We start from the raw sequence: 112,615 nt of genomic DNA, 5'->3' as shown, positions 1-112,615 counted from the left end.
CCCGCCCCGGTCCCGCTGCTGATCGCCTGCGCCCTCGGCATCGAGCGGTCCGCCCTGCGCGGCCGGCAGCACGCTGCCCCGGGAGGGCCGGTCACCGTGCTGCGCACCGGTATGGGGCCGGTGGCGGCCGGGCGCTCGGTCACCCGGGCGCTCACCGGACCGGCCCTGCGGGAGGCGGCCGTCCTGGCCACGGGCTTCTGCGCGGGGCTCGCCCCGGGCATGCACCCCGGCGACCTGGTCGTCGCCGAGGAGACCCGGGACCCGTGCGGGAGCGTCCCCTGCGCCGGGACCGAGCTGCTGGTGAGGGAACTGGTGCGGGCGGTGCCCGGGCGTACCGTCCACACCGGGCCGCTCACCGGCTCCGACCACGTCGTCCGCGGTCACGAACGGCCCGCGCTGCTGGCGACCGGCGCGATCGCGGCCGACATGGAATCGGCGGCCACGCTGCTGAGCGCCGTCCGCGCGGGCGAGCGCCCGGTTGCGGCCGTACGGGTGGTCGTGGACGCCCCGGAACACGAACTCGTCCGCATCGGCACGGTACGCGGTGGAATATCGGCCTTCCGCGTCCTTCGTCGCGTACTCCCGGCTTTCTATCAATGGCACCGTTCCTTGCTGCTCCCCAGGAGGTGAGCCAGATGGCCATGCCGCTGCGTCAGTCCATCAAGATCGCTACATACTTGGCCGAACAGAAGCTGCGCCGGCGGGACAAGTTCCCGCTCATCGTCGAACTGGAACCGCTCTTCGCCTGCAACCTCACGTGCGAGGGATGCGGCAAGATCCAGCACCCGGCCGGGGTGCTCAAGCAGCGGATGCCCGTCGCCCAGGCCGTGGGCGCCGTGCTGGAGTCCGGGGCGCCGATGGTGTCGATCGCCGGCGGAGAACCACTGATGCACCCTCAGATCGAGGAGATCGTGAGGCAGTTGGTGGCCCGCCGGAAGTACGTCTTCCTGTGCACCAACGCCATGCTGCTGCGCAGGAAGATGGACGGCTTCACCCCCTCGCCCTACTTCGCGTTCGCCGTGCACATCGACGGGCTGCGCGAGCGGCACGACGAGTCGGTGGCGAAGGAGGGCGTGTTCGACGAGGCGGTGGCGGCCATCAAGGAGGCCAAGCGCCGCGGCTTCCGGGTCACCACCAACTCCACCTTCTTCAACACTGACACCCCGGGGACCGTCGTCGAGGTGCTCGACTACCTCAATGACGACCTCGAGGTCGACGAGATGATGATCTCGCCCGCATACGCCTACGAGAAGGCCCCCGACCAGGAGCACTTCCTGGGCGTGGAGCAGACCCGCGAGCTGTTCAGGAAGGCCTTCGCGGGCGGTAACCGGCGCCGCTGGCGGCTCAACCACTCCCCGCTGTTCCTCGACTTCCTCGAGGGCAGGGTCGACTTCCCGTGCACCGCGTGGGCGATCCCGAACTACTCCCTCTTCGGCTGGCAGCGCCCCTGCTACCTGATGAGCGACGGCTACGTGCCGACGTACCGGGAGCTGATCGAGAAGACGGACTGGGACCGGTACGGCCGGGGCAAGGACCCGCGCTGCGCCAACTGCATGGCGCACTGCGGATACGAGCCCACCGCCGTGCTCGCCACCATGGGATCGCTCAAGGAGTCGCTGCGCGCCCTGCGCGAGACGGTCTCCGGGAACCGGGAGTGAGGCCGTGACCGCCGTCTCCCTCGGCATGCCGTCCGTTCCGGCCGGGCTCGCCGAGCGCCGGAAGAGCCGGCGGATCCAGGTCGGGCCGGTGGCGGTGGGCGGGGACGCCCCGGAGGTTCCCGGAGGAGTCCGCGGGCCCGGCGATCCCGGTGCTGGACCGGATCGGCGGCATGGGCGTGTTGCGCCGGACGGACGGCGCCGGGGCGCTGCTGGTGGCCGTGGGCGTGATGGCGTCCGTCTGCCCCCAAGCCGCCGACCTGCTCCGAGCGCGCGGTGTCCACGAGACCCACAGGACCTACAGGAGCACCGGGCATGACCACTGGGGAGTCCGCGGCGGAGCCGTCGCCGACCGGGCCGTTCGACCTCGGCGCGCTGCTGGCCGAGCGCGGAGCCGAACGCTACGAACTGCACAGCAGGTACCTCAACCACCAGCTTCCGCGCATGCTGCACACCATCGGCTTCGACAAGGTCTACGAGCGCGCCGAGGGCGCCCACTTCTGGGACGCCGACGGCAACGACCACCTGGACATGCTCGCCGGGTTCGGGGTGATGGGCCTGGGCCGCCACCACCCCGTGGTCCGCAAGGCGCTGCACGACGTCCTGGACGCCTCCCTCGCCGACCTCACCCGCTTCGACTGCCAGCCGCTGCCCGGGCTGCTGGCCGAGAGGCTGCTCGCGTACAGCCCGCACCTGGACCGGGTGTTCTTCGGCAACAGCGGTACGGAAGCGGTGGAGGGCGCGCTGAAGTTCGCCCGGTACGCGACCGGCAGACCGCGCGTCCTGTACTGCGAGCACGCCTTCCACGGCCTCACCACCGGTGCCCTGTCCGTCAACGGGGAGTCCGGCTTCCGGGACGGCTTTGCCCCGCTGCTGCCCGACACGGCCGTCCCGCTCGGCGATCTCGACGCGCTGGAGAGGGAGGTGCGGAAGGGGGACGTGGCCGCGCTGATCGTCGAGCCGATCCAGGGCAAGGGCGTGCACGAGGCCCCGCCCGGCTATCTGCGGGCCGCGCAGGAGCTGCTGCACCGGCACGGGGCACTGCTGATCGTCGACGAGGTGCAGACCGGGCTGGGGCGGACCGGTGACTTCTACGCCTACCAGCACGAGGAGGGCGTCGAGCCGGACCTGGTGTGCGTCGCCAAGGCGCTCTCCGGCGGATACGTGCCGGTGGGGGCCACGCTCGGCAAGGACTGGATCTTCCGCAAGGTGTACTCGTCCATGGACCGGGTGCTGGTCCACTCGGCCAGCTTCGGAGCCAACGCCCAGGCCATGGCGGCGGGCCTGGCCGTGCTGTCGGTCATGGAGGACGAGCGGGTCGTGGCGCACGTCCGGGCCACCGGCGACCTGCTGCGGACCCGCCTGGCCGCACTCACCGAGAAGTACGAATTGCTCGCCGACGTCCGCGGCCGGGGGCTGATGATCGGCATCGAGTTCGGCCGGCCCCGGTCACTGAGGCTGCGGGGCCACTGGACCATGCTCCAGGCCGCCCGCAAGGGACTCTTCGCGCAGATGGTGGTCGTGCCGCTGCTGCGACGGCACCGGATCCTCACCCAGGTCTCCGGCGACCACATGGAGGTGATCAAACTGATCCCGCCGCTCGTCATCGACGAGCGGGACGTGAACCGGTTCGTGGACGCCTTCACCGCGGTGATGGACGACGCGCACGACGGCGGCCTGATGTGGGAGTTCGGCAGGACGCTGGTCAAGCAGACGGCCGCCGGCCGCCGAGCAGGCGATTTGCCTCTGAGGTAAGAAAATTGCCGCGGAGGCAAATCTGCGGCTGAATGGAGGCATGAGTTCCTCCGACACGGAGCCGCCCGCCGGCGCGCTCCCCGTGGTCGCGCCCCAGCTGCGCGCCCTGCGGCGACGGGCCTCCCTGACGCTGGAGGCCGCCGCCCGCGACGCGGGTCTGTCGCCCGCCCACCTCTCCCGGCTGGAGACCGGGCAGCGCCAGCCCTCGCTGCCGATGCTGCTCTCCCTCGCCCGTACCTACGGTACGACGGTCTCCGACCTGCTCGGCGAGACGGCAGCCGACCGGGACGCCGCGGTGCGCGCCGCCGACATGGAGCCCACGGCCGCGGGCGGCTGGACGTACTGGCCGGCCGGTGCCGCGGGGCGCGGCATGCAGGCCCTGCGGGTGCACGTGCCGCACCGTTCCCAGGGCGACATCGTGCGCGTCCACCCCGGCGAGGAGTGGCTGTACGTCCTCAAGGGGCGGCTGCGGCTGCGGCTCGGGGACGCCCTGCACCGCCTCGGTCCGGGCGACAGCGCGCACTTCGACTCGCTGACCCCGCACCGCATCGCCGCTCAGGATCCCGACGGGGTCGAGCTGCTGTTCGTCCACACCCTGCTGCAGAGTCCCACGGCCGCGCTGTGCCTGGGCCCCACCGACGGAGAGGCGTCATGACCGGCAAGGACATGGAGGAGAAGTTCCCCCGGGCCCTGTGGGTGAGGCTGTTCATCTACATCGCGGTGGGGCACGTCTTCGCGGCCTTCGTCTATCTGCTCTTCGAAGTGGGCGCGAAGTGACGGCCGGCCGCCGGCCTCAGTCGAGCATGCGCTCGCGCAGCCGCTCCCGGGCCTCGGGGGTGAGCCCGAGCGCCTTCTCCAGATAGGGGTCCACGCCGCCCCAGGTCTCCTCGACGGTCTCGAAGGCGGCCGACAGATACTCCGCGCGCGCGTCGAACAGCGGGTTGAGCAGCTCCATGACCTCGGGGGAGTAGGCCGAGTCGGCGCTGCCGTTGCGGTGCACCTTGTAGCGGCGGTGCTTGGCGTTGGACTTCAGGTAGTCGTCCAGGATCGCGTCCCGCTCGACGCCCAGCGCGAGCAGGGTCACGGCCACCGACAGTCCCGCCCGGTCCTTGCCGGCCGCGCAGTGCATCAGCGCGGGCACGCCGTCCTCCGCGAGCGAGCGCAGCACCCGGGAGTGCTCGGCGGTGCGCTCCTTGATGATCAGCCGGTAGGAGCTGATCATCCGGTCCGCGCCCTTGCCGTCCGCGAGGATCGAGCGCAGCTGGTCCAGGTCGCCGTCGCGGACCATCCTCCAGAACTCGGCGCCGTCGGCCGGGTCGCTGAGCGGCAGGTTCACATTGCGCACGCCCGGCAGCTCGACGTCCGGCCCCTCCAGCGCCTGGTCGGCCGCGTTGCGGAAGTCGAAGACCGTGTGGAGCCCGAGCGAGGACAGGAAGACGGCGTCCTGCGCGGTCGCGTGGGCGAGATGACCACTGCGGAACAGCACCCCGTGCCGCACCCGCCGGCCGTCCACGGTCGGCAGTCCGCCCACGTCGCGAAAGTTGCGTACGCCGGCCAGCTCGGGTTCCGTCGACGGGATCTGCTGCGTCACGTAGGACTCCTCCCACTCGGCTGCGCCGGCGCGGCTCGCCGACGGGCACCACTTGACGATACGACATGCCTGCCTGGGGCAATGAGTTGTCCACAGGCATTGCCCGGCCGCCCCGACGGCACCGATGATGTTGGTGTCTGACCGCATCTGTTCGAATCCGTGGGAGGTTCGGGTGGCGGAGGTCTCGCAAGACGGTCGTACCTGGCTCCTCTCGGGGCCGACCAGCGGTTACGCGGTGCACGTCACGGACCGCGACGAGCTGGTGCATCTGCACTGGGGCCCGAGGATCGCGCTCGCCGACGCGCGGGCCCTCGCGCGGCGCCCCCTGCCGGACGACTGGCCGTTCGAGTCCCGGCTGGACGGGCGCGAGGAGTACCCGGTCGAGGGCGGTCCCCGGTTCACCCGGCCCGCCCTGTCCGTGCGCACCGGCGAACGGCGGGGCACCGAGTGGGCCTTCGACGGCCACGACACGCACGACGGTGAACTCCGCCTCCGCTTCCGCGACGGCGGACTCGGGGTGACCCTGCACTACCGGATGCGCGGCGATGTGATCGAGCGCTGGGTCACCCTGCACAACCGGGGCCCCGACGTCGAGCTCCTGCGCGCCGACTCCGCCACCTGGACCCTGCCCGAGCGGGAGCGGTGGCGGCTCTCCCAGCTGCACGGCCGCTGGGCCGCGGAGTCCCGGCTGACCCGCTCCCCGCTCACCTACGGGGAGAAGGTCCTCGGCAGCCGCCGCGGCCACACCGGGCACCAGCACCTGCCGTGGGTCGCGCTCGACACCGACGCGACCGAGGAACGGGGCGAAGTCTACGGCTGCGCCCTCGGCTGGTCGGGGTCCTGGCGCATCTGCGTGGCGCAACTCCCCGACGCGCGCGTACAGATCACCGGCGGCGCGGGTCACGACGACTCCGGGCTGCTGATGCTCGGCACGGACGAGACGTACGTCACGCCGGTCTTCGCGGGGCTGTGGAGCGACGGCGGCTTCGGCGGGGCCAGCCGCGCGTGGCACGCCTACCAGCGGACCCATGTCGTACCGGGCGCGGACCGGGACCGGCCCGTCCTGTTCAACTCCTGGGAGGCCACCGGCTTCGACATCACGCAGGAGCAGCAGCGGGAACTCGCCGGGCGGGCCGCCGCGATGGGCGTCGAGCTGTTCGTGGTCGACGACGGCTGGTTCGGCGCGCGCACCGGAGACCGGGCCGGGCTCGGCGACTGGACGCCCAACCCCGACCGTTTCCCCGGCGGCCTGAAGCCGCTCGCGGATCATGTGCACGGGCTCGGGATGCAGTTCGGCATCTGGGTCGAGCCGGAGATGGTCAACCCGGACAGCGACCTCTACCGCGCCCATCCCGACTGGGTGCAGTACCGGCCCGGACGCCGGCGTACGGAGTTCCGCAACCAGCTCGTCCTCAACATCGCGCGCGACGACGTGCGGGACCACCTCTGGGAACAGCTCGACGGGCTGCTCTCCAGTGCCCCGATCGACTATGTGAAGTGGGACTTCAACCGCTGCTTCACCGACGCGGGCTGGCCCGGGGACCCCTACCCGCAGCGGTTGTGGACCGACCATGTGCGCGGGCTGTACGCCCTGCTGGACCGCTTGCGGGCGGCCCATCCGGACGTGGCCTTCGAGTCCTGCTCGGGCGGCGGCGGCCGGATCGACCTGGGCATCCTCTCCCGCACCGACCAGGTGTGGACCTCGGACAACACCGACCCCCTCGACCGGCTCGCCCTCCAGCACGGCTTCAGCCAGATCCACCCCGCCCGGGTGATGGCCGCCTGGGTCACCGACAGCCCGAACGCGATGCTCAACGGCCGGGTCAGCTCGCTGCGCTTCCGGTTCGTCAGCGCCATGGCGGGCGTGCTCGGCGTCGGTGGTGACCTCACCCGGTGGACCGGGGAGGAGCTGGCCGAGGCGCGGGAGTGGATCGCCCTCTACAAGGAGATCCGGCCCCTCGTGCAGCGCGGTGACCTCTACCGGCTGCGCCCGCCGGAGGGCGGGCTGAGCGCGGTGCAGTACGTCCTGGGTGACGAGACCGTCGTCCTCGCCTGCCTCCAGGCGCAGCACCACGGGGAGCCCGTGCCGGCGCTGCGGCTGCGCGGCCTCGACCCGGCCGCCTCGTACGAGTGCCGCGAATCGGGCGAAGTGCACCGGGGTGCCGTCTTGCTGCACCACGGGCTGCCCACCGGGTTGCGAGGGGATCTGGACGCCGCGGTGTTCCGGCTGCGACGCCTGCGATCCACCCATTCGGGCGTTCTGTCCGATTAAGCCGTTTAGGTATAACGCGCCCCGGTAGAGCACTAGATGAGGATGGGGTGCGTGAGCATCGTCATATGGGTGACGGTGCGCTGTCGTCATGTGCACGTAATTCCGGGGAACGGCAAGGGAATTCAGCGCCGAAACGGAATCCGGGTCGACGCCCGGTGACGTGGTTTCCGCCTGTGGATCACGGAAAATCGCATTCGTCGAGAACCTCGCGCTTGTCCCCGCGCGTCCGGGTCGCTTACGTTCACCATCGATCCGGACGGACGCCTAATCCTGCCGCCGCCCGGAGCCCGCACACACTGACCCGTGAACGGCAGGAACGGGGGACCCACAGGTACGACCGCCTGTTCCGGTTCCCGGAACGGCTTGGGGTTAAGCCGCGTGAAAGCGCGGCCGGGCATCTCCAGTCCGAACCCGACAGCTCACCTCGTAGGCGCCGGAGAGGAATTCGACATGCCCGCCAAGGGTAAGCACCGCCGTACCAAGGCCCAGCGTTTCACCCGTTCCATCGCCGTCGCCGGAACCGGTGGCGCGGCGCTCGCACTGCCGCTTCTCGGCGCCACCGGCGCACACGCCGCCGCACCGCAGACGGCCCCCGAAAAGACCGTCCAGTCCCTTTCCGTCGCCGGCCAGAAGTCCGCCGCCGAGAAGGGCGACGACGCCCGCACCTACGTCGTGAAGGCCGGCGACTACCTCGCGAGCATCGCCGACCGGGAGGACGTCGACGGCGGCTGGAAGAAGCTCTACGCGGACAACCGCGAAGCCGTGGGCGAGGACCCGTCGCTCATCCACCCCGGTCTGAAGCTCTCCATAGACGGCGAGGCCGCCAAGAGCGCGCCGGAGAAGTCCTCTTCCCCGAAGTTCCCGAAGTCCTCCGCGCCGTCGCGGTCCACGGAGTCCTCGAAGCCCTCCGAGGAGTCGCAGCCGAAGGCCGAGAAGCCCGCCGCGCAGCCGGCCGGGCAGTCCGTGGAGCAGTCCTCCTCGGACGCCTCCGCGCAGACGGCCGCCTCCGGCCAGGCCGCGGACGCCTCCGGTTACAGCTCCCCGGTGCCCGGCGGCGGCGTCGGCACCGGCTACAAGGTGGCCGGCAGCATGTGGTCCAGCGGCTACCACACCGGTGTCGACTTCGGCGTCCCGACCGGCACCTCCCTGAAGGCCGTCGGTCCGGGCACGGTCGTCTCCGCGGGCTGGGCCGGCGCGTACGGCAACCAGGTCGTCATCCAGCTCGCCGACGGCTACTACGCTCAGTACGCCCACCTGTCCTCGCTGTCCGTCTCGGCCGGCCAGAGCGTGAGCGGCGGCCAGCAGGTCGGCCTCTCCGGCTCGACCGGCAACTCGACCGGTCCGCACCTGCACTTCGAGATCCGCACCACCCCGGACTACGGCTCGGACGTGGACCCCGTCTCCTACCTCCGCTCGAAGGGCGTCGCCCTCGGCTGACCCCCGAACCCGCACCGCCCGGCGCGCCGCCGAGGGCCGGACCCGCTCACCGGGTCCGGCCCTCGGCGTGTTCCGCAATCGGCCGGCTCTTTGAAAGTGTCTTATGTCACCGCACGTCAACCCGTGCTTACGGTCGCGTAGGTCACATTCGAAGGTGAATCATGTCCGGCTGTGGCAGACGATTCGAAGAGTGACAGCAGAACAGTGATCGGGTCGTACGTGGCGGTGGGGGACAGCTTCACCGAGGGCGTCGGCGACCCCGGGCCCGACGGGGCGTTCGTCGGCTGGGCCGACCGGTTCGCCGTCCTTCTCGCCGACCTCCGGCCCGAGGGCGACTTCCGGTACGCCAATCTCGCGGTGCGCGGCAGACTGCTGGACCAGATCGTGGCGGAACAACTTCCCCGGGCCGTCGAACTCGCCCCCGACCTGGTGTCGTTCTGCGCGGGCGGCAACGACATCCTCCGGCCGGGCAGCGATCCGGACGAGGTGGCCGAGCGCTTCGAGCGGGCGATCGCCGCGCTCGCGGCCGCCTCCGGCACGGTGATGGTCACGACCGGCTTCGACACCCGCGGCGTCCCCCTGCTCAAACACCTGCGCGGCAAGATCGCCACGTACAACGGGCATGTGCGGGCCGTCGCGGACCGGTACGGCTGCCCGGTGCTGGACCTGTGGTCCCTCAGGAGCGTGCAGGACCGCAGGGCGTGGGACACCGACCGGCTGCACCTGTCGCCCGAGGGGCACACACGCGTGGCGCTCCGCGCGGGCCTGGCCCTGGGCCTGGACGTCCCCGCCGACCCGGAACAGCCCTGGCCGCCCCTGCCGCCCCGGGGCGCGCTCGAAATCCGCCGGGACAACGTCCAGTGGGCCCGCGAGTACCTGGTGCCGTGGATCGGCCGCCGCCTGCGCGGGGTGTCGTCGGGCGACCACGTGATCGCCAAGGGCACGCTGTCCCCGGACGACATCAAGGTACGGATCGCGGCGGTGGCGTGAGTGTCCGCCCGGCAGCGCGACGGTCGGGGGAGACCGGGGCGTGCGGCGGGCGACCGCCCCGGCCGGACCCGGCACCGCGCCGTCGGACCGGCCGCCCATAATGAAATGTCTGACCACTCCACTTGGAGGTACCGTGGCCGGTTTCCGTCTCCAGAGCTCCGGGCTCCGCGCCCTGCGGCCCGTGGCCTTCGGCGCGGACCCCGGTGGGGAGCGCATGGCACGCATCCGCAGATCCCCGCACTTCGAGGACGGCGTGTTCCAGAACCCCGGGGGCACCGCCCGGACCCGCCCCTCGGGCTCGACGCGGGACCTCGCGAAGCTCTACCTCGACAAGGAGAGCCGGTCCCGGCGTGCCCCGAGGGGCGCCGTGCCGGTGCATCCCACCACGCTCGCCGACATATCCCGCCCGCCCGCCACCGGCCTGCGCCTGACCTGGCTGGGCCACTCCAGCGTGCTCGCGGACATCGACGGGCACCGGGTCCTGTTCGACCCCGTGTGGGGTGAGCGCTGCTCGCCGTTCCCCTTCGCCGGTCCCAAACGGCTGCACCCCGCGCCGCTGCCGCTGACCGCGCTCGGCCCGGTCGACGTCGTCGTGATTTCGCACGACCACTACGACCACCTGGACCTGCCCACGATCAAGGCGCTGGCCGGCACGGACACCCTGTTCGCCGTGCCCCTCGGCGTGGGTGCGCACCTGGAGCGCTGGGGCGTGTCCGCGGGACGGCTGCGCGAGCTGGACTGGCACGAGGCGACGAAGGTCGGCGGCCTCACGCTGACCGCCACCCCGGCCCGCCACTTCTGCGGCCGGGGCCTGCGCAACACCCAGCACACGCTCTGGGCCTCCTGGGCGGTCGCGGGCGACGAGCACCGGATCTACCACAGTGGCGACACCGGCTACTTCGAGGGCTTCAAGGACATCGGCGCCGACCACGGCCCGTTCGACGCCACGATGATCCAGGTCGGCGCGTACTCGGACTTCTGGCCCGACATCCACATGACGCCCGACGAGGGCGTCCGGGCCCATCTCGACCTGCAGGGCGGCGACCCGGCGGCCGGGGTGCTGCTGCCCATCCACTGGGGCACCTTCAACCTGGCGCCGCACCCGTGGGCGGAGCCCGGTGAGTGGATGGCGGACGCCGCGGCCGGGGCCGGGCAGGCGGTCGCGTTCCCGCGGCCCGGTGAGCCCTTCGAGCCGGCCGGGCAGCTGCCGACCGAGCCCTGGTGGCGGCCGCTGTCCGGTCCGATCGCGCGTCTGTGGCGGGATCCCCGGGGGGCTGAGGGCGTGGCTGAGGCGAATAGGGGTGATCTCGACCTCGCGGACGAGCGGTGACGTCGGTTGGGGCGAGCTCGACGAGATGGGGTGGATCTCTGGAGCGCCGACCGGTCGACTGCGATCGTGGGCAGCCGAGTGCCGGGCGCGGAAGCCGGCTCGTTCCGTGGCGAGAGCGCCTCGGCCTGAGGCACTCTCGCCCGGGAGGCGGCTCCGCCTCACCCCTCCACCGCAGGATCACCGTCTTGTCGCTCATCAACGCCCACACGAGCGGCGCTGTGAACCTCAGCGGCGCCGGGATCACCGCGCCCGGGCCAAGACGCCGCATGCCGTGCGCGGGGCATGCGACGGGGTCTCAGGCCGTCGTAGGCGGAGGAGCGGACCGGGTCACCACCCGGGCGAGGACGAGTGCCACGAGCGTCAGCCCGCCCAGCACCGCCGCCGTACCGGGGTAGTCGCCGAGCGCCAGCCCCACGCCGCCGAGTGCGGCCCCGAGGAAGACGCCGAAGCTCATACCGGCGGCGTTGATGCTCAGCACCGTGCCGCGCAGGGAGCCGCAGCGGCGTACGAGCAGTGTGGTGACGCAGGCCGCCACCGTCGCGTGTCCCGCGCCGACCAGCGCCGTCAGCGGAAGAGCGAAGAACAGCGACTGCGTGAAGAAGACGCCGACCAGAGCGGACAGCGCCACCAGCAGTGCCAGTGCCATCACGTATTCGCTGGAGATCCTCGTCCGGTCCGCACTCAGCAGCCGGCCGGCGAACAGGTTCCCCAGGAAGAACGACGTGCCGCTGAGCGTCCACACGATCGCGAACGCTTCGGGTCCGAGACCGAAGCGTTCGTCGTAGAAGGCCGCGAGGTAGGCGAGGTAACCCATGAAGGCCGCCGTCCGCAGCATGGCGACCAGCAGCAGCGGGACCACTCCGGGCAGGGCTCCCAGCAGCCGGAACGACTCCAGGTATCCCGGCTTCTCCACCTGCTCCGCCGGCTCCGCGGCCCCACCCTCCGCATCATGGCGACGGCGGCCCCGGAGGAGGAAGTACAGGGCCAGCACGGACGAGATCGCGGCGATCGCCCACAGGTCGCCCTGCCAGCCCCACAGCAGTGCCGGCAGCGCGACCAGCGGCGCCGCGAGGAGCGCGGTCAGCGACTGGGTGGCGGTGATCAGGGTCGCCGCGCGGCCCGCGGCGGCGTCGTTGTCGAAGCGGTCGGCGGCGGCCGCCGTCAGCGCGGGGTTCAGTACCGCCGTACCGGCGCCGACGAGCAGGCAGAAGGCCGCCAGCATCAGGAAGTCGCCGCTCGCGCCGAGCGCGGCGGAGAAGGCCAGGACGGCGAGTCCGCCCGCAGCCGCCCATTCCTTGCGTACACGGTCGATCAGAGGGGCCAGCGCGGTCCCCACGGCCAGGGCCGCGAGTCCGCCGAGGCCGCGCAACTGGCCGAGTGCGGCGACGCCGCCGTCCGCCGCACGGGCGATGGGCACGAGGAAGGTGCTGTAGATGGTGAAGGGCACCAGCCCGGTGGCCGAGGCGAGCATGAACGGCCAGAGGAGGCGGGTCATCTCGAGATCGCCCGGTACGGCTCCGCCGCCCGCCACGGCCTGCCCCACGGCTGTGCCGGCGGCCTTGCCCGGAGCCCCGGGCGAGGCCGCGGCGCCCTGGGTCTCGCTGCTCATGCCTGCTCCGCCCGGTACCGGTACAGCGCGGTGGCGTCGGCGCTGAACTGCGAGAAGGGGAAGGGCTCGGCGGACAGCGCGGTCACGCCGGCGCCCAGGAAGGCGCGCGCGACGGCGCTGCCGGTCTGGGCGTACACCACCAGAGGGAGTTCCTGCTTGCGGCAGTGTTCGAGGATGTGGTCGAAGCTGCCGTTGCTGAGGGTCATGCCGGTGGCGACCACGGCGTCCGCCTGGGCGAGAACCTGCGTCATGTCCTCGGTGACGGGGTCGCCCCAGTTGGTGGTGCGCAGGTTGAAGTCGCAGGGCAGCGGGACACCGCCCTGCTCGCGTATCGCGGCGACGAGCGGGTTGACGACGCCGATGAGGGCGACCCTCGCCCCGGGTGCGATGTCGAGCAGCCCGGCGACGGCCGCGTCCCTGGCCTGCGCGCGCTCCTCCGGCGTTCCGGTGGGCAGCGTGACGGTCTCGGCGTTCGCGGCGCTGCGGTGCGGCTGGACGCGCCCGAGGTAGGCGTCGAGCGCGGCGATGCGCACCGGCGCCGAGTCGTGCCGGATGAGGGTGTCGAGGGTGTGCCCGGAGGCGTCGGCGCAGAAGTCGGGGGTGACCTCGCCGGCTTCGAAGGAGCAGGCGCCGAAGGCGTCGCCGGACCTCATCAGCAGGTAGCTGTTGCGGTAGGTGATCTGGCTGCCGGCGAGCCGGGTGGTGTGGTGGAGCCAGAAGGCGCTGGTGACGGCCAGTTCCTGCGGGCTGGGACCGAAAGAGCCGTCGAGGACGGCCTGCTGGAGCTCGGGTACGGAGTACGGCTGCGAAAGGGGCATATCGGTTCCTTCTCGAGAATGTTGACGAACGGGAGGGGAGGTCAGGGAAGGCCGGCGAGCCGCTTCGTCCGGCAGGGGAGTGCGGGGCGTCCGGCGGGCTGGGAGCACAGCAGAAGAGAACGCCGGTTCCGGACCGTTCGGCCGGAGCCAAAGCGATGCGCGAGCAGGGCGGGAGACATCGGACGAAGCCGACGGGTGCCCCGGCGGTCACGTGGTGGCGTCGGCCACCCCTTCCGGTGTCCTCTTGTCCGTGTGAGCGAGCACGGCTTCCGCCACCTCGCCCGGAGCCGCCGTCTCGGCGGCATCGAGGAGGCGCGGCAGGAGAACGAAACCGCGTGAGAGCTGCTCGTCAAAGAACATGACGGGGCGCCTTGCGGCAGGACAAGGGCGGTACGAAGGGGTGAGCGGCGCGCCCGGCGGCGACGCTAGGCCCTCTCGGGCACTGGAACAGGACCGCCACGCAGCAGCGCGCTGCCGGTCGGCGGCCAGTCCATCGCGGACCACGGGTGCCGCAGCTCGTCCTGGGCCGTCACTTCGTGGGGCCGCATGGCTTCGAGACCTTTGGCCGAGGGGTGGTTGACGTAGGCGCTGTCGACGTAACGGTGCCCGGTGTCGGCGGCCAGGAAGACGTACGTACGGTCCGCCTCGCGCTCCCGTTCCCAGAGCGTGGCGAGGTAAGCGGATCCCGCCGAGAGGCCGGCGAAGATGCCGCTGACGCGCAGGAGTTCGACGGCACCTGACATGGCGTAGTCGAAGTTGACCCAGTGGATGCGGTCGTACAGATCGTGCCGGACGTTCTGGAACGGGATGGAGCTGCCGATACCGGCAATGATCATGTCCGGGTCGGAGACGTGCCCGGCGCCGAAGGTGACGCTGCCGAACGGCTGCACCCCCACGAGCCTCACGTCCCGGCCCGCCTCGCGCAGGTAGGTGGCGATGGCGCCGGTGGACGCCCCGGTGCCCACGCCCCCGACGAGCGACAGCGGTGCCTCCGGGACCTCCTTGCGGATGAGGTCGGCGATGTCGCGGTAACCCAGGTAGTGGATGGAATCGTGGTACTGCCGCATCCAGTGGTAATGCGGGTTCTCCCGCAGCAGTTCCGCGATCCGCTCGACGCGCAGGTTCTGGTCCAGGCGCAGGTTCTTGGAGGGCCGGACCTGTTCCAGTGTGGCGCCGAGGATCTCCAACTGGACGCGGAGGGTGCGGTCGACCGTCGTGGAGCCGACGATGTGGCAGTTCAGGCCGTAGCGGTGGCAGGCCAGGGCGAGCGCATGGGCGTAGATGCCGCTGGAACTGTCGACGAGGGTGTCGCCGGGCTTGACCTGCCCGGTCTCCAGCAGGTGGCGTACGGCACCGAGGGCCGAGTACAGCTTCATGGTCTCGAAGCGCAGACAGATCGCGCCCGGAGGGACGGTCACGACATCGGGTTCCCTGATGGCCTCGGCTATGTGCTCGTGCATGTCTTGTCCTCCCGGTCAGGCGGCGTCGTGGCGGATGAGCTTGAACAGGTACGCCTGGCAGTCGTCGCCCTCCCATGTCTGGCGGTGCAGGATCTCGGGCCGGAAACCGGAGTCCAGGCCATGACCGACGATCCGCTTGAGTTCCGCGGTGTTGGACACGATCAGGTAGATCTCGCCCTCGGGTGCGAGCAGATCGCGCGTGACGATCTGGTCGAAGAAGCGAGTGACGATCCCGGCGCCCACACAGACGTTGCGGACCACGGTCGGATCGTCGCTGGTCCGTGTGCTGACCGCGGGCGGATTGAAGGTGATGACGTCCAGCCGGGAGGAGTCGGGGAACTCCTCGAAGAGGTTGGACACCAGGGGCCGGAAAATGGTGTCCGGCCGGTCCCCGACGATGCGCCGGTAGTGCTCGGCGGTCGTTGCCACGCTGTCCGGGTGGACGTCGGCCGCGTAGATCTCCCGCGCTCCGAGCGTGCCGGCGATCACGGCTTCGACACCGAGGCCGACGCCCATGGCCCCGTACGACCTGCCCTTGACGGGGATCGTGCCGTCCAGCAGCCGGTCGTGGACGATGCGGCTGGTGTCGCCCGGCTTGAAGACGCCCGGCGGCAGTGTGAACGCCCAGCCGTTGTACTCGTACGTCCGGGTGGTGTGGATGTCGGACTTGGAGCTGTTGATCGCGAGGATCTCGTCCCGGGACAGCGTGTCCGGCAGGGAGTCCAGCAGGGCACGGGCACCGTCCTGGGACGCTGTGGCGCCGGCTGTGGTCCGGTCGGTCATGGGTCCTCCGTGGTCGGGGTGTGGCTGGAGTTCGTGCAGGCAGGGACCGGGTGCGGCCGGGGCGGAGGGTGCGGGGCCCGAGCAGCATGCAACATGCTGAAAATGATTGTCAACATCATATGATGATCAATCAGTGACTGTCGGTCACCGGGCCCTCGGTCCCTTGTTCCTCTCGCTCCCTGGCCGTCGCCGGAGTCGACATGACCGGGCGGTCACCTGCGATTTGAGCGTTTTCCTCCCTCCGTCAGCCGCCACCGGCCGTGGTCTCGCGCCTGGCGGAAGCGCCGCTCGCCGAGCCTCCATGACGACTTCGGCGATGTGGTGCGACCATCGCCGAAAGAAGGCTACTGATTGTCGTTTTCATATACCCTGGTCTCGCTGTCACCTTCGGACGGGAGTGTGCATGGGTTCGTGCGACGTGGCCGTCGGATCAGCGGATGAGGCGGGGGGCTTCGATCGACTGTTCAGCGCCTGGCCGCCGATCGGTACGGCGGCCGTCAGGGCTGCGCGCCTGAGCCCCGGTGTGTGTGCTCGACGCGTGTTGCGGTTCGGGGGCATCCCCGATTCGGGTCGTCGCGCAGGTCGGCCCGCACGGCGTGACTGGCGCAGTCGACCTCGCGGCGGCCTCGCGTGAGCGGGGCCGCGCCGAGGCCGCGGACCGCGGCCTCGGCGGCGTGCGCCGACGCCTCCGCCGCGGCGTGCTCGATGCCGTCGGGATGCTCCCCGATGACAACGACTCCGCTTCCGCCCGCGCACGCGACGGCGTGGCCTCGCCCTTCGAACTGCCCTGAGGCGGTTCACCCCGGCACAGGGAAGGACGAGCCGCCTCAGCGCAGTCGGGTCGAATTCCGGAGTGTTCGCGGGCGCGACCCTGGCCGGCTGTCCGGGCGTCATCGTCCTCCTCGGCGCCCGGGCCCGTTGTGGCGCTGAGGGCCGCCGCCCCATTGCATCGCGCGGTTCAGCCCGACGGGGAAGAGGCAAGCGGCGCGCCTGTTTCCGCGTAGCCGGTGCAGTACCGGGGTCCGCCCGGATGCCACGCGCCTGATGAGTATGTTCCGTTCAACCTGGAAGGCCGGGTTCTATGCCACCGCCAACTGTCTCCGCGCCCTCGGCGAGGGGCGGCGCCGATACGTCAGCCGACGCGGCACCCCCCGAACCCGTAACGGGGGTGAAGGGACGTCTCGCCTCCCGTAAGGGCCTGGTGCTTGCCTGCGTCCTCCTGTTCGTCGTTCTCCTCGCCTCGGTCGTGCTGGCCATCGGCCTGGGGGCCGCCGTGATCGCGCCGGGGCAGACCGCCCGGTACTTGTGGGCGGCTGTCAGCGGCGGCCGCATCGCCGCGGACGAGGTGACCACGTACCAGATCATCTGGCAGATCCGTACGCCGCGGGTGCTGCTCGCGGCGCTCGTAGGGGCCGGGCTGAGCGCGATCGGCGTGGCCATCCAGGCCATGGTGCGCAACGCGCTCGCCGATCCCTTCGTGCTGGGCGTCTCCTCGGGCGCGTCCGTCGGAGCCGTCGGTGTCACGGTCACCGGGGGACTGGCGGCGCTGGGCATCTACGCGGTGTCGGCCGGCGCCTTCATCGGGGCCCTGGTCGCGTCGCTCCTGGTGTACGTCGCCTCCGCCGGCCGGGGCGCGCTCTCCCCGCTGCGTCTGGTCCTGACGGGTGTGGCCATGTCGCTGGGCTTCCAGGCGCTGATGAGCCTGATCATCTACTTCGCGCCGGACAGCGAGGCGACCAGCATGGTCCTGTACTGGACGATGGGCAGCTTCGGCGCCGCGAGCTGGGGCGCGCTCCCGGTCGTGTCCGTGGTCGTCGTCCTCGGCCTGGCCGTGTTGTACCGGTACGGCCGGGCGCTGGACGTGCTGGCCCTCGGGGACGAGACCGCCGCGAGCCTGGGCATCAGCCCCGACCGGCACCGCAAGGCCCTGCTCGTCCTGGCCTCGCTGGTGACGGGAGTGATGGTCGCCGTCAGCGGTGCCATCGCCTTCGTCGGACTGGTCATGCCTCACCTGGTGCGCATGGTCGCCGGCGCCACCCATGCCCGCGTGCTGGCCGTGGCGCCACTGGCCGGAGCGATCTTCATGGTGTGGGTCGACCTGGTGTCCCGGACGCTGGTGGCACCGCGCGAGCTGCCCCTGGGCGTCATCACCGCACTCGTCGGCGTGCCGGTGTTCATCACCCTGATGCGCCGCAAGGGCTACATGTTCGGAGGCCGTTGAGATGGACCTCAGACTTGACGGGCTCTCGGTGGTGACCGACGGCAAGAGCCTGGTACGTGACCTGTCCCTGGACGTGGAAAGCGGCCAGGTCGTGGGGCTGGTCGGCCCGAACGGAAGTGGCAAGTCCACCGCCCTCAGGTGCGTGTACCGCGCGCTCCGCCCCAGTTCCGGCACCGTCTGGGTGGGTGAGCAGCAACTCTCCCGCCTGACGATGCGCCGCTCCGCGCAGGTCATCGCGGCCATGACCCAGGACGGCGCCGTCGACCTCGACTTCACGGTCGAAGAGGTCATCGCACTCGGACGCGCGCCGCACCTTCAGGGCAACCAGGCGCTCAGCCGCCGGGAGCGGGAGCTGTGCGAACGCGTGATGGACCAGCTCGACATCCGCCACCTCGCCCCGCGCGGAGTCCTGACGCTCTCGGGCGGGGAACGCCAGCGTGTCCTGCTGGCCAGGGCGCTCGTCCAGGAGCCGAAGATCCTGGTGCTCGACGAGCCGACCAACCACCTCGACGTACGCCACCAGGTCGAACTGCTCTCGCTCCTGCGCGGATCGGGACTCACCGTCCTGGTCGTGCTGCACGATCTCAACCTCGCCGCGGCCGCCTGCGACCGCCTCGGCGTCCTCTGCGAAGGCCGCCTCGTCACCACCGGTACACCGGAGGACGTCCTCACCACGGAACTCGTCGACGAGGTGTTCGGCGTCAAGGCCAGCATCGTGTCCCACCCACTGACGGGTGACCCGCAGTTGTTGTACTCGCTCGATCCCTCCCCGTGAAAGGCACCACCAGGTCATGACCATGACTCGATTTCCCCGCTCGGTGCGGCAGCGCACCCTCCTCGGCTCCGCGCTCACGGCCGCGCTGCTGCTCAGTGGCTGTGGCGCCGAGGTGGAACCGGACGCCAAGGCGTCCTCCGAGAAGGTCACCGTCAAGAGGTGCGGTGAGCCGGTCGAATACACGGTTCCCAAGCGCGCCGTGGCGTACGAGGGCGGAAGCGCCGACAAGCTGTTCAGCCTCGGCCTGGTCGACCACGTGCACGGCTACGTGATGCCGCCGGCGAACCCTCCGGTGGAGGAGTCACCGTGGGCGAGCGACTACGCCAAGGTGAAGATGCTCAGCGACGATCTCCTCAACAAGGAACTCGTCGTCGAGGCCAAGTCCGACTTCGTCGTCGCCGGCTGGAACTCGGGCTTCAAGGACGAGCGGGGCATCACTCCGGAGATCCTGGACAAGCTCGGCATCCAGAGCTTCATGCACAGCGAAAGCTGCTTCAACTACCCGAAGTACCCGGAGAAGTTGTCCCCGTTCGAGGCTCTCTACACCGATCTTGATCGGCTGGGCAGGATCTTCCAGGTCGAGGAGAAGGCGGACGAGGTCGTCGCCGGGCTGAAGAAGCGGGTGGCGGCCGTCAGGGCGAAGGCGCCCAAGGGCGATCCGGTGCCGGTCTTCCTCTACGACTCGGGCACCGACCAGCCCTTCACCGCGGGCAACCAGGTCCCGCCCAACGACATCATCAAGACCGCCGGCGGCAGGAACGTCTTCGGAGACCTCGACCAGCGGTGGACCCAGGTGAACTGGGAGGCCGTCGCCGAAGCGGAACCGGAAGTCGTCATGATCCTCGACTACGGGGACCTGCCCGCCCAGAAGAAGATCGACTTCTTGAAGAAGTCCCCCCACACGAAGGAGTTGCCTGCCATCAGGAAGGACAACTTCTTCATCCTCGACTACAACGAGGGCATCAGCGGGCCGCGCAACATCGACGGCCTGGAGAAGTTCGCGAAGTACCTGGGCGAGTTCCGGAGCTGACCGAGTCATAGCGTGCCAGGGCCGTGTCCGATCCGCACGGCCCTGGTGCTCCGAGCCGTAAGCGCTGAACCCGGGCGGCTGCTACGTCGGGGAAAGCGCCGCAGTGGACCCGGCGTTGCGGCAGCCGCCACCGTCAGTGGCATGGATCGCCTGCGGACGGGCGGCGGAGGGCCGGTTCCCGGACCCGCCGCTGCCTTGCTGTACCCGGCTCGATCGCGTCGCGCTCGTACTCGTCCGAGCACCGCTTCGGGTGCTCGCTTTCCACCTGCCACTACTTCCTCGGAACCTCGGATCCCAGTCTCCGGGAGGACGAGCGGCTCGTGCGTGAAGCCGGCCTCGCCGGCATCAGCCCACGCCGGACGGGCGAGGGAGGGGGAGCAGGACTCAAGAGCGCTCCACGGCCGAAGGCGGGTGGAGGCGGTCGTCCCGTGGTGCGGTGCCGTGGTAGGAGACCGCGAGGTTGCCGAGGCCGTCAAGGCCGATCCCGGCATCGACCTCGAAGACGTCCATCAGCCGGGCCGGGGTCAGTACGTCCGAGGGCGGACTCGCGGCGACCAGGCGTCCCTGGTACATGAGCAGCAGCCGGTCGCAGTAGCGGGCGGCCAGGGAGAGGTCGTGCAGGGCGACGAGAACCGTCTGGTCGGTGGAGGCCAGCAGGTCCATCAGCTCCAGCTGGTGCCTGATGTCCAGGTGGTTGGTCGGCTCGTCGAGCAGGATGCACCAGGGGCGTTGGGCCAGCGCACGGGCGATGTGGGTGCGCTGGCGCTCCCCGCCGGACAGCGACTTCCAGTGTCTGTCGGCGAGTTCGGTGAGCCCGGTCCGGGCGAGGGCGGCGGTGACGACGGCACGGTCGGTGGCGTCGGGACCGCGCCACCGGTCCCGGAAGGGGGTGCGGCCGAGGCCGACGACGTCGGCGACGCGCAGGTCGCTGTCGGTGTCGGTGGCCTGTTCGACGAAGGCGACGTGCCGCGCGATCCGGCGTGTGTCCCAGTCCCGGATCGGCTCGCCGTCGTACAGCACGGTCCCGGTCGTCGGAACCCGGAGCCCGGCCAGGCAGCGCAGCAGGGAGGACTTGCCGGAGCCGTTGGGGCCGATCAGCCCGACCGTCTCCCCGGGGGCGATCTCCAGGGTCACGTCGGTGACGATCGCCCGGCCGGGCACCGACCAGCCCAGCTTCTCGGCGGCGATCTTCACAGCTCACCTCGCTTGCGCATGACCAGGAGGAACAGCGGTACGCCGAGCAGGGCGGTGAACACGCCGACCGGAACTTCCTGGGGGGCGAAGGCCACCCGGGCCAGCGCGTCCGTCCACACCAGGAAGATCGCGCCCACGAGTGCGGAGAACGGCAGCAGGGAGCGGTGCAGCGGCCCGGCGACGAAGCGCACTCCGTGCGGGACGATCAGCCCCACGAAGCCGATCGCGCCGACCGAGGCGACCGCCACCGCGGTCATCACCGCCGTCACCAGCAGCAGCACCCGCCGTACCGCCCGGACGTCGACGCCCAGCGAGGAGGCGGTGTCGGTGCCGAAGGCGAAGGCGTCCAGAGCGGTCGAGTGCAGCCGGAAGACCACGAGCCCCACCACGCCGACCACCGCGCAGACGACCACCGAGTCCCAGCGGGTCGAGGCCATCGAGCCCAGCAGCCAGTGGGTGATGGCACGGATGGAGTCGGCGTCCCCGGATGCCGTCAGGACCAGGGAGGTCAGCGCCATGAAGAGCTCCGCCACGATCACGCCCGTCAGCACGATGCGTGCCGAATCGAGACCGGTGCGCCGCAGCAGGAGCAGCAACAGGCCGAACGACAGCAGGGCGCCCGCGAACGCCCCGCCGGTCACCCCGATCGCGCCCCCGCCCACGCCGAGCACGACCACGGCCACGGCCCCGGTCGACGCCCCCGACGAGATGCCCAGCAGGTAGGGGTCGGCCAGTGCGTTGCGGGTGACGGCCTGCAGCACGGCCCCGCACGTCGCGAGTGAGGCGCCGACCAGCGCCGCCATGAGCACACGCGGAACGCGCAGGTCCCAGACGAGGGAGTCGACCAGGCGGGGCAGCGGCTCGACGTCGAGGCCGAGACGGGGGCCCACCACCCGCGCCAGATCGGTGTAGCCGACATCGGCGACACCGATCCGTACCGACACCGCCAGTGACCCGGCCAGCACCACTGCGCCGATCAGGAGCAGCACGGCCTGCGACAGGCCGGAAGGGCCGGGGAGCGGTGACACGGGCGGCGTCCTGGCGGAGGCCGCGCGCCCGTGCTCCCGGGCGGCCGGGTGGAGCAGGTCCACCGTGCCCGGCACGCCGGCCGGCGCGTCCGCGCTAGCGGACATACCCGAGTTCCTCCATGCCCTCGATCAGCAGCCCGAGGGTGTGCGTGGTGCGCACCGAGGGATCCATCTCGATGCCGGGTACCTCGATGATCCGGTTCTTCTCGACCGCGGTCAGCTTGGACACCAGCGTGTCCTCGCGCATCATCTTCAGCTTCTCCTCGGCGCTGTCACCGGGGGCTCCGCGTTCGGAGAGGTCGCCGACCACGATGAAGTCGGGGTCGCGGTCGGCGATCTGCTCCCAGGAGACCTCCGGCCACTCCTCGGCGACGTCGTCGAAGGCGTTCCTCGCGCCCACGAGCCTGCTCATCTCGCTGGGCAGTCCGCTCTTTCCGGCTACGTACGGCAGCCCGTTGTAGACCGAGTACAGCCATACGACGGTCGGTTCGCCCTCGACCCTCTTCCCGGTCTCGGCCGCCTTGCCCACCACGGCCCGCTGCTCGGCGACCAGCTCGGCCGCCCGGTCCTCGACGCCGAAGATCCTGCCGTAGTTCTCGTAGTCGCCGAAGAGGAGGTCGAACGGGGTCTTGTCCGGGGCGTTGTGTTTCGGACACTCCACGGCGCTCACATAGGAGGGCAGTTCCAGTTCGGCGAGTTCCTCACGGGTGCCGACCCGGTCCTTGGCGTAGAGGTCGTCGAAGGAGGCGATGACGATGTCGGGAGCGGCCGCGCGCAGCTGTTCGCCGGTGAGGACCTTGGGGCTGAGCACCGGCACCTGGGCGTAGGCTTCCCGGTACTCCTTGGCGATCTTCGTCTTCAGGTTCGCGGTTCCGGCCATGCGGTCCCCGAGCCCGAGTTCCAGCAGCGTCTCCGTGGCGGACTGGTCCAGGGCGACGGCGCGCTTCGGCGGTTCGTCGAAGGAGAGCTTCCGGCCGCAACTCGTCACGGTCGTCGTCCGCGCGGCCGCTTTGTCCGCGGAGCCGTCGGCGGAGGACTCCCCCGACGATGAGCAGCCGACGGCCGTGAGAGCGAGCGTGGCCAGAGCGACGCCTAATCGTGCGGGGTGGCGCATGGGTTCCTCCGGTCTGGAAGAGGCCGTGATGCCGATCATGCAGGGAGCTCGGTCGGGTTGGCGGCTACTCTAGCGACAACGATTTTCATCACGCTAGCCCCCCGGGGGGTGACGCGGTGGCGGGCTCGGACACTCCGCCGTGTGCCGGCAGCCGCCAACGGCCCCGAGCGCGCCTGTGGTCGGCGGGACCACGGGTCGCCCCCGAAGCCGGTCCGGCCGCGGCCGCGCACCATCCGACCAGGTCCACGAACGACAGGAGCGTCACGACGTGCCGACCCCACTCATACCGACCACGGCGTCGGAGGACACCCCCGGAAAGCAGCGGCCCCTCCTGCTCGACGCCGCCTTCCTACGGCTCTGGACGGGCGCCACAGCCTCGGGTCTGGCGACCTGGGCCCTGCCGTTCGTGCTGGGGTTCGCGGTGCTCGACCGCACGCTCGACGTCACCGATCTCGGCCTGCTGCTCGCGGCACGCACCGCGGGATTCCTCGCCGCGGTGCCCGTCGCCGGAGTACTGGCCGACCGGCACTCCCGCCGGGGCGTCGTGCTGTGGGCGGGACTGGCGGCGGGAGTCGCGGCACCGCTGATCGCCGCCGGACTCGGCCGCTCGGTCCTGCTGATGGCGTCGGCCGCCGCCCTGGCCGGCGCGGGTCAGGGCGCCTGCCGGCCCGCCTTCCAGGCCCTGACCGCCGAGGTCGTCGATGCCGGCCGCAGGCAGCAGGCCAACGCCGCCATGACGCTCGCGGTCAGGGTCACCACCCTGACGGGGCCTTCACTGACCGCCCTGCTCGCCGTGTTCCTCGGCACCCGCGCCCTGCTGCTCGGCATCGGCCTGCTGTGGCTCGTCGCCGCCCTCCTGCCCGGACCGGGCGCACATGCCGGCACCGGGACCGAGGGCGCTCCCTGCGCCGAACGTCCCCAACGGGTGTCGTTCCTGGCCGAGTTCGCCGACGGCGTCCGTGAAGCCCGCAGGCACCCGTGGTTCGTCGCCGGACTGGCGGCCCTGACGGCCGTCATAGCCACCGGCTACTCCGCGACCGGCGTCGCCCTGCCCCTGGTCAGCCGCGACGAGTACGGCACCGAGGTCGTGCTCGCGGGTGCGATGACCGCCTACACCGCCGGTGCGCTGGCCGCGGCCCTGCTCGTCGCCCGCTGGCGCCCGCGATCGGCGGGCTGGACCGCTCTGGCGGGCCTCGCCGCCTACGGCTTCGCCCCGCTGAGCCTGATGGTCCCCGTGCACCCCGTGGTGGTGATGACCGCCTACGCCGTCGCCGGCATCGGCATCGAGCTGTTCAACGTGCCGTGGTTCACCGCGACCCAGCGCGAGGTCGCACCGGACAAGCTCGCCCGGGTTTCCTCGTTGGACTTCCTGCTCTCCTACGGCCTCGCCCCGGTCGGGCTCGTCCTCATCGCGCCGGCCATCGACGCCTTCGGCACCCGCGCCGTCCTCGCGGTCTGCGCACTGACCTGCTTCGCCGCCCCGGCCGTCGCCGCCCTGGTGCCCAGCGCCCGCCACTTCTCCCGCAGGCCCGAGGCGCCGTCCGGAGCCGAGGGGAAAGCCGGGAGCGCCGCCTGATGCGGCAGTCTCGGGTCATGCACTCACTCAGCCACAGCACCCAGCCGTCTGCTCCCCCCACGCCTTCGGGCCTCGTCCCCGGCCGGGTGGCCGGCGAACGGGAGCAGGAGGCCCGCACCCTCCTGTCACGGGACGGAGCCGTCGTCCTCACCGGTTACGAGAACACAGCCGACGCCCTCGCCGTCGCCGCGGCCCGCACCCTGGGCAGCCGTCTGCGGGAGCTGTATCCGCACCGCGTGCGCACCTCCCGTGACGCCGGCCCCGTCCACCTGCACGCCGACAGCTTCGACCTCGTCGTCGACGTCGGCGGCGTACCCGGCAGGCGGCGGCACCCCGACGAGGACCACGTCCTGATCCAGTGCGTCCGGCCCGCTCCCCGCGGAGGCGACTCCTTCGCGCTCGACGCGTACGGCCTCGTCGACGGCCTGGCGTCGACCGACCCCGCCCTCCTGGACTTCCTCACCGGTACCGACGTCGACCTGTACGGCGAGTGGGCGGGGACGCGCGGACTTCCCGCCACCCCACGCGTCGCCCGGCACGTCGAGTACACCCGCACCGGCCGTCGCGTCGTCCGCCGCACCGACGGGGCCGTGCCCCTGCACCGCGACCCGGACACCGACCGGGTACGCGCCATGCTGGCCCGCTTCGACGAGACGGTGCACGCCCTCGAACCGGCCCTACCGCGCTTCCGGCTCGCCGAGGGCGACATCCTCGTCCTCGACAACTACCGCTGCTGGCACGGCCGCGACGCGCACACCGGTGAGCGCACCGTCCGCATCCTCACCCTGCGCACGGCCGACGCCCGCTGAACGTGTCCCCACCGCGGTGGCGCAAACCTGCGCCCCCCAGGGGGAGAAGGCGTGGGAACACACGCTAGGCTGCAAGCGCCTCGTGGGGGAAGTCCGGTCGAAGTCCGGCGCTGACCCGCAACGGTAGGCGGAATCCCGTACGGGATTCCGTGAGCCCGATCACCCGCGGTGGTGAAGCCCCTGTCAATCGCCGTGGACTGCGAGAGGTGCTGCGCACGGGGTCCAGCGCCCGGGCCCGCTCCTTCGATCACGCAGGTGCACGGCCCGAGGCGAAAGCGATCCGCCTGTGGCCACGCTCCGCGACCCCATACCCGCCGTACCGCACCGCACCACGAGCGGCGGGCCCCCACCGCCCCGGCGCGTCCCGTTGCCCCTGCTCGTGACCGGTCTGTGTGTCGCGCTCCCCGTCTCCCTGGTCTGTGGGGCGAGTACCGGGGCGTCGGGGCTCTCCTGGAGCGAGGCGCTGCACTACCTCTGGGCGGGGCTGACCGGTGGGCTCATAGCTCCGGACGAGGTCTCCTCCTACACCATCGTGTGGGAACTGCGCTTCCCGCGCGCCGTGCTGGCCGCGGTGGTCGGCGCCGGTCTGGCGGCCGTGGGCGTCGCCGTCCAGGCCATGGTCCGCAACGCGCTCGCGGACCCGTTCGTCCTCGGCATCTCCTCCGGCGCGGGCGTCGGCGCCAACGCCGTGCTCATCTTCGGCGCCTTCGGCGCGCTCGGTGTCTGGGCGCTGTCCACGGCGGCGTTCCTCTCCGCGCTCGCGGCCATGACGCTGGTGTACGCGATCGCCCGGACCCCGCGGGGGCTGACACCGCTCCGGCTCGTGCTGACCGGTACCGCCATGTACTACGGCTTCTCGGCCGTGACCACGTTCATGGTGTTCGCCGCCGAGCACGGTGAGGCGGCCCGGTCCGCGATGATGTGGCTGCTCGGCAGTCTGGGCGGTGCGAGCTGGTCCTCCGTGCCGGTCGCCGCGGGCGCGGTGCTCGGCGGCCTCGCCCACCTCGGCTTCTCGGCCCGGCGCCTGAACGCCCTGGCGATGGGTGACGAGACCGCTGCCGCGCTGGGGGTGGACCCCGGCCGGCTGCGCAAGGAACTCTTCCTGACGACCGCCGCCGTCACCGGGGCGGTGGTCGCGGTCAGCGGGGCGATCGGCTTCGTGGGCCTGATGGTGCCGCACGCCGCCCGGATGCTGGTCGGGGCGGACCACCGCCGGCTGCTGGCCGTCGCGCCCCCGGCCGGTGCCGTGCTGCTGATCTGGGTCGACGTCCTGTCGCGCGTGGTGCTCGCCCCGGCCGAACTGCCGCTGGGCGTCCTGACGGCGGCGATCGGTGTGCCGTGCTTCGTCCTGCTCATGCGCCGCCGCACCTACACCTTCGGGGGCGTGTGATGCAGGTCGACATCGACACGGTGACCGTGGAGATCTCCGGCACGCGGCTGGTGGAGGACGTATCGCTGCGGGCGGGCAGCGGCCAGTTCGTGGGGCTCGTCGGGCCCAACGGCAGCGGCAAGTCGACCCTGTTGCGATGCGTCTACCGGGCCCTGCGCCCCACGGTTGGTGCGATACGCCTCGACGGCGACGACCTGCTGGCCTTGAACACGCGAGAAAGCGCCCGCCGGCTCGCGGCCCTTCCACAGGAAGCGGTCGCGGAGTTCGACTTCACCGTGGCCGAGGTCGTGGCCATGGGCAGGTTGCCGCACCAGGGTTCGGTGACCCGGGAGACCGGCGAGGACCGGCGCGCGTGTGCCGCCGCGCTGGAGGGAGTCGGCGCCGGCCATCTGGCCGACCGGGGCTTCCTCACGCTCTCCGGCGGTGAGAAGCAACGGGTCCTGATCGCCCGCGCGCTCGCCCAGCAGCCGCAGGTCCTGGTGCTGGACGAGCCCACCAACCACCTGGACATAGCCCAGCAGTTGGAGGTCCTGTCCCTGGTCCGGGCCAGCGGACTGACCGTGCTCGCCGCGCTGCACGACCTCAACCTCGCCGCGCTCCACTGCGACCTCGTCCACGTCATCGACGGCGGGCGGATCGTCGCCTCCGGCGCACCCCACGATGTCCTCACGCCGGTGTTGCTGACCGATGTCTTCGGCGTCCGTGCGCACCGCGTCCCCCATCCCGAAACGGGCGCGGTCCAGCTGCTCTTCGACCGTCTTCCCGCCCAGTAGTTCCCCTCCCCGGTCCACCCTCGAAGGAGTCACCCCCCCATGCCGAACCGCGCACGCCCCGCCGCCCTCGCCCTCGTTCTGGCCTTCGCCGTCACCGGCTGCGGGGCGAGCGTCTCGTCGGAGGAGGGGAAGCGAGACGGCGCCCGGGCGTCCGACGGCCACTATCCGGTCACTGTCGAGAACTGCGGCGAACAGAGAACGTTCGAGAGGGCTCCGCGGCGCGTGGTCACCAACGACGTGGGGATCACCGAGATCATGTTCGCGCTCGGTCTCGAGGACCACATGGCGGGATACGTCATGCCCGACGACAAGGGCGACCTCACGAAGGTGCCGTGGAAGGACGGCTACCGGAAGACCGAGTGGCTCTCGAAGGACCGGATCAACAAGGAGCTGGTCCTGGACGCCCGTGCCGACCTGGTCTTCGCGGGCTGGAACTACGGCTTCAACGAGGGCGAGGGCTTCACGCCCGCCGCGCTGCGACGCCTGGGCATCGACTCGTATCTGCTCAGCGAGTCGTGCCGCAACGGACGGGGCAAGGCACGCGGCGTGATGCCACCGCTCGACGCGCTGTACACGGACCTGCGGAACCTGGGCAAGGTGTTCGACGTCGAGGACAGGGCCGAAACCCTCATCACCGAGTTCCGCGAGCAAGTGGCCGATGCACAGGCGAAGGCTCCGAAGGGCGCGGACCGACCGCGGGTGTTCCTCTACGACAGCGGACAGGACAAGCCGTTCACCTCCGGCGCCTTCGCGGGACCCCAGGACATCATCACCAAAGCCGGCGGCGACCACATCATGAAGGACCTCCAGGACAGCTGGACCACCGTGGGCTGGGAGACGGTCGTCGCCCGCGACCCCGAGGTCATCGTGATCAACGACTACGGCGACACCACAGCGGAGCAGAAGCGCGCGTTCCTCAAGTCCTACAAGCCGCTCGCGAACGTCTCCGCCGTCAAGAACGACCGGATCGTCACCCTCGACTACGCCGACCTCGTCGAGAGCCCGCGCAACCCCGCGGCCATCAGCTCACTCGCGGCGGACCTGGGAAACCTCCACTCCTGAACCCGAGGGCTCGCCTTTCCCGCGGCGGTGAGCCCTTCGAGCCGGACGGGCAGCTGCCGGCCGAGCCCGGTGGCGGCCGTTCTCCACGCCGGTCGCACGTCACCGGGACACCGCCCTGAGCCACGGCACCGCACCGGCCGCGCAGGCCGCGCCGCCCGTCGAGGGCGGCCTGGACCTCGCCGGCGACCGCTGAGAGCACCGGGGCCGCACAGCCCCCGGACCCTGCCGTCGGACGTCGGCCGCTCCCCGGTCCCGGGGCCCTTCCCTCACGGTGAGTGATGTTCTGGCCGTAGTGAGAGGTGCTCCGTCGGCCCGGCGGCCCCGCCCGGATCGGCCCCGGAAGCACGCGAGGGGGCGCCGGCGGATGCGGAGCACCGGGATCCCTCCCTGCCGACCGGAACCGCCTGACCGCTTGTGACCAGCTCGGATCGCTTCCTTTCCCTTCCCGCTCCCTTGTTCGGGAAGGTTATCGGCCTGTCGTACGAAGCCTCATACCAGAGCGGGATGTCGCCCGCAGGAGTTTGTCAACTGCCCACCGCACATGATGCGGTGGCGACTACGGTGAGTGTCGGTCGGGTGACGCGGCAGCTCACGCCGCAGGGTGCGATGCGCCGAGGAGCCGCGTCGACGAGGTCGGGATCAGGGAGCGGGGACCGGTACGTGCAGCCACAAGGCGGACGAAGGAGCGGACGGGGCGAAGGGCCCCGGCGCCCGGGCCCGGCCGGTAACCGGGGCGCGACCGGCAGGCCGGCACCCGTCGGTCCCCCGGTGGCGGCCCGCGAGCAGGCCGGCGGTGCCCCGGGCCCCGCCGAGCCCCGGGGCCGCCGGACCGGTCCCGCCCACCGCCCGGACCGGCGCGAGGGCGGGCGGCACGGGCGGCCGCCCGCGCGGACCGCTCCCCCGCTGCCCGAGACACCCGTACGTCCCCAGCTGCTGCGCCTCGCCGTGCTGCCGCCCGTCGCGGTGGCCCTGAGCGCCTGCGCGGCCGTGCTGTTCACCGTCCGCTCCACCGGGGTGCGGCCGGGCCCGGCCCTGTGGGCGGTGCTCGGCGGCGCCACGTCGGTGACCCTCGCCGGCATCCTCATCGCCGCCGTGGCGGCCGACCGCGCCGCCCGCTCCGTGCACGACCGCGTCGACGGCCTGCGCCGGAGCACGGCCAGGCGCGAGGGCGACCTGCGCGCCCTCGTCGAGGCGCTGCGCCGCGGCGACGGCCCGCCCCCACCGGAGCGGAGCGCGGAACAGGCCGCGGACGCCGACGACTTCGGCCTGCTCGCGGCCGACCTGGCACGCGCGCACGACGGCGCCGTCACCGCCGTCGTCCAGGCGTCCCGGCTCTCCAGCCAGGCGGGCAGCGAACAGAAGCTGGAGGTGTTCGTCAACCTCGCCCGGCGCCTGCAGTCCCTGGTGCACCGCGAGATCTCCATCCTCGACGAACTCGAGAACGAGATGGAGGACCCCGACCTCCTCAAGGGCCTCTTCCACGTCGACCACCTCGCCACCCGCATCCGCCGCCACGCCGAGAACCTCGCCGTGCTCGGCGGGGCGGTCTCCCGGCGGCAGTGGAGCAACCCGGTCTCCATGACCGAGGTGCTGCGCTCGGCGATCGCCGAGGTCGAGCAGTACTCCCGCGTCAAGCTCGTGCCGCCGATCGACGGCACGCTGCGCGGACACGCCGTCGCCGACGTCATCCACCTGCTCGCCGAACTCATCGAGAACGCCACGGTGTTCTCCGCCCCGCACACGCAGGTGCTGCTGCGGGCCGGCCTCGTCACCTCCGGGCTCGCCGTCGAGGTGGAGGACCGCGGGCTCGGGATGCCCACCGGCGAGCAGGAACGGATGAACGCGCTGCTCACCGACCCCGACCAGGTACATGTGGCCAGCCTGCTGTCCGACGGCCGCATCGGGCTGTTCGTGGTCTCCCAGCTCGCCAAGCGGCACGGCATCCACGTCCGGTTGCAGAGCAACATCTACGGCGGCGTCCAGGCCGTACTCGTGGTGCCCCAGGCACTGCTCGGCACCGCACCGAGGGCCGCCGACGGCGGGCAGGGCGCGGACCCGGCACCGCAGCCGCCCGGCAGCGGCACCGGCGCACCCCCGATGGTTCGTCGGCTGCCGTCGGCGCCCGCCACCGGCGGGCACGCCCGGGACGCCGCGCACGGCGGCGGAGCGGTGAGCCCACCCGCGGCGCCGCTCACGCCCGTGCCACCGCAGTCGCTCCGTCTTCGCACGCCCGCCGCGTCGCCCGACGACAGCGTCCCCGCCCCGCCGCTGCCCCCGCACGGCGCCCCCTCCCGTCCCGCCGAGGCCACCGGAGCCGCAGGCGGGGCCGACGCTCCCGCGGACGACGGGACCACACCCCTCACCGCCCGTGACAGCCCGGTGCGCGGCATCATGGGCAAACCCCTGCTGCCCCGCCGACGTGCCCAGGAGCACATCGCACCGCAGCTGCGCGACGGCCCCGTGCCCCGCCAGGACAGCGAGGACGCCGGCGGCCACGACCCCAACCTGATGGCCGCCTTCCAGCGGGGCATCAGCCTCGCGGAAGCCCGGCAGGAGCCGCCCGCCGCACCGCGGCCGTCCGTCCCCCCACCCCGCACCGACCACACCGCCCGGCACGACGGGAGCGCACCCGCCGGATGACCAGCCGCACACCCACCCCCTTCCACCCCACCAGCGCTCCCGCAGACCTTCGTACCCCAAGGAGTCGATCCACCATGGCGAGCGATGCGCCGACCGCCCAGGTATCCGATCTCGACTGGCTGATGAGCGGCCTCGTGCAACGCGTACCGCACACCAGCAGCGCCGTACTGCTGTCCTGCGACGGACTGGTGAAGTCCGTGCACGGTCTCGACCCGGACAGCGCCGACCACATGGCCGCCCTGGCCTCCGGCCTGTACTCCCTGGCCCGCAGCGCCGGCATCCGCTTCGGCGACGGCGGCGACGTCCGGCAGGTCGTCGTCGAACTCGACTCGACACTGCTGTTCGTCACCACCGCCGGCTCCGGCACCTGCCTCGCCGTGCTGGCCGGCCGGGAGGCCGACGCGGCGGTGCTCGGCTACGAGATGGCGATGCTGGTCAAGTCCGTCCGCCCGTATCTGATGACCGCCCCCCGGCAGCAGGGGGTCGGATCCCAGGCGATGAGGTCTTGAGCGTGAAGGCGGCCGGCGACGGACCCTGGCTCGACGACGCGGCCGGCCGGCTGGTGCGCCCCTTCACGGTCAGCAACGGCCGTACCCGCCCCACCGTCGCACTCGACCTCATGTCACAGGTGAGAGCCACCGGCGCCACCCCCTTCGGCTACCTCGGCCCCGAGCACGCGCAGGCGCTCGACCTGTGCCGCGCTCCCGTCCCGGTCGCCGAGGTCGCCGCCCATCTCAGGCTGCCGGTGGCCGTCACCAAGGTGCTGCTGGCGGACCTGCTCGAGTGCGGGGCGCTGACCGACAAACCCCCCGCGTTCCACCACAGCCCCACGGACCGGGCCCTTCTGGAGGCAGTGCTCGATGGACTACGACGACAGCTCTGACCACATCGGCGGCGCAGACCACGGTGACGACCCGTTCCCCACCGCACTCAAGATCCTCGTGGCGGGCGGCTTCGGCGTGGGCAAGACGACCTTCGTCGGCGCGGTCAGCGAGATCGCGCCACTCAGCACGGAGGAACTCCTCACCACCGTCAGCGCCGGCACCGACAACCTCGACGGCATCGAGAACAAGGCCGAGACGACCGTGGCCATGGACTTCGGCCGCATCACCCTCGACGCGCAGCACGTGCTGTACCTCTTCGGCACCCCCGGCCAGGAACGCTTCTGGTTCATGTGGGACGAGCTCTGCGAGGGCGCGCTCGGCGCGGTCATCCTCGCCGACACCCGGCGCCTGGAGGAGTGCTTCGCGGCCGTCGACTTCTTCGAACAGCGCGGCCTCGGGTTCATCGTCGCCGTCAACGAGTTCGACGGTTCCTTCCGCTACGACCCCGCAGAGGTGCGCGCCGCCCTCGACCTCCCAGCGGAGGTCCCCGTCGTGTGCTGCGACGCCCGGATCTCCAGCTCCGGCGTCCAGACCCTGCTGACCCTCGTCCGCCACCTCCTCGCCCACGCCCCGGCCGCCGCGACGGGGTACGGCGCCCACATGTGACCCCCGCACACCCCCACGGAGCCCGTACATGATCTTCGCCCGCATCCCGGGAGCCCGCCCATGAGCTACGACCCGCCCCGCCCGGCCGGTCGTCTGCTGCTCACCCCCGAGGACAAGGAGGCCCCGGCCCGCACCCGCAGACTGCGCCGGCTGGGGCTGGGGGGCCGTCCCGAGCCCGCTCTCGACGCCTTCGCCTACGCCCTCGCCGAGCTCACGGGGGCCCCGTACGGCATGGTCAACTTCCTCGGCGAGGGCGGGCAGTTCCTCGCCGGGCTGCACACCCCGGCCGTCGCGCCCTTCGTGCGCGGCGACGGCACCGGTGCCCTGCTGGGCCGGGCACTGCCCCGCGACCACGGCTTCTGCCCCCATGTGGTGGCCCGGCGCAAGGCGCTGGTCCTGGAGGACGTGAGCGACTACCCGCGGTTCGCCGGCAACCCGGTGGTGGACGAGTTCGGCATCCGCTCCTACCTGGGCGCGCCGCTCGTCGACAGCACCGGCATGGTCCTGGGCACCGTCTCGGTCACCGACGTCCGGCCACGGGCCTGGGGACAGCCCGGCCTCGCGGCCATCAAGACGCAGGCCGCGGAGCTCGTGGGACGGCTGGAGCGACGGGAGGACGACGGGCTGCCGCCGTGAGCGCGGGCGGCGCGGCCGGACGGGTGACGGTGTGAAGCAAAGCTGAGGCCGCGCTTAAGAAATCCTCGATGGACCGGTGAGGGTGCTGTACGGCAGATTGCAGTGCGATTCCACCGACCCTCCCGGACCGGGGCCTCTTCGGCATGTCCCGGCGCCGGCACTCACCCCGAGGAGCCGTAGCGTTGAAGGCGCTGGTCAAGGAGAAGGCGGAGCCCGGTCTGTGGCTCGCGGACGTCCCGGAGCCCGCCGTCGGGCCCGGCGACGTGCTGATCAAGGTGCTGCGCACCGGTATCTGCGGCACCGACCTGCACATCCGGTCCTGGGACGGCTGGGCCCGGCAGACGATCACCACCCCGCTGGTCCTCGGGCACGAGTTCGTCGGCGAGGTCGTCGGGACCGGCCGGGACGTCACCGACGTCAAGGACGGCGACCGGGTCAGCGGCGAGGGCCACCTGGTGTGCGGCAAGTGCCGCAACTGCCTGGCCGGACGCCGCCACCTGTGCCGGGCCACGGTCGGCCTCGGCGTCGGCCGCGACGGCGCCTTCGCCGAGTACGTCGTGCTCCCCGCCACCAACGTCTGGGTGCACCGGGTGCCCGTCGACCTCGACGTCGCCGCGATCTTCGACCCGTTCGGCAACGCCGTGCACACCGCGCTGTCCTTCCCGCTCGTCGGCGAGGACGTCCTGATCACCGGCGCCGGCCCGATCGGCCTGATGGCCGCCGCCGTGGCCCGGCACGCCGGCGCGCGCAACGTCGTGATCACCGACGTCAGCGAGGAGCGCCTGGAGCTCGCCCGCAAGATCGGCGCGACCCTCGCGCTGAACGTCGCCGAGTCGACCGTCGCCGAGGGGCAGCACACCCTCGGTCTGCGCGAGGGCTTCGACGTCGGCCTGGAGATGTCCGGCCGCCCCGAGGCCGTGCGGGACATGATCGCCAACATGACGCACGGCGGCCGGATCGCGATGCTCGGCCTGCCCGCCGAGGAGTTCCCGGTCGACTGGGCCCGCGTCGTCACCTCGATGATCACCATCAAGGGCATCTACGGCCGCGAGATGTTCGAGACCTGGTACGCCATGTCGGTGCTGCTGGAGGGCGGCCTCGACCTCGCCCCCGTGATCACCGGCCGCTACCCCTACCGCGACTTCGAGGCCGCCTTCGACGACGCGGCCGGCGGCAGGGGCGGCAAAGTCATCCTCGACTGGACCGCGTAACTCCCCGTACCCGCGAGCACCTTCAGGAGCCCCCATGTTCGACTCCGTGCGCGACGACCTGCGCGCCACCCTCGACGAGATCCGCGCCGCCGGGCTGCACAAGCCCGAGCGCGTGATCGGCAGCCCGCAGTCCGCCACCGTGAACGTCACCGCCGGCGGCCGTCCCGGCGAGGTCCTCAACTTCTGCGCCAACAACTACCTCGGCCTCGCCGACCACCCCGAGGTGATCGCCGCCGCCCACGAGGCCCTCGACCGCTGGGGCTACGGCATGGCGTCCGTCCGCTTCATCTGCGGCACCCAGGAGGTGCACAAGGAGCTCGAGGCACGGCTGTCGGCGTTCCTCGGCCAGGAGGACACGATCCTGTACTCCTCCTGCTTCGACGCCAACGGCGGTGTGTTCGAGACCCTGCTCGGCCCGGAGGACGCGGTGATCTCCGACGCGCTGAACCACGCGTCGATCATCGACGGCATCCGGCTCTCCAAGGCCCGCCGCTTCCGCTACGCCAACCGCGACATGGCGGACCTGGAGCGCCAGCTGAAGGAGGCCGCCGAGGGCGGCGCACGCCGCACCCTGATCGTCACCGACGGCGTCTTCTCCATGGACGGCTATGTGGCCCCCCTCGGCGAGATCTGCGACCTCGCCGACCGTCACGGCGCCATGGTCATGGTCGACGACTCGCACGCCGTCGGCTTCGTCGGTCCCGGCGGACGCGGCACGCCCGAGCTGCACGGCGTCATGGACCGCGTCGACATCATCACCGGCACCCTCGGCAAGGCACTCGGCGGCGCCTCCGGCGGCTATGTCGCCGCCCGCGCGGAGATCGTCGCCCTGCTGCGCCAGCGCTCCCGCCCCTACCTGTTCTCCAACACGCTCGCCCCGGTGATCGCCGCCGCCTCCCTGAAGGTCCTCGACCTGCTGGAGTCCGCCGACGACCTGCGGGTCCGGCTCGCGGAGAACACGGCCCTGTTCCGCCGCCGGATGACCGAGGAGGGCTTCGACGTCCTCCCCGGCGACCACGCCATCGCACCCGTGATGACCGGCGACGCCGCCCGCGCGGGACGCATGGCCGAGCTGCTGCTGGAACGCGGTGTGTACGTGATCGGCTTCTCGTACCCCGTCGTCCCGCAGGACCGGGCCCGCATCCGCGTCCAGCTGTCCGCCGCGCACTCCACCGAGGACGTGAACCGCGCGGTGGACGCCTTCGTCGCGGCCCGGGCGGAGCTCGACGGCTGACCGGAACGCACCGCTGCGTTTGAGACAATCGATCGCATGATCGAGGCGCGACGGCTCCACATCCTCCGTGCGGTGGCCGACCACCGCACGGTCACGGCGGCCGCCGCCGCGCTGTATCTCACCCCCTCGGCCGTCTCCCAGCAGCTCGCCGCACTGGAGCAGGAGACCGGCCACCGCCTCGTCGAGCGAGGCGCCAAGGGGGTACGGCTGACCCCGGCCGGCGAGATCCTGCTCAGCCACACCAACGTGGTCCTCGCCCAGCTGGAACGGGCCGAGGCCGAACTGGCCGCCTACGGGTCCGGCGAGGCGGGCACCGTCACGGTCGCCGCCTTCGCCACCGGGATCGCCCAGGTCGTCGCGCCGGCGCTGGCCCGCCTCGCCGGGACGTCCCCCGGCATCCGGATCCGCGTCCGGGACGCCGAGGGCGACGCCAGCCTGGTCATGGTGCTGGACCGGCAGGTCGACGTCGCCGTGGCCGTCGAGTACCGCGGGGCCCCGCCCGCCGACGACCCCCGGCTGACCCACCTGCCGCTGTACGCCGAACCGTTCGACGCGGTCGTCCCCGTCACCCACCGGCTGGCCGGCTGCGCGGAGGTGCCGCTCGCCGAGCTGGCCAAGGACCCCTGGATCGGCCCGTACCCCGGCAACCCCTGCCACGACGTGGTCGTCCTGGCCTGCGAGACCGCCGGCTTCCAGCCCCGGCCGGTGCACTCCTCGGACGACTTCCGCGCGGTGGTCGCCCTCGCCTCGGCGGACGCGGGCGTCGCGCTCGTGCCGCGCTCGGCACTGAACGGCATGGATCTCACGGGCGTGGTGGTGCGCCCCGTCGACGGCGTGGCGCCCACCCGCCGGGTCTTCGCCGCCGTGCGGCGGGGCGCCGAGGAGCACCCGCTGATCCGCCCGGTGCTGGACGCGTTGCGCGCGGCGGCCGGAGAGGCGTAGGGACCCGGCCGCCCCCTCACGGGTGGGAGAGGCGTGGGACACGGCACGATTCCTTGCGCGCGCCCGGCGGCGGGCGCGTCGCCGCCCGTCACCGGGTGATCCACCGATGTCAGTGGCAGCCGCTACGGTGCCTGCCATGCCGGATGCCGAAGACGTACGACGGATCGCCCTGTCCCTGCCGGACACGACGGAGAAGGTCGCCTGGAACATGCCCACGTTCCGGGTCGCGGGGAAGATGTTCGCCACCCTGCCCGAGGACGAGACCTCCCTCGCCGTGCGCTGCCCCAAGGAGGAACGCGACGAACTCGCCCTGGCCGAACCGGAGAAGTTCTGGATCGCCGGTCACGAGGCGCAGTTCGCCTGGGTCAGGGTCCGCCTCGCCGCCCTGGAGGACGAGGGCGAACTGCGGGACATCCTCGCCGACTCCTGGCGTCAGGCGGCCCCGCCGGTCCTGCTGGAGGCGCATCCCCGGCTGGGCCTGCCGCTCGCCGGCTGAAGAACCGGGGGCGCCGTCGGTGCCCCCCGGCATGATCCGGAACCGTGACCGGCAGCCGGGGCCGGAGGGGGCCCCGGCTGCCGCCGGCCCCGGTGCCCGGAGGCGGCCGAGGTCCGCGGCGGGGCCGGGGGAGAGCCGGCAGGAGCCGGCCGTCTCACGTCTCCGCCGGCGCCGGCCGGCCCGCACCGGTGAATCCGCCGATGCGCGCCCGCAGCGACCGGACGTCGAGACCGTGTGCCGCCACATGCTCATCGACCCGCCCGTACCGCCGCAGCTCGGCCCGGCCCACGCCCAGCCCCAGCACCCGGTGCGGCACGTCGGCGAGCGCGTCGTTCGCCGCCGCCGTCGAGGTGCCCGCCAGATACGGCTCGACGAGGACGACGTCCGTCCCCGCCGTCCCGGTGGCGCGGCGCAGGCCGGCCGCGTCGAAGGGGCGGACGGTGGTGGCGTACAGCACGGTGACGTCCAGGCCCTCGGTGGCGTCGAGCACGGCGTCCAGCGTCGGTCCGACGGCGACCACGGTCCCGGAGCGGCCCTCCCGCACGGTGCGGAACCGCTCCCCGTCCACGGGCAGCCCGCGCGCGTTGGACTGCGTCGAGAGCCGCACGTACACCTTGTCGTCACCCGCGGCCACCGCGTGCCGCAGCAGCGTCTCCGCCTCGTCCGGGTGCCCCGGTACGTGCACCGTCCAGCCGTCCAGGGTGTCCAGCAGCGCCACATCACCCGGGGCCATGTGCGTGTACCCGCCGGCCGGCCAGTCGAAGGAGGCGGCGGCACTCACCAGCACCGCCCCCGCGCCCTGGTGCCCGAGATCCAGTTTGACCTGTTCGAACGGCCGCTCCACGAGGAAGCTCGCGAAGGTGTGCGCGACGGGCCGCAGCCCGGTCAGCGCCATCCCGGCCGCGGCGCCGACCAGGAGCTGTTCCCGGATGCCCACGTTGACGACCCGGTCCGGGTGCCGGCGCCGTGCCTCGGCGAAGCCGTCCGCGCCGATCTCGGCGAGGACCACCGCGACCCGCGGATCCTCGTCGAGCAGCCGGGTGACGACAGGGGCGAATCGATCACGCATGGTGTCCACGGAATCTCTTCCTCTCGCTGGTGGGACGACAGGGGGTCACCTGGTGGGGCGGCAGGCGGGTCACGCGTTCTTCGGCTCGACCCGTGCCACGACCGCGTGCGGCCGGCCCGGGTGCGGCGCGGTGAACGCGTCGTACAGCGCGTCGTGGTCGCGGCCGTCGACCGTGAGCGCGGACCAGCCCGCCGCCTCGAAGCGGGCGGCGATCCCGCCGGGCCGGGCGTACGAGGCGGAGGAGTTGTCGACGACGACGGTGTGCAGCCGCTCCAGACCGGCCGGCCCGGCGAAGGCGATCGCCTCGTGGTTGCTGCCCTCGTCCAGTTCGGCGTCCCCGATCAGCGTCCACACCAGGGGCTCGTCGAGCCCCTGGGCGCGCAGCCCCAGCGCGGTGCCGACCGCGATCGGCAGCCCGTGCCCCAGCGACCCGCTGCCGATCTCCGCCCCCGGCACGAGTACGCGGTCGGGATGGTGGCCGAGCGGGGAGTCGTACGAGCCGAAGCCCGGCAGCCACTCCACCGGCAGGAACCCCTTGGCGGCCAGCACGGCGTAGTACGCCATCGGCCCGTGCCCCTTGGACAGCAGGAAGCGGTCCCGCCCGGGATCGTCCGCCCGTCCCGGTCCGACCCGCAGCACCCGGTCGTAGAGCACCCACAGCACGTCCAGCGTGGACGTGGCGGCGGGGCCGTGCTTCTCGTCGCCGGTCATCAGCCCCATCAGGGCCGGCAGATCCGTGTACCCGTACGTACGTGTGTGTTCCCCGGTGATCGTCATAAGGCGATCGTGCAACCTCAACCAAGCTTCAGGTCAAGCGTTCCCCCGGGTTCACGTCCCGGTGAACGGGGCGCGATCACCGCCCCGAGTGCGATATGGTTTCCGTGCGCGTTCGGTCCGGGGAATCCCCCAGGTCAGACGGGCAACGGGACGTGGCGCAGCTTGGTAGCGCACTTGACTGGGGGTCAAGGGGTCGCAGGTTCAAATCCTGTCGTCCCGACTTGCCGAGTGGCAGGCCGGAGGCCGTATCGGGGACACCCGGGACGGCCTCTTCGTCGTTTCCCCCGTGTTCTCGCGCCGCCTCCCGCTCCGCCCGGCGGCCGCGGTCGGGGACCGCGCCCCCGCCGTGACGGCATCGGCACCCTCGCCGAACGGCTCTTCACCGGCGAGACGGCGGTCAGGACCCACCCGGACCGCGCGACGGCCGAGCTGGGCCTCGACGGCAGCGCCCGGGCCGTGATGGCGGTCCACGGGGCCGGCCCGGTGGTGCCGGGCGGCTCCGGGGACCGAGCCGCCCGCCGATCCTTATGGGTGAGTCGTCGTGAATGTCCTTGATGTCGCTCCAGGCCCTGCCTAACGTTCGCCGAGTAGGCGAAGCCGCGGGCCCCGGCACCCGCGCCGCGATCCGGAAGCGAGGTGGAGAGCGCGTGGTGCGACGGACGAGGGCGCTGGTCGCGCTGACTCTGCTGGCGTCGACGCTCGCCGCCTGCGGCGGCGAGGAGGAGACCTCCCGCCCCGCCCTCAACTGGTACAACTTCCCCGACGACTCCGGCGCCCTGCAGCAGGCCGCCGACCGGTGCAGCCGGGCATCGGACGGCCGCTACCGGATCATCTACCACAAACTGCCCCGCGCCGCCGACGGCCAGCGCCAGCAGATGGTGCGCAGGCTCGCCGCCGAGGACGACTCCCTCGACATCCTGGGCCTGGACGTCACCTGGGCCGCCGAGTTCGCCGAGGCCCGCTGGATCCGGGAGTGGACGGGCGGGAACAAGCGCCGGGCCACCGACGGCACGCTGCGCGTCCCGCTGCAGACCGCCACCTGGAAGGGCAGGCTCTACGCCGTCCCGTACAACACCAACACCCAGCTCCTGTGGTACCGCAAGGACCTGGTGCCCACCCCGCCGAAGACCTGGTCCGAGATGATCGGCATGTCCCGCGCCCTCGCCCGGCAGGGCAAACCGCACTACGTGGAGATCCAGGGCGCCCAGTACGAGGGCCTGACCGTCTGGTTCAACACCCTGGTCAACAGCGCGGGCGGCTCCATCCTCGATCCGGGCGCCACCGAGCCCTCCCTCGGTCCGCCGGCCGTGCGGGCCGCCTCGATCATGCGGGACCTCGCCCGCTCCCCGGCCGCCGACCCCTCCCTGCCCAACCAGTTCGAGGACCAGAACCGCCTGGCCATGGAGTCGGGGGTGGCGGCCTTCGAGCTCAACTACCCGTTCGTCTATCCGTCGATGAAGGCGAACAACCCGAAGCTGTTCGAGGACTTCCGCTGGGCGCCCTACCCCCGGGTCGACGCCGGCCGTCCCGCCCGCCCCACCGTCGGCGGCATCGACCTCGCCGTCAGCGCCTACTCCCGCCACCCCGACCTGGCCTTCGAGGCCGCCCTCTGCCTGCGCAACCGGGAGAACCAGCTCGCCGCCGCGCTCGAGGGCGGCCTGCCGCCCACCCTGCGCGCCCTGTACGACGAGCCGGCCTTCACGAAGGAGTACCCCTTCTCCCGGGAGGTGCTGGCCGCCCTGGAGTCGGCGAGCGTGCGGCCGCTCACCCCCGTCTACCAGAACGTGTCGATCGCCGTCTCCCACACCCTGTCCCCGCCCTCCGGCATCCGGCCGGAGGACGCGGTCGGCACCATCGGGGAACAGATCGACGAGGCCCTGCGATCCGAGGGTGTGATCCCGTGAGCACGATGGCGGAGCCGGCGAAGGGCAAGGCGGCGCCCTCGGCCGGCGCCAAGCAGGAGCGTCGGCTGGGCTGGCTGCTGTGCGCACCGGCCGTCCTCGTCATGATCGCCGTGACCGCCTACCCCATCGGCTACGCGGTCTACCTCTCCCTCCAGCGCTACGACCTGCGCTTCCCGGCCCGGGCCGAGTTCGTGGGGCTGAGCAACTACGGGGCGGTGCTGTCCTCGCCGTTCTGGTGGGACGCCTTCTGGGTCACGCTGTTCATCACCGCCGTGTCGGTGGCCGTCGAGCTCGTCCTGGGCATGGGCCTCGCCCTGGTGATGCACCGGACGATCTTCCTGCGCGGCACGGTGCGCACCGCCGTCCTCATCCCGTACGGCATCGTCACCGTCGTCGCCGCCTTCTCCTGGCAGTACGCATGGACCCCCGAACTCGGCTACCTCGCCGAACTGCTGCCCAGCGGTGAGGCCCCGCTCACCGAGCAGTGGCCCGCGCTGTGGCTGATCATCCTCGCCGAGGTGTGGAAGACCACCCCGTTCATGGCGCTGCTGCTGCTGGCCGGGCTCGCCCTGGTCCCCGAGGAGACCCTCAGGGCGGCCATGGTCGACGGCGCCTCACCCTGGCAGCGGTTCACCAAGGTCATGGTGCCGCTGATGAAACCGGCCATCCTGGTCGCGCTGCTCTTCCGCACCCTGGACGCCTTCCGCATCTTCGACAACATCTACGTCCTGACCGCGGGCGCCCAGGGCACCGGGTCCCTGTCGATCCTCGGCTACGACAACCTGTTCACCGCGCTGAACCTGGGCATCGGGTCGGCGATCTCGGTCCTGATCTTCCTCTGCGTCGGGATCATCGCCTTCACCTTCGTCAAGCTGTTCGGCGCGGCCGCACCGGGCGCGGAGGTGAAGCGCTGATGGCCGCCGTGGGCAAGACGCACGCGACCCGCTGGGGCGTCGTCAACATCGTGGTGGTGCTGTACGCCCTGTTCCCGGTGGGGTGGATCGCCGCGCTGTCGTTCAAGGACCCCGCGACCCTCACCGACGGCAACTACGTCCCCCGCGACTGGACCTGGGAGAACTACCGGGGCATCTTCGAGACCTCCGAGTTCACCCGGGCACTGGTCAACTCGATCGGCATCGCCCTGATCTCCACCCTGATCGCGGTGATCCTGGGCACCATGGCCGCCTACGCGGTGGCCCGGCTGCGGTTCCCCGGCAAGCAGGTCCTCATCGGCATGTCGCTGCTGATCGCCATGTTCCCGCCGATCTCGCTGGTGTCCCCGCTGTTCAACATCGAGCGGATCATCGGCATCTTCGACACCTGGCCGGGGCTGATCATCCCGTACATGACCTTCTCGCTGCCGCTGGCGATCTACACCCTGTCGGCGTTCTTCCGGGAGATCCCCTGGGACCTGGAGAAGGCCGCCAAGGTGGACGGGGCCACCCCCGCACAGGCCTTCCGGCTGGTCATCGTGCCGCTGGCGGCGCCGGGCGTGTTCACCACCGCCATCCTCGTGTTCATCTTCTGCTGGAACGACTTCCTGTTCGCGATCTCGCTGACCTCCACCGAGTCCGCGCGGACCGTGCCCGCCGCGATCGCGTTCTTCACCGGCAGCTCGCAGTTCCAGCAGCCCACCGGGTCGATCGCCGCCGCGGCCGTGGTGATCACCATCCCGATCATCGTCTTCGTCCTGCTCTTCCAGCGGCGGATCGTCGCCGGACTGACCTCCGGGGCGGTCAAGGGATGAGCCGGAAGGCTCAGAAGGCTCAGATGGCAAGGAGGCACCAGCCGTGGCCGAGATCGTCCTAGAGGGAGTCACCAAGCGGTATCCCGACGGCTCCCTCGCCGTGCGGGACGTGGACATCGCCATCGCCGACGGCGAGTTCGTGATCCTGGTCGGCCCGTCCGGGTGCGGCAAGTCCACCACCCTGAACATGATCGCGGGACTCGAGGACATCACCGAGGGCACCCTGCGCATCGGCGGCCGGGTCGTCAACGACCTCGCGCCCAAGGAGCGCGACGTCGCCATGGTGTTCCAGAGCTACGCCCTGTACCCGCACATGAGCGTGCGGGAGAACATGGGGTTCCCGCTGCGGCTGGCGAAGGTGGACAAGGCCGCCATCGACCGCAAGGTCGAGGAGGCCGCCCGGGTGCTCGACCTGGGCGAGTTCCTGGAACGCAAGCCCGCCAACCTCTCCGGCGGCCAGCGCCAGCGGGTGGCCATGGGGCGGGCCATCGTGCGCGATCCCAAGGCGTTCCTCATGGACGAGCCGCTGTCCAACCTCGACGCCAAGCTGCGGGTGCAGATGCGCACCCAGATCTCCCGGCTGCAACGCCGGCTGGGCACCACCACCGTGTACGTCACCCACGACCAGACCGAGGCGATGACCCTCGGCGACCGGGTGGTCGTCATGCGGCAGGGCCTGATCCAGCAGATCGGCACCCCCGCCCAGCTCTACGACATGCCGCGCAACCTGTTCGTCGCGGGCTTCATCGGCTCCCCGGCGATGAACTTCGTCAGCGCCTCCCTCGCCGGGGGACTCCTGCGCACCCCGCTGGGCGACCTGCCCATCGAGGACCGCGTGCGCCGGGCGCTGGAGGAACGGAACGCACCCCGCGAGGTCATCGTCGGGCTGCGCCCCGAGGCCTTCGAGGACGCGAGCCTGGCGCGCGGGACGGGCGGCCCCGTGGTCACCGCCACCGTGGACGTACTGGAGTCGCTGGGCTCCGACGCCTACGTCCACTTCAGCGCCGAGGGCGGTCCGGTGACCACCGCCGAACTGGAGGAACTGGCCACGGACTCCGGCGCGCGCGACACCGGCGCCGGGGCCGCGCAGCAGATCGTGGCCCGGCTGGACGCCGCCACCCGGGCCCGCGAGGGCGCACCCGTCGACCTCCGGGTCGACATGGGCAAGGCCCATGTCTTCGACCCGGCCACCGGGGCCAACCTCACCCACCCGGAGCGCGTGGAGTAGGCCGTGGCGGCGTCAGACCGCGCAGCCCGCGTGCGCCAGCGCCTGCTTCAGCAGCACCCCGTGCCCGCCCGGCATCTCGCTCTGGACCGCCTGCGACGCGGCCTCCTGCGGGCTGAACCACACCAGGTCGAGCGCGTCCTGCCGGGGCCGGCAGTCACCCGTCACCGGCACGATGTACGCCAGCGACACCGCGTGCTGGCGGGGATCGTGGAAGGGCGTGATCCCCTGGGTGGGGAAGTACTCGGCGACCGTGAACGGCTGGAGCGACGCCGGGACACGGGGCAGCGCCACCGGGCCGAGATCCTTCTCCAGATGGCGCAGCAGGGCGTCCCGGACGCGTTCGTGGTGCAGCACCCGGCCGGAGACCAGAGTCCGGCTGACCGTTCCGTCGGGCCCGATGCGCAGCAGCAGGCCGACGCTGGTGACTTCGCCACTGTCGTCGACACGTACGGGAACGGCCTCGACGTACAGGATCGGCATGTGGGCGCGCGCCATCTCCAGATCGTCGGAGGACAGCCAGCCCGGCGTGGTTTCGGTCATGTCAGACATTGCTTGATCATACTTTCAACGGTCGTGGTAGGGCAGTAGCCGCTCCGGACGACTGTGACCGCCCTCGGGGGGTCAGGGCTTCACCGCCACCGCGCCGTACTGCGGCACCGCGGCGGCCGAGTCCGAGGCGGCACGCCACTGCGAGCACGACACCAGGCCGGGCTCGACCGGTTCCAGTCCCTCGAAGAACGCGGCGATGTCGGCGGCGCCGCGGGCCGTGATCGGGGGAGTGGCGTTCTCGTTCCAGAACTCCATGGCGGGGATCTGCAGTTCGCCCCCCACCTCGGGGTCGAACGTGGGGTGCGTGAGGACCAGGAAGCTCCCGGAGGGCACCGCCGCCATGATCCGGCGCACGATGTCACGGGCCTTGTCGGTGTCGAGCACGAAGTTGAGGATGCCCAGCATCATCACCGCGACGGGCCGGGAGACGTCCAGGGTTTCGGCGGCGCGCTCCAGGATGGCCTGCGGATCGTGCACATCGGCGTCGATGTAGTCGGTGGCGCCCTCGCTGCTGCCGGTCAGCAGGGTGCGGGCGTGCACCAGCACGATCGGGTCGTTGTCGACGTACACGATCCGCGAGTCCGGCGCGATGCGCTGGGCGATCTCGTGGGTGTTGTCCGCGGTGGGGAGCCCCGTGCCGATGTCGAGGAACTGCCGCACGCCGCGCTCGCGGGTCAGATACGTCACCGCCCGGCCCAGGAACTCGCGGTCCGCCCGGGCGATGTCCCGGACGACCGGGTTGATCGAGGCGACGTGGTCGCCGACCCGCTGGTCGACCTCGTAGTTGTCCTTGCCGCCGATCCAGTAGTTCCACACGCGCGCGTTGTGCGCCACACCGGTGTTCAGCCTCGCCGAGCCGCTCGGCGGGGTGTGGCTCTCACTCACGGTCTCTTCCTCTCCCTTGCCCGTACGGCCGCATCAGGCCGTACGGGCATTGTGCCGTGCGGTGATCACGTTGTCCCGCGAAGGGGGAGCCGGAGTCCCGCGAAGGGGGAGCCCCGAGTCCGGTGGAGGGGAGGCCGGACGGCCCGGTCGGCGTGGGGTCAGGAGGACGCGGCCCGGGCCAGGGAGTCCTCGGCCACGCCCTTGTCGATCGCCGCGCGGACCAACGCGGCCGCGAGAACGGCCGGTTCGGTGTCCCCCGCGAGGGAGAGGAGCCGGTCGGGGCTCGGCGGCAGCCGCAGCCGTTCGGCACCCTGGAGGGCCTTCGCGTCCAGGTACGGCGCGGCCTCCGGCCAGACGCGCTGGACCTCGCGCAGGAAGATGCCGGCACCGGCCGGGCCGATGCCGGGGAACTCCTGGAGCAGGCGGCGCAGTTCGGCGACCTCGCCGTCCGCCTGCGCGCGGAGCCCGCGCAGGTCGCCGCCCCAGCGCTCGGTCACCAACCGGGCCGCGTCGCTCAGTTGGGTGGCGGTGCGTTCGTCGTAACGCCGGTAGCCACCCCGGCCGAGCGCGTCCACCCGCTCCCGCCGCTTCGCGCCGGCCATCCGGCGGGGATCGCGCAGTCCCGCCTCGTGCAGCGCACGGGCGGTGGCCACGGCGACCGGTCCCCTGATGCGGGCGCTCAGCAGCTGGGCCAGCACCAGCAACCGGTACAGCGGCTGCGGGGCGTCCTCCAGCCCGATGCCCGCCTCCTCCGCGTACGTCCGTCCGTGCGCCCCGACGAGGGCGCGCACCACGGCCCGCTCGTCCCGGCCGGCCACGGCTACGCCTCGAGCGGGTCGTGACCGGGCGTCATCGGGCGGTGCCGGCGGGGTGTGTCCCCGGCGGCGGGCTCGTTCTCCGGGGCGGTCCGCGCGGTGACGGCCTCCACGACCTCCTCCGTCACCCGCAGATCGTCCTCGGTGAGGCCGGTCCGGCGCCCGCGCAGGACGGCCGGGACGCGCTGTCCCGTCCCGGTGCCCGCCCGGTCCGGCAGCGGTCCGGTGCTCCCGTCGGCGTCGCTCACCCGCAGCCGGGCCGCCGGTTTTGCCGAGGCCGTGTCCACCGCGCGGGGGAAGTCGTCCCGCAGCCCGTCGATCTCGAGGGCGTCGCTCATGATCTGCCCCTTGGGTGGTGTCTTCCGGGTGCCGCGGCGGTCAGGACTCCCCGGAGAAGTTCTCCGCCTCGAACATCCAGCGCTGCTTCTCCAGTTCCGCGGTGATCGAGATCAGCAGGTCCTGGGTGACCAGGTCCGCCTTCTCGGTGGCGTCGATGCGCTCGCGCAGCCGGGTGATCGCAGCGCCCAGCGCCTCCGTCATCACCCGGACGGCCTCCGTGTCGCGCAGCCAGCCCTGCGCCGGGGCCGGCAGGGAGAAGACCTTGGCGATGGTCTCCGGACGGCCGTCCGGCGGCACGCCGAGCGCCGCGGCCCGCTCCGCCACCGTGTCGGACTGGGCGCGCGCGGCCACGACCACCTCGTCCAGCTGGAGGTGGATGGACCGGAACCGGGGACCCACGACGTTCCAGTGCGCCTGCTTCCCGATCAGCGACAGCCCGAGCAGGTCGATCAGGGTCTCCTGGAGGGCCTCGCAGGAAACCCGGCGTGCCTCGTCGGGCAGGGTGCTCTTCACGACGGTCATGGGGTGCTGCTCCTCCTCGCTCGATGTGTCGTCCACGAACGCGCGGGTGCCCCTGCCCCCCCTGGCACAAACCCGGCCCGGCCCCGGCCCCGGTGTGCCCCGGGCGGGCTCCACCGGGGCCCGGGGAGCCTTCCCAGGGGCCGTCGAGCGGTCTATAGTCGAAAACTAGCGATGCTAATTAAGCTGGTCGCCGGTCCCCGTACAGCCGTCGGCACCGGGTCAGGAGTTCTGTCGTGCGCCCCGTCCACTTCGCGGCCGCCCGCCGCACCCCCATCGGCAAACTGCGCGGAGCCCTGTCCTCCGTACGGCCCGACGACCTCGCCGCGGCGGTGATCCGCGCACTGGTCGCCGACGTCCCCGCGCTGGACCCCGCCCGCGTCGACGACGTCTACTGGGGCGCCGCCAACCAGGCCGGCGAGGACAACCGCAACGTCGCCCGCATGGCCGCGCTGCTCGCCGGGCTCCCCGAGTCCGTCCCCGGCGCCACGGTCAACCGGCTGTGCGCCTCCGGCCTCGAGGCCGTCACCACCGCCGCCCGCGCCATCGCCGCCGGCGAGGCCGACATCGTGATCGCGGGCGGCTCCGAGTCGATGAGCCGCGCCCCCTTCGTCCTGCCCCGCCCCGACGAGGCCCTCCCGCACCGCATGGAGACCGCCGACACCCGCCTCGGCTGGCGGCTGGTCAATCCGGCCATGAAGGACCTGCACGGCGTGCTGGCGATGGGCGAGACGGCGGAGGAGGTCGCCACCCGGTACGGCGTCCCGCGCGAACGGCAGGACGAGTTCGCCCTGCGCAGCCACCAACGGGCCGCCGACGCCCGCAGGAACGGTCACTTCCAGGACGAACTCCTGCCCGTCCGCCGCCCGGACGGAGTGGTCGTCGACACCGACGAGTGCGTCCGCGAGGACACCTCGATCGAGAAGCTGGCCCGGCTGAAGCCGGTGTTCCGCGCGGGCGGCTCGGTCACCGCGGGCAACGCGTCCCCGATGAACGACGGCGCGGCCGGACTGATCCTGGTCAGCGAGGAGGCCCTGAACGAACTGGGACTGGAGTCGCTGGGCCGCTACGTCGCCGGAGCCTCCGCGGGTGTCCACCCGGACGTCATGGGCATCGGCCCCGTCCCCGCCACGCGCGAGGCGCTGGACCGCGCCGGCTGGAGCGTGGGCGACCTGCGCGAGGCCGAGTTCAACGAGGCCTTCGCGGCGCAGGCCCTGGCCTGCGTGGACCGGCTCGGCATCGACCCCGACCTGGTCAACCCCAGCGGCGGCGCGATCGCCCTGGGCCACCCGCTGGGCTGCTCCGGCGCCCGCATCCTCACCACCCTGCTGCACCGCATGCGCCGCACCGGCGCCGAGCGGGGCCTGGCGACGATGTGCGTGGGCGTGGGCCAGGGCAGCGCGGTACTGGTGGAGCGGCACTGAGCTCCTGAAGGAGCCGCCACGGCGCCGGGCGCACGGCAGCCGTCCGGCGGGACGGTCCTTACGGGCGCCGGGTGCTTGCACATAGCATCGGCCTCCGCATGAACACGATGACGCTCTGGCACCTCAACGGCTGGGAATTCGCCGCGCTCGCCTTCGCGGCCCTGCTCGTCGGTTTCTCCAAGACCGCCGTCAGCGGGGCCAACACGGTCAGCCTCGCCATCTTCGCCGCCGTCCTGCCCGCCCGCGCCTCCACCGGCGTCCTGCTGCCCCTCCTGATCGCCGGAGACCTGCTCGCCGTCCTCACCTACCGGCGGCACGCCCACTGGCCCACGCTGTGGCGGCTGTTCCCGGCGGTCGCGGCCGGCGTCGCCGTCGGCACCGTGTTCCTGCTGTGGGCGGACGACCGAGCCGTACGGACCTCGATCGGGGCGATCCTGCTGCTGATGGCCGGGGTGACGGTCCGGCGGCGGCGCCGGGCCGGCGCGGAGGAGGAGCCGGAGGGGATCACCACCCGGGCCGGCCGCGTCAAGGCCCGCTCCTACGGCGTCCTCGGCGGCTTCACCACCATGGTCGCCAACGCGGGCGGCCCGGTGATGTCGATGTACCTGCTCTCCGCGGGCTTCAGGAAGCTCGGCTTCCTCGGCACCTCGGCGTTCTTCTTCCTGATCGTCAACACCTCCAAGCTGCCCTTCAGCGCCGGCCTCGGCCTGATCGACGCCGATTCGCTGCTGCTGGACGCCGCGCTCGTGCTGTTCGTGCTGCCCGGCGCGGTCCTCGGGAAATGGGCCGTCAACCGGATCGACCAGCGGCTCTTCGAGCAACTGGTGATCGCGGCGACGGTGGTGGGCGGCCTGCAGCTACTGGTGCGATGAGCGGGGCCCGGCCGGCTCGTTCGGCCCGGTCTCCGGTGCCCGGTACGGCGCGGCCGGCCGGGCCGGTTCCCGGGGCGGGGCCGGAACGGCGTACGAGTGGTGGAGCCGGCTCGGCGCGGCGGTACGGCCGACCGTCGCCGCCAGCTTGCGCAGCCGCCGCCAGTCCAGCCCCGGCGCGGCCCTGGTGACGCCCGGCCGCTTGCGCGGGACGCGGACCCGGAGTGCGCCCGGAGCGATACGGCAGTGGACCGGGGCGGGCAGCACCATCGCCTCCCCGTCGACCCCGGCCTCCACCGCCGCGCGGTCCGCCTCGATGACGACCTCGGAGGCGGTCAGGATGGTGAGCCCGCCCGGATCCGGGTTCAGCAGCAGCGCGGCGGCGCCGACGGCGCCCTCCAGCCGGACGCCGAGGACACCCAGCACGGCCGAGTCGAGCCGCTCCCGCCGCCCGAGCCCGAAGGGGTCGCCGGTGCGGTAGGGATTGTTGCTGACCAGCACGGCCTGCGGCGCGGTCAGGGTCGTTCCCCCCGCGCGGGCGACCAGCCGGGGCCCCTGCCGGCCGCTGAGCAGACCGGGCAGCATCTCCAGGCTGGTGCCGATCTTGTCGTCGCGGTAGGCGGGACTCTGCACGATGGCCGCGTACGCGCCGAAGGAGGCGTTGTTCACGAACGGCTGGTCGCCCGCGAAGCCCAGGTCGACCCGGAGCTCCACGCCGTCGGTGAGCGCGTCCAGGCAGGCGGCGGGGTTCCCGCGGTCGAGGCCCAGGTCCAGGGCGAAGTGGTTGCGCGTCCCGGCGCTGATCACCAGGAACGGGATGTCGTGCTCGGCGGCCACGGCCGCCACCAGCGCCTGGGTGCCGTCGCCACCGGCGGCGCCCAGCAGATCCGCGCCGTCCGCGACGGCGGCCCGGGCCAGCGCGGTGACGTCGTGCTGCTCGCCCGGGTGGAGCAGGATCACCCGCGCGCCCAGGCGTTCCGCCTTCTCCCGCAGCCGGAACCGGCCCACCTTGCCGCCGCCGGACCGGGGGTTCATGATCAGCACCGGCCGCCGGGGCGGCGGCAGCCGCCGCTCCCGTGTCCGGGCCCGCTCCGTGCCGGTTCCACGCAGCGCGAACCGGCCGCTCCACACCGCCACGCCCCACAGGGTCAGGGACACCAGCAATGCCCAGAACAGGGTGGCGGCGAACAGGGCGATCAGGGCCGCGGGCACGCAGACGGCGATCAGCGCGGCCCCCCACCGCAGCGGGCCCCGCAGGGTCAGCGTCCACCACACGGCGGCCGCGCTGAGCCCCAGTCCCGCCACCCCGCAGACCAGCAGGAGCAGTCCGCGCAGCCCGCCGTAGACGAGGGGGGTCGCCACCGCGAGCACGGCGGCGGTCAGCGCCCCCCGTGCCGCCCACCGCTGCACGCGGTAGCCCTGCCTGCTCAAGTCCACGGCCATGGTTCCTCCAGTCGACGGCGTCATCGTAGGACGTGGGCGCACCCGTGTGCGGCCCGATACCGGATGCCGGTCACCGCGGCCGGCCGGACGCGCCGTCCGGGTCGGTGCAGGGCCGGTGCAGGGCCGGTGCCGGGCGGCGCGTCCGCGCCTCGTACCCTCGGCGCCATGTCCCCCCACGTCCTGGTCCTCGGCGGCACCACCGAGGCACGCGAACTGGCCGCCGCGCTCACCGCCCGTCCCGGAACGCGGGTCACCACCTCGCTCGCCGGACGCGTCAGCAGGCCGGGCGCGGTCGCGGGCGAGGTGCGCGTCGGCGGTTTCGGCGGGGCGGAGGGACTGGCCGAGTGGCTGCGCGAGCAGTGCGCGGACGCCGTGGTCGACGCCACGCACCCGTTCGCCGAGACGATCACGGCGAACGCGGCACGGGCCGCGGCCGCCGCCGGGCTGCCCCTGGTGGTACTGCGCCGCCCCGGCTGGCACCCCGGCCCCCGGGACCACTGGCACCCGGTCTCCTCCCTCCCGGCGGCGGCCGACCTGCTGCCCCGGCTCGGACACCGGGTGTTCCTGACCACCGGCCGCCTGGGCCTGGCCGCCTTCGCCCACCTGAGGGAACTGCGCTTCGTGGCCCGGTCGGTGGAACCGCCCGAGCCGCCCATGCCACCGCACACCCACGTCCTGCTCGCCCGCGGCCCCTTCACCGCGGCCGGCGAGACGGACCTGCTGCGCGAGCACCGCATCGACGTCCTGGTGACGAAGGACAGCGGCGGAGCCGCCACCTCCGCCAAACTCACCGCGGCCCGTGACCTCGGACTGCCGGTCGTGGTCGTACGCCGCCCGCCCCTGCCGGACGGGGTCACCGCGGTTCCCGACGTCCGGGCGGCCCTGCGCCGGCTGGACGCCGCGCACCGGCCCTGAGCGCAGGGCTCAGCGCCCGTCCGGTGCGCGGCGCAGCAGATACGTGTCCATGATCCAGCCCTTGCGCTCGCGGGCCTCGGCCCGCAGCCGCTCGATCCGGGGAGCCGCCTCGTCGAGCGGTCCGGAGACGAGGATCTCGTCCGGGGTACCGATGTACGCGCCCCAGTAGATGTCGACGTCCTGGCCGGCCAGCTCGCGGAAGGTCTGGTGGGCGTCCAGCATCACCACCACGTCGTCCACGCCCTCCGGGAACCCCTCGGCGAGCCGCCGGCCCGTGGTGATCTGCACCGGGCGGGCCACGCGGTTGAGCCCCGTGCGGTGCCGGGCGACGAGCGCCGAGACACTGCTGATGCCCGGCACCACGTCGTACGTGAAGGAGACGGCACCGCGTTCCAGGACCTCCTCGAGGATGCCGAGCGTGCTGTCGTACAGCGACGGGTCCCCCCACACCAGGAACGCGCCGGTCTCGTCCTCGCCCAGCTCCCCGGCGATCATCCGCTCGTAGATGTCCGCGCGGGCGCTGCGCCAGTCCCCGACGGCGGGGGAGTACGCCGTACCGCCGGCCGCCCGGTCCCGCTCCGGGTCACGTGCCTCGACGACGCGGTACGCCCCCTGCGGCACGTGTGCCTCGAGCATGTCCCGGCGCAGCCGGGTCAGGTCCGCCTTCGCCTCGCCCTTGTCGAGGATGAAGAACACGTCCGTGCTCCGCAGTGCCTTGACCGCCTGCAGGGTCAGCTGGTCGGGGTCGCCCGCGCCGATACCGATGACATGAATCTCTCGCACGCCCCGAGTCTGCCGCACGGCACCGGCAGGGCGTACACCGCATCCGGTCACTCCGTCACGCGGCCCTCCTCAACCGGGGCGCCCGCGCCCCCGCGTCCACCGGAACGCCGTTCCCCCGCTCCACCTCCGCCGCCAGCTCCCGGGCCCAGGCGATCACCCCCGGAAGATCGATCCCGTGCGGCCGGCTGCCGGCCCGCGCCCCCGCCGCCCACTCCTCCGCCGCGCGGGCCCCGCGGCGCAGCAGCCGCGCCCCGCCGGCGACGTTCCCGCGCGCGGCGTGGGTGAGCCCCACGGCCAGCTGGGCCAGACCGCGCCACAGCTCGCGTTCCTCCTGCGGCCCCGACTTCCAGGCGTCCTCGAAGACCTCGTGCGCGTGGAACGGCTTCCCCTCGTCCAGCAGCCGCTGCGCCTCCGCCACGCTCTCCTCCGGCCGCCGCACCACCCCCTCGGGCTGCCGGGGCACGCCCGGCGAGCCGTACGGCAGGGGGCGCCCGAGCCCGTCCCGCGGCCGGGCGTTGCGCGCCCGGCCCTCGTTGTCCCGGTCCCGCGCGGCGGCGGACCGGCCCGACGGAGTGCTGTCCATGCTGCCCATACGCCGATTGTCCCGCGCCCGGACCCGCTTCGGGCCCGGGCGCGGTGTGCGGTAAGGTGCTGTTCGCGCGATCACGCGGTTCACCGCACGTGAGCGCACCGGGACGTGGCGCAGCTTGGTAGCGCACTTGACTGGGGGTCAAGGGGTCGCAGGTTCAAATCCTGTCGTCCCGACAGAGTGCCCGGGCCGTCTGCCCGGGCCGGGGCCTTGTTCCACTTCGGTGGGACAGGGCCCTCGGTCGTTTCCGGGAAGCGCTCCCGTTCCGGGCAGTCCCCGACAGCACGGCCTTCGCTCCCACGTGCTGCCCCACGGCCTTGACTTGGAGCGCGCTTCAACAGGAAGACTCCCGTTCCGTGCCCCGACGACGGGGTGCGAGAACGGGAGGGACCAGTCATGAAGTACCGCACCATCGGCACCGGTCCGCACAGCCGCCGGGTGAGCGTGCTCGCGCTCGGCGCGATGCTGTTCGGATCGGTGACCGACGAGAAGACCTCCTACGCCCTGCTCGACCGCTATGTCGAGGCGGGCGGGAACTTCGTCGACACGTCCGACAACTACGCCTTCTGGACCGACGGGGGACAGGGCGGGCAGAGCGAGGACCTGCTCGGCCGCTGGCGGCGCAGCCGGGGAGTCGGCGACGAGGTCGTCGTCGCGACCAAGCTCGGCGCCCGCCCCCTCGCCCCCGGCACGAGCTACACCGACAACCCCGAGGGCCTGTCCGCGAAGGTGATCCGGGAATCCTCCGAACGCAGCCGCGAACGGCTCGGCACGGAGCGGCTGGACCTGCTGTACGCGCACATCGACGACCACACGGTCCCCCAGCGGGAGACGGTCGAGGGCTTCGGGGCCCTGGTCGCCGAGGGCACGGTGGGGCTGCTCGGGGTGAGCAACCAGGCCCTGTGGCGGGTGGAGCGGGCCCGCGCCCTCGCGGCGGCGGCCGGGCTGCCCGGCTACGAGGTCCTGCAGTACCAGCACAGCTATCTGCGCCCGCGCACCGACGTCCCCGACGCCCTCTTCCCCGACGGCAGCCTCGGCCACGCCGGCGCCGAGCTGGCCGGCTATCTGCGGGCCGAGCCCGCGCTCACCCTGGTCGCCTACTCGCCGCTGCTCGGGGGCGCCTACATCCGCCCCGAACGGCTGCCCGGCGACTACGACCACCCGGGTACCCCGGCCCGCCTCGCGGTCCTGCGCGAGGTCGCCCGGGAGACCGGGGCGACGCTCAACCAGGTGGTGCTGGCCTGGCAGATCGGCCACGAACTGCCGGTCCTCCCGCTGGTTGGTGTGTCGTCACTGGCCCAACTGGAGGAGAACCTGGGCGCGGTGGACCTGGAACTGTCGGCGGAACAGCGCGCCCGGCTGGACGCGGCGCACTGAACCGCCGGCCGTGCCTCACGGTCTGACCAGAAGCTGGAACTCGAACGAGTACCGGGACGCACGGTAGACGTGCGTGCCGTACTCCACCGGCCGCCCCGTGTCGTCGTAGGCCGTGCGCTGCATGGTGAGGAGGGCGGCGCCCTCCTTCTCCTCCAGGCGGGCGGCCTCGTCGGCGGTGGCCGCGCGGGCGCCGACGGTCTGGCGGGCGCTGTGCAGGGTGATGCCGCCCGCGCGCATCATCCGGTACAGACCGGTCGACTCCAGGCGGGCGCTGTCGAGGCCGAGCAGGCCCGGGGGCAGGTAGTTGCACAGCAGGGCCACCGGCCGGCCGTGGGTGCGGCGCAGCCGCTCCAGCAGGACGACCCCGCTCCCCTCGGCCAGGCCCAGGGCGGCCGCGACGCCGGCGGACGCCGGGACCGTCTCGTTGCGGACCACCCGGGTGGTCGGGGCCTGGCCGGCCGCCTCCAGGTCGTCGTAGAGGCTGCTCAGCTCCAGGGGGCGCCTGACCTGGCTGTGCACCACCTGGGTGCCCACCCCGCGCCGCCGGACCAGGAGCCCCTTGTCGACCAGCGACTGGATGGCCTGGCGGACGGTGGGGCGGGACAGACCGAGGCGCACGGACAGGCCGACCTCGTTGCCCAGGAGGTTGCCCGGGGCCAGGTGCCCGTGGTCGATCGCCGCCTCCAGCTGCTGCGCGAGCTGGTGGTACAACGGCACCGGACTGCCCCGGTCCAGGGCGAAGTCCAGCGCGCCCGGCGCGGGTTCGGTCGCGGCACGTGCGGGGTCACCGGTCTTCGCCATGGACGTACCTCCCGGATGCGGGTGCGGACGGGGTCGTGAACGGGGCTACAGATGGCGGCGGCGGCCGGCGACCTGGGCGTCGTACCGCTCACGGGCCTGGACGGCGGCCTCGCGGGCGGCCACCTCGGCCACCGGCACGTCCCACCAGGCCTGCGCCGGGGGAGCGGTGGGAGCGGGGTCGGTCTCGACGTACACGCACGTCGGCCGGTCGGAGGCGCGGGCCTCGGCCAGCGCGTCGCGCAGCTCCCGCACGGTCTTGGCCCGCAGCACGTCCATGCCGAGGCTGGCGGCGTTCGCGGCGAGGTCCACGGGCAGCGGGGCGCCGGTGAACGTGCCGTCGTCGGCGCGGTAGCGGTAGGCGGTGCCGAAGCGCTCGCCGCCGGTCTCCTCGGACAGGCCGCCGATGGAGGCGTAGCCGTGGTTCTGGACCAGCACCAGGTTGACGGGCAGGCCCTCCTGGACGGCGGTGACGATCTCCGTCGGCATCATCAGGTAGGTGCCGTCGCCGACCAGTGCCCAGACCGGTGTGCCGGGGGCGGCCTGCTGCACGCCCAGGGCGGCCGGGATCTCGTAGCCCATGCAGGAGTAGCCGTACTCCAGGTGGTACTGGCGCGGGCTGCGCGAGCGCCACAGCTTGTGCAGGTCGCCGGGGAGCGAACCGGCCGCGTTGATCACCACGTCGTCGTCGCCGACGACCGCGTCGAGCGCGCCGAGCACCTGCGTCTGCGTCGGTACGGCCGTGTCGTCGCCGGCCCGGTAGGCGGTCTCGACGACCTGCTCCCAGCGTTCCTTGCCGGCCCGGTACTCCGCCGCGTACGACTCCTGCACGCGGTGCCCGGTGAGGGCCTCGGTGAGCCGTTCCAGTCCGGTCCGCGCGTCGCAGACCAGGGTGCGCGCCGCCAGCTTGTGCGCGTCGAAGCCGGTGATGTTGACGTTGAGGAAGCGCACGCCGGGGTTCTGGAAGAGGGTGCCGGAGGCGGTGGTGAAGTCGGTGTGGCGGGTGCCGACGCCGATCACCAGGTCGGCGGTGCGGGCGAGTTCGTCGCTGACCGCCGTGCCGGTGTGGCCGATGCCGCCGAGGTCGGCCGGGTGGTCGTGGCGCAGGGAGCCCTTGCCGGCCTGGGTGGAGGCGACCGGGATGCCGGTGGCGTCCGCGAACGCCCTGAGGGCCTCCTCCGCCTCGCTGTGGTGGACTCCGCCGCCCGCGACGACGAGCGGGCGCCGCGCGGCCCGTACGGCCTCCGCCGCCGCCGCCAGCTCGGCCGGGTCCGGGGCGGGACGGCGGACGTACCAGACGCGTTCGGTGAAGAACTCCTCCGGCCAGTCGTACGCCTCCGCCTGAACGTCCTGGGGGAGGGCCAGCGTCACCGCACCGGTCTCGGCCGGGTCGGCGAGCACCCGCATGGCCCGGAGCGCCGAGGGGATCAGCGCCTCCGGGCGGGTGACGCGGTCGAAGTACCGCGACACCGGGCGGAGCGTGTCGTTGACCGACACATCGGCCCCGACCGGGTGTTCCAGCTGCTGGAGCAGCGGGTCGGCGGCGCGCGAGGCGAAGTAGTCGCCGGGGAGCAGGAGGACCGGCAGGCGGTTGACGGTGGCGAGGGCGGCGCCGGTGACGAGGTTCGTCGCGCCGGGGCCGATGGACGTCGTCACCGCCTGTGCCGAGAGCCGGTTGAGCTGACGGGCGTACCCGACGGCGGCGTGCACCATCGCCTGCTCGTTGCGCCCCTGGTGGTACGGCATGACGTCCGCGTGCTCGACCAGCGCCTGCCCGACGCCCGCCACGTTGCCGTGGCCGAAGATGCCCCAGGTGCCCGCGATCAGCCGGCGCCGTACGCCGTCCCGTTCGGTGTACTGGGCGGACAGGAACCGCACCAGCGCCTGGGCGGTCGTCAGTCGGCGGGTGGTGGCGCTCATGCGGACCTCTCCGGTGCGGTGTAGAGGGGGAGTCGGGGGTCGGCCGGCTGCTCCGGCCAGGTGCCGCGGATCCAGGCGTGATCGGGGTGGTCGCAGATCAGCCAGGCGCGTTCCTCCCCGGGGCCGGCCATCACGTTCAGGTAGTACATGTGGTGGCCGGGCACGGCCATGGACGGCCCGTGCCAGCCGTCCGGGACGAGGACGACGTCACCGTCGCGCACCTCGGCCAGCACGTCCGTCTCCCGGCCCGGGCCGGACGGGGACACCCGCTGGTAGCCGAGGCCGGGAGTGCCGTCGTGGCCGGCGAACTCGAAGTAGTAGATCTCCTCCAGCACGGACTCCTCGCCCGGCACGTGCTCGTCGTGCTTGTGCGGGGGGAAGGAGGACCAGTTGCCGCCCGGGGTGATGACCTCGACCGCGATGAGCTTGTCGCACTCGAACACGTCCGCGGCGCCGAAGTTGTTGACCTGCCGGGAGCAGGTGCCGGTGCCGCGCAGCTCCACCGGGACGCCGTCGGCCGGCCCGTAGCGGGCGGGCAGCCGGCGGGTGCAGCGGGCGCCGGTGAGCGCGAACCGCCCGCCGGCCACGGAGGTCACGGTCGCGTGGGCGTCGCGGGGGACGTAGGCGAAGTCGGTGACGCCGTCGAACACGCTTGTGCGGCCGGTGAGTTCGAAGGTGTCGTGACCGAAGTCGTCGGCCGTGGTGACGGTGCAGCCACCGCTCAGCGGCAGCACGATCCACTCGCTCTCGCCCGCTTCGAAGGTGTGTGTGCCGCCCGGCGCCAGTTCCAGCACCCGCAGGCCGGCGTAGCCCCAGCCGGCCGTCTCCGGCGTCACGTCGACGAGGTAGGGGCCGGCGGGCGCCCGGCCGGCGGGAAGATGATGCGTCATGCCATGCCTCCGTTGTGGGACGGGCTTCTCACGACGGAGGCCGTGCCTCCGTCGTCGGACGGGCTTCTCACAGCAGACCGACGGCCGTGTCGACCGCCGTCTCCACACTGCCCCCGGCCGGGTAGAGCAGCGAACGGCCGACGACCATGCCCTGCACGGTGGGCAGCCGCAGCGCCTTGCCCCACCGTTCGTACGCCGCCTCCTGGTCGCCGACCTCGCCGCCGAGCAGGACGACGGGCAGCGTCGAGGCGCGCAGCACCTGCTCCATGTCGTCGACGTCGTCGGTGACCGGGAGCTTCAGCCAGGTGTAGGCGGAGGTGCCGCCCAGCCCGGAGGCGATGGCGATGGAGCGGGTGACGGCCCCGGCGGACAGGTCGTTGCGGACCCGGCCGTCCACCCGGCGCGAGATGAAGGGCTCCACGAACACGGGCAGCCGGCGCTCCGCCATGGCGTCCACGGCGCGGGCGGCGGACTCCAGCGTGGCCAGCGAACCCGGGTCCTCGTAGTCGAGGCGGACCAGCAGTTTGCCCGCGTCGAAGCCCAGCCGGGCGATGTCCTCGGCGCGGTGGCCGGTGAAGCGGTCGTCCATCTCGAAGGCCGCCCCGGCCAGGCCGCCGCGGTTCATGGAGCCCATGACGACCTTGTTCTCCAGGGCCCCGAGCAGCAGCAGGTCCTCCAGGATGTCGGCGGTGGCCAGCACCCCGTCCACGCCCGGCCGGGACAGGGCGATGCAGAGGCGTTCCAGCAGGTCGGCGCGGTCCGCCATGGCCAGGGGCCGGTCGCCGATGGCGAGCGCGCCCCGGGCGGGGTGGTCGGCGGCCACGATCATCAGCCGGCCGCTGTCGCCGATCAGCGGTCGGCGGGCCCGGCGGGCGGCCGCCTCGGCGACGGCCTCCGGGTTGCGGGCTCGGACCGTGGTGAGGTCGGTCATGCTGAGGTTCAAGGAAAGGGCTCCGTTCAGGACTGGCTCGGCAGGCCCGCCGCGTGCGGCGACGCGGCCCGCGCGAGGAGGTCCGCGACCTCCGACTCGGTCGGCATGGCGGACGAACAGGCGAGGCGCGAGGCGACGAGGGCGCCGGCCGCGTTGGCGTGGCGCACGGTCCGCTCCAGGTCCCGGCCGGCGAGCAGACCGTGGCACAGGGAGCCGCCGAAGGCGTCGCCGGCGCCGAGGCCGTTGACCACCTCGACCGGCACCGGCCCCACCTCGGCCCGGGTGCCGTCGCGGTGCACGGCGAGCACGCCCCTGGGGCCCTGCTTGACCACGGCCAGCTCCACGCCGGCGGCCAGCAGTGCCTCGGCGCAGGCCTCGGGCTCCCGCACCCCGGTGGCGACCTCGCACTCCTCGAGGTTGCCCACGGCGACCGTGGCGTGCCGCAGGGCCTCGCGGTAGTACGGGCGGGCCTGCCCGGGGTCACGCCAGAACGCCGGGCGCCAGTCGAGGTCGAAGACGGTGGTCCCGGCCCCGTCCCGGGCCCGGAGGGCGGTGAGGGTGGCGGTGCGGCTCGGCTCCTCGCTCAGACCGGTGCCGGTGACCCAGAAGATCCCGGCCGCGCGCACGGCGGCCAGGTCCAGCTCGTCGGCGTGGATCTCCAGGTCGGGGGCCTTGGGACGGCGGTAGAAGTACAGCGGGAAGTCGTCCGGGGGGAAGATCTCGCAGAACGTGACGGGGGTCGGGTACGCGGCGACCGGAGTCACCCAGCGGTCGTCCACGCCGAAATCCTCAAGCGCCTCGTGCAGGTAGCTGCCGAACGGGTCGTCGCCGGTACGGGTGATCACCGCGGCCGAACGGCCCAGACGGGCGGCCGCCACCGCCACATTCGCCGCCGATCCGCCCAGGAATTTCCCGAACGTCTCCACTTGTGACAGCGGAATGCCGGTCTGCAGCGGGTAAAGGTCGACCCCGATGCGGCCCATGGTGATCAGGTCGAAATACTGTGGTGAGTCGGCCATTGAGCGACGCTCCTCGAGGTGCTGGGGATGCGGGTCCCAGGACGCCCTGCCACGGTGGGGTCGTGCATTCCGGGGACCTGCTTCTTCCCAGGTGTAGGTCTCGAAGGGCGGCGATGTCAATAGTTTGTACTTACATTCGGACTAGCTTGTGAAATGATGTCTTAACAAAGTATTGACAGCAGGCGGTTCTGGGGATTGGATCGCGTCCCAGCGCAACCGCCGTGTTCCATGGCACACCACCACCCGGACTCCCGAGGCTCCGGGCACCGGACCTCGGATTCCCGCCCTTTCCCCGCGTAGCACAGTGAGGTGCAGGACAGATGGACCGCTCTTCTCACCACCGCTCCCGCAGAGTCGCGCCGTTCGTCGCGGCCGCTGCGGCAGCCGCCCTGACCCTCGCCGGCTGCTCCAGCGGCTCCGGCGGCAAGAAGTCGGAGGAGGGCGGAGCCGAGGCGTCGGCCGGCAAGGCGAGCACGCCCCGCATGACGATCGCCCTCGTCACCCACCAGGCGCCCGGTGACACCTTCTGGGACATCGTCCGCAAGGGTGCCGAGACCGCGGCGGCCAAGGACAACGTCAAGCTCGTCTACTCCGCCGACCCCAACGCGGGCAACCAGGCCAACCTGGTGCAGAACGCGATAGACCAGAAGGTCGACGGCATAGCGGTCACCCTCGCCAAGCCGGACGCGCTCAAGGACGTCATCGCCAAGGCGGACGCGGCAGGCATCCCCGTCGTCGGCCTCAACTCCGGTCTGAGCGACTGGAAGGACCTCGGCCTGCTGGAGTTCTTCGGCCAGGACGAGTCGGTGGCCGGCGAGGCCTTCGGCAAGAAGCTGAACGAGGTCGGCGCCAAGAACGCCGTCTGCGTGGTGCACGAGCAGGGCAACGTCGGCCTGACCCAGCGCTGCGACGGCGTGAAGGAGACCTTCGAGGGCGAGACCCAGATCCTCAACGTCAACGGCACCGACATGCCGTCCGTGAAGTCGACGATCACCGCCAAGCTCAAGCAGGACTCCTCCATCGACTACGTCGTCACCCTCGGCGCGCCCTTCGCGCCGACCGCGGTGCAGTCGGTGGGCGACGCCGGCAGCAAGGCGAAGGTCGCCACCTTCGACCTCAACAAGCAGCTGACCGGAGCCATCCAGGACGGCGACATCGAGTTCGCGGTGGACCAGCAGCCCTACCTCCAGGGCTACCTGGCCGTCGACGGCCTGTGGCTCTACAAGAACAACGGCAACTACAGCGGCGGCGGCGAGGAGCCGGTCCTGACCGGCCCGGCGTTCGTCGACGAGGCCAACGTCGACGCGGTCTCCGAGTTCGCCGGGAAGGGCACTCGGTGATGGGTATGACCCAAGAGGCCGGGCCGGCGGTGAACACGCCGCCGGCCCCCGGCCCGAGGCCGACCGACGGCCGGACCGTACGGCGCCCGCCCGCGCTGCGCCTGCTCGCCCGTCCCGAGGTCGGCGTGTTCCTCGGGGCCGTGGCCGTGCTGGTGTTCTTCCTGATCACCGCCCCGCCGGTACGGGACGGCAGCTCGATGGCGAACATCCTGTACCAGTCGTCGACCATCGGGATCATGGCGCTGCCCGTGGCCCTGCTGATGATCGGCGGCGAGTTCGACCTCTCGTCCGGTGTCGCCGTGGTGGCCTCGGCGCTGACCGCGAGCATGCTCAGCTACCAGCTCACGCTGAACGTGTGGGTGGGCGTGGTCGTCGCCCTGGTGGTGTCCCTCGCCGTCGGTGTGTTCAACGGCTGGCTGCTGGTCAAGACCGGGCTGCCGAGCTTCCTGGTCACCCTCGGCACCTTCCTGATCCTGCAGGGTGTGAACCTCGCGGTGACCAAGCTGGTCACCGGCAACGTCGCCACCGACGACATCAGCGACATGGACGGTTTCGACCAGGCCCGGTCGCTCTTCGCCTCGTCCTTCGAGGTCGGCGGTGTCAACGTGAAGATCACCGTGGTGTGGTGGCTGGTCTTCGCGGCCCTGGCCACCTGGGTCCTGCTGCGCACCAAGTACGGCAACTGGATCTTCGCGGTCGGCGGCAACAAGGACTCCGCCCGCGCGGTCGGGGTCCCGGTGACCTTCACCAAGATCTCCCTGTTCATGCTGGTCGGTTTCGGCGCCTGGTTCGTCGGCATGCACCAGCTGTTCTCCTTCAACACCGTGCAGTCCGGCGAGGGCGTGGGCCAGGAGCTCATCTATATCGCCGCGGCGGTGATCGGCGGCTGTCTGCTCACCGGCGGTGCCGGCAGCGCGATCGGCCCGGTCTTCGGCGCCTTCATGTTCGGCATGGTGCAGCAGGGCATCGTCTACGCCGGCTGGAACCCGGACTGGTTCAAGGCCTTCCTCGGCGTGATGCTGCTCGGCGCCGTCCTCATCAATCTGTGGGTCCAGCGCACGGCGACCCGGAGGTGACCGCAATGACCGACAAGACGACCGGCACCCACGGCGACGTCCGCCAGGACAACTCGTCCGACGGCGACCGTCCCCTGGTCGAACTCCGCGACGCCGGCAAGTCCTACGGCAACATCCGCGCCCTGCACGGGGTCGACCTCACGGTCCGTCCCGGCAAGGTGACCTGCGTGCTCGGCGACAACGGCGCCGGCAAGTCGACCCTGATCAAGATCGTCTCGGGGCTGCACCAGCACACCGAGGGCGAGTTCCTCGTCGACGGCCGGCCGGTGCGCTTCTCGACCCCGCGCGAGGCCCTCGACCACGGCATCGCCACCGTCTACCAGGACCTCGCCGTCGTCCCGCTGATGCCGGTGTGGCGGAACTTCTTCCTCGGCTCCGAGATGACCAGGGGTCCCTGGCCCGTGCGCCGCCTCGACATCGAGCGGATGAAGAAGACCGCCGACGAGGAACTGCGCAACATGGGCATCGTCCTGGACGACCTGGAGCAGCCCATCGGCACGCTCTCCGGCGGCCAGCGCCAGTGCGTCGCCATCGCGCGCGCCGTCTACTTCGGCGCGCGGGTGCTGATCCTCGACGAGCCGACCGCCGCCCTCGGCGTCAAGCAGTCCGGCGTGGTCCTGAAGTACATCGCCATGGCCCGCGACCGCGGTCTGGGCGTCATCTTCATCACCCACAACCCCCACCACGCCTACATGGTCGGCGACCACTTCAGCGTGCTGCGCCTGGGCACCATGGAACTGAGCGCCGGCCGCAGCGAGGTCAGTCTCGAGGAGCTGACCAACCACATGGCCGGCGGCACCGAACTGGCCGCTCTGAAACACGAGTTGGCCCAGGTCCGCGGGGTCGACACCGAGGAGCTGCCCGAGGAGGGCGACCTCCGGGCACCCGTGGCCGCAACGCCGGAAGGGAAGTCCTGACATGACCCCCGCGCTCGACCGCATCCGGGTCGGCTCCGCCCCCGACTCCTGGGGCGTCTGGTTCCCCGACGACCCGCGGCAGGTGCCCTGGCAGCGCTTCCTCGACGAGGTCGCCGAGGCCGGCTACTCCTGGATCGAACTCGGCCCCTACGGCTACCTCCCGACCGACCCGGCCCGCCTCACCGAGGAGGTGAGCAGGCGGAACCTCAAGGTATCGGCCGGCACGATCTTCTGCGGCCTGCACCGCGGCCCCTCCGCCTGGGACGTCACCCGGGAACAGGTCGGCCGGGTCGCCGCCCTCACCCGGGACATGGGCGCCGAGCACCTGGTCGTCATCCCGTCCTTCTGGCGCGACGACAAGACCGCCGAGATCCTGGAGCCCCCGGAGCTGACCACCGAGCAGTGGGGCCACCTCACCCGGGGCATGGAGCGCCTCGGCCGCGAGGTGCGGGACACGTACGGCCTGGACATCGTCGTCCACCCGCACGCCGACACCCACATCGACACCGAGGAACACGTCGAGCGCTTCCTCGACTCGACCGACTCCGATGTGGTCAACCTCTGCCTGGACACCGGCCATTACGCCTACTGCGGCGGCGACAGCGTCAAGCTGATCGAGACCTACGGCGAGCGCATCGGCTATCTGCACCTCAAGCAGGTCGACCCGGAGATCCTCGCGGACGTCGTCGGGAACGGGATCCCGTTCGGACCGGCCGTCCAGCGCGGCGTGATGTGCGAACCGCCCGCCGGCGTCCCCGAGCTGGGCCCGGTCCTCACGGCCGCCCAGAAGCTGGGCGTGGACCTGTTCGCGATCGTCGAGCAGGACATGTACCCCTGCGAGCCGGACAAGCCGCTGCCGATCGCGGTACGCACCCGCAGGTTCCTGCGGTCCTGCGGCGCCTGACGGATCGGGGGAGGGGAGGGATGAACCGGCGCGAGCCCCTGCGCGTCGCCGTCATCGGCGCCGGCCGCATGGGCGCGGACCACGTACGCCGCATCGACCGGGTCGTCAGCGGCGCGCGGGTCACCGCCGTGGTCGACGTCGACGCCGGGCGGGCCGAGTCCGTGGCCGCGGGCGTCGACGGCTGCACCGCCCACACCGACCCGGCCGCCGCGATGGCGTCGGCGGATGTCGACGCCGTACTCATCGCCTCTCCGGGGCCGGCCCACGAGGCCGCCCTGCTCGCCGCGTTCGCCCGCGATCTGCCCGTCCTGTGCGAGAAGCCGCTCACCCCCGACGCGGCCTCCGCGCTGCGCGTCCTCGAGGCCGAACAGGCGCTCGGCCACCGCCGCGTCCAGGTGGGCTTCATGCGCCGCTACGACAGCGAGTACGTGCGGCTCAAGGCCCTGCTGGAGACGGGCCGGCTGGGCCGCCCGCTGATGCTGCACAACCGGCACCGCAACGTGGCCAGCCCGTCCTTCTTCACCAGTGCGATGCTCATCAGCGACTCCGTGGCGCACGAGGTGGACGCCACCCGCTGGCTGCTCGGCCACGAGATCACCGCCGTGACGGTGCTGCGCCCCACCCCGTCGGCCGGCGCCCCCGAGGGACTGCGCGATCCCCAGTTCGTCGTCCTGGAGACCGACGGCGGCGCGATCTCCGACGTCGAGATCTTCGTCAACTGCGGTTTCGGCTACCAGGTGCAGGCCGAGGTGGTCTGCGAACGCGGCACCGCCCGCATCGGCGACGGCCACTCCCTGGTCACCAGCGTGGACGGCCGCTGGGGCGGCACCATCACCCAGGACTGGACCGAACGCTTCGCCCAGGCCTACGACGACGAGGTCCAGGCCTGGGTCGACGCCACCCGCCGCGGCGAGGTCACCGGTCCCGGCACCTGGGACGGCTACGCCGCGGCGGCCGTCTGCGAGGCGGGGATCCGGGCACTGGAGGAGGGCGGCCGGGTGGAGGTCCCACCGGCGGAGAAACCACCGCTGTACCGGTGACACCACGGGAAGGCGGCCACCCCCCCCGGTGGGCGGCCGCCTCCCCGTGTCCCCGAACCGCCTCAGCCGCCGAGCGCGAGCCGCGGACGCGGAGCCAGCCCCGCCGCCTCGTAGCACGCGTCGATCAGCCGCATCGTCGTCACCGCGTCGTCCGCGTCCAGCGCGAGAGCGCTCCCCTCGCGCACCCGGGCGGCGAACGCCTCCAGCTGGTAGGTGTACGACGACCGTGTGCCGAGGTGTTCCGTGCGCTCGCCCTCCGGAGTGCGGACGACGACCCGGTCGTCCAGCTGCGGAAGCACGAAGTTCGGGGCCGTCGCCTCGCCCCGGCTGCCGATCACCCGGATGCTCATCTCCAGGCGGTCGTACGCCATGTGGCAGCGGGCGGTGCCGGTGGCGCCGCCCGGGAACTCCAGCTCGGCGTCCAGCCACTCGTCCACGCCCGGCGCGCCCGCCCGCTCCCCGGCCCGTGCGGAGCCCGGCCGCGGTGCGCCGCCGGCCCAGGGGGCGAGCATGCGCAGCGCGTGCAGGCCGTAGCAGCCGAGGTCCATCAGGGCGCCGCCGGCCAGCGGCAGCGACCAGCGCGGGTCGGTGTCCTCCGGGGCGGGGATCGCCACCAGCGCCTCCACGTGGCGCAGTTCACCGAGCTCACCGGAGGCCAGCAGTTCGTGCAGCCGCCGGGTGACCGGGTGGAAGAGGTAGTGGAAGGCCTCCATGAAGACGCTGCCGGACGTCGCGGCGGCCTCCCGCACCTCCTCGGCCTCCCGCGCGTTGCTCGCCGACGGCTTCTCCGTCAGGACGTGCTTGCCGGCCGTCAGCGCCGCCAGGTTCCACGGTCCGTGCAGACCGTTGGCGAGCGGGTTGTAGACGACGTCCACCTCGGGGTCGTCCAGCAGCTCCCGGTAGGAGCCGAGGGTGCGTTCCACGCCGTGGGCCGCGGCGAAGGCCTCGGCACGGGAGCGTTCGCGGGCGGCCACCGCGACGAGGCGGTGGCCGCCCGCCCGGGCCGGGGCGATCAGGGAGCGCTCGGTGATCCGCGCGGCTCCCAGGATGCCGATGCGCAGGGGCCGCGGGCCGGTGCCGCTCATGACCGCCGCACCTCCTCGAGGGCGACGGGGCGGTGCTCGTGCAGCGACAGGGTGCATGCCTCCGCGATCCAGCCCGCCTCCAGGGCGTCCGCGATCGTGCACGGCGAGGGACGGGAGCCCGCCACCACCTCGGTGAACGCGGTCAGTTCGGCGCGGTAGGCGGCCGCGAAGCGGTCCATGAAGAAGTCGTGCGGGGTGCCGCCGGGGAAGGTGGCGCCCGGCTCCACCGACCGCAGCGGCAGCTTGTCCTCCAGGCCCACCGCGATGGAGTCCGTGAAGCCGTGGATCTCCATGCGGACGTCGTACCCCCGGGCGTTGTGGCGGCTGTTGGAGACCACCGCGATGGTGCCGTCGTCGAGGGTGAGGACCGCGCCGGTGGTGTCGGCGTCGCCCGCCTCCCTGATGTACCCGGCGCCCCGGTTGCCGCCGACCGCGTACACCTCGGTCACCTCGCGGCCGGTCACCCAGCGGATGACGTCGAAGTCGTGCACCGAGCAGTCGCGGAAGATGCCCCCGGACGCGGCGATGTACGCGGCCGGCGGGGGCGCCGGGTCCAGCGTGGTCGAGCGGACGGTGTGCAGCGTGCCCAGCTCGCCGCCGCGCACCGCCTCCCGCGCGGCGGCGAAGCCCGCGTCGAAGCGCCGGTTGTAGCCGATCTGGACCGGTACGTCACGGCCCCCGACGGCCTTGAGCACCTCCACGCCCTCGGCCATCGTGCGGGCGACGGGCTTCTCGCAGAAGACGGGGACGCCGGCCTCGACGCAGGCGAGGACCAGCCCCGGGTGGGCGTCGGTCGCGGCGGCGACCACCACGCCGTCCACCCCGGCCGCGAGCACCGCCTCGGGGGAGTCGGCCACCTCGGCGCCGAACCGCTCGGCGGCGGCCTTCGCGGCGTCCGCGAACGGGTCGGAGACGACGAGTGACTCGACGGCGTCGAGCCCGGACAGGGTCTCGGCGTGGAAGGCGCCGATACGGCCGAGGCCGAGGATTCCGATGCGCATGGGGGACGGTGCTCCTTGCTTGCGGGGGTGGTACGAGCGGGCAGTGGGGGAGGTCAGTCGAGACCGCCGAGGACGTTCTGGTCCCAGTCGATCACGGAGCCGGTCACCACGCCCGAGCGGTCGGACAGCAGCAGCACCACGAAGTCGGCTATCTCGTCCGGCCGGCCGAGCCGGCCCATCGGCAGCCGGGCGGACGCCTGCTCGCGCCAGTCGTCGCCGGCGCCGTGGAAGGTGCGCTGGGTGGCGTCCTCGCCCTCGGTGGCGGTCCAGCCGATGTTCACGCCGTTGACACGGATCCGGTCCCACCGGTGGGCGTGCGCCGCGTTGCGGGTCAGGCCGACGAGCCCGGCCTTCGCGGCGACGTACGGCGCCAGGAACGGCTGCCCGCCGTGCGCCGACGAGGTGATGATGTTGACGATCGTGCCGGGCTCCGCGCGCCGCACCATGTCCGCGACGGCGGCCTGCATGGCGAAGAACGGCGCCTTGAGGTTGATCGCGATGTGCTGGTCGAACAGTTCGGGCGTGGTGTCCAGGAGCGTCCCGCGCGAGGTCAGGCCGGCGGAGTTCACCAGGCAGTCGACCCGGCCGTACGCCCGGGCCACCCGCGCGACGGAGGACTTCGCCTGCCCGGCGTCGGCCAGGTCGGCCCGGACGAACGTCGCCTCGCCGCCCGCGGCGGTCAGTTCGGCCACCAGCGCCTCACCGGGTTCCGGCCGCCGCCCGGTGACGGCCACGACCGCCCCCTCGCGGACCGCGGCCCGCGCGATGGCGGCACCGACGCCCTGGCTGCCGCCGTTGACGAGGACGACCTTGTCGTCGAGGAGTCCCATGAGGTGTCCCGGGTCCCTTTCAGCTCTCGCGCCGCTTGGTGCCGGCCCGCAGTGCCTCGCGCAGCGTGCGCGGGGTCCACCCCTCGCGCAGCGCCCGGCGCACCACGTCGGCCCCCGAGGGCGGGGCCAGACCGTCGACCGGCGGGTCGCTGTCGAGGTTGGTGGGGAAGGGGTAGCCCTCGGCGCTCGCCGCGATCACGTTCTCCAGCCACTGCTCGCCGGCTCCCTCGGCCTTGCGCCCCAGGAGCACCGGGTAGACGGCGCCGGCCACCGCCTCGCGGTCGACGCTCTCCATCGCCCGCCCGAACGCGGAGGACACCTGGAGCAGGTTGGCCATGCGCCGGATGTCCGCCGAGTGGTTGGCGCCGGCGGCGTGGAACAGCGCCGGGTTGAAGAACAGCGCGTCGCCCTTGGCCAGGGGCAGTTGCACGTGGTGCTCCTCGAAGTACGCCCGGAACCCGGGGAGCCGCCAGGCGAGGTAGCCGGGCCCGTACTTCTGCGAGTGCGGCAGGTACAGCGTGGGTCCGGACTCGACGGGCATGTCGCAGTGCGCCACCGCGCCCTGGAGGGTCAGCACGGGGGAGAGGCGGTGCACGTGCGCCGGGTAGGCGGCGGCGGCCTCGGCGGAGAGGAAACCGAGGTGGTAGTCGCGGTGCACGGTCTGGGCGGCGCCGCCCGGATTGACCACGTTGACCTGGGAGGTGACCTGGTAACCGGGGCCCAGCCAGGCCGAGGAGACCAGGGCGATCACATCGTTGGCGTAGTAGTCGGCGAACGCCTGGGGGTCGTACAGGGCCGCCTTCTCCAGGGCGTTCCAGACCCGGTCGTTGGCGCCCGGCTCGGCGAAGTGGTCACCCGCGGCGGCGCCCGAGGCGCGCTGCTCGGCGATCAGGGCGTCGAACACGGCGGTGGTCCGGTCAACCACCGCCGCATCGGGGAAGGCGCCGCGGACGACCACGACGCCGGGGCCGTCGGCAAGGGCGCGCACCAGTTCGGCCTGGACCTCCCGGCGGTCGGCGAGGGCGAGCCGGTCGGCGTCGTAGAGCAGTACGTTCCGTTCGACGGCGGAGGCGTGCGGGTAGGCGCCCGCCTCGGTCGACTGCTCGACCAGCGCGCGGAAGGCGTCCAGGTCGCAGTCCCGCTCGGTCAGCCAGGCGGCCGGCGTGGGGAGCTGCTGGGAGGTGGATGCGGACATGAGGCCGTCCCTTCGGGTCACGGAGCGACGCGGCTCTGCCATTCTTGTCAGTACAAACCCGTCGAACAACCAGCAGGAAGCCATCAAAAACCCCTCAGGAGCCGCCGCGTGGGCCACCCCTTCCCGATCCGGGAAATCGCACGTCAGGCCGGGTTGAGCGAGGCCACGGTGGACCGGGTCCTCAACGGCCGGGGCGGCGTGCGGGAGAGCACCGCCCGGGAGGTGCACCGGGCGATGGCGGACCTGGACCGGCAGCGCACCCAGGTCCGCCTCGTCGGCCGGACGTTCATGGTGGACATCGTGATGCAGTCGCCGGAACGGTTCTCCACCGCCGTCCGCGCCGCGCTGGAGGCCGAACTCCCCGCCCTGCACCCGGCGGTGGTCCGCTCCCGCTACCACTTCCGCGAGACGGGCCCGGCCGGGGAACTGGTCGCCGTGCTCGACCGGATCGCCCGGCGCGGCTCGCAGGGGGTGATCCTCAAGGCGCCCGACGTGCCCGCGGTCACCGCCGCCGTCGGACGGCTCGCGGCGGCCGGCATCCCGGTGGTGACGCTGGTGACGGACCTGCCCGCGAGCGCCCGGACCGGTTACGTCGGCAGCGACAACCGTGCCGCGGGCGCGACCGCCGCCTACCTCGTGGGGCAGTGGCTGGGCGACCGGCCCGGCAATGTGCTCACCAGCCTCTCCAGCGGCTTCTTCCGCAACGAGGAGGAGCGCGAGATGGGCTTCCGCGGCGCCATGCGCGCCCGCCACCCGGAGCGCGCCCTGGTCGAGATCGCCGAGGGGCAGGGTCTGGACGCCACCCAGTACGACCTGGTCCGCGACGCCCTGGAGCGCGACCCGGACATCCGCGCGGTCTACTCGATCGGCGGCGGCAACATCGCCACCCTGCGCGCCTTCGAGGACGCCCGGCGCGACTGCGCCGTGTTCGTCGCCCACGACCTCGACCACGACAACACCCGGCTGCTGCGCGAGCACCGGCTGTCCGCCGTGCTCCACCACGACCTGCGCCACGACCTGCGCGAGGCCTGCCACCTCGTGATGCGCGCCCACGGCGCCCTGCCGCCCGCGGGCCCCACCCTGCCCTCCGCGATCCAGGTGGTGACCCCCTACAACATGCCCGCGACCGCTACGGGGTGACCCACGTGCCGCTCTCGGCCGAGCGCGCCATCGCGTCCAGCACCTCGGCGCTGTGCACGGCGTCGGCGAGGGTGGCGCCGTACGGGACGCCCTCGGCGACGGAGCGCAGGAAGCGGTACGCCTCGATCACCTTCAGGTCGTCGTAGCCCATGGCGTTGGCCGCACCCGGCTGGAAGGCGCCGAACTCGCCGTGGCCCGGGCCCACGTAGACGGTGCTGACGGGCTGGTCCTGGTAGGAGGTGCCGCGGCTGATCCCCAGCTCGTTCATCCGGCGGAAGTCCCAGAAGACCGCGCCCCTGGTGCCGTGCACCTCGAAGCCGTAGTTGTTCTGCTCGCCCACCGACACCCGGCAGGCCTCCAGCACCCCGCGCGCGCCGGACGCGAAGCGCAGCAGACAGCTGACGTAGTCCTCGTTCTCCACCGGGCCGAGTTCGCCGCCGGCCGCGCGGGAGTGGCCGGCCGTGGCGCCGGCCGGACGGGCCCGCTCGGGCAGGAAGACCGCCGTGTCGGCGGTCAGCGAGGCGATGTCGCCGAGCAGGAAGCGGGCCAGGTCGGCGCCGTGCGAGGCGAGGTCGCCGAGGACTCCGCTGCCGCCGCGCTTCCGCTCGTAGCGCCAGGTCAGGGCGCCTTCGGGATGGGCGGCGTAGTCGCTGAACAGCCGGACGCGGACATGGGTGACCGTGCCGATCCCACCGGAGACGATCAGCTCGCGTGCGGCCTCCACCGCGGGGGCGTTGCGGTAGTTGAAGCCGACCGTTCCCTGGACGCCGGCCCCGGCGACCGCGTCCGCGACGGCGCGGGCGTCGTCCGGACCGAGGCCCACCGGCTTCTCGATCCAGATGTGCTTGCCGGCCTCGGCCATCGCGACACCGATCTCGCGGTGCAGGAAGTTCGGGGCGGTGATGCTGACCGCCCGCACCCGCGGGTCGGCGGCGACCTCGCGCCAGTCGCGGGTCGTCGAGGCGAACCCGAACTGCGCGGCGGCCTCCTCGGCCCGGCCCGGCACCTCCTCGGCGACCGTCACCAGCTCCGGACGGACGGCCAGCTGCGGGTAGTGGTGCGCCACGCGCGCGTACGCCTGGGTGTGCACCCGCCCCATCCAGCCGAATCCGACGACGGCGACGCCCAGCGTGTCCACCATGAAAGCCTCTCTCCGGCCCGGTCCGTGCCCTGCCCGCCCACCTTCTTCGCCGACCGGCGTCATGTCAACCGTTTGACAGGACAATCCTGCTCCGCGGACTCCGCTCCGCGGGTACCCCGCGTCGTCCACCCGGGGCCGGCAATAAGGTCACCGTCGCGTGCCTCACCTTCGGCGAACGCGGCGAGTCCGCCCAGGCCTGGCGGGAGGGCAGGGAGCTGGAGGAGACCAAGGCGATGCGCCGGGAGGAGGCCGAGCAGGCCGCCGCCCTCCCTCGGCGCCGAGGTCCGCTTCCTCGGCGCCGGCGACTGCCCCGCGACCGGCCGGGCCTCCGGCCGCTTCGGCGCCCCGCGCGCATGAGGTAGGGTTGACCTGCGTGATCACGCGGTTCACCGCGCGAGGCGCATCGGGACGTGGCGCAGCTTGGTAGCGCACTTGACTGGGGGTCAAGGGGTCGCAGGTTCAAATCCTGTCGTCCCGACGGACAGCGGGCCGCCGGCCCGGCTCAGGGCGCTGCCCCACTTCGGTGGGGCAGCGCCCTGAGCCGTTCCACCGGTGCCGTTCGGCTCACGAGGTGGCCGCCGCTCGTCGCCGGATCCGTTTCCGTCGCACCGTCCGGCCCGGTCGTGTCACCCGGCGTCGTGTCACCCGGCTCGGTGGGCGTGGGGACGTCCGCCGTCGGCGTACCGCTCGGGACCGGCTCCGCAGGCGTGGTCCGGGCGGGGTGGCGGTCGGCCCGGGCGCCGGTGGCCGGCAGGCGGTTCAGGCCGCGCCGAAGGCGGTGAACGCCCAGCCCGTGGCGTGGTGCAGGGCGTCCGCCGGCAGGGTGGCCCGGGCGTCGCGCAGGGCCTCGGCCAGGGAGAGGCCCGCGTCGATCCCCTTGTGGAGCGCGAGCATCAGCGGAACCACCGCGGCGTCGTTCACGGGTGCGCTGGCCGCCACCACGCCGACCGTGCCCAGCGGCAGCAACGCCGTGACCAGACCGAGGAGTTCGTCCGCGCCGACGGTGGCGAACCGGGCGGTGTCGCAGCAGGACAGGATGATCCGGTACGGACTGCGGTCCAGCCGCTCGAAGTCGTGCACGATGAGCGGCCCGTCGGCCATCCGCAAGGAGGAGAACATCGGGCCGTCCGCGCGGAACGCGCCGTGCGCGGCGATGTGCGCCAGCGCCGCCCCGTCCAGCTCCCGGAGCACGCGCGGCACCACCGCGTCCTCGTGCTCCAGGACCGTCGCCCCGCCGTAGCGGTCGGCCAGCTCCGGTACCTCCGCACCGCCCGTCGCCAGACCCGGGCCGCGCACCAGTACCTGGCGGCCCCCGGGCGGCGGCGCGGTCTCCCGCGCGCGCAGCCAGCTGCTCGCCGACGGCGACACGCTCAGCACCCGCTCCCGCAGCGAGGGCAGCAGCGCCCACGGCACCCGGTGCAGCCGTCCGGGCGGCACGATCACCACCGGACCGTCGCCGAGATGCGCCGCGGCCTCGCCCAGCAGCAGCTCCTCCAGCCGGCGGCCCGCTGCCTCCACCACCGGCAACCGCGACTCGGCCCCCGGATGGGCCAGCCGCCGCAGCCCCGCCTGCACATGCTCGGCCTCGGTCTCCGCCGCCGCCAGCAGTCCCGCCTCGAACCGCCGTACCCGCCCCTGCCCGCACAGCAGCACCTGCACCCGCCCGTCGAGCACGGCGAGCTCCACCAGCTGCCCGTCGTCACTGCCGCCCAGCCGCCGGAGCAGCCGGCCGACGTCGAAGCGGTCCCCGCCGTCGGGAGCCTCGCCGCGCATGTGCAGCGTCCGGGAGCGGATCTCCCGTTCCAGGCGCCGCTGTTCCCGCTCCAGCGCGGGCACCGGCTTGCCCTCCTGGCGGGCCTCCTCCGCGCGGGCGGCGATCTCCCGGTACGCGGTCATGCCGCTGAGCAGCGCGGGGTCGGCGGGTGGCCGGGTGGGTGGGGCGGACAGGGCGGTGGCCCGCCAGCGTTCGCTCCACACCAGCAGCCGCCGCGGCCCGCCCGAGACCAGACTGACCCGCTGGGCGAGGGCGGCCAGCTCCGCGCCCTGCGCGGTGGCCCGGGCCCGCAGCTCCGAGGCGCCCAGCGTCATCCGGTGGTCGTCGAGCACGTCGAGACCACGCCGGCAGGCCTCCAGCACCCCGCGCGGGGAACCGGCCGCCCGCGCGCGCAGTGCCTGTGCGGCCCAGCCCGTCATCCGCGCGAGCGGCGGGCCGCTGCGCCTGCTGCGCGCGGCGACCGCCAGATGCCGCTCCGCGTCCGCCGTCCAGCCGAGACCCAGCGCGATCCGGCCCGCGAGCAGGGACGCCTCGGGCGCGGCCGGGGCCCCGAGCGCGACCAGCTTCTCCGCCACCGCCGCCGCGTCCGCGACCAGCCGGCCCGAACCGTGTCCGGCCGCGTGCCGGGCCTCGATCAGCACCAGCCGCGCGTGCGTCTCCCACCAGGCGCGCCGTTGTCCCGCGAACAGCCGCACGGCGAGCGCCGCGCGCGCGATCGCCGTCTGCGGATCGTCCGCCAGCCGGGCCGCCCGCGCGGCGGCCAGCAGCAGTTCGGCCTTGCGGGTGGACTGCCCGCCGATCCCGTCCAGCGCCCGGATCGCCGCGTCCGCCTCGGTCAGCGCCTCCCCGGGCAGCCCCGCGGCCATCAGCACCTCGCAGCGCCGGATGTTCAGCATGAACGTCGGGGTGCCGAGTTTGGCGTACCGCTCCTCCGCCTCGTCGAGCAGTCTCAGCGCCGCCGGGACGTCGCCCGAGCGGAACGCGGCCAGTCCCCGGCTCTCCACGGCGTCCGCCTTGTCGTGTTCCTGGCCGGTGGTCTCCCACAGCGCCTCGGCCGCCGTGAAGTCGGCGTCCGCCCGCTCCACCGCGCCCAGCGCCAGATGCACCGTGGCCCGCAGGGTGAGCGCACGCGCCGTCCAGATCACGTCCTCGGCCTGCCGCAGTACGGGAACCGCCCGCCGTACGTCCTCCAGGGCCTCCTTGTGATGGCCCAGCACCCACCACGCGTACGCCCGGCGGAACAGCACCCGGGCGCGGGTGTGGCCGGTGCCGCGCTCGACACCCCGCCGCAGCGCGTCCATGCCCTGCCGGGTGCGCCCCGCGTGCACCAGCGCGACCCCGAGCGTGGCGAGGACGTCCGCCTCCCGCTCGGCCGAGTCCGCGCGCGCCGCCCAGGCCCGGGCCCGCCGCAGATGGCTCAGGGCCAGCCGCATGTCGCCGAAGTCCCGCTGCCAGATGCCGATCACCTGGTGGGCGACGGAGGCGTGCAGGGCCGGGGGACGGTCACCCAGCACCTCTTCCGCCCTCGCCAGGGCCTCACCCGGGTCGGCGAACACCATCGGCAGCAGTTCCAGCACCGTGTCGCTTCCCGCTGTCACCCCATGATGGTAGTGGTCCACAACGACGCCCCACAGGTGTGACGTTGTATCAAACGACCGCTCCGGAGCTCTGACTGTCGACAGCTCCGCGGCCCCGGCCGCCGTCGGCCCAGTGGAGGACAGGCCATGGCACCACAGCGATTCCGTGAGCAGTTCGCACAGATCCAGCGCTCGATGCCCGGCACCCCCCTGGCGGTGGGGCCGGACGAGGCGGGCGAGTTCCTCTACGAGAAGGGGGTGGTCCTCGCCCGCGACGGAGAGGAGGCCCGCGTCGTCGAGGACACCGTGCGCCGGCACTTCACCACGTCCGACGGGCTCAGCCCGGACCGGGTGCGCCGGGCGGGCCCGGGGACCAACCGCTCCGGCATCACCCGCATCCAGGTCGCCGACCCGGGAGAGGGCGACGGCAGCGGCGACCCGGCGGTCGCGGGCGCGCTGCGCGCGCTCTCGGCGACCGAGGAACGCGCCGGACGCCGGCTGGTCAGCCGCAACCACGTGGTGTCGATCGCGGTCAACGCCTGCCCCGGCGACGAGCCTGTGCCCGTACCGCCCGGCGCGCAGCCCAACCCGGCCGCGGCCGGGGCCGCCCACGACCCGGACAGCGCCGTGGGCGTCCTCGTCGTCGACACCGGCCTGATGCGCGACCACCGCTCCTACCCGCCGCTCGCCCACACCTGCGGCGACGCCCAGATCGAGGAGTGCGGCGACGACGGCGTGCTGAAGCAGTACTGCGGCCACGGCACGTTCATCGCCGGACTCGTCGCCGCGGTCGCCCCCAACACCGACATCACCGTCCGCAACACGCTCAACGACGCCGGCGCCGTCCTGGAGTCCGAGTTCGGCGAGAAGCTCTTCGAGGCCGTCGACCGAGGCGGCTGGCCCGACATCATCAGCCTGTCCGCCGGTACCTCCAACGGCCGTACCGACGGCCTCCTCGGCGTCCAGGCATTCATGGAGGAGCTGCGCGAGCAGCCCACCCTGCTGGTCGCCGCCGCCGGCAACAACGGCAGCGCCACCCCCTTCTGGCCCGCCGCCTACGCCGCTCTGCCCGGCTACGAGAACGCCGTGCTGTCGGTCGGCGCGCTGCGCGGGGACGGCGAGTCCGGCGCCTGCTTCAGCAACCACGGCGACTGGGTGAAGGCGTACGCCCCCGGTGAGCGCCTCATCGGCGCCCTCACCGGCTTCGACACCCCCGTGCCGTACGTGTACCAGCACTCCACCTACGACGCCTGCCGCTACGGCTTCACCTACGCCTGTACCTGCCACCACCCGCGCCACACCGGCGTACTGAGCGAGGAGGGCGGATCCGCCAAACCGGACCAGGTGATGTTCGAAGGGCTCGCCCAGTGGAGCGGGACCTCGTTCGCCGCCCCCGTCGCCGTCGGCATGATCGCCGCCCACATGACCGCGCGGGCGCAGACCGACCCGCGCGAGGCCCGCCGGCAGCTCATGGACGCCGCCACCGAACTCGCCGAAGTGCGCGGGGCACACGTTCCGGCACTCGTTCCGCCCACATGGCGCCCCATGGGGGTCTCGCTCCCCTCCGCCCGCGCATGAGAAGCGGGGTCGTCCCTTCCACGGCGTACGATGACGTGCCGTACACAAGGGGTGGAACCGTGGAGCGTACTGAAGTCGGCGCGTTGGTCCAGTCCGCTGTCGACGGCGACACGGCGGCCTGGAAGGCGATCGTGGAAGGACTGGGCCCACTGGTGTGGTCCGTGGTGCGCGCACACCGGCTCTCCGACGCCGACGCGCACGAGGTCTACCAGACGGTGTGGTTCCGTTTCGCCCAGAACCTGGGGCGGATCCGGGAACCGGACAAGGCGGGCTCCTGGCTGGCCAGCACCGCGCGCCACGAGTGCCTGAAGGTGCACAGGGACGCGCGCCGGCTGATGCTGACGGACGATCCGCAGCTGCTGGACCGGGTCAGCGAGGACGGTACGCCGGAGCAGTCGCTGCTGGAGGCGGAGGAGGCGGCCGCGCAGAGCGAACGCGTGCGGCGGCTGTGGCAGGAGTTCGAGGAACTGGGCGAGCGGTGCAGGCAGTTGCTGCGCGTGCTGATCGCCTCGCCACCGCCCAGCTACCAGGAGGTGTCCGCCGCGCTCGGCATCGCGGTGGGCAGCATCGGGCCGCTGCGCCAGCGCTGTCTGCGCCGGCTGCGGGCCCGGCTCGAGGCACGGGGGACCACGTGAACGACATGAGCGGAGCGGGCGACATGAACGACGGCACCGCATTCGACGAGGACCTCGGCGACGGGCTGCTGGAGGAGGAACTCCGGCAGGCGGCCACCGTCCTGGACCCGCTGCCCCCGGCACTGCTGCAGAGCGCCGTCGACGCCTTCGCGCTGCACGACCTCGACGCCCGCGTGGCCGAGCTGACCTTCGACTCGCTGGTCGACGCCATCCCGGTCAGGGGGGTGACGGACGCGCCGCGCATGCTCACCTTCACCGCCGGAGAGGTGACCCTGGACGTCGAGGTGACCGAGCAGGGGATCATGGGCCAGGTGCTGCCGCCCCGGCCGGCCCGCATCGAGATGCTCGGCGGGCCGCAGGCGGCCGTCTCGCTCACGGCCGACGACATGGGCCGTTTCACCGCCGGCACACCGCCCCGCGGACCGTTCGCCCTGCGCCTGCGCACCGGCGGGTCCGTGGTCGAGACGGAGTGGCTGCGCGCCTGATCCCCGCCGGGCGGGGGAGCGGACGGCGGACCCGCGGCCCGGACGGGCCCCGGTCCCCGTCCTTCCCGTGCCACACCCCGCCGCCGACGCCGTCGGCCGGAGGACCGGGGACAGCCCCGCGGACCGTGTGCGAGGAGGCCGGCGGCGACATCGGGACGGTGGCCCGCGAGGAGACGGCCGAAGAGCCCTCGTCCATCGCCGGCGCCCACGGTTCCGCGGACGCCGGCGTCGAGCGGCCGTGTCCGCCGCGCGCCCGGTGAGCCGCCCCGCGGCGGACACGGCTCCGCCCCGGCCGGGCGAGCGCCCGGCCGGGGCGGAGCGGGATCGCCGGGTCAGCTCAGGGACGCCAGCGCCTCGTTCCAGGTGGCGGACGGACGCATGACCTCGGCGGCCTTGGCCGGGTCGGGCTGGTAGTAGCCGCCGATCCCGGCCGGCTTGCCCTGGACGGCGTTCAGCTCGTCGACGATCTTCTGCTCGTTCGCGGTGAGCGTCTCGGCGAGCGGGGCGAAGGCCTTCGCCAGGTCCGCGTCGTCGGTCTGCCCGGCCAGCTCCTGCGCCCAGTACAGGGACAGGTAGAAGTGGCTGCCGCGGTTGTCGATGCCGCCGACGCGACGGGTCGGGGACTTGTCCTCGTCGAGGAAGGTCGCCGTGGCGCGGTCGAGGGTGTCGGCGAGGACCTTGGCCCGGGTGTTGCCCGTGGCCGCGGCGTAGTGCTCCAGCGAGGGCACCAGCGCGAAGAACTCACCGAGCGAGTCCCAGCGCAGGTAGTTCTCCTTGACCAGCTGCTGCACGTGCTTGGGCGCCGAGCCGCCCGCACCCGTCTCGAACAGGCCGCCGCCCGCCATCAGCGGGACGACCGAGAGCATCTTGGCGCTGGTGCCCAGCTCCAGGATCGGGAACAGGTCGGTCAGGTAGTCGCGCAGCACGTTGCCGGTGACGGAGATGGTGTTCTCGCCGCGGCGGATGCGCTCCACCGACAGCCTGGTCGCCTCGACGGGGGACAGGACGCGGATGTCCAGGCCCTCGGTGTCGTGCTCCGCCAGGTACCGCTCGACCTTGGCGATCAGGTGGGCGTCGTGGGCGCGGGTGGCGTCCAGCCAGAACACCGCCGGGTCGCCGGTGGCGCGGGCCCGGGTGACGGCCAGCTTCACCCAGTCGCGGATCGGGGCGTCCTTGGTCTGGCAGGCGCGGAAGATGTCACCGGCGGACACGGCCTGCTCGATGACGGCGTTGCCGCTCGCGTCGACCAGGCGGACCGTACCCGTGGCGGGGATCTCGAAGGTCTTGTCGTGGCTGCCGTACTCCTCGGCCTTCTGCGCCATCAGACCGACGTTCGGGACCGAGCCCATGGTCGACGGGTCGTAGGCGCCGTGGGCGCGGCAGTCGTCGATCACGGCCTGGTAGACGCCGGCGTAGCTGGAGTCCGGGAGCACCGCGAGGGTGTCGGCCTCCTGCCCGTCCGGGCCCCACATGTGACCGGAGGTGCGGATCATGGCCGGCATGGAGGCGTCGACGATGACGTCCGAGGGGACGTGCAGGTTGGTGATGCCCTTGTCGGAGTCGACCATGGCCAGCTCCGGGCCCTCGGCGAGCTCGGCGTCGAAGGAGGCCTTGATCTCGGCGCCCTCCGGCAGGGACTCCAGGCCCTTGTAGATGCCGCCCAGGCCGTCGTTCGGGGTGAGGCCGGCCGCGGCGAGCTTGTCGCCGTACTTCGCGAACGTCTTCGGGAAGAAGGCGCGCACCACGTGGCCGAAGACGATCGGGTCGGAGACCTTCATCATCGTGGCCTTCAGGTGCACGGAGAACAGCACGCCCTCCTGCTTGGCCCGGGCGATCTGCGCGGTCAGGAACTCGCGCAGCGCGGCGACGCGCATCACGGAGGCGTCGACGACCTCGCCCTCGAGGACCGGGACCGACTCGCGCAGCACGGTGGTCGTGCCGTCGTCGCCGACCAGCTCGATGCGCAGCGCGCCGTCCTCGGCGATCACCACGGACTTCTCGGTGGAGCGGAAGTCGTCCACGCCCATGGTGGCCACGTTGGTCTTGGACTCGGCGGTCCAGGCGCCCATGCGGTGCGGGTGGTTCCTGGCGTAGTTCTTCACCGAGGCGGGAGCGCGGCGGTCGGAGTTGCCCTCGCGCAGCACCGGGTTCACGGCCGAACCCTTGACCTTGTCGTAGCGGGCGCGGATCTCGCGCTCCTCGTCGGTCCTCGGGTCGTCCGGGTAGTCCGGCAGCGCGTAGCCCTGGCCCTGGAGCTCGGCGACCGCGGCCTTGAGCTGCGGGATCGACGCCGAGATGTTCGGCAGCTTGATGATGTTGGCCGCGGGCGTCTTCGCCAGCTCGCCCAGCTCGGCGAGGGCGTCCGGGATCCGCTGGTCCTCGGTCAGGTACTCCGGGAACACGGCGATGATGCGCCCGGCCAGCGAGATGTCACGCGTCTCCACGGCGACACCGGCCTGCGAGGCGTACGCCCGGACCACCGGCAGGAAGGAATACGTCGCCAGGGCGGGGGCCTCGTCAGTGTGCGTATAGATGATGGTCGAGTCAGTCACCGGGTGCTCCGCTCCACGTCTGCAACATTGCTCGACATCAAGATATCTCGTGATCGCCCCCGGCTCGACAGGGGTCCGCGCCGAGTTCCGGCCGGGCTCCCGCCACGGCCTCGCCGGCGTGGCGGGAGCCCGCCCCGGACGGCGTGCTCAGACCGGCCGGCCGGTGGTCATGTCGTCCGGCGCGCCGTCGGCGTCGCGCTGCCGGGGGAAGACCACCGCGCCCTGCTGGAGCGCCACCGTCCGCGCCGGCGACGGGATGCGGATGCCCTCGTCGCGGTAGCGGCGGTGCAGGCGCTTGATGAACTCGTGCTTGATCCGGTACTGGTCGCTGAACTCGCCGACGCCCAGGATGACGGTGAAGCCGATGCGGGAGTCGCCGAAGGTGTGGAAGCGCACCGCGGGCTCGTGCTCCGGCACGGCGCCGGTGATCTCGTGCATCACCTCGGCGACGACCTCCGTCGTGACCCGTTCCACCTGCTCCAGGTCGCTGTCGTAGGACACGCCGGCCTGCACCAGGATGGTCAGCTGCTGCTCGGGCCGCATGAAGTTGGTCGTGTTCGTCTTGGCGAGCTGGCCGTTCGGGATGACCACCAGGTTGTTGGACAGATCACGGACGGTCGTCTGGCGCCAGTTGATGTCCTCGACGTAGCCCTCCTCGCCGCTGCTCAGCCGGATGTAGTCACCCGGCTGCACGGTCCTGGAGGCGAGGATGTGGATGCCCGCGAACAGGTTGGCGAGCGTGTCCTGCAGTGCCAGCGCCACCGCCAGACCGCCGACGCCCAGGGCGGTGAGCAGCGGGGCGATGGAGATGCCCAGCGTCTGGAGCCCCACCAGGAAACCGATCGACAGGACCAGGATCCGGGTGATGTTCATGAAGATCGTGGTCGACCCGGCGACGCCGGAGCGGGCCTGGGTGACCGAGCGGACCAGCCCCGCCACCACCCGGGCCGCCGAGACGGTCGCGGCGAAGATGACCATCAGGGTCAGCGCCTGGTTGACGTTGTGCTGCACCGTCCGGGTCAGCGGCAGCGCCGCCGCCGCGGTGGCCGCGCCCGCCGCGACCGCGGCCCACGGCGCGATCATGCGCAGCGCGTCCACGGCGACGTCGTCCCCGCGCCAGCGGGTGCGGTCCGCGTGCCGGCCCAGCCAGCGCAGCAGCATCCGCAGCAGGAACGCCGCCAGCAGGCCCGCGGCGAGGGCGATGCCGGCCGGCACCAGATCGTCCATGGTGAGCGCGCGGGTCACCGCTCACCTCCGGGGAACACCCCGGCCGACGGCCGTATGTGAAGTCGTGTCACGTGTCGTCACCTGTTCGTTCGCTACGGGATGTACCGCGCGGCCGGACCGTCCCGACCCACGGCCGCGCGATCGCTCATCCTGCCGTACACCGAAGGGCGGTTCGTCCCGGCCCGGGCCGCGCGGGTCCCTGAACCGGCCGTGCCGCCGCGTCGCGGAGGCGATCCGGGCCGAGGTCCCCCGGGGGCACGCCCCGCCCCCGCCCCCGCGCTCAGGGCGCCCAGCAGCCCCACCCGGCCGGCGGACTCCGCCGGCAGGTACAGCGCCGGGGCGGCCGGGGAACGGGCCGGCGGCAGCCCGCACACCGTCATGAACCGCGGATTGACCGCGCTCGCGCCCAGCCCCGTCGGCAGCAGACGGTTCGCCGCGCCCGCCGCGAACTGCGTGGCCGGCAGCCGCTCGGGCACCGCTCCCTGCCGGGTGAACGCGGCCGCCACCCAGGTCGGACACGTCGCACCGGCCGCCGCGAGCAGCCAGGGCCGGCGGGCGGACGCCGGCTGGGCGAAGCCCCCGGCCGGCACCGGCCGGTGCCGCACGGCGACCACGGTCACCAGCGGCGGCGGCAGCACACACAGGATCCGGCGGATCGTCCCCGTCACGCCCACCGAGCCTGTCCGCCGCGTGCCAGCGGCGGGTTGCGGCGGCCCGGACGGCTGCTTACGGCCGGGAGGCGTCCCGGACGGCGGGACGGAGACATCCTTGACCTCAATCATGCTCGAGGTCCTACCGTCGTGTTCATGAGCATGGAAACCACAGCGTGGACACAGCTGCGCGGCGTCATGGCCGCCGAGGACGAGCACCGCCCCGTCACCCGGGCGACGCTGCGCCGCATCGGCGCCTTCGCCCGCCCCCACCGCCGCCGCCTGACCCTGTTCGTGCTGCTGGGCACGGCGACCGCGGCACTCGCCGTCGCCACCCCCGTACTCGCCGGGCGCGTCGTGGACACCGTCGTGTCCGGCGGCGAGGAGGCCACCGTCGTACGCCTGGCCCTGCTCATCGCGCTGATCGCGGTCGTGGAGGCGGTGCTCGGCGTACTCGGACGGAGGCTGTCGGCGGCACTCGGCGAGGAACTCATCCTCGACCTGCGGACGGCGGTGTTCGACCATGTGCAGCGAATGCCGGTCGCGTTCTTCACGCGCACACGTACGGGAGCGCTCGTCTCCCGTCTCAACAACGACGTCATCGGCGCCCAGCGCGCCTTCAGCAACACCCTGTCGACCGTGGTCGGCAACCTGGTCACCCTCGTGCTCGCCCTCGCCGTGATGCTCACCCTGTCCTGGCGGATCACCCTGCTCGCGCTGGTGCTGCTGCCGGTGTTCGTGATCCCGGCCCGGCGCATGGGCCGCCGCATGGCCGGTATGCAGCGCGAGGCCGCCACCCTGAACGCGGCCATGGGCACCCGGATGACGGAGCGGTTCTCCGCGCCCGGCGCCACCCTGGTGAAACTGTTCGGGCGCCCGGAGGAGGAGTCGGAGGAGTTCGCGGCGCGCGCCCGCCGGGTGCGGGACATCGGCGTGCGGACGGCCACGGCGCAGACGGTGTTCATCACCGCGCTGACCCTCGTCTCCGCCCTCGCGCTGGCCCTGGTCTACGGCCTCGGCGGCTGGTTCGCCCTGCGCGGCGCCCTGGAGCCGGGCGCCGTGGTGGCACTGGCGCTGCTGCTGACCCGGCTGTACGCGCCGCTGACCTCACTGGCCGGGGCGCGGGTGGAGGTGATGAGCGCGCTGGTCAGCTTCGAGCGGGTCTTCGAGGTGCTGGACCTCGAGCCGCTCATCCGGGAGAAGCCGGACGCGCGCGAGGTCCCCGAGGGCCCGGTCGCCGTCGAGTTCGACGACGTCCGCTTCGGCTACCCGTCCGCCGACAAGGTCTCCCTGGCCTCCCTGGAGGAGGTCGCCGCCCTGGACACGCGCGGCGGCGACGAGGTCCTGCACGGCATCTCCTTCCGCGCCGAACCCGGGCAGACCGTCGCCCTGGTCGGCTCCTCCGGCGCGGGCAAGTCGACCGTCGCGGCACTGCTGCCGCGGCTGTACGACGTCGACGCCGGCGCCGTCCGCGTGGGCGGTGTCGACGTCCGCGACCTGTCCGCCGCCGCACTGCGCGCCACCCTCGGCATGGTCACCCAGGACGGCCACCTCTTCCACGACACCGTCCGCGCCAACCTGCTGCTCGCCCGGCCGGACGCGGGCGAGCCCGAGCTGTGGGACGCCCTGCGCCGGGCCCGCCTCGACACCCTGGTGCGCTCCCTGCCCGACGGTCTGGACACGGTGGTCGGCGAACGCGGATACCGGCTGTCCGGCGGCGAACGCCAGCGCATGACCATCGCCCGGCTGCTGCTCGCCCGCCAGCGCGTCGTCATCCTCGACGAGGCCACCGCCCACCTGGACAACACCTCCGAGGCCGCCGTCCAGGAGGCGCTCACCGAGGCGCTGGAGGGCAGGACGGCGGTCGTGATCGCCCACCGGCTGTCCACCGTCCGCGCCGCGGACCTCATCCTGGTCGTCGAGGCCGGCCGGATCGTGGAACGCGGCACGCACGACGAACTGCTGGCCGCCGGCGGCCGCTACGCCGAACTGCACCGCACCCAGTTCGCCGCCCGGACGCGGGAGGACCGGCCGGACCACGACCGCGGCGCACCGGCGGCGGCGTAGGTACCCCGCGCGGGCCCCGCGCGTACGGCACCCACGGCCATGCGCAACGCGCCGCCGCCGGCTCCCGCTTCGGGGCCGGCGGCGGCGCGTTGCGCGCGCCCGCGGCTCCGGGGGGACCGCTCGGCGTCACTTCCCCCGGCCGGTGGCCCCGGCCCGGCCCGGGCGCTCCCCGGTGCCGGACGTCGCGCGCCCGGAACCGCCCCGGCCCCGACGGCGGCCGTCGCCGGCGTACGCGTCGAGTGCGATGGCGAGCGGCGAGGCGGTCAGGACCGACGAGTACGTGCCCACCGCGACGCCGATCAGCAGCGCGAGCGCGAAGTCGGTGAGCGAGTCGCCGCCCAGCAGGGCCAGCGCGGCCAGGATGAGGACCACCCCGATACCGGTGTTGACCGTCCGGGGCACCGTCTGCAGGATCGCCCGGTCGGTGACCCGGTCCAGGGGCGCCCCGCCGTCCTTCCGCCACAGCTCGCGGATCCGGTCGAAGACCACGACGGAGTCGTTCACCGAGTAACCGATCACGGTGAGCAGCGCGGCCAGGAACACGCCGTCGACCGGCCTGCCCAGCCACGCGAAGACACCGGTGAGGACGATCACGTCGTGGGCCAGCGCGCCCACCGCGCCGGCACCGAACACCCAGCGGAACCGGGCGGCCAGGTACAGCAGCTGGGCGCCGAGTGCCAGACCGAGCGCGATCAGCGCGTTGCGGCGCAGCTCGTCGCCGAGGCTCGGGCCGATCAGCTCGTCGCGGACCTTCTCCGCCCCGCCGCCGGCCCCGCCGATGGCGTCGGCCACCTCGACCGCCTGCGCGTCGGTCAGCTCCCCGGTGCGCACCGTCAGCCGGTTCTCCCCGGAGGACTGCACGACGGCCTGCGGGAAGCCGGCGTCGGCCAGGGCGGCGCGGGCCCGGTCCGGGGCGACGGCGGTGCCGGTGGAGTACTCGATCAGCCGGCCGCCGGTGAACTCCACACCGACGTTCGGCCCGCGCACCACGATGCCCGCGCCGGCGACGACGAGGACGACGGCGGAGACCGCCAGCCAGCGGCGCGGGCGCCGCATCAGCCGGGGGTCCCGGCGGGTGAGGTACGCGCGGACCCGGCCGGCGGAGGCCAGACCGGTGATCCCGGGACGGCGGTGCACCCAGCGGCGGGCGACGGCGAACTCGGCGAGCACCCGGGTGATCACCAGGGCGCTGATCATGGAGGCGAGGACACCGATGCCCAGCGTCACGCCGAAGCCCTTCACCGGACCGGACGCGAGCACGAACAGCAGCGCCGCCGCGATCAGCGTGGTGACGCCGGAGTCCGCGATGGCGCTGAAGGCGCCCCTGAACCCGGCGGTCAGGGCCGAGCGGCCGCTGGGCCGGCCGCGGACGCCGTACTCCTCCCGGGCCCGTTCGAAGACCAGCACGTTGGCGTCCACGGCCATACCGACGGCGAGCACGAAACCGGCGAGGCCGGGCAGCGTCAGGGTCGCGCCGAGCGCCGCCAGAGCGGCGTAGGAGATGAGGCCGTGGCAGAGCAGGGCCAGCGTGGCCAGGACGCCCAGGAGCCGGTAGACGGCGACGACGAAGACGGCGGTCAGGGAGGTACCGGCCACGGCCGCCCAGGCGCTGGCCTCGATGGCCTCCGCGCCCAGCGTCGGGCCCACCGTCCGCTGCTCCACCGTCTCCACCGGCACGGGGAGGGCACCGCCGTGGACCAGGAGGGCCAGTTCCCCGGCCTCCTCGGCGGAGAAGGAACCGGTGATCCGGGTGGACCCTCCGGTGATGCCCGCCCCGCAGGCCACCGACGGGTCGACCTGCGGCGAGGAGATGATCCTGTCGTCCAGCACGATCGCGACCCGGCGCTGCGGATCGCCCGCCGGACGGCAGGCGGCCGCACCGGTCAGCCGGGCCCACCCGTCGTCGTCCTCGAAGTCCACGGTGACGTGCCAGCCGGCGCCGCCCTGCTGGTCGAACAGGGCCTCGGCGCCCTCGACGTCCCGGCCGGTGAGCGACGCACCGCCCAGCCGGAGCCGCTCACCGGACTCGTCGGGCAGGACGCGTTCCCCCTCCTGCCGGGCCGTGCCGGGTCCGAGCACGGGGTGGACGGAGAGCTGCGCGGTGCGGCCGAGGACCTCGGCGGCCCTGCGCGGGTCCTGTACGCCGGGCAGCTCGACGATGATCCGGTCGTCACCGGAGCGGACGATGCCGGGTTCGGCGACGCCGAGCGCGTCGATGCGGCCGCGCAGGACCTCCAGGGTGCGGTCGGTGGCCTCCTCGTCGGCCTCGGTGGTGGGGGTGGAGCGGGTCTCCAGCACGATCTGGGTGCCGCCCCGCAGATCCAGCCCCAGACGGACCGGGACGGTGACGGCGACGAACACGGACACGGCGACGACGGCCGACGCGAACAGCGCCCTGACGCGGGCGGGACGTTTCACGGCTGCCTCCAGCAGGCACGCGGGAAAAGGGGTGGGGGAGGGACCTCAGGTGCTGGAGGGGGCGGGCGGCGCCCGCCCGAGGTCGGCGGGCACGTGCGCGGCGGCCGGCGGCGCGTGGCCCGCCGCCGGCGCCGGACGCGCCGGCCGGGGCGGCACCGGCGGTGTGTGCGCCGCCGCGAGGAACAGGGGCCCGGCGGGTACGCGGGGCCCGCCGGCGTCCCGCTCGGGCCGGACGAGCGGTGTGCGGGCACCGGCGTAGGCGTCGTCGCCGTACGGACGGGTGTCGGACGAGTACGCGGTGGGGGAGAGGGACGCCGAAAGGTGGACGGCGGCGGGGACCGGCCGGGCGTCACCGCCGGAACCGAGGGTCAGCAGGACCGCTGCGAGCGCGGCGAGGACCGCGGCGGCGCGCGACGGGAAGCGGGTGGCGCGCGGCGGGAAGCGGGCGGTGCGGTGCCGCCGGCCGGCGGTCAAGGCTCGACGAGCCCGGCGCGAATGGCGTAGCGGGTCAGCTCCAGGCGGTCCCGCAGCCCCAGCTTGTGCAGCAGGTTCTCGCGGTGCCGCTGCACCGTCTTGACGCTGATGAACAGCAGTCCGGCGATCTCCTTCGACGAGTGTCCCTCGGCGACCAGCTTGAGCACCTCCTCCTCGCGCGGGGTCAGCACCTGCTCGGGCGCCTCCTCCCCGTGCCGCACCCGGTCGAGGTAGTTGCGGATCAGGGCCGTCACCGCCCCCGGGTACAGGAACGGCTCGTCCCGCATCGCGGCCCGGCAGGCGGCGACCAGATCGCGGTCGGCGACGGACTTCAGCACGTAGCCGCCGGCCCCGGCCTTGAGCGCCTGGAACAGGTACTGCTCGTTGTCGTGCATCGTCAGCATCAGGATGCGCAGCCCCGGCTTGAGCGCGGCCAGTTCGCGGGCGGCCTGCAGACCGGTCAGCCGCGGCATGGCGATGTCCAGGACGGCCAGGTCGACGTCCCGGGAGCGGGCCATGGCGATCGCCTCCGCGCCGTCGCCGGCCTCGGCGACCACCTCCAGGTCCGGCTCCCGGTCGAGGATGAGCCGGACACCGCGCCGTACCAGCGCGTGGTCGTCGGCGAGCAGAATCCGGATCGTCGTCCGCGTCCGGCGGCCGTCGTCGTGGGGGTCCTGGTGGGTCATGGCTGCTTCCTGACGGCGGGCACGGTCAGCCGGATCCGGGTACCGGTCCGGGCCGGGGACGTCCCGTCCCGGCCGGAGACGTCCAGCGCGGCGCCGATCAGCAGGGCCCGTTCGCGCATCCCGCGCAGCCCGGCGCCCTCCTGCGCGGCACCGATGCCGCGCCCGTCGTCGCCGACCTCGAGGACGACACCCGCGCCGGCACCGCGCAGGCTCACCTCCACGCACCGTGCCCCGGCGTGCCGCGCGGCGTTGGTCAGACTCTCCTGCGCCACACGGTAGATCACCAGCTCCGCCTCGTGATCGAGAGCGGGCAGGACGGAGTCGAAGCGGCGCAGCACGCGCAGTCCGGTGTGCGTGGCGAACTCGGTGGCGAGCGAGGTGACCGCGCTGACCAGGCCGAGATCGTCCAGGACGCCCGGGCGCAGCCGGTGCACCAGCCGGCGGACCTCGTCCAGGCTCCCCCGGGTGATCTCCTGCGCCTGCCGGAGCTCTCCGCGCAGCGGCTCGGACGCCTCGTCCGAGGCCCGCTTCAGGGCCAGCAGCACGGCGGTCATGCTCTGCCCGACCTCGTCGTGCAGCTCCTGGGCGATGCGGCGCCGTTCGGCCTCCTGGGCGAGGATGGCGCGGGCGCTGCTCGCGACGCGCTCCCCCTCCAGCCGCTCCAGCATCGAGTTGAACGTGCTGACCAGTTCCGCGACCTCACCGCCCCCGCGCACGGGCAGCCGCTGACCGGGGCGCAGCAGGTCGACGGTGGTCATCAGCCGGGTCACCCGGTCCAGCGGGGCGAGGCCGATGCGCAGCAGGGCCGCGTTGGCGACGAGCATGACGCCGAGCCCGGCGACCAGGATCACCGCCTCGGTCAGCAGCACCGGGACGGACACGGTCACCGGGGCCCACAGCAGCAGCGCGGTGGCCGTACCGAGCACCACCGCGTTCAGCCCGAAGATCCGCCAGTACAGGGACACGGAGGTCACGCCTTCCTCTTTCTCGTCTGCCTCTACTGTCGGTCACCGCGCCCCCCGATGCGGCAGCGGCCTCCTGGTCCCGGCGGACAGCGGACAGCGTGCCCGGCGCGGACGGCCCGTGTCGATGGGCCCCGCGCCCCATTTCCGCCCGCCCGCCCGGCCCATGCCGTACGGGGTGGGTCCCCGGACCCCGCACGGATGGGTGGCGCGCCCGATGGGCCCGGGGCGGCGTACGGGCGAGGGTGAGGACGTCACCCGTACGTCACCGAGGAGGACGGCTCATGTCGCTCGACCTGCCCCGCACCGAACCCCGCACCAGGACCGGGGCCGCCTCACCGGCCGCCGACGAGATCAGGCAGCGCCTCGAACACGCCCGCGCGACCCGGCTGGCACAGCTCAGGGCCCTCGACGAAACCGTGCGGAGCCCCGACGACCACCTGGTGTCCGCGCAGAAGGACGCCATCAAGGGCGTCCTCGCGGAGATCGACGAGGCCTTCGCCCGCGTCGACGACGGCACCTACGGCAGCTGCCTGGGCTGCGGCAGGGCCGTCCCGCCGGAGCGGCTGGAGATCCTCCCGCACACCCGGCACTGCGTCGCCTGCCGGCGCCGCGCGCTCTGACCCCTCCCGTCCCGTCCTCCTCTCCCGCTCTGCCCAAGGGGTGCAGTGGTGACCCACCGGACCATCGGCGAGCGCGACACGGTCCTGACCGCCGAGGACCTCGCCGCGCTGCGCGAGAACCTGTGCGAACAGCGGTCGTTCCGGCAGGAGCAGCTGCGTACGATCGACGCCGACTCCGCGACCCGCGCGGGGGAACGGCGCCCGTGGGCGGACGCCGCACGGACCGAGGTGGGCGTCAAGCTCGCCGCCTCCGCCCGTACGGTGCTCGCCGACGTCGAGGCGGCACTCGCCCGGATGGACTCCGGGCACTACGGCACCTGCCACCTGTGCCGCCGCCCCGTCGAACGCCACCGCCTGCTGATCGTCCCCCAGGCCCGCCACTGCGGACGCTGCCAGCAGGTGAGGGAGGCAGGCCGGTGACCGCGATCCGGCATCCCGCCCGGCACCCCTGCGGCACCGGCCGCCGTGCCGGTGCCGCCCGGGTCTCGTCCTCGACCTGGGCGGCGCCCGCACACGCGCGTGGATCGCGGGGCGCGGCACGGTCCTCGGCGTGCCCACCGTGACGTCCTCCCCCACGGGCGCCGTTCACCGATGGTGGTCCGGGGCGCCGGGCAGCGGAGCACACAGCGGATCACTTCCCTTCCGGGCACGAGCGGGCGTACTCGAACACGCAGCGGCGAACCGACGCCGGGCTCCACGGACTTCGGCGAGCGAACGGTGGCGAAACTTTCGATGCTTGGCGGCTCCACTTCGGTGTACATCCACTCCATCTGGCGGGGGTGCTGCGTCCCGTCGATCTGGTGTCCACTCTGAACTGGCAAAATGGTGAGCTGCGGCCATCGTCGATGGTCCGAAGATTTCGAAAGTATTACCGAAACTGTTGACGGTTGACGCGTGCAGGCCAACACTGTCCGGCATCGACCTCCCCATCGAGCCGTCACAGGAGGCGCACACATGAACGTGTCCGTCCACCCGAGGAGCCGCAGACGCGGCCGCCCGCTGCTCAGCGTCAGGAGAGTCTGGACCATCGCGCTGGCCGCCGTCACCGCGCTGCTCCTGACCGCCACCACCGCCACCGCCGCCGTCACCACGAACCAGACCGGCACCAACAACGGCTGGTGGTACTCGTTCTGGACCGACTCCCAGGGAACCGTCTCCATGGACCTGGGATCCGGCGGCAACTACAGCACCCAGTGGAGGAACACCGGCAACTTCGTCGCCGGCAAGGGCTGGAGCACCGGCGGTCGCAAGACCGTCAGCTACTCCGGCTCCTTCAACCCGTCCGGCAACGCGTACCTGACGCTCTACGGATGGACCACCAGCCCGCTCATCGAGTACTACATCGTCGACAACTGGGGCACCTACCGGCCCACCGGCGAGTACAAGGGCACCGTCACCACCGACGGCGGCACGTACGACATCTACAAGACCACCCGGTACAACGCCCCCTCCATCGAGGGCACCAGGACCTTCGACCAGTACTGGAGCGTCCGGCAGTCGAAGCGCACCGGCGGCACCATCACCAGCGGCAACCACTTCGACGCGTGGGCCGGCAAGGGGATGAACCTGGGCAACCACAACTACATGATCATGGCCACCGAGGGCTACCAGAGCAGCGGCAGCTCCAACATCACGGTGAGCGAGTCCGGCTCCGGCGGTGGCGGAGGCGGTGGCGGCGGCAACAACGGCGGCTGCAACGCGACTCTGTCGGCCGGCGAGAAGTTCGGCGACCGCTACAACCTCAACGTCTCGGTGAGCGGCTCCAGCGACTGGACCGTGACGATGAGGGTCCCCTCCCCGGCGAAGGTCTCCTCGACCTGGAACGTCAGCGCGTCCTACCCCGACAGCCAGACCCTCGTCGCCAAGCCCAACGGCGGCGGCAACTGGGGCGCGACGATCACGGCCAACGGCAACTGGACGTGGCCGACGGTCTCCTGCAGCGCCGGCTGATTCCCCCCGAGGAGGACCACCGCACATGACCACCGGAAAACGACAGCCGGCCATCCGGTCGCTGGTGTCGGGACTGGCCGTCGCCGCCCTGACCCTGGCGGGCACCGTGACCTCGGCCCTCGACGCCGCCCCGGCGCACGCCGCCGCCTGCAACGGGTACGTCGCACTCACCTTCGACGACGGCCCCTCCGGCAGCAGCACACCCGGCCTGCTCAACGCGCTGAAGCAGAACGGCCTGCGGGCCACGATGTTCAACCAGGGCCAGTACGCCGCCGCCCATCCCTCCCTGGTCAAGGCCCAGGTGGACGCCGGCATGTGGGTCGCCAACCACAGCTACACACACCCGCACATGACCCAGCTGAGCCAGGCGCAGATGGACTCGGAGATCTCCCGCACCCAGCAGGCGATCGCGTCCGCCGGCGGCGGCACACCGAAGCTGTTCCGTCCGCCGTACGGGGAGACCAACTCGACACTGCGTTCGGTCGCAGCCAAGTACGGCCTGACCGAGATCATCTGGGACGTCGACTCGCAGGACTGGAACAACGCGAGCACCGACGCCATCGTGCAGGCCGCCTCCAGGCTCACCAACGGCCAGGTCATGCTGATGCACGACTGGCCGGCCAACACCGTCGCCGCCATCCCCCGCATCGCGCAGACCCTGGCGTCGAAGGGCCTGTGCACCGGGATGATCTCCCCGGGGACCGGCCGGGCCGTGGCCCCCGACGGCTCGGGCGGCGGGGGCGGTGGCGGAGGTGGCGGCGGCGCGTGTACCGCGGCCCTGTCCGCGGGCAGCCGCTGGAGCGACCGGTACAACCTCGACGTCTCGGTGAGCGGTTCGAACGACTGGACCGTGACCATGAAGGTGCCGTCGCCGGCGAAGGTCTCCGCGAGCTGGAACGTCAGCACCTCCTACTCGGACGGCCAGACGCTCGTCGCCAGGCCCAACGGCAGCGGCAACAGCTGGGGGGTGACGATCCAGGCCAACGGCAACTGGACCTGGCCGACCGTCTCCTGCACCACGAGCTGAACACGGGCGGGCCGCGGAATGCACCACGCCGCGGCCCGTCGCCGCGTCCGGCCGTAGACGTCCGGTCACAGATGCCCGCGGAACCAGTCGGCGGCGAGGCCGGCCACCTGTTCCAGGGCTCCCGGCTCGGGGAAGAGGTGGGTCGCGCCGGGCACGACGTGGACGCGGTGCGCCGCGGACAGCCGGCCGGCGGCCTCACGGTTGAGGCCCAGCACCGTCTCGTCGTCACCGCCCACGACGAGCAGCACCGGGCACGCGACCCGTTCGAGCGCGTCACCCGCCAGGTCCGGGCGTCCGCCCCGCGACACGACCGCCGAGACCCGCCGGGGGTGTTCGGCGGCCGTCACCAGGGCCGCCCCCGCTCCCGTACTCGCCCCGAACAGGCCCACCGGAAGATCCGCGGTGTCCGGACGCCGCTCCAGCCAGTCGAGGGCATGCGCCAGGCGCCGGGCCAGCAGGCCGATGTCGAAGCGGTGGCGGTCCGTGACGGCGTCCTCGCGTTCCTCCTCCTCGGTCAGCAGGTCCAGCAGCAGCGTGCCGAACCCCGTGCCCCGCAGCGCGGCGGCCACGGCCCGGTTGCGGGGGCTGAGCCGCGAGCTGCCGCTGCCGTGCGCGAACAGCACCACCCCTCGCGCCGCGGCGGGAAGGTCCAGGTCACCGAGCAGGCCGGCACCGTCCGAGGGCACCGTCACGGACAGGGACACGGATGCGGAGACCACGCCCGGTCACCTCCTCAGTCCGCGCCCTCGGCGGCACGGCCGACGGGCAGCAGGATCCGGATGTCCGAGGGGAGCGCCCCGGCCACCTTCTCCGTCAGTTCGGGAGCGAGGGCGGCGTCGAGCACTTCGAACACGGCGGCGGCCTGGCGCAGGGCGGCGTCCTCGTCCGTCTCCGCGCGTGAGGCGATCCGCCCGGCGAACGCGGTCAGGTCGAAGGGCTCGCCCGAGGTGCGCACGGGGCCGTCGTCGGGGGAGTCGGTGGCCTGGCGGATGGGAGCGGTCAGGGTCGGCGGCAGCTGGGCGGCGACGTGGTTCGCCAGCCCGGGGGGCAGCCGCTCGGCCAGCGTGCCGAGCACGGCCCGGGTCGCACGCTCGGCCGATCCCCGGTCCGGAAGCCGGGTGAGCGCCTGCACTTTCCCGATGATCTCGTCATGCTGCATGAGGCGAGCTCCTTCCTCATGGCGCGGTGGTCCGCGACGGTCGGCTGTACGGCAGCGGGCGAGTACCCGGATTCCGCTGTCCGGCACCCCGCCGGACCAGCCGGGGAGACAAGGGGCACGGGCGCACACCCGTGACCGGGGAATCGCGCGTCAGCCCCCGGCCGGGCGGGCGGCGTCGGGGTTTCCCGGGCGGTCCGTCACGTCATGCCCCGCGGGCGGGGCCGTGCTCTGCCGTGTCACCAGGTGCGTCGCCAGCTCGATGCGCTGTGCGGCGGCCGCACCGGGGGCGTGGGGGCGCAGCAGCATGCGGGCCGCCTCCTCGGCCATGTGCCGCAGCGGCTGGTGGACCGTGGTGAGCGGCGGGCTCGACCACTGGGCCAGGGGCACGTCGTCGTAGCCGACCACCGACAGGTCCTCCGGCACGCGCAGGCCCTTGACCCGTGCCGCCTCCAGTACGCCGAGCGCCTGGAGGTCGCTGCCCGCGAAGACCGCCGTCGGCCGGTCCGGCCCCTCCAGCAGGTCCATGGCGTGCTCGAAGCCGCCCTGGACGTGGAAGTCGCCGAAGCGTGTCAGGCGGGGGTCGCTCTCCAGGCCCGCCATCGCCATGGCCGAGCGGTAGCCGTCGAGGCGGGCGAGTGAGCACAGCATGTCCTCCGGGCCGGTGATGACGGCGACCCGTTCGTGGCCCAGGTCGGTGAGGTGGCGGGTGGCGGCGAGGCCGCCGGCCCAGTTCGCGGAGCCGACCGAGGGCACGTCCGGATCCGGATCGCCCGCCGGGTCGATGACGACGAACGGGATGGCCGCCGCACCGAGTTGACGCTTGATGTCCGCCGGAAGCGTGGAGAAGACCAGCACGACGCCCAGCGGCCGGCGCCGCAGCACGCCGGGGAGCCACTCCGGTGCGGGCGTGTGCCGGGTGCCGCTCTCGGTGAGCACCACCGTCGCGCGGTTCTCCTTGGCGACGTTCTCCACCCCCCGGATCAGCTCCATCGCCCAGATGCTGTCCAGCTCGTGGAAGACGAGTTCGATGAGCGGGGAGCGGGGCGCCGCCTGGCTGCGCCGGCGGTAGCCGTGGGCATCGAGAAGCCGTTCGACCTTGGCCCGGGTCGTGCGGGAGACATCCGAACGGCCATTGAGGACCTTCGAAACTGTCGGCATCGAAACGCCTGCCTCTTTCGCGACCGCGGCCAGGGTCACTCTGCCGTCCGCCTCGTCTTCATCGTGCATACCCGCAGGATAGGGCACTGTCCGTCGATAACGGTTTGGGCGAGTACCGCTCCGACCGTTGACCGAAACTCCGGTCTGACCTACTGTCCCTCGGCATGGACTTTCGGTGATGGCGCCGAAACTTTCGAAAGGCGAACGATGAAGACACGTGCGCGCTTGCCCAGACTGGTCGCCTCCGGCGCGGCGCTCGCCCTGGCACTGAGTCTCTCGGCCTGCGGTGACGGAAACGGCGGGGCGTCGGGGGACGACGGCAAGATCCATGTCCTGGTCTACGGGGACGCCAGCAACAAGGTCGAGAAGCGCATCGTCGAGACGTTCAACAAGACGTCCGACGTCAAGGTCGTCCTCGACACCATCCCCGGCGCGGACTACCAGAAGAAGCTGCAGACGATCATCAGCACCCCGCAGGCGCCCGACGTCTTCTTCAACTGGGGCGGCGGCAGCATCAAGCCGTTCGTCAAGGCCGGTCTGCTGATGCCGCTGGACGACTTCATCGAGAAGGACCCGGACCTGGAGAACAAGTTCCTCCCGTCCGTCTTCGACAACGCCGCCGTCGACGGCAAGCCGTACGGCATCCCGATGCGCGGCACCCAGCCGGTCCTGCTCTTCCACAACAAGAAGGTCCTCGACGAGGCGGGCGTCGAGCCGCCGAAGACCTGGGACGAACTGCTCGACGCGGTGGAGAAGCTCAAGGACCAGGGCGTCACGCCGATCGCGCTCGGCGGCGGCGACGTCTGGCCGACGCAGATGTGGTTCCAGTACCTCTACGACCGCGTCGCCGGCCCGGGCCTGTTCGAGAAGGCCGTCGGGGGTGACAAGAGCGCCTGGGAGAGCGCGGACAGCAAGAAGGCCCTGAGCATGATCAAGGAGCTCGTCGACACCGGCGCCTTCGGCAAGAACTACGACTCCGTCAAGTACACCAACGGCGGCTCGGTCCAGCTGGTGTCCTCGGGCAGGGCCGGCTTCGAGCTGATGGGCTCCTGGTACTACTCCCAGCAGCTCACGGACCACCCGGAGTTCGCCGAGAAGGACCTCGGCTACACCGCCTTCCCGACCGTCGAGGGCGGCAAGGGCGACCCGAAGAGCATCGCCGGCAACACCAACAACTACTACTCGGTGATGAAGAGGACCAAGCACCCCGAGGCCGTCGCCGAGTTCCTGAAGCTCATGTACTCCGACGACTTCGTCAAGGCGCAGCTGGACATCGGCAACCTGCCGACCACGACCAACACCGACAAGTTCATCGAGAGCTCGGGCAACCCCGAGTACTCGCGCTTCCAGTACGACCTGGTCGCCGACGCCCCGTCGTTCCAGCTCTCCTGGGACCAGGCGTACCCGCAGAAGGCGAGCTCGGACTTGCACAAGGCCATCCAGCAGTTCTTCAACGGACAGCTCGACACGGACGGCTTCATCGAGGCCATGCAGGCCCTCCCGACCGAGTGACGAACGGCTCATGACCACAAAGACCACGAGCGCCCGGCCCGCCGCCGGACCCCGCAAGGGGCCCCGGCGGCGGCCGCCCGCCTCGTCCGCAACGAAGGTGGGACGCCCCGGCTTCGCCTGGGCGCTGCCCGCCGCAGTGTTCTTCGCCCTCTTCGCGATCACCCCGCTGATCATGGTGGCGGTGCTGTCCTTCATGAGCTGGGACGGGCTCAGCTCGCCCGAGTTCGTCGGCACGGACAACTGGTCGCGCCTGATGGACGACCCGGTGATGCTCAAGAGCATCTGGCTGACCCTGCTGCTGACCGTGCTCGGCGTGGTCATCCAGACGCCGCTGAGCATCCTGCTCGGCGTCTGGGCCGCCGGCCACCAGCGCAACCGGGCCGTACTGTCCGTCATCTACTTCATTCCGCTCCTGCTGTCCGCGACGGCCGTCTCCGTGCTGTGGCGGGCGCTGCTCGACCCGAACTTCGGCATCCCGGCCGACGCCACCTGGCTGTTCGGCGACGGCAACCTGTTCGGTGAACAGGCCACCGCCATCGGGGTGCTGGCGTTCGTCAGCACCTGGCAGTTCACGCCCTTCCACACCCTGATCTACCAGGGCGCCGCCCGCGCGATCCCGCAGGTGCTCTACCAGGCCGCGGAGATCGACGGGGCGGGCCGCTACCGGCAGTTCTTCCACATCACGCTGCCGCAGCTGCGCAACGCGATGATCACCTCGATGATCCTGATGATCGTCGGCGGCCTGACCACGTTCGAGACGGTCCTCATCCTGACCCAGGGCGGCCCCGGCACCGACACCACCATCAGCGCCTACTACATGTACGACAAGGCGTTCAAGAGCTTCGACTACGGCACCGGCTCCGCGATCGCCCTGGCCCTGGTCGTCGCGGCCACGATCATCTCGCTGATCGTCGTCCGGGTCTCCGGCTACGACAAGATGCGCAGCTCCATGGAGGGTGTGTCATGAGGCGCCGACCGAACTACGTGGCCGGCGTCGGCTCGCTCTTCTGGCTCTTCCTGGTCGGCCTGCCGCTGTACGTGATGCTCGCCGCGACCCTGCGCACCCGCCAGGACTACGCCGAGAACGGCCCGGTCTCCCTCCCGGACAGCTTCACCCTGGACAACTACACCGGTGCCTTCGACTCGGGCTTCGGCCAGTACTTCCTCAACACGCTCGTCGTCACCGCCTGCGTGATCGGCATCGTGCTGCTGCTGGTACCGCCGCTCGCCTACGCGATCGTCCGCAGCCGCGGCCGGACCACGTCGGCGATCTTCCGGCTGTTCCTGCTCGGCCTCGCCATCCCCGCCCAGGCCGTCATCGTGCCGATGTTCTACCTGATCAGTGAGGCCGGGCTCTACGACAACCTGCTCGGCGTCATCCTGCCCACGGCCGCGTTCTGCCTGCCGATGTCGGCGCTGATCCTCAGCGGCGCGATGCGTGACATCTCCCCGGAGCTGTACGAGGCCATGGCCATGGACGGCGCCAGCCCGCGGCGCATGTTCCTCCAGCTCGTCCTGCCGCTGTCGAGGGGCGGCCTGTCCACCATCGTGGTCTTCTCCGCGCTCCAGGCATGGAACGGCTTCCTGTTCCCGCTCGTCCTGACCCAGTCCGACTCCAGCAAGGTGGTCACCCTGGGTCTGTACAACTTCCAGACCGAACACGGCATCGACATCCCCGGTCTCCTGGGGGCCGTGGTGCTGTCCATGGTGCCCATCCTGCTCGTCTACCTGTTCGCCCGTCGTGCCCTGGTCCAGGGGCTGATGGGTGTCGGAGGAAAGTGACTGCCGACGTGGCCGTAGAGACCACCCCCGAGATCCCCCTGTGGAACGATCCCGCCCACCCCGTCGCCGCCCGGGTCGACGCGCTCATCGGCGCGATGTCCCTGGACGAGAAGATCGCCCAGCTGTACGGCGTGTGGGTCGGCGCGTCCGCCAACGGCGGCGAAGTGGCCCCGCACCAGCACGACATGGAGGAGGCCGTCGACCTCGACGCGCTCCTTCCCGCCGGACTGGGCCAGCTGACCCGCCCCTTCGGCACCGCACCCGTCGACCCGGCGCTCGGCGCGCTCTCCCTGCTGCGCACCCAGTCCCGCATCACCTCGGCGGGCCGCTTCGGCATTCCCGCCGTCGCGCACGAGGAGTGCCTGGCCGGCTTCGCCGCCTGGGGCGCCACCGCCTATCCCGTCCCGCTGTCCTGGGGCGCCACCTTCGAGCCGGACGTGGTGCGCCGCATGGCCGCCGCCATCGGCCGCGACATGCGGTCCGTCGGCATCCACCAGGGCCTCGCCCCCGTCCTCGACGTGGTGCGCGACGCCCGCTGGGGCCGGGTGGAGGAGACCATCGGCGAGGACCCCTACCTCGTCGGCACCATCGGCACCGCGTACGTCCAGGGCCTGGAGTCCGCCGGGATCGTCGCCACCCTCAAGCACTTCGTCGGCTACTCGGCCTCCCGCGCCGGACGCAACCTCGCCCCCTCGTCCATGGGCGCCCGCGAACGGGCCGACGTCCTGCTGCCGCCGTTCGAGATGGCGATCCGCGAGGGCGGCGCCCGCTCCGTGATGCACTCCTACACGGACACCGACGGCGTCCCCGCCGCGGCCGACGAGAGCCTGCTGACCGGACTGCTCCGCGACACCTGGCACTTCGACGGCACCGTCGTCGCCGACTACTTCGGCATCGCCTTCCTCAAGACCCTGCACGGCATCGCCGCCGACTTCGCCGACGCCGCGGGCGCCGCGCTCACGGCGGGCGTCGACGTCGAACTGCCCACCGTCAAGACGTTCGGCGCGCCGCTCGTCGAGGCCGTCACCGCTGGCCGCGTCCCGGAGGCGCTCATCGACCGCGCCCTGCGCCGCGTCCTCGGCCAGAAGGCGGCGCTCGGCCTGCTCGACCCGGACTGGAGCCCGGTCCCGCCCGCGCTCGACGGCGTCGACCTGGACGACCCGGACGCCCTGCGCGGCAGGGTCGACCTGGACCGGCCCGAGAACCGGGAACTGGCCCGCGAGATCGCCGAGAAGGCGGTCGTCCTGCTCACCAACGACGGCACCCTGCCGCTCGCCGCGCCGCGCCGCATCGCCCTGGTCGGCCCCAACGCGACCGAGGCCACGGCCGTCCTGGGCTGCTACTCCTTCCCCCAGCACGTGGGCGTGCAGCACCCGGACGTCCCCGTCGGGATCGACCTGCCCACCCTGCGCGACACCCTGGCCGCCGAGTTCCCCGACGCGGACATCACGGTCGCCCGAGGCACCGGCGTCGACGACGGGGACCTCGCCGGCATCGGCGAGGCGGTGGAGGCGGCCCGGGACGCGGACGTCGTGATCGCCGTCCTCGGCGACCGCGCGGGCCTGTTCGGCCGCGGCACCAGCGGTGAGGGCTGCGACGCGGAGTCCCTCGCCCTGCCCGGCGCCCAGCAGCACCTGCTCGACGCGCTGCTCGACTCCGGCAGGCCGGTGGTGACCGTGCTGCTCGCCGGCCGGCCGTACGCGCTCGGCCGCGCCGTCACCGAGTCGGCGGCGATCGTGCAGTCCTTCTTCCCCGGCGTCGCGGGCACCCACGCGATCGCCGGAGTCCTCAGCGGCCGCACGAACCCCTCCGGACGGCTCCCGGTCAGCGTGCCGCGCGGCCCGGGCGCCCAGCCGACCACCTACCTCGGTGCGCGGCTGGCCCAGGTCAGCGAGGTGTCCAACATCGACCCGACCCCCGCGTTCGGCTTCGGCCACGGCCTGACGTACACGGAGTTCGCCTGGAGCGACCTCGCCGTGGACGCCGAAGAGGCGCCGACGGACGGCGAGTTCACCCTCGCCCTGACCGTCCGCAACACCGGCGGACGGGCCGGCACCGAGGTCGTCCAGCTCTATCTGCACGACCCGGTCGCCTCCGTCGTCCAGCCGGTGCAGCGCCTCGTCGGCTACACGCGGGTACCGCTGGAGCAGGGGGAGGCGCGCCGCGTCCGCGTCACCGTCCCGGCCGACGTGGCCTCCTTCACCGGCCGCGACGGTCACCGGATCGTGGAACCGGGGGAGCTGGAGCTCCGCCTCGCCACGTCGAGCACCGACGCCCGCCTGACGGCGAGGGTCACCCTGACCGGCCCGGAACGCCGGGTCGACCACACCCGCCGCCTCCACGCGGTCTTCACCCAGGAGCCGGCACCGCGGGCGTGAGCCCGATCCGCCTCCGGCCCCGTCCGGCCCGGACCGCACGCGCGGTGCGGGCCGGACGCGCGTCGTCGGACGCCGGGCCCGCCCGCCGCGAGCGCCATGAACGCCGCCCACTCGCCCCGGCCGACCCGCAGCACCGGTCCGTCGCCCGCGGCCTTGGAGGCCCTTGCGTACACGGCGTCGAGACCGGTGGCCACCTCCCCGCAGTCGCCGCCGTCCGACCCGCTGCGGCTGCTCTTGAACCAGTGCAGCCCGTCCATGCTCTCGGTCACCCGCTCCACGCCCACGTCTCCCACCATCCGCTCGATGAGTCGTGCGGACTCCTCGACGTTCAGGGCCTGCGATCGCAGCTCGGCGGAAGAAGGCCGGCGGGAGAGGACCGTCAGCCGAGTGCGGCGGCGAACATGCCCGGCTCGTAGGAGCCGCCCCTCTGGTGCACGATCACGGCCAGCCGGTTGGCGGCATTGATCACGGCGACGAGGACGACCAGCGCGGCGATCCGGTCGTCGTCGTAGTGCTTGCGCACCAGGGCCCAGGTCTCGTCGGACACACCCGGATGGGCGTCGGCGAGCCGGGTGCCCTCCTCGGCGAGCGCCAGAGCGGCCCGCTCGGCCTCGGTGAACACCGTGGACTCGCGCCAGGCGGCGACCAGATGGAGCCGGACCGCGCTCTCACCGGCGGCCGCGGCCTCCTTGGTGTGCATGTCGATGCAGTGACCACAGCCGTTGATCTGGCTGGCGCGCAGCGACACCAGCTCCTGCGTGGACTTCGGCAGCGGTGAGTCCTGGAGCACCAGCGCGATTCCGGCGAAGCGCTTGGCGAACCGGGCGGCGAGCTCGTTCTCGAACAGGTTGAATCGGGCGTCCATGACATCGTCCTCACGTGGGGTGGCGCATCGGTCGAACACGAGATGCCGGCCGTCCGCCGCCTGTGACGGGGCAGTGATGTGACGTGTGCCACCACGTGGGGATGTCACGGAACGGCCATCCCCGGCGTCCTGTGCGCGTGGCAGTCGACGAGAGCGAACAGGTGGGAGCAGTCGTGAGGAGCCGGCACGGTGAGCGCGACGGGTACGTGGCCGAGAGGCCGGCCGACGGCGGGGGCGCGGGTCCCGCCACCGACGCGTTCATCACCCACCGCAACCTGCTGTTCACCGTGGCCTACGAGATGCTCGGCTCGGCCGCCGACGCCGAGGACGTCCTGCAGGAGACCTGGCTGCGCTGGGCGGACGTCGATCTCGCCACCGTGCGGGACCGGCGCGCGTACCTGGTCCGGATCACCACCCGCCAGGCGCTGAGCCGACTGCGCACGCTCGGCCGCCGCAAGGAGTCCTATGTGGGCTCCTGGCTGCCCGAGCCGCTGCTGACCTCGCCCGACGTGGCCGAGGACGTCGAACTCGCCGACAGCGTCTCGATGGCGATGATGCTGGTGATGGAGACGCTCACACCGACCGAGCGGGCGGTGTTCGTGCTGCGCGAGGTGTTCGGCCTCGGCTACGACGAGATCGCGGAAGCCGTCGGCAGGAAACCGGCCGCGGTCCGCCAGACCGCGCACCGGGCCCGGGCCCATGTCGCGGCGCGGCGGCCGCGCGGGACCGTGTCACCGGCCGAGACCCGAGGCGCGCTCGACGCCTTCCGGCGGGCGGTGCGAACGGGCGACCTGCAGGGGCTCTTCGACATCCTCGCGCCGGATGTCGTCCTGCTGGGCGACGGCGGCGGCATCAAGCAGGCCGTCCCGCGGCCCATCGTGGGCGCCGACAAGGTGGCCCGGCTGCTGCACGCCGGCATGGGCAGGCTCCCCGCCGGCGCGGCCCTGTGGCCGGTGCAGGTCAACGGCCACCCGGCGCTGGTCCTGCGCATCGACGGCGCGATCGACACCGTCGTCGCGCTGCGCATCGACGACGGCCTCGTCACGGGGCTCTACGCCGTGCGCAACCCCGAGAAGCTGTCCCACATGGGGCACGAGACCGCACTGCACCGCTGACCGCCCTGCACCGCTGACCGGCGCGGGACGTCGGACCGGCGCCCGTCCGCCGCGCCGACCGCATCGCCCTCCTGGAGGGCGGACGCGTCACCGAGGGGGTACCCGGGAGGGACTCACCGCCCGCCCGGGCAGCGCACCCGCCCGGGTACCGGCGGGTACGGCGCCCGAGTACCGAACTCCGGCCTGGCCGCGACCCGGTGAGGCTTAGTGACGGGTGTACCTGGAAACGACTACTCCCGAACGACCGTCGCAACGACGGCCGGACGACACGGGAGGGGTCTTCGTGGACGTGCCCTTGTACCTGAGGCCGCGGGTCGATCCGCCGCTCGCCTCACTGCTGAGGGCCCAAACGTTTCTGCACTCACTCGTCGACGCCCTGGGATCGCCGCTCAACGTGCTGCTGCCCGAGGTCGTCGCCGAGAACGCGGCACGCTTCCGTGCCGTCTACCGCCGCCACCACCTCTCCGGGCGCGTGTACTTCGCGCACAAGGCGAACCGCTCCAGCGCCCTGGTGCGGCGGCTGGCGGCCGAGGACGCCGCCGTCGGCATCGACGTCGCCTCGTCGGCGGAGCTGCGGCACGCGCTGAGCTGCGGATTCACCGGTGACCGGATCATGGCCACCGGCCCCAAGGACACCGCGTTCCTGTGGCTGGCGGCGCGGGTGGGTGCGACGGTGAACCTCGACTCGCCCGGTGAACTGGACCAACTGGCCGGCCTGGTGCGCGGGCACGGGCTGGGCCGGGTCGCCGTACTGGCGCGCCTGTCGGGCTTCGAGTCCGCCACCGCCCAGGGGGGAACGGGCACCCGGCTGCTCTCCCGGCGCAGCCGCTTCGGCACTCCGGTACGCGAGGCGGAGGCGCTGCTGTCGGCTCTCGAGCGGCACGCGGACGCCGTCGAGTTGACCGGCATCGCCTACCACCTGGACACCACCGGCGTGGAGGAGAAGGCACGCGCCCTGGAACAGTGCGTGCTGTTCATGGACCGGTGCCGGGCTCGGGGACTCGCCCCGCGCGCCGTCGACATCGGCGGCGGATTCGGCGTCGGCTACCTCGCCGACGCCGAGGAGTGGGAACGCTGGACCACCGCGCTGAGCGAGGCGGTGCTCGGCGTCCGTCCGCCCCTGACCTGGCGCGGCCACGGCTACGGGCTGCGCAACGAGGGCGGCACGGTGCGCGGGAACGCCGCGCTCTACCCCGCCCACCGCCCCACCGCCGGCCCCGGCTACCTCGACGAACTGCTCGCGCTGCCCGCGCCGGTCCTGGGCCGCCCGGCGGCCACCCTCCTGCTGGAACACCTCCACGACCTGTACATCGAGCCGGGCCGCGCCCTGGTCGACCAGTGCGGGCTGTCGCTGGCCCGGGTGCTGGACGTACGGCCGGCGGGCGAGGAGCCGGGCCGGTACCTGGTGCGCCTCGGCATGAACGCGGGGGACATGAGCCTGGAGGAACACGGTGTCCTCATGGACCCGGTGCTGCTGCCGCGCGGCGGCGAGCCGGGCGGGAGCGAAGAGGGGGAGGGGCCGGTCGGGGTCTACCTCGTCGGCAACCTGTGCCTGGAGGCCGACCTGATCACCCGGCGCCTGGTCCACCTTCCCCGGCTGCCGCGCGCGGGGGATCTGCTGGCCTTCGCCAACACGGCCGGCTACGCGATGGACTTCCACGCGCACCACGCGCAGCGCCAGCCGCTCGCGCGGACGGTCGCGGTGGAGCGGGACGGCGGCTCCTGGCACTGGTGCCCGGACGAGGACTACTGGCCGATCACACAACCGGGGGGAACGAGCGCATGAGGTACGACAGCATCACCGACGCCATCGGGAACACACCGCTGGTGCGCATCGACCCGGCCGTGCACGGGCTGCGCAACATCGACCTCTACGCGAAGCTGGAGATGCTCAACCCGTTCGGGTCCGTCAAGGACCGGCCCGCCTGGCACATGGCCCGGCCCCATCTGGAGGCCGCGGCCGACGGCGACGGGACCGTGGTGGAACTCTCCAGCGGCAACACGGCCAAGGCCCTGGCGCTGCTGGCCGGCATGCACGGGCTGAAGTTCAAGAGCGTCACCAACCGGATGCGCGTGCCGGAGATCAAGGAGCTGCTGCTGCTCCTCGGTGCCGAGATCGAGGAGCTGCCGGGGCGCAGCGAGTGCCTCGACCCGACCGACACCGACGATCCGCTCACCCACTTCCACCAGGCGCTCTCCGACCCGGGCAGCACCTACCTGCACACCGACCAGTACTTCAACCCGCGCAACGTCGAGGCGCACGCGGCGGGCACCGGTCCCGAGATAGTCAAGGACCTGGACGGCAGGGTGCCGGACTGGTTCGTCGCCTGTGTGGGCACGGCCGGTTCCTCGACCGGTGTCGCGCGCGTCCTGCGCGAGCACGACCCGCGGGTGCGGGTCCTCGGCCTGGTCGCCCACAAGTCGGACTTCATCCCCGGCATCCGCACCATCGACGAGGTCCACCAGGTCGGCCTGTTCGACCCGGAGACCTACGACACGATCGAGTCGGTGACCTCCGGCGAGGCCGTCGACGGGATGGTCACCCTCATCCGCCGCTGCGGGCTGCTGTCGGGACCGACCGGAGGCGCCGCCTACCAAGGGGCCGTACGGCATCTGCGGGACGCCGACGCCGAGCTGGACGGCACCGGGCAGCGCCGCACGGCGGTCTTCATCGTGTGCGACCGGGCCGAGAGCTACCTCAGCTACGTGCGCGCGCGCCGCCCGGAACTCCTGGGCCAGACGCACCGCGGGCACTCCGCGTCGGCCGTCACCGACGCCGAGGCCCGGGCGGAGGCCCGTGCCGTCGCCGTCGCCGACGCCCGCCGCTGGACCGCGGAGGGCGACCCCCGTCCACTCGTCGTCGACCTGCGCAGCCCGCACGCCTACGCGGCCCTGCACATCGAGGGCTCGGTCAACATCGTCGACGAGCTCTTCGAGGAACTGGTGCGCGGCGGGCTGCCGTTCAGCAAGCGCACGCCGGTGCTGCTGGCCTGCCCCGTCGGCGAGAAGTCCCTGCGCTACGCCGCGCTGCTGACCCGGATGGGACATCCCGACGTCCGCAGCCTGGCCGGCGGAATCGTCGCCTGGCGGGACGCGGGCGCGCCGCTGGTGCGGGAATGAACGCGGCCCGTCCGCTCCCCGGACCGGACCACGACGAACAGGGCTCGTGGCAGGAGGAGCTGAGGGAGCAGTTCCCGATCGTCACCGCGCACCCGGAGTCGGCCTACCTGGACAGCGCGGCCACCTCGCAGAAGCCGCGCGCCGTACTGGAGGCCGTCCAGACCTACCTCACCACGTCCAACGCCAACGCGGGCCGGGGAACCTACACCTGGGCCAACCGGACCACGGAACTGGTGGAGGAGACCAGGCAACGGGTCAAGGAGTTCCTGCACGACCCCGAACCGGACCGCTCCGGCGTCCACTTCACCGGCGGCACCACCGAGGGACTGCGCACCGTCGCCCGTGACTGGCTCGTCCCGTACCTCTCCGACGGCGACGAGATCCTCGTGCCGTACGCCGACCACCGGGCCAATCTCGACCCCTGGCTCGAAGCGCGGGGGCTGCTGGCCGAGCGCGGTGTCCACGTCCGCGTGCGGGCACTGCCGTACCAGGAGGTCTCGGGCGACTACGACCACCGCGCGTTCGACGGGGTGGTCGGTCCGCGCACCCGGTTCGTGGCCGCCACCCACGTCCACCACGTCTACGGCGGTGACATGAACGTGCACCGGCTGCGGGCGGCGGTCGGCCCGGACGTGCCGATCTGCCTGGACGCCGCCCAGAGCGTCGGCCACCTCCCGGTCGACCTCGCGGATCCGGCGCTCGACGTCGACTTCGTGGTCTTCTCGGGGCACAAGGCGATGGCCCTGCCCGGGACGGGAGCGGTGTGGGCGCGCAACGCGCGAGGGCCGGTGTTCCGGCCGGCCGGCTGGCAGGGGACGCCCAACACGGCGGGCATCGTGTCGCTGCGTGCCGCGCTCGACTGGCTCGACGCCGCCGGACCCGACCGGATCGCGCGCTGGACGACCGGTCTCACGACCCGGCTGACCGACCGGCTGCGGCACCTCGGCCCGTACGAGGTCCTCGGCTGCCCCGACAGCCTCGCCGCCGGCTCCGCGCTCCCCGCCGCCCAGCGCCGGCACGGCATCGTCACCTTCCGGCACCGTGACATCCCCTCCGACGACCTGGGCTTCATCCTCTTCAGCCACGGCTTCATGGTGCGCGCCGACAGCCTCTGCCAGGCCGGCGCGGACGAGAAGGAGGGATCGGTGCGGGTCAGCCTGCACGTCTACAACACGGTCGAGGAGATCGACCGGCTGCTGGGCGTACTCGAGTCACTGACCTGAGCGGCCGAACCGAACGGCAACTGATAACCGTTTCCACCTGTAGATTCGGAGGTGCCGGGAAAGACGGGGACGACGGACGCGAGAGGTGCGCGAGCGATGGGCGTGAGCATGGGGACGGCCAGGGCGTGGGTGGAGCGCTGGGAACGGCAGCAGGAGCGGTACGCGGTGGACCGCGAGGAGCGGTTCACCGTGATCACGGATGTCGTCGAGCACGCCACGGCCGGCCGTACCCGGCCGCTCCTGCTCGACCTGGGCTGCGGTCCCGGCTCCCTGTCCGCCCGGCTCGCCCGCCGCCTCCCGGACGCGGAGATCGTCGCCGTCGACATGGACCCCCTGCTGCTGGAACTGGGCCGCACCCACCACGCCGACACCGCCCGCTACGTCGACACGGTGATCGGCGCGGAGGGGTGGACCGACGCCCTCGGGCTGGAACGCCCGCTGGACGCCGCCGTCTCGACGACGGCCCTGCACTACCTTCCCGAGCCCGTGCTGCTGGACACCTACCGCCGGCTGGCCGCCCTGCTGCGTCCGGGCGGCGTCCTGGTCAACGGTGACCACTTCCCGCCGGACGAGGAACCGTGCGCGGACCTCACCGGGTACGTGGGCCGCCGCCGCGCCGAGCGGACGGGGGGCCACGCCCACGAGGACTGGCGGTCCTGGTGGGCCGCGGCGGCCCGCGACCCCGAGCTGGCCGACCTGTTCGTGGAGCGCGAGCAGCGCCTGGCGCCCCTGGGGGGAGGCGGGGGAGACGAGGACCTGGCGGTGGGCCGTCACGCCGTGCTGCTGCGGCAGGCGGGCTTCCGCCATGTCGCACCGGTCTGGCAGTTCGGCGACAGCGCCGTCCTGGTGGCGGTCAAGGACGACCGGGGTACCGCCGGCGCGTGAGGACGGCCGTCCTCACCGCACCGGGTGCGTGAGGACGGCCGACTCACAGGTGATGCTCATGAGGACGGCCGGTCCCACGGGCCGGGCTGATGAGGACGGCCGGCTCGCGGGCGAGGCTCAGGAGGACACCCGGTCTCGCAGGGCCAGGCTCATGAGGATCTCGTCCCGGTCGTCTCCGGGTGCCACCCGCAGCGCGCCCGGCCAGCGGCCGACCTCGGTCCAGCCGCACTTGCGGTAGAAGTCCTCCAGTCCCAGACCTGCCCGCGCCGACAGCCGCAGTCGCTCCAGCCCCATCTCCTCGCGCGCGACGGCCGCGGCGCGCCCCATCAACGCGGCGCCGACGCCCAGGCCGCGGAAGCGGACGTGGGTCTGGACGTGGTTCACCACACCCCAGTGCGCCGCGAGCGGGTGCTGCTCACGGCGCACCGCCATCCAGCCCGCGAGCGAGCCGCCCACCCTCGCCAGGAGGAGCCTGCCGTGCTGCGGGGAGAGCTCCCCCACGATCCGCTCCACCGCCGGTTCGATCGCCGACCGGGTCACCGGTGGCAGCGGGCAGTCCATGGGGATGACGGCCCCGCCGTCGTTGACGACCGCCGTCCAGCAGTCGGTCAGCTCCCGCCTGAGGGCGGCGGTGGCGTCCTGGGCCCGGCTGATCTGTGTGATCGCGGGCGCGTGCACTGTCTCATGCGTGGTCACACCCGGTAGCTTGCCAGCCGCGCGGGGCCGGACGCGCCCGAGGGTCCCTGCCCCGCGAGTGGCTGCGGATGCGCGGGGACGGGGGCCGTTCTACGGTGAGGCGGTAACGCGGCAGCCGCCGTCGAACGGGCGGCCGCCCGTCGGACCGGCACCGGGAGCACGTCATGACGTCTGCCACCGAGCACCGCACCCACGAGGCCCACGACCACCGGCACGCGGAAGGCTGCGGGCACGTCGCCGTCCCGCACGGCGACCACGTCGACTACGTGCACGACGGGCACATCCACCGCGCGCACGACGGCCACGTCGACGAGTGCGTGACCACCGGCCACGCACCGCACGAGGGCCATGACCACCAGCACGGAAGCGGCTGCGGCCATGTCGCCGTCCCGCACGACGACCATGTCGACTACGTGCACGAGGGACACCGGCACGCCTCCCACGAGGGCCACTGGGACGACCACTGAGCCACCCGTCGCGGACTTGGCACCACAGCGCCCGCCGTGCGGTCACGGCGGGCGCCGCGCCGTCCGGGGGGGGCGGGGCCGCCAGGGAGGGTGTGTCCGGGGACGTCGAGGGGGCCGGGTCACCCCGATCTCTTCGTAATGAAATTCATTTGCGATTACTGTACTGCGCGTCGGCGCCCTGGAGCGCGCCCGCCCTTCGACGAGCAGTGAGGCAGTGAATGTCCGGAACAGTGACGAGCGACCCCTACGAGCGGTCCGCCGAGTACCTCGACATCATGATCGCCGCGGCGTGGGAGCCGCTGGCCCCGGCGCTCGCGGACGTCCTGTCCCGGGTGCGCGCCGTGGACGGGGCCGTGGTGGACCTCGGGGCGGGATCGGGTCGGGGGGTGCGCGCCATCCGTGACGCGCTGCCGCAGGCGCCGGTGTTCGCCGTCGAGCCGTCCGCCGCGATGCGCGCCGTCCTGCTCGCCCGGGTGTACGAGGACGACGAACTGCGCGGGCGCGTCACGGTGGTTCCCGGCGACGCGGCCGCCGAGTGGCCCGACGGCGTGCGCGCCGTGGTGGCCCTGAACATGATCGGGCACCTGCCGCCCGGGCGGCGGCGCGAGCTGTGGGAGCGAGCCGCCCGGCACCTCGCCCCGGGCGGCCTGCTGGTGTTCAACGCGACCGGGCCGTTCGTCCCGGTGGAGGTGGAGCGGGTGCGGATGGCCGGGGTCGTCATCGGCGAGATGGAGTACGAGGGCTGGGCGGCCGCGCGCCCCACCGGGGCGGACGAGATCACCTGGCACATGGAGTACGACGTGCTGCACCGGGGCCGGCGGCTGACCGGGGCGTCCGTCGAGTACCGCTGGTGGGTCGCCGAGGTGGACGTGCTGGCGGGCGAGGCCGCGGAGGCCGGGCTGGTGCTGCGGCGCACCGGTGATCCGTCGCTCGGGCTGTGCGTTCTGGAGCGCGCGGCCGAACCGACATCCATCAGTAGTTGATCTGATAATCATTTTCATCTAGGTTCGTTGCTGTTCTGCCTTCCCCCGTGCCGTCCGGCCCGGGGGTGGCGCCTTCCCGCCTGCCTCTGTGACGGAGACCGGATGAACCAGCCTGTGTCGGGCGGCGACCTGCTCGCCCGTGTCGTCGAGTGCGTGGCCGAGGTCCTCGGCATACCGCCGCGGGAGGTGGCTCGGACGACACCGCTCGCCGCCCTCGGGCTCGAATCGTTCACCGCGGTACGGCTCAGGCGCAGGATCCGCGAACGCACGGGCCACGACCTGCCGTTGACCGCGTTCCTCGGCGACGGCGCGACGGCCCGCGCGGTGACGGACCGGCTGCTCGCCGGGGAGGGGCCCGCCGGCGCCGCGGACCCCGCCCCCGCCGCTCCCGGGGCGGGGACGGACGACGGCGGGGAGGCGGGCTTCCCGCTGACGCCCATTCAGGCCTCCTACCTCGCCGGGCGGGCCGAGGGCCTGCCGCTGGGCGGGGTCGCCACCTTCTACTACCACGAGTACGACCGCACGCCCGGCGGCACCGACCAACTCCTGGACGTGGAACGGCTGGAGACCGCCTGGAACCGGCTGATCGGCCATCACCCGATGCTCCGCATGACGGTCGACGGCAGGGGCCGCCAGCACATCGTCGACGACCCCGGCCGCTACCGGATCGGCGTCACCGACCTGCGCCACGAGTCCGGGGAGCGGGTGGAGGCGACGTTGTCGGCACTGCGCGGGGAACGCTCGCACCAGAACCGCCCCACCGGCGGCTGGCCGCTGTTCGACCTCCACGCCACGCTGCTGCCCGGCGGACGGACCCGGCTGCACGTCGGGGTGGACGTCCTCCTGACCGACATGGCCGGCTGGATGCTGCTGATGCGCCAGTGGGGCAGCCTGGTCGCGGACCCCGGCCACCGCCTCCCGGAGCCGTCGGCCCGCTTCGCCGACCTCCAGCGCGCCCGCGCCGCCGACCCCGCCTGGGCGGCCCAGCGCGCCCGCGACCGCGCCTACTGGGCCGAACGCGCCCCCGAACTCCCGCCCGCGCCGCGCCTGCCGGTGCTGCGCGACCCCGCGGACACCACCCCGCCGCGCTTCGTCCGTTGCGCCGCCGAACTCGACGCCGCCGCCTGGGCCGGACTGCGCGCCCGGTGCGCCGAGCACGCGGTCACCCCGACCGCCGCCCTGCTCGCCGCGTTCGCCGTCGTCCTCGGACGGTGGGGCGCGGGGGAGCGGGTGTGCCTGAACACCACCCTGTTCGACCGCCCGGAGGACGGCGCCGGGGCCGAGGGCGTGGTCGGAGACTTCACCACCACCGCCCTGGTCGGCACGCCCCGCTTCGACCCCGCCGGCTGGAAGGGCTTCGCCGACTACGCGACGGCCGTCAACCACCGTTTCTGGGAGGACCTGGACCACCGGTCCGTGTCCGGTGTCGAGGTCCTCAGGGAGCTGCGGTCACAGGACGCGCCGGTGGTGGGAGCCCCCAGCCACCCGGTGGTCTTCACCAGCGGCGTGGGCCTCGCCGGCGACGCCGAACCCCCGGCCGCCTGGATCGGCCGCGAGGTGCACGGCATCTCCCAGACCCCGCAGGTCCTGCTCGACCACATCGTGTGGGACGAGGGCGGACGGCTCCGCCTCGCCTGGGACGCGGTCGAGGGCGCCTTCCCCGACGGCTGGATCCAGGCCCTCCTGGACGCCTACGTACGCCTGTTGCACGCCCTCACGGACGCCGCTGCCTGGCGGGACACCGCGCTGGGCTGGGACCCCTCCTTCCGCCCGGAGGAACCCCTGGACGCCGATCCCTTCCCGGACGCCGGCCCGCTGCTGCACGACCCGGTCGCCGGCGCCGCCCGCCGGCACCCGCGGCGCCCCGCGCTGCGCACCTCCGCCGCCACCGTCACCCACGCCCGCCTGGCGGACAACGCCACCGCCACCGCGGCCCTGCTCACCACGCAGGGGGTGGGCCCCGGCGACATGGTCGCCGTCGCCTGCGAGAAGGGCACCGCGCAGATCACCGCCGTACTCGGCGTCAGCCTGAGCGGAGCGGGCTACCTGCCGGTCGAGCCCACCTGGCCGGCCGCGCGCATCGCCGCCGTGTGCGAACGCGCCGGGGTGCGCCACGCACTCACCGGCCGGGGCGTGCGGACCGAGTGGCCGGACGGCGTCACCGCGCACCGCCTGACCGCCGCCGGCCGCCCCGCGCGCACCGCCCCCGCCCCCGCCGAGCCCGCGGCCCCCGCCGCCCTTCCGAGCCCCGGCGACCTCGCCTACACCATCTTCACCTCCGGCTCCACCGGCAGCCCCAAGGGCGTCGAGATCCAGCACCGGGCCGCCCGCACCACCGTCGACGACATCGTCGACCGGTTCGGCATCGGCCCCGAGGACCGGGTCCTGGCGCTGTCGGCGCTGAGCTTCGACCTGTCCGTGTTCGACATCTACGGCGTCCTCGGCGCCGGCGGCTGCCTCGTCCTGCCCGAACCCGCACGGCAGCGCGACCCGCAGCACTGGCTGGAACTGGCCGGCCGGCACGGCGTCACCGTGTGGAACACCGCCCCCGCCCTGCTCGAAATGCTCGTCGAGTACGCGGAGATGGAGCCGGACGAGGCCGCCACGGCGCTGCGCTCCCTGCGCCTGGTGATGCTCTCCGGCGACTGGATCCCCCTGACCCTGCCCGACCGGCTGCGCCGAATCGCCCCGCAGGCAAGGGTGATGAGCCTGGGCGGGGCCACCGAGGCGTCCATCTGGTCCATCACTCACCCGGTGGAGCGCACCGACCCGAACTGGGTCAGCATCCCGTACGGCCGGGCCCTGCG

At 72.7% G+C, this 112,615-nt stretch carries 102 protein-coding genes, 3 tRNA genes, 4 pseudogenes and 2 riboswitches (2 of these 111 cut by a window edge); of the genes and pseudogenes, 66 read left to right on the top strand and 43 right to left on the bottom strand.

Going from position 1 to position 112,615, the window contains the following annotated elements; all coding sequences use genetic code 11:
• The 6 genes and pseudogenes from ACF07S_RS22150 to ACF07S_RS22125 form a co-directional block, all read left to right on the top strand.
• Positions 1-630 carry the 3' portion of a 1-hydroxy-2-methyl-2-butenyl 4-diphosphate reductase gene (locus ACF07S_RS22150; protein ID WP_391963471.1) on the top strand. Its footprint begins 12 nt before the window's first position, so 630 of the gene's 642 nt are visible here — the last part of the coding sequence; its start codon lies beyond the left edge, outside the window; it ends in the stop codon at positions 628-630.
• Positions 631-635: 5 nt separating this feature from the next.
• Positions 636-1,658: an adenosyl-hopene transferase HpnH gene (gene hpnH, locus ACF07S_RS22145; protein ID WP_391974891.1), complete on the top strand. Its 1,023-nt coding sequence runs from the start codon at positions 636-638 to the stop codon at positions 1,656-1,658.
• A 98-nt stretch (positions 1,659-1,756) separates the two neighbouring features.
• A pseudogene (locus tag ACF07S_RS22140) lies at positions 1,757-1,936 on the top strand (hypothetical protein); the annotation flags it as partial.
• A 34-nt stretch (positions 1,937-1,970) separates the two neighbouring features.
• Positions 1,971-3,410 (top strand): aspartate aminotransferase family protein, encoded by a 1,440-nt coding sequence (locus ACF07S_RS22135; RefSeq protein ID WP_391974890.1) that lies wholly within the window; start codon positions 1,971-1,973, stop codon positions 3,408-3,410.
• A gap of 40 nt (positions 3,411-3,450) precedes the next feature.
• Positions 3,451-4,065, top strand: coding sequence for a helix-turn-helix domain-containing protein (locus tag ACF07S_RS22130; protein WP_391974889.1), 615 nt, complete (start codon positions 3,451-3,453; stop codon positions 4,063-4,065).
• Positions 4,062-4,187, top strand: coding sequence for a DUF6126 family protein (locus ACF07S_RS22125; protein ID WP_391029383.1), 126 nt, complete (start codon positions 4,062-4,064; stop codon positions 4,185-4,187). Before ACF07S_RS22130 ends, ACF07S_RS22125 begins: the two co-directional genes overlap by 4 nt.
• A 16-nt stretch (positions 4,188-4,203) precedes the next feature.
• Here the strand turns inward: ACF07S_RS22125 and ACF07S_RS22120 are convergent, their stop codons facing one another.
• Entirely contained in the window at positions 4,204-5,001 is a 798-nt protein-coding gene (locus ACF07S_RS22120; protein WP_391963467.1) for a tyrosine-protein phosphatase, read from the bottom strand.
• A 127-nt stretch (positions 5,002-5,128) separates the two neighbouring features.
• Here ACF07S_RS22120 and ACF07S_RS22115 point away from each other — a divergent pair, with 127 nt between their 5' ends.
• The 4 genes from ACF07S_RS22115 to ACF07S_RS22100 all read left to right on the top strand — a co-directional run bounded on the left by ACF07S_RS22115 (position 5,129) and on the right by ACF07S_RS22100 (position 11,030).
• Positions 5,129-7,273 carry an alpha-galactosidase gene (locus ACF07S_RS22115; protein WP_391974888.1) on the top strand — a complete coding sequence of 715 codons (2,145 nt, stop codon included), beginning with the start codon at positions 5,129-5,131 and terminating at the stop codon, positions 7,271-7,273.
• A gap of 284 nt (positions 7,274-7,557) precedes the next feature.
• Positions 7,558-7,719: riboswitch (cyclic di-AMP (ydaO/yuaA leader) on the top strand.
• 4 nt (positions 7,720-7,723) lie between these two features.
• Positions 7,724-8,710 carry a peptidoglycan DD-metalloendopeptidase family protein gene (locus ACF07S_RS22110; protein WP_391963465.1) on the top strand — a complete coding sequence of 329 codons (987 nt, stop codon included), beginning with the start codon at positions 7,724-7,726 and terminating at the stop codon, positions 8,708-8,710.
• A 204-nt stretch (positions 8,711-8,914) separates the two neighbouring features.
• Positions 8,915-9,700 (top strand): SGNH/GDSL hydrolase family protein, encoded by a 786-nt coding sequence (locus tag ACF07S_RS22105; RefSeq protein ID WP_391963505.1) that lies wholly within the window; start codon positions 8,915-8,917, stop codon positions 9,698-9,700.
• A gap of 133 nt (positions 9,701-9,833) precedes the next feature.
• A complete protein-coding gene (locus tag ACF07S_RS22100; RefSeq protein WP_391974887.1) occupies positions 9,834-11,030 on the top strand; it encodes an MBL fold metallo-hydrolase in 1,197 nt (398 codons plus the stop codon).
• A gap of 295 nt (positions 11,031-11,325) precedes the next feature.
• Here the strand turns inward: ACF07S_RS22100 and ACF07S_RS22095 are convergent, their stop codons facing one another.
• The 5 genes from ACF07S_RS22095 to ACF07S_RS22075 all read right to left on the bottom strand — a co-directional run bounded on the left by ACF07S_RS22095 (position 11,326) and on the right by ACF07S_RS22075 (position 15,700).
• Positions 11,326-12,639, bottom strand: coding sequence for an MFS transporter (locus tag ACF07S_RS22095; RefSeq protein ID WP_391974886.1), 1,314 nt, complete (start codon positions 12,637-12,639; stop codon positions 11,326-11,328).
• Positions 12,636-13,457, bottom strand: a complete 822-nt coding sequence (locus ACF07S_RS22090; protein WP_391974885.1) for a Rossmann-like domain-containing protein — start codon at positions 13,455-13,457, stop codon at positions 12,636-12,638. Before ACF07S_RS22090 ends, ACF07S_RS22095 begins: the two co-directional genes overlap by 4 nt.
• 207 nt (positions 13,458-13,664) lie before the next feature.
• A complete protein-coding gene (locus tag ACF07S_RS22085; protein ID WP_391974884.1) occupies positions 13,665-13,817 on the bottom strand; it encodes a hypothetical protein in 153 nt (50 codons plus the stop codon).
• A gap of 65 nt (positions 13,818-13,882) precedes the next feature.
• Positions 13,883-14,917 carry a pyridoxal-phosphate dependent enzyme gene (locus tag ACF07S_RS22080; protein WP_391974883.1) on the bottom strand — a complete coding sequence of 345 codons (1,035 nt, stop codon included), beginning with the start codon at positions 14,915-14,917 and terminating at the stop codon, positions 13,883-13,885.
• Positions 14,918-14,932: 15 nt separating this feature from the next.
• The gene (locus ACF07S_RS22075; protein ID WP_391974882.1) at positions 14,933-15,700 is read right to left on the bottom strand and encodes a methyltransferase; all 768 of its coding nucleotides are present in this window, start codon (positions 15,698-15,700) and stop codon (positions 14,933-14,935) included.
• 596 nt (positions 15,701-16,296) lie between these two features.
• On the opposite strand from ACF07S_RS22075, the gene ACF07S_RS22070 reads away from it, so the two are divergent.
• The 4 genes from ACF07S_RS22070 to ACF07S_RS22055 all read left to right on the top strand — a co-directional run bounded on the left by ACF07S_RS22070 (position 16,297) and on the right by ACF07S_RS22055 (position 19,726).
• The gene (locus tag ACF07S_RS22070; RefSeq protein WP_391974881.1) at positions 16,297-16,491 is read left to right on the top strand and encodes a hypothetical protein; all 195 of its coding nucleotides are present in this window, start codon (positions 16,297-16,299) and stop codon (positions 16,489-16,491) included.
• Positions 16,492-16,901: 410 nt separating this feature from the next.
• On the top strand, positions 16,902-17,921 hold the full coding sequence (locus ACF07S_RS22065) for a FecCD family ABC transporter permease (protein ID WP_391974900.1): 1,020 nt from the start codon (positions 16,902-16,904) through the stop codon (positions 17,919-17,921).
• Between the two features lies 1 nt (position 17,922).
• Positions 17,923-18,696 carry an ABC transporter ATP-binding protein gene (locus ACF07S_RS22060; protein WP_391974880.1) on the top strand — a complete coding sequence of 258 codons (774 nt, stop codon included), beginning with the start codon at positions 17,923-17,925 and terminating at the stop codon, positions 18,694-18,696.
• 22 nt (positions 18,697-18,718) lie between these two features.
• A complete protein-coding gene (locus ACF07S_RS22055; protein WP_391974899.1) occupies positions 18,719-19,726 on the top strand; it encodes an ABC transporter substrate-binding protein in 1,008 nt (335 codons plus the stop codon).
• Positions 19,727-20,110: 384 nt separating this feature from the next.
• On the opposite strand, the gene ACF07S_RS22050 is transcribed toward ACF07S_RS22055, so the two are convergent.
• Genes ACF07S_RS22050 through ACF07S_RS22040 form a run of 3 tightly spaced genes read right to left on the bottom strand, consistent with a single transcriptional unit; the run spans position 20,111 to position 23,062 of the window.
• A complete protein-coding gene (locus tag ACF07S_RS22050; RefSeq protein ID WP_391974879.1) occupies positions 20,111-20,920 on the bottom strand; it encodes an ABC transporter ATP-binding protein in 810 nt (269 codons plus the stop codon).
• Positions 20,917-22,053, bottom strand: a complete 1,137-nt coding sequence (locus ACF07S_RS22045) for a FecCD family ABC transporter permease (RefSeq protein ID WP_391974878.1) — start codon at positions 22,051-22,053, stop codon at positions 20,917-20,919. Before ACF07S_RS22045 ends, ACF07S_RS22050 begins: the two co-directional genes overlap by 4 nt.
• The gene (locus ACF07S_RS22040) at positions 22,043-23,062 is read right to left on the bottom strand and encodes an ABC transporter substrate-binding protein (RefSeq protein ID WP_391974877.1); all 1,020 of its coding nucleotides are present in this window, start codon (positions 23,060-23,062) and stop codon (positions 22,043-22,045) included. The genes ACF07S_RS22045 and ACF07S_RS22040 overlap by 11 nt, the downstream gene beginning before the upstream one ends.
• Before the next feature lie 268 nt (positions 23,063-23,330).
• Here ACF07S_RS22040 and ACF07S_RS22035 point away from each other — a divergent pair, with 268 nt between their 5' ends.
• From ACF07S_RS22035 to ACF07S_RS21970, 14 genes are all read left to right on the top strand, one after another.
• Positions 23,331-24,638: an MFS transporter gene (locus ACF07S_RS22035; RefSeq protein WP_391974876.1), complete on the top strand. Its 1,308-nt coding sequence runs from the start codon at positions 23,331-23,333 to the stop codon at positions 24,636-24,638.
• 17 nt (positions 24,639-24,655) lie between these two features.
• Positions 24,656-25,447, top strand: a complete 792-nt coding sequence (locus tag ACF07S_RS22030) for a TauD/TfdA family dioxygenase (protein WP_391974875.1) — start codon at positions 24,656-24,658, stop codon at positions 25,445-25,447.
• A 44-nt stretch (positions 25,448-25,491) separates the two neighbouring features.
• Positions 25,492-25,632: riboswitch (cobalamin riboswitch) on the top strand.
• A 101-nt stretch (positions 25,633-25,733) separates the two neighbouring features.
• Positions 25,734-26,837 (top strand): FecCD family ABC transporter permease, encoded by a 1,104-nt coding sequence (locus ACF07S_RS22025; RefSeq protein ID WP_391974874.1) that lies wholly within the window; start codon positions 25,734-25,736, stop codon positions 26,835-26,837.
• Positions 26,837-27,610 carry an ABC transporter ATP-binding protein gene (locus ACF07S_RS22020; protein ID WP_391974898.1) on the top strand — a complete coding sequence of 258 codons (774 nt, stop codon included), beginning with the start codon at positions 26,837-26,839 and terminating at the stop codon, positions 27,608-27,610. The genes ACF07S_RS22025 and ACF07S_RS22020 overlap by 1 nt, the downstream gene beginning before the upstream one ends.
• 39 nt (positions 27,611-27,649) lie before the next feature.
• Positions 27,650-28,672 carry an ABC transporter substrate-binding protein gene (locus ACF07S_RS22015; protein ID WP_391974873.1) on the top strand — a complete coding sequence of 341 codons (1,023 nt, stop codon included), beginning with the start codon at positions 27,650-27,652 and terminating at the stop codon, positions 28,670-28,672.
• Between the two features lie 768 nt (positions 28,673-29,440).
• Positions 29,441-31,312 carry an ATP-binding protein gene (locus tag ACF07S_RS22010; RefSeq protein WP_391974872.1) on the top strand — a complete coding sequence of 624 codons (1,872 nt, stop codon included), beginning with the start codon at positions 29,441-29,443 and terminating at the stop codon, positions 31,310-31,312.
• Between the two features lie 74 nt (positions 31,313-31,386).
• Positions 31,387-31,821 carry a roadblock/LC7 domain-containing protein gene (locus tag ACF07S_RS22005; protein ID WP_391963462.1) on the top strand — a complete coding sequence of 145 codons (435 nt, stop codon included), beginning with the start codon at positions 31,387-31,389 and terminating at the stop codon, positions 31,819-31,821.
• A gap of 2 nt (positions 31,822-31,823) precedes the next feature.
• Positions 31,824-32,195 (top strand): DUF742 domain-containing protein, encoded by a 372-nt coding sequence (locus ACF07S_RS22000; RefSeq protein WP_391974897.1) that lies wholly within the window; start codon positions 31,824-31,826, stop codon positions 32,193-32,195.
• Positions 32,173-32,802 carry an ATP/GTP-binding protein gene (locus tag ACF07S_RS21995; protein ID WP_391963461.1) on the top strand — a complete coding sequence of 210 codons (630 nt, stop codon included), beginning with the start codon at positions 32,173-32,175 and terminating at the stop codon, positions 32,800-32,802. The genes ACF07S_RS22000 and ACF07S_RS21995 overlap by 23 nt, the downstream gene beginning before the upstream one ends.
• A 60-nt stretch (positions 32,803-32,862) precedes the next feature.
• Positions 32,863-33,438 carry a GAF domain-containing protein gene (locus tag ACF07S_RS21990; protein ID WP_391963460.1) on the top strand — a complete coding sequence of 192 codons (576 nt, stop codon included), beginning with the start codon at positions 32,863-32,865 and terminating at the stop codon, positions 33,436-33,438.
• A 182-nt stretch (positions 33,439-33,620) separates the two neighbouring features.
• A complete protein-coding gene (tdh, locus tag ACF07S_RS21985) occupies positions 33,621-34,649 on the top strand; it encodes an L-threonine 3-dehydrogenase (protein ID WP_391974871.1) in 1,029 nt (342 codons plus the stop codon).
• A 34-nt stretch (positions 34,650-34,683) separates the two neighbouring features.
• On the top strand, positions 34,684-35,883 hold the full coding sequence (locus ACF07S_RS21980; protein ID WP_391963458.1) for a glycine C-acetyltransferase: 1,200 nt from the start codon (positions 34,684-34,686) through the stop codon (positions 35,881-35,883).
• Between the two features lie 36 nt (positions 35,884-35,919).
• Positions 35,920-36,825, top strand: coding sequence for a LysR family transcriptional regulator (locus ACF07S_RS21975; protein WP_391974870.1), 906 nt, complete (start codon positions 35,920-35,922; stop codon positions 36,823-36,825).
• A 136-nt stretch (positions 36,826-36,961) separates the two neighbouring features.
• Positions 36,962-37,321 carry an MmcQ/YjbR family DNA-binding protein gene (locus ACF07S_RS21970; RefSeq protein WP_391963456.1) on the top strand — a complete coding sequence of 120 codons (360 nt, stop codon included), beginning with the start codon at positions 36,962-36,964 and terminating at the stop codon, positions 37,319-37,321.
• 154 nt (positions 37,322-37,475) lie between these two features.
• Here the strand turns inward: ACF07S_RS21970 and ACF07S_RS21965 are convergent, their stop codons facing one another.
• Together ACF07S_RS21965 and ACF07S_RS21960 are read right to left on the bottom strand one after the other, a co-directional pair.
• The gene (locus ACF07S_RS21965; RefSeq protein ID WP_391974869.1) at positions 37,476-38,399 is read right to left on the bottom strand and encodes a transketolase family protein; all 924 of its coding nucleotides are present in this window, start codon (positions 38,397-38,399) and stop codon (positions 37,476-37,478) included.
• A gap of 60 nt (positions 38,400-38,459) precedes the next feature.
• Entirely contained in the window at positions 38,460-39,167 is a 708-nt protein-coding gene (locus tag ACF07S_RS21960; RefSeq protein ID WP_391974868.1) for a transketolase, read from the bottom strand.
• Between the two features lie 146 nt (positions 39,168-39,313).
• Between ACF07S_RS21960 and ACF07S_RS21955 the strand changes: the two genes are divergently transcribed.
• The 5 genes from ACF07S_RS21955 (at position 39,314) to ACF07S_RS21935 (ending at position 44,046) form a co-directional block, all read left to right on the top strand.
• Positions 39,314-39,387, top strand: a tRNA-Pro gene (locus tag ACF07S_RS21955).
• A gap of 427 nt (positions 39,388-39,814) precedes the next feature.
• On the top strand, positions 39,815-41,071 hold the full coding sequence (locus tag ACF07S_RS21950) for an ABC transporter substrate-binding protein (RefSeq protein WP_391974867.1): 1,257 nt from the start codon (positions 39,815-39,817) through the stop codon (positions 41,069-41,071).
• Between the two features lie 5 nt (positions 41,072-41,076).
• Positions 41,077-41,985, top strand: a complete 909-nt coding sequence (locus ACF07S_RS21945) for a carbohydrate ABC transporter permease (RefSeq protein WP_391963503.1) — start codon at positions 41,077-41,079, stop codon at positions 41,983-41,985.
• Complete coding sequence (locus ACF07S_RS21940) at positions 41,985-42,818, top strand: carbohydrate ABC transporter permease (protein WP_391974866.1); 834 nt, start codon at positions 41,985-41,987, stop codon at positions 42,816-42,818. The genes ACF07S_RS21945 and ACF07S_RS21940 overlap by 1 nt, the downstream gene beginning before the upstream one ends.
• Positions 42,819-42,861: 43 nt before the next feature.
• A complete protein-coding gene (locus ACF07S_RS21935) occupies positions 42,862-44,046 on the top strand; it encodes an ABC transporter ATP-binding protein (protein ID WP_391963451.1) in 1,185 nt (394 codons plus the stop codon).
• Positions 44,047-44,058: 12 nt separating this feature from the next.
• Here ACF07S_RS21935 and ACF07S_RS21930 read toward each other — a convergent pair whose 3' ends face one another.
• The 5 genes from ACF07S_RS21930 to ACF07S_RS21910 all read right to left on the bottom strand — a co-directional run bounded on the left by ACF07S_RS21930 (position 44,059) and on the right by ACF07S_RS21910 (position 47,156).
• Positions 44,059-44,595, bottom strand: a complete 537-nt coding sequence (locus ACF07S_RS21930) for an NUDIX hydrolase family protein (protein ID WP_391963450.1) — start codon at positions 44,593-44,595, stop codon at positions 44,059-44,061.
• 72 nt (positions 44,596-44,667) lie between these two features.
• A complete protein-coding gene (locus ACF07S_RS21925; RefSeq protein ID WP_391963449.1) occupies positions 44,668-45,480 on the bottom strand; it encodes an SAM-dependent methyltransferase in 813 nt (270 codons plus the stop codon).
• 158 nt (positions 45,481-45,638) lie between these two features.
• Complete coding sequence (locus ACF07S_RS21920) at positions 45,639-46,298, bottom strand: endonuclease (RefSeq protein ID WP_391974865.1); 660 nt, start codon at positions 46,296-46,298, stop codon at positions 45,639-45,641.
• Positions 46,299-46,300: 2 nt separating this feature from the next.
• Complete coding sequence (locus ACF07S_RS21915) at positions 46,301-46,633, bottom strand: DUF3140 domain-containing protein (RefSeq protein WP_391974864.1); 333 nt, start codon at positions 46,631-46,633, stop codon at positions 46,301-46,303.
• Between the two features lie 40 nt (positions 46,634-46,673).
• Positions 46,674-47,156 (bottom strand): Dps family protein, encoded by a 483-nt coding sequence (locus ACF07S_RS21910; protein WP_391974896.1) that lies wholly within the window; start codon positions 47,154-47,156, stop codon positions 46,674-46,676.
• Between the two features lie 233 nt (positions 47,157-47,389).
• Here ACF07S_RS21910 and ACF07S_RS21905 point away from each other — a divergent pair, with 233 nt between their 5' ends.
• On the top strand, positions 47,390-48,577 hold the full coding sequence (locus ACF07S_RS21905; protein ID WP_391974863.1) for a thiolase family protein: 1,188 nt from the start codon (positions 47,390-47,392) through the stop codon (positions 48,575-48,577).
• Positions 48,578-48,675: 98 nt separating this feature from the next.
• Positions 48,676-49,449, top strand: a complete 774-nt coding sequence (locus ACF07S_RS21900) for a sulfite exporter TauE/SafE family protein (protein WP_391974862.1) — start codon at positions 48,676-48,678, stop codon at positions 49,447-49,449.
• Here ACF07S_RS21900 and ACF07S_RS21895 read toward each other — a convergent pair.
• Positions 49,435-50,889 (bottom strand): diacylglycerol/lipid kinase family protein, encoded by a 1,455-nt coding sequence (locus ACF07S_RS21895; protein ID WP_391963444.1) that lies wholly within the window; start codon positions 50,887-50,889, stop codon positions 49,435-49,437. The genes ACF07S_RS21900 and ACF07S_RS21895 overlap by 15 nt on opposite strands.
• Positions 50,890-51,054: 165 nt before the next feature.
• On the opposite strand from ACF07S_RS21895, the gene ACF07S_RS21890 reads away from it, so the two are divergent.
• Positions 51,055-51,804, top strand: a complete 750-nt coding sequence (locus ACF07S_RS21890; RefSeq protein WP_391974861.1) for a cobalt-precorrin-6A reductase — start codon at positions 51,055-51,057, stop codon at positions 51,802-51,804.
• A 9-nt stretch (positions 51,805-51,813) separates the two neighbouring features.
• Here the strand turns inward: ACF07S_RS21890 and cobF are convergent, their stop codons facing one another.
• Complete coding sequence (gene cobF / locus ACF07S_RS21885; RefSeq protein ID WP_391963442.1) at positions 51,814-52,587, bottom strand: precorrin-6A synthase (deacetylating); 774 nt, start codon at positions 52,585-52,587, stop codon at positions 51,814-51,816.
• Between the two features lie 55 nt (positions 52,588-52,642).
• Positions 52,643-53,179, bottom strand: coding sequence for a DUF309 domain-containing protein (locus ACF07S_RS21880; RefSeq protein ID WP_391963441.1), 537 nt, complete (start codon positions 53,177-53,179; stop codon positions 52,643-52,645).
• Between the two features lie 99 nt (positions 53,180-53,278).
• On the opposite strand from ACF07S_RS21880, the gene ACF07S_RS21875 reads away from it, so the two are divergent.
• Positions 53,279-53,352 (top strand) — tRNA-Pro (locus ACF07S_RS21875).
• Positions 53,353-53,572: 220 nt separating this feature from the next.
• Positions 53,573-54,553, top strand: a complete 981-nt coding sequence (locus tag ACF07S_RS21870) for an aldo/keto reductase (protein WP_391963440.1) — start codon at positions 53,573-53,575, stop codon at positions 54,551-54,553.
• A gap of 15 nt (positions 54,554-54,568) precedes the next feature.
• On the opposite strand, the gene ACF07S_RS21865 is transcribed toward ACF07S_RS21870, so the two are convergent.
• The 5 genes from ACF07S_RS21865 to iolC form a co-directional block, all read right to left on the bottom strand.
• On the bottom strand, positions 54,569-55,354 hold the full coding sequence (locus tag ACF07S_RS21865; protein ID WP_391974860.1) for a GntR family transcriptional regulator: 786 nt from the start codon (positions 55,352-55,354) through the stop codon (positions 54,569-54,571).
• 45 nt (positions 55,355-55,399) lie between these two features.
• Positions 55,400-57,271, bottom strand: a complete 1,872-nt coding sequence (iolD, locus tag ACF07S_RS21860; protein ID WP_391974859.1) for a 3D-(3,5/4)-trihydroxycyclohexane-1,2-dione acylhydrolase (decyclizing) — start codon at positions 57,269-57,271, stop codon at positions 55,400-55,402.
• Entirely contained in the window at positions 57,268-58,161 is an 894-nt protein-coding gene (gene iolB, locus ACF07S_RS21855) for a 5-deoxy-glucuronate isomerase (RefSeq protein WP_391974858.1), read from the bottom strand. Before iolB ends, iolD begins: the two co-directional genes overlap by 4 nt.
• Positions 58,162-58,228: 67 nt before the next feature.
• Positions 58,229-59,092 carry a deoxyribose-phosphate aldolase gene (locus ACF07S_RS21850; protein WP_391963501.1) on the bottom strand — a complete coding sequence of 288 codons (864 nt, stop codon included), beginning with the start codon at positions 59,090-59,092 and terminating at the stop codon, positions 58,229-58,231.
• 26 nt (positions 59,093-59,118) lie between these two features.
• Positions 59,119-60,111, bottom strand: coding sequence for a 5-dehydro-2-deoxygluconokinase (gene iolC, locus ACF07S_RS21845; protein WP_391963436.1), 993 nt, complete (start codon positions 60,109-60,111; stop codon positions 59,119-59,121).
• Positions 60,112-60,431: 320 nt separating this feature from the next.
• Here iolC and ACF07S_RS21840 point away from each other — a divergent pair, with 320 nt between their 5' ends.
• The 5 genes from ACF07S_RS21840 to ACF07S_RS21820 are packed head-to-tail and all read left to right on the top strand — an operon-like array spanning position 60,432 to position 65,388.
• On the top strand, positions 60,432-61,451 hold the full coding sequence (locus ACF07S_RS21840) for a sugar ABC transporter substrate-binding protein (protein WP_391963435.1): 1,020 nt from the start codon (positions 60,432-60,434) through the stop codon (positions 61,449-61,451).
• Positions 61,451-62,527 (top strand): ABC transporter permease, encoded by a 1,077-nt coding sequence (locus ACF07S_RS21835; RefSeq protein WP_391963434.1) that lies wholly within the window; start codon positions 61,451-61,453, stop codon positions 62,525-62,527. Before ACF07S_RS21840 ends, ACF07S_RS21835 begins: the two co-directional genes overlap by 1 nt.
• Before the next feature lie 5 nt (positions 62,528-62,532).
• Positions 62,533-63,444, top strand: coding sequence for an ATP-binding cassette domain-containing protein (locus ACF07S_RS21830; protein WP_391963433.1), 912 nt, complete (start codon positions 62,533-62,535; stop codon positions 63,442-63,444).
• A 1-nt stretch (position 63,445) separates the two neighbouring features.
• Positions 63,446-64,348: a sugar phosphate isomerase/epimerase family protein gene (locus ACF07S_RS21825; RefSeq protein WP_391974857.1), complete on the top strand. Its 903-nt coding sequence runs from the start codon at positions 63,446-63,448 to the stop codon at positions 64,346-64,348.
• Between the two features lie 20 nt (positions 64,349-64,368).
• Positions 64,369-65,388 carry a Gfo/Idh/MocA family protein gene (locus tag ACF07S_RS21820; RefSeq protein WP_391963431.1) on the top strand — a complete coding sequence of 340 codons (1,020 nt, stop codon included), beginning with the start codon at positions 64,369-64,371 and terminating at the stop codon, positions 65,386-65,388.
• Positions 65,389-65,450: 62 nt separating this feature from the next.
• Here ACF07S_RS21820 and ACF07S_RS21815 read toward each other — a convergent pair whose 3' ends face one another.
• The 4 genes from ACF07S_RS21815 to ACF07S_RS21800 are packed head-to-tail and all read right to left on the bottom strand — an operon-like array spanning position 65,451 to position 69,499.
• Positions 65,451-66,473: a Gfo/Idh/MocA family protein gene (locus ACF07S_RS21815; protein WP_391974856.1), complete on the bottom strand. Its 1,023-nt coding sequence runs from the start codon at positions 66,471-66,473 to the stop codon at positions 65,451-65,453.
• Positions 66,470-67,474, bottom strand: coding sequence for a Gfo/Idh/MocA family oxidoreductase (locus tag ACF07S_RS21810; RefSeq protein ID WP_391963429.1), 1,005 nt, complete (start codon positions 67,472-67,474; stop codon positions 66,470-66,472). Before ACF07S_RS21810 ends, ACF07S_RS21815 begins: the two co-directional genes overlap by 4 nt.
• A 53-nt stretch (positions 67,475-67,527) precedes the next feature.
• On the bottom strand, positions 67,528-68,304 hold the full coding sequence (locus ACF07S_RS21805; protein WP_391963428.1) for an SDR family oxidoreductase: 777 nt from the start codon (positions 68,302-68,304) through the stop codon (positions 67,528-67,530).
• Positions 68,305-68,323: 19 nt separating this feature from the next.
• Positions 68,324-69,499: a phytanoyl-CoA dioxygenase family protein gene (locus ACF07S_RS21800; RefSeq protein ID WP_391963427.1), complete on the bottom strand. Its 1,176-nt coding sequence runs from the start codon at positions 69,497-69,499 to the stop codon at positions 68,324-68,326.
• A 108-nt stretch (positions 69,500-69,607) separates the two neighbouring features.
• Between ACF07S_RS21800 and ACF07S_RS21795 the strand changes: the two genes are divergently transcribed.
• Positions 69,608-70,639, top strand: a complete 1,032-nt coding sequence (locus ACF07S_RS21795; protein WP_391974855.1) for a LacI family DNA-binding transcriptional regulator — start codon at positions 69,608-69,610, stop codon at positions 70,637-70,639.
• Here ACF07S_RS21795 and ACF07S_RS21790 read toward each other — a convergent pair.
• Positions 70,629-71,780: a Gfo/Idh/MocA family protein gene (locus tag ACF07S_RS21790; protein ID WP_391963425.1), complete on the bottom strand. Its 1,152-nt coding sequence runs from the start codon at positions 71,778-71,780 to the stop codon at positions 70,629-70,631. The two genes, ACF07S_RS21795 and ACF07S_RS21790, sit on opposite strands and share 11 nt — an antisense overlap.
• 137 nt (positions 71,781-71,917) lie before the next feature.
• Between ACF07S_RS21790 and ACF07S_RS21785 the strand changes: the two are divergent.
• Together ACF07S_RS21785 and ACF07S_RS21780 are read left to right on the top strand one after the other, a co-directional pair.
• A pseudogene (locus ACF07S_RS21785) lies at positions 71,918-72,092 on the top strand (PIG-L family deacetylase); the annotation flags it as partial.
• A 92-nt stretch (positions 72,093-72,184) separates the two neighbouring features.
• Positions 72,185-72,258, top strand: a tRNA-Pro gene (locus ACF07S_RS21780).
• A gap of 281 nt (positions 72,259-72,539) precedes the next feature.
• On the opposite strand, the gene ACF07S_RS21775 is transcribed toward ACF07S_RS21780, so the two are convergent.
• Positions 72,540-75,113 carry a CHAT domain-containing protein gene (locus ACF07S_RS21775; protein ID WP_391974895.1) on the bottom strand — a complete coding sequence of 858 codons (2,574 nt, stop codon included), beginning with the start codon at positions 75,111-75,113 and terminating at the stop codon, positions 72,540-72,542.
• A gap of 165 nt (positions 75,114-75,278) precedes the next feature.
• Between ACF07S_RS21775 and ACF07S_RS21770 the strand changes: the two genes are divergently transcribed.
• Genes ACF07S_RS21770 through ACF07S_RS21760 form a run of 3 tightly spaced genes read left to right on the top strand, consistent with a single transcriptional unit; the run spans position 75,279 to position 77,829 of the window.
• Positions 75,279-76,709, top strand: coding sequence for a S8/S53 family peptidase (locus ACF07S_RS21770; RefSeq protein WP_391963424.1), 1,431 nt, complete (start codon positions 75,279-75,281; stop codon positions 76,707-76,709).
• A gap of 59 nt (positions 76,710-76,768) precedes the next feature.
• Entirely contained in the window at positions 76,769-77,344 is a 576-nt protein-coding gene (locus tag ACF07S_RS21765; protein WP_391963423.1) for an RNA polymerase sigma factor, read from the top strand.
• 5 nt (positions 77,345-77,349) lie between these two features.
• Positions 77,350-77,829, top strand: a complete 480-nt coding sequence (locus ACF07S_RS21760) for a hypothetical protein (RefSeq protein ID WP_391974894.1) — start codon at positions 77,350-77,352, stop codon at positions 77,827-77,829.
• Positions 77,830-78,161: 332 nt separating this feature from the next.
• On the opposite strand, the gene ACF07S_RS21755 is transcribed toward ACF07S_RS21760, so the two are convergent.
• The 3 genes and pseudogenes from ACF07S_RS21755 to ACF07S_RS21745 all read right to left on the bottom strand — a co-directional run.
• Positions 78,162-80,381, bottom strand: a complete 2,220-nt coding sequence (locus ACF07S_RS21755; RefSeq protein WP_391963422.1) for an NADP-dependent isocitrate dehydrogenase — start codon at positions 80,379-80,381, stop codon at positions 78,162-78,164.
• A 147-nt stretch (positions 80,382-80,528) separates the two neighbouring features.
• On the bottom strand, positions 80,529-81,626 hold the full coding sequence (locus ACF07S_RS21750) for a mechanosensitive ion channel family protein (RefSeq protein ID WP_391963421.1): 1,098 nt from the start codon (positions 81,624-81,626) through the stop codon (positions 80,529-80,531).
• Between the two features lie 263 nt (positions 81,627-81,889).
• Positions 81,890-82,246: pseudogene (locus ACF07S_RS21745) on the bottom strand (TIGR00374 family protein); the annotation flags it as partial.
• A 174-nt stretch (positions 82,247-82,420) separates the two neighbouring features.
• Between ACF07S_RS21745 and ACF07S_RS21740 the strand changes: the two are divergent.
• Positions 82,421-84,325, top strand: a complete 1,905-nt coding sequence (locus ACF07S_RS21740; protein ID WP_391963498.1) for an ABC transporter ATP-binding protein — start codon at positions 82,421-82,423, stop codon at positions 84,323-84,325.
• 126 nt (positions 84,326-84,451) lie between these two features.
• On the opposite strand, the gene secD is transcribed toward ACF07S_RS21740, so the two are convergent.
• The 4 genes from secD to ACF07S_RS21720 are packed head-to-tail and all read right to left on the bottom strand — an operon-like array spanning position 84,452 to position 88,877.
• The gene (gene secD / locus ACF07S_RS21735) at positions 84,452-86,743 is read right to left on the bottom strand and encodes a protein translocase subunit SecD (RefSeq protein WP_391974854.1); all 2,292 of its coding nucleotides are present in this window, start codon (positions 86,741-86,743) and stop codon (positions 84,452-84,454) included.
• 45 nt (positions 86,744-86,788) lie between these two features.
• On the bottom strand, positions 86,789-87,217 hold the full coding sequence (locus ACF07S_RS21730; protein WP_391963419.1) for a hypothetical protein: 429 nt from the start codon (positions 87,215-87,217) through the stop codon (positions 86,789-86,791).
• Positions 87,214-87,903, bottom strand: coding sequence for a response regulator (locus ACF07S_RS21725; RefSeq protein WP_391963418.1), 690 nt, complete (start codon positions 87,901-87,903; stop codon positions 87,214-87,216). The genes ACF07S_RS21730 and ACF07S_RS21725 overlap by 4 nt, the downstream gene beginning before the upstream one ends.
• Complete coding sequence (locus ACF07S_RS21720) at positions 87,900-88,877, bottom strand: HAMP domain-containing sensor histidine kinase (RefSeq protein ID WP_391963417.1); 978 nt, start codon at positions 88,875-88,877, stop codon at positions 87,900-87,902. The genes ACF07S_RS21725 and ACF07S_RS21720 overlap by 4 nt, the downstream gene beginning before the upstream one ends.
• A gap of 272 nt (positions 88,878-89,149) precedes the next feature.
• Between ACF07S_RS21720 and ACF07S_RS21715 the strand changes: the two genes are divergently transcribed.
• The 4 genes from ACF07S_RS21715 (at position 89,150) to ACF07S_RS21700 (ending at position 92,465) form a co-directional block, all read left to right on the top strand.
• Positions 89,150-89,488, top strand: coding sequence for a TraR/DksA family transcriptional regulator (locus ACF07S_RS21715; protein ID WP_391963416.1), 339 nt, complete (start codon positions 89,150-89,152; stop codon positions 89,486-89,488).
• A gap of 45 nt (positions 89,489-89,533) precedes the next feature.
• A complete protein-coding gene (locus tag ACF07S_RS21710) occupies positions 89,534-89,908 on the top strand; it encodes a TraR/DksA family transcriptional regulator (protein WP_391963415.1) in 375 nt (124 codons plus the stop codon).
• Between the two features lie 534 nt (positions 89,909-90,442).
• Positions 90,443-91,438 (top strand): glycoside hydrolase family 11 protein, encoded by a 996-nt coding sequence (locus ACF07S_RS21705; RefSeq protein WP_391963414.1) that lies wholly within the window; start codon positions 90,443-90,445, stop codon positions 91,436-91,438.
• A gap of 25 nt (positions 91,439-91,463) precedes the next feature.
• Entirely contained in the window at positions 91,464-92,465 is a 1,002-nt protein-coding gene (locus tag ACF07S_RS21700; RefSeq protein WP_391974853.1) for a polysaccharide deacetylase family protein, read from the top strand.
• Positions 92,466-92,530: 65 nt separating this feature from the next.
• On the opposite strand, the gene ACF07S_RS21695 is transcribed toward ACF07S_RS21700, so the two are convergent.
• From ACF07S_RS21695 to ACF07S_RS21685, 3 genes are all read right to left on the bottom strand, one after another.
• Entirely contained in the window at positions 92,531-93,184 is a 654-nt protein-coding gene (locus tag ACF07S_RS21695; protein ID WP_391974852.1) for a dienelactone hydrolase family protein, read from the bottom strand.
• 14 nt (positions 93,185-93,198) lie between these two features.
• Positions 93,199-93,624 (bottom strand): DUF2267 domain-containing protein, encoded by a 426-nt coding sequence (locus ACF07S_RS21690; RefSeq protein ID WP_391963411.1) that lies wholly within the window; start codon positions 93,622-93,624, stop codon positions 93,199-93,201.
• A gap of 150 nt (positions 93,625-93,774) precedes the next feature.
• Positions 93,775-94,851, bottom strand: coding sequence for a LacI family DNA-binding transcriptional regulator (locus tag ACF07S_RS21685; protein ID WP_391974851.1), 1,077 nt, complete (start codon positions 94,849-94,851; stop codon positions 93,775-93,777).
• A gap of 138 nt (positions 94,852-94,989) precedes the next feature.
• On the opposite strand from ACF07S_RS21685, the gene ACF07S_RS21680 reads away from it, so the two are divergent.
• From ACF07S_RS21680 to ACF07S_RS21665, 4 genes are read left to right on the top strand one after another with little or no spacing between them, the layout of a single operon-like run.
• The gene (locus ACF07S_RS21680; RefSeq protein ID WP_391963409.1) at positions 94,990-96,294 is read left to right on the top strand and encodes an ABC transporter substrate-binding protein; all 1,305 of its coding nucleotides are present in this window, start codon (positions 94,990-94,992) and stop codon (positions 96,292-96,294) included.
• A gap of 10 nt (positions 96,295-96,304) precedes the next feature.
• Positions 96,305-97,261 (top strand): carbohydrate ABC transporter permease, encoded by a 957-nt coding sequence (locus tag ACF07S_RS21675; protein ID WP_391963408.1) that lies wholly within the window; start codon positions 96,305-96,307, stop codon positions 97,259-97,261.
• Positions 97,258-98,076 carry a carbohydrate ABC transporter permease gene (locus ACF07S_RS21670; protein ID WP_391963407.1) on the top strand — a complete coding sequence of 273 codons (819 nt, stop codon included), beginning with the start codon at positions 97,258-97,260 and terminating at the stop codon, positions 98,074-98,076. Before ACF07S_RS21675 ends, ACF07S_RS21670 begins: the two co-directional genes overlap by 4 nt.
• Positions 98,073-100,454, top strand: coding sequence for a glycoside hydrolase family 3 N-terminal domain-containing protein (locus ACF07S_RS21665; RefSeq protein WP_391974850.1), 2,382 nt, complete (start codon positions 98,073-98,075; stop codon positions 100,452-100,454). The genes ACF07S_RS21670 and ACF07S_RS21665 overlap by 4 nt, the downstream gene beginning before the upstream one ends.
• Before the next feature lie 104 nt (positions 100,455-100,558).
• Here the strand turns inward: ACF07S_RS21665 and ACF07S_RS21660 are convergent.
• Positions 100,559-100,711: pseudogene (locus tag ACF07S_RS21660) on the bottom strand (DUF397 domain-containing protein); the annotation flags it as partial.
• A gap of 122 nt (positions 100,712-100,833) precedes the next feature.
• Positions 100,834-101,319: a carboxymuconolactone decarboxylase family protein gene (locus tag ACF07S_RS21655; protein ID WP_391974849.1), complete on the bottom strand. Its 486-nt coding sequence runs from the start codon at positions 101,317-101,319 to the stop codon at positions 100,834-100,836.
• 173 nt (positions 101,320-101,492) lie between these two features.
• Here ACF07S_RS21655 and ACF07S_RS21650 point away from each other — a divergent pair, with 173 nt between their 5' ends.
• The 5 genes from ACF07S_RS21650 to ACF07S_RS21630 all read left to right on the top strand — a co-directional run bounded on the left by ACF07S_RS21650 (position 101,493) and on the right by ACF07S_RS21630 (position 107,662).
• Positions 101,493-102,434 carry an RNA polymerase sigma-70 factor gene (locus ACF07S_RS21650; protein WP_391963497.1) on the top strand — a complete coding sequence of 314 codons (942 nt, stop codon included), beginning with the start codon at positions 101,493-101,495 and terminating at the stop codon, positions 102,432-102,434.
• Positions 102,435-102,717: 283 nt separating this feature from the next.
• Positions 102,718-104,220 carry a Y4yA family PLP-dependent enzyme gene (locus ACF07S_RS21645; RefSeq protein ID WP_391963404.1) on the top strand — a complete coding sequence of 501 codons (1,503 nt, stop codon included), beginning with the start codon at positions 102,718-102,720 and terminating at the stop codon, positions 104,218-104,220.
• Positions 104,217-105,554, top strand: a complete 1,338-nt coding sequence (locus tag ACF07S_RS21640; RefSeq protein WP_391963403.1) for a pyridoxal-phosphate dependent enzyme — start codon at positions 104,217-104,219, stop codon at positions 105,552-105,554. Before ACF07S_RS21645 ends, ACF07S_RS21640 begins: the two co-directional genes overlap by 4 nt.
• Positions 105,551-106,777: an aminotransferase class V-fold PLP-dependent enzyme gene (locus ACF07S_RS21635; RefSeq protein ID WP_391974848.1), complete on the top strand. Its 1,227-nt coding sequence runs from the start codon at positions 105,551-105,553 to the stop codon at positions 106,775-106,777. Before ACF07S_RS21640 ends, ACF07S_RS21635 begins: the two co-directional genes overlap by 4 nt.
• 96 nt (positions 106,778-106,873) lie before the next feature.
• The gene (locus ACF07S_RS21630; RefSeq protein WP_391974847.1) at positions 106,874-107,662 is read left to right on the top strand and encodes a class I SAM-dependent methyltransferase; all 789 of its coding nucleotides are present in this window, start codon (positions 106,874-106,876) and stop codon (positions 107,660-107,662) included.
• A gap of 117 nt (positions 107,663-107,779) precedes the next feature.
• Here ACF07S_RS21630 and ACF07S_RS21625 read toward each other — a convergent pair whose 3' ends face one another.
• Positions 107,780-108,358, bottom strand: a complete 579-nt coding sequence (locus tag ACF07S_RS21625) for a GNAT family N-acetyltransferase (RefSeq protein WP_391974846.1) — start codon at positions 108,356-108,358, stop codon at positions 107,780-107,782.
• 164 nt (positions 108,359-108,522) lie between these two features.
• On the opposite strand from ACF07S_RS21625, the gene ACF07S_RS21620 reads away from it, so the two are divergent.
• From ACF07S_RS21620 to ACF07S_RS21610, 3 genes are all read left to right on the top strand, one after another.
• Positions 108,523-108,825, top strand: coding sequence for a hypothetical protein (locus ACF07S_RS21620; protein ID WP_391963399.1), 303 nt, complete (start codon positions 108,523-108,525; stop codon positions 108,823-108,825).
• 218 nt (positions 108,826-109,043) lie between these two features.
• Positions 109,044-109,808, top strand: a complete 765-nt coding sequence (locus tag ACF07S_RS21615; protein ID WP_391974845.1) for a class I SAM-dependent methyltransferase — start codon at positions 109,044-109,046, stop codon at positions 109,806-109,808.
• Between the two features lie 102 nt (positions 109,809-109,910).
• Positions 109,911-112,615, top strand: the 5' portion of a protein-coding gene (locus ACF07S_RS21610; protein WP_391974844.1) for an amino acid adenylation domain-containing protein. 1,513 nt of this gene lie beyond the right edge of the window; 2,705 of the gene's 4,218 nt are visible here — the first part of the coding sequence; it begins with the start codon at positions 109,911-109,913; its stop codon lies beyond the right edge, outside the window.

The organism is Streptomyces sp. NPDC016640, assembly GCF_043076215.1.
Taxonomy (GTDB): domain Bacteria; phylum Actinomycetota; class Actinomycetes; order Streptomycetales; family Streptomycetaceae; genus Streptomyces.
Note: the sequence above shows the minus strand (reverse complement) of the source record. Positions and strands in the feature narration are given on the sequence as shown.

What these genes read in the sequence shown, in the direction of transcription:
- hpnH (WP_391974891.1), top strand. Translation starts at nt 636, where the DNA reads ATGGCCATGCCGCTGCGTCAGTCCATCAAGATCGCTACATACTTGGCC.
- ACF07S_RS22135 (WP_391974890.1), top strand. Translation starts at nt 1,971, where the DNA reads ATGACCACTGGGGAGTCCGCGGCGGAGCCGTCGCCGACCGGGCCGTTC.
- ACF07S_RS22130 (WP_391974889.1), top strand. Translation starts at nt 3,451, where the DNA reads ATGAGTTCCTCCGACACGGAGCCGCCCGCCGGCGCGCTCCCCGTGGTC.
- ACF07S_RS22125 (WP_391029383.1), top strand. Translation starts at nt 4,062, where the DNA reads ATGACCGGCAAGGACATGGAGGAGAAGTTCCCCCGGGCCCTGTGGGTG.
- ACF07S_RS22115 (WP_391974888.1), top strand. Translation starts at nt 5,129, where the DNA reads ATGTTGGTGTCTGACCGCATCTGTTCGAATCCGTGGGAGGTTCGGGTG.
- ACF07S_RS22110 (WP_391963465.1), top strand. Translation starts at nt 7,724, where the DNA reads ATGCCCGCCAAGGGTAAGCACCGCCGTACCAAGGCCCAGCGTTTCACC.
- ACF07S_RS22095 (WP_391974886.1), bottom strand. Translation starts at nt 12,639, where the DNA reads ATGAGCAGCGAGACCCAGGGCGCCGCGGCCTCGCCCGGGGCTCCGGGC.
- ACF07S_RS22090 (WP_391974885.1), bottom strand. Translation starts at nt 13,457, where the DNA reads ATGCCCCTTTCGCAGCCGTACTCCGTACCCGAGCTCCAGCAGGCCGTC.
- ACF07S_RS22085 (WP_391974884.1), bottom strand. Translation starts at nt 13,817, where the DNA reads ATGTTCTTTGACGAGCAGCTCTCACGCGGTTTCGTTCTCCTGCCGCGC.
- ACF07S_RS22080 (WP_391974883.1), bottom strand. Translation starts at nt 14,917, where the DNA reads ATGCACGAGCACATAGCCGAGGCCATCAGGGAACCCGATGTCGTGACC.
- ACF07S_RS22075 (WP_391974882.1), bottom strand. Translation starts at nt 15,700, where the DNA reads ATGACCGACCGGACCACAGCCGGCGCCACAGCGTCCCAGGACGGTGCC.
- ACF07S_RS22060 (WP_391974880.1), top strand. Translation starts at nt 17,923, where the DNA reads ATGGACCTCAGACTTGACGGGCTCTCGGTGGTGACCGACGGCAAGAGC.
- ACF07S_RS22055 (WP_391974899.1), top strand. Translation starts at nt 18,719, where the DNA reads ATGACTCGATTTCCCCGCTCGGTGCGGCAGCGCACCCTCCTCGGCTCC.
- ACF07S_RS22045 (WP_391974878.1), bottom strand. Translation starts at nt 22,053, where the DNA reads ATGTCCGCTAGCGCGGACGCGCCGGCCGGCGTGCCGGGCACGGTGGAC.
- ACF07S_RS22040 (WP_391974877.1), bottom strand. Translation starts at nt 23,062, where the DNA reads ATGCGCCACCCCGCACGATTAGGCGTCGCTCTGGCCACGCTCGCTCTC.
- ACF07S_RS22030 (WP_391974875.1), top strand. Translation starts at nt 24,656, where the DNA reads ATGCACTCACTCAGCCACAGCACCCAGCCGTCTGCTCCCCCCACGCCT.
- ACF07S_RS22020 (WP_391974898.1), top strand. Translation starts at nt 26,837, where the DNA reads ATGCAGGTCGACATCGACACGGTGACCGTGGAGATCTCCGGCACGCGG.
- ACF07S_RS22015 (WP_391974873.1), top strand. Translation starts at nt 27,650, where the DNA reads ATGCCGAACCGCGCACGCCCCGCCGCCCTCGCCCTCGTTCTGGCCTTC.
- ACF07S_RS22005 (WP_391963462.1), top strand. Translation starts at nt 31,387, where the DNA reads ATGGCGAGCGATGCGCCGACCGCCCAGGTATCCGATCTCGACTGGCTG.
- ACF07S_RS21995 (WP_391963461.1), top strand. Translation starts at nt 32,173, where the DNA reads ATGGACTACGACGACAGCTCTGACCACATCGGCGGCGCAGACCACGGT.
- ACF07S_RS21990 (WP_391963460.1), top strand. Translation starts at nt 32,863, where the DNA reads ATGAGCTACGACCCGCCCCGCCCGGCCGGTCGTCTGCTGCTCACCCCC.
- ACF07S_RS21980 (WP_391963458.1), top strand. Translation starts at nt 34,684, where the DNA reads ATGTTCGACTCCGTGCGCGACGACCTGCGCGCCACCCTCGACGAGATC.
- ACF07S_RS21975 (WP_391974870.1), top strand. Translation starts at nt 35,920, where the DNA reads ATGATCGAGGCGCGACGGCTCCACATCCTCCGTGCGGTGGCCGACCAC.
- ACF07S_RS21970 (WP_391963456.1), top strand. Translation starts at nt 36,962, where the DNA reads ATGCCGGATGCCGAAGACGTACGACGGATCGCCCTGTCCCTGCCGGAC.
- ACF07S_RS21960 (WP_391974868.1), bottom strand. Translation starts at nt 39,167, where the DNA reads ATGACGATCACCGGGGAACACACACGTACGTACGGGTACACGGATCTG.
- ACF07S_RS21945 (WP_391963503.1), top strand. Translation starts at nt 41,077, where the DNA reads ATGGCGGAGCCGGCGAAGGGCAAGGCGGCGCCCTCGGCCGGCGCCAAG.
- ACF07S_RS21940 (WP_391974866.1), top strand. Translation starts at nt 41,985, where the DNA reads ATGGCCGCCGTGGGCAAGACGCACGCGACCCGCTGGGGCGTCGTCAAC.
- ACF07S_RS21930 (WP_391963450.1), bottom strand. Translation starts at nt 44,595, where the DNA reads ATGTCTGACATGACCGAAACCACGCCGGGCTGGCTGTCCTCCGACGAT.
- ACF07S_RS21915 (WP_391974864.1), bottom strand. Translation starts at nt 46,633, where the DNA reads ATGAGCGACGCCCTCGAGATCGACGGGCTGCGGGACGACTTCCCCCGC.
- ACF07S_RS21910 (WP_391974896.1), bottom strand. Translation starts at nt 47,156, where the DNA reads ATGACCGTCGTGAAGAGCACCCTGCCCGACGAGGCACGCCGGGTTTCC.
- ACF07S_RS21900 (WP_391974862.1), top strand. Translation starts at nt 48,676, where the DNA reads ATGAACACGATGACGCTCTGGCACCTCAACGGCTGGGAATTCGCCGCG.
- ACF07S_RS21895 (WP_391963444.1), bottom strand. Translation starts at nt 50,889, where the DNA reads ATGGCCGTGGACTTGAGCAGGCAGGGCTACCGCGTGCAGCGGTGGGCG.
- ACF07S_RS21890 (WP_391974861.1), top strand. Translation starts at nt 51,055, where the DNA reads ATGTCCCCCCACGTCCTGGTCCTCGGCGGCACCACCGAGGCACGCGAA.
- ACF07S_RS21880 (WP_391963441.1), bottom strand. Translation starts at nt 53,179, where the DNA reads ATGGGCAGCATGGACAGCACTCCGTCGGGCCGGTCCGCCGCCGCGCGG.
- ACF07S_RS21870 (WP_391963440.1), top strand. Translation starts at nt 53,573, where the DNA reads ATGAAGTACCGCACCATCGGCACCGGTCCGCACAGCCGCCGGGTGAGC.
- ACF07S_RS21865 (WP_391974860.1), bottom strand. Translation starts at nt 55,354, where the DNA reads ATGGCGAAGACCGGTGACCCCGCACGTGCCGCGACCGAACCCGCGCCG.
- iolD (WP_391974859.1), bottom strand. Translation starts at nt 57,271, where the DNA reads ATGAGCGCCACCACCCGCCGACTGACGACCGCCCAGGCGCTGGTGCGG.
- iolB (WP_391974858.1), bottom strand. Translation starts at nt 58,161, where the DNA reads ATGACGCATCATCTTCCCGCCGGCCGGGCGCCCGCCGGCCCCTACCTC.
- ACF07S_RS21850 (WP_391963501.1), bottom strand. Translation starts at nt 59,092, where the DNA reads ATGACCGACCTCACCACGGTCCGAGCCCGCAACCCGGAGGCCGTCGCC.
- iolC (WP_391963436.1), bottom strand. Translation starts at nt 60,111, where the DNA reads ATGGCCGACTCACCACAGTATTTCGACCTGATCACCATGGGCCGCATC.
- ACF07S_RS21840 (WP_391963435.1), top strand. Translation starts at nt 60,432, where the DNA reads ATGGACCGCTCTTCTCACCACCGCTCCCGCAGAGTCGCGCCGTTCGTC.
- ACF07S_RS21835 (WP_391963434.1), top strand. Translation starts at nt 61,451, where the DNA reads ATGGGTATGACCCAAGAGGCCGGGCCGGCGGTGAACACGCCGCCGGCC.
- ACF07S_RS21830 (WP_391963433.1), top strand. Translation starts at nt 62,533, where the DNA reads ATGACCGACAAGACGACCGGCACCCACGGCGACGTCCGCCAGGACAAC.
- ACF07S_RS21825 (WP_391974857.1), top strand. Translation starts at nt 63,446, where the DNA reads ATGACCCCCGCGCTCGACCGCATCCGGGTCGGCTCCGCCCCCGACTCC.
- ACF07S_RS21820 (WP_391963431.1), top strand. Translation starts at nt 64,369, where the DNA reads ATGAACCGGCGCGAGCCCCTGCGCGTCGCCGTCATCGGCGCCGGCCGC.
- ACF07S_RS21815 (WP_391974856.1), bottom strand. Translation starts at nt 66,473, where the DNA reads ATGAGCGGCACCGGCCCGCGGCCCCTGCGCATCGGCATCCTGGGAGCC.
- ACF07S_RS21810 (WP_391963429.1), bottom strand. Translation starts at nt 67,474, where the DNA reads ATGCGCATCGGAATCCTCGGCCTCGGCCGTATCGGCGCCTTCCACGCC.
- ACF07S_RS21805 (WP_391963428.1), bottom strand. Translation starts at nt 68,304, where the DNA reads ATGGGACTCCTCGACGACAAGGTCGTCCTCGTCAACGGCGGCAGCCAG.
- ACF07S_RS21800 (WP_391963427.1), bottom strand. Translation starts at nt 69,499, where the DNA reads ATGTCCGCATCCACCTCCCAGCAGCTCCCCACGCCGGCCGCCTGGCTG.
- ACF07S_RS21790 (WP_391963425.1), bottom strand. Translation starts at nt 71,780, where the DNA reads ATGGTGGACACGCTGGGCGTCGCCGTCGTCGGATTCGGCTGGATGGGG.
- ACF07S_RS21775 (WP_391974895.1), bottom strand. Translation starts at nt 75,113, where the DNA reads ATGGTGTTCGCCGACCCGGGTGAGGCCCTGGCGAGGGCGGAAGAGGTG.
- ACF07S_RS21770 (WP_391963424.1), top strand. Translation starts at nt 75,279, where the DNA reads ATGGCACCACAGCGATTCCGTGAGCAGTTCGCACAGATCCAGCGCTCG.
- ACF07S_RS21760 (WP_391974894.1), top strand. Translation starts at nt 77,350, where the DNA reads ATGAGCGGAGCGGGCGACATGAACGACGGCACCGCATTCGACGAGGAC.
- ACF07S_RS21740 (WP_391963498.1), top strand. Translation starts at nt 82,421, where the DNA reads ATGGAAACCACAGCGTGGACACAGCTGCGCGGCGTCATGGCCGCCGAG.
- ACF07S_RS21725 (WP_391963418.1), bottom strand. Translation starts at nt 87,903, where the DNA reads ATGACCCACCAGGACCCCCACGACGACGGCCGCCGGACGCGGACGACG.
- ACF07S_RS21715 (WP_391963416.1), top strand. Translation starts at nt 89,150, where the DNA reads ATGTCGCTCGACCTGCCCCGCACCGAACCCCGCACCAGGACCGGGGCC.
- ACF07S_RS21705 (WP_391963414.1), top strand. Translation starts at nt 90,443, where the DNA reads ATGAACGTGTCCGTCCACCCGAGGAGCCGCAGACGCGGCCGCCCGCTG.
- ACF07S_RS21700 (WP_391974853.1), top strand. Translation starts at nt 91,464, where the DNA reads ATGACCACCGGAAAACGACAGCCGGCCATCCGGTCGCTGGTGTCGGGA.
- ACF07S_RS21690 (WP_391963411.1), bottom strand. Translation starts at nt 93,624, where the DNA reads ATGCAGCATGACGAGATCATCGGGAAAGTGCAGGCGCTCACCCGGCTT.
- ACF07S_RS21685 (WP_391974851.1), bottom strand. Translation starts at nt 94,851, where the DNA reads ATGCACGATGAAGACGAGGCGGACGGCAGAGTGACCCTGGCCGCGGTC.
- ACF07S_RS21680 (WP_391963409.1), top strand. Translation starts at nt 94,990, where the DNA reads ATGAAGACACGTGCGCGCTTGCCCAGACTGGTCGCCTCCGGCGCGGCG.
- ACF07S_RS21675 (WP_391963408.1), top strand. Translation starts at nt 96,305, where the DNA reads ATGACCACAAAGACCACGAGCGCCCGGCCCGCCGCCGGACCCCGCAAG.
- ACF07S_RS21670 (WP_391963407.1), top strand. Translation starts at nt 97,258, where the DNA reads ATGAGGCGCCGACCGAACTACGTGGCCGGCGTCGGCTCGCTCTTCTGG.
- ACF07S_RS21655 (WP_391974849.1), bottom strand. Translation starts at nt 101,319, where the DNA reads ATGGACGCCCGATTCAACCTGTTCGAGAACGAGCTCGCCGCCCGGTTC.
- ACF07S_RS21640 (WP_391963403.1), top strand. Translation starts at nt 104,217, where the DNA reads ATGAGGTACGACAGCATCACCGACGCCATCGGGAACACACCGCTGGTG.
- ACF07S_RS21635 (WP_391974848.1), top strand. Translation starts at nt 105,551, where the DNA reads ATGAACGCGGCCCGTCCGCTCCCCGGACCGGACCACGACGAACAGGGC.
- ACF07S_RS21630 (WP_391974847.1), top strand. Translation starts at nt 106,874, where the DNA reads ATGGGCGTGAGCATGGGGACGGCCAGGGCGTGGGTGGAGCGCTGGGAA.
- ACF07S_RS21620 (WP_391963399.1), top strand. Translation starts at nt 108,523, where the DNA reads ATGACGTCTGCCACCGAGCACCGCACCCACGAGGCCCACGACCACCGG.
- ACF07S_RS21615 (WP_391974845.1), top strand. Translation starts at nt 109,044, where the DNA reads ATGTCCGGAACAGTGACGAGCGACCCCTACGAGCGGTCCGCCGAGTAC.